This is a genomic window from Acinetobacter sp. H1(2024), from assembly GCF_046557555.1.
Classification (GTDB): domain Bacteria; phylum Pseudomonadota; class Gammaproteobacteria; order Pseudomonadales; family Moraxellaceae; genus Acinetobacter; species Acinetobacter seifertii.
The window spans coordinates 57,672-173,014 of the sequence record NZ_JBKGFO010000004.1; the positions used below are offsets into that span (position 1 = coordinate 57,672).

The window sequence follows — 115,343 nt, forward strand, 5'->3', positions numbered from 1 at the left end:
TGTAGTTCATAATTACTTATTTCATAAGAATATAAATTCCCATTTCTATCGAAGTGATTGGTTCTAGATCCTAATAAATCCTCATTAAAGTCAGTTATACAACTCGCCATCAGTATGAATTTATCATCCATGAAAATATAATGATCTACTCTAGACATATTCTTTGTTCTATCATTTAAAATTTCTTGATAGGCAACTAGTTTATAATTTTCTCCTGCATAGATTTCAATTATACCTATACGATTTAAACGATTAATTATGGTTATTTCTTCATAGATAAAATTATTATCTTTATCTAAACAGGTAATTTTGGAAGATACCCAAATAGATCGCCCCATACCAACATCTAAATCATTTAATATAATCTTTTTTATTGGATAGTCTTCATGTACTTCTTGAACTGTGACTTCAATCATAATTTAAAGATATGCATGAGTGCATTATTATCAGTATTTTTAGTCTATAAGATATTTTCATTTTTTCAAATAGCGCCAATCTTGCCTCTAGTCACCAAAATCAATTCATTTTATTCGTTGATAGATTCAACGTCACAGCACTACAATACCTTTAATAAAAAAAGCCACCCTAGGGTGGCTTTTAAAATCCTGATTAGGCCAGTTTAGTGACCTGTACCATTAATTGATTTAGTCATATCTTCAACAACTTTCTTAGCATCACCAAAGATCATCATTGTTTTTTCGTTATAGAACAAGTCATTATCAAGACCTGCATAACCTGTTGCCATAGAACGCTTAATCACCATGATTGTACGTGCTTTATGCGCTTCAAGAATCGGCATACCATAAATCGGCGAGCTAGGATCATCTTTTGCAGCTGGGTTTACAACGTCGTTTGCACCAATGACAAGCACTACGTCTGTTGCAGGGAAATCCGAGTTAATCTCATCCATTTCCAAGATGTCTTCATATGCTACGTCTGCCTCAGCAAGCAATACGTTCATATGACCAGGCATACGGCCTGCAACTGGATGAATTGCGAAACGAACGCGAACACCTTGCTCTTTTAGAATTTCACACAACTCTTTCACAGCATTTTGTGCACGACCTTGCGCCATACCATAACCCGGTACAATTACAACGCTGTCTGCATTTGACATTAAGAAGCCAGCATCATCAGCAGAACCTGAACGGTAGTTACGTTGAACTTGTTCACCTTTAGCAGCTGTAGAAACTGCTGCACCACCCATTGCACCACCAAACAATACGTTGATGATTGAACGGTTCATTGCTTTACACATGATGTAAGACAGAATCGCACCAGATGAACCTACAAGCGAACCCGCAACAATCAACATGTTGTTTTCAAGGGTAAAACCAATACCTGCTGCTGCCCAACCAGAGAACGAGTTAAGAAGCGATACAACCACTGGCATGTCACCACCACCTACCGGTGCAATCCATACCCAGCCAAATGCAAGTGCAAGTGCTGTCATTGCCCAGAAAGCAGTCATGTTGCCAGTTGTGAAGAAGTAGAAACCGCAAGCCAACATCGCAATAAAGATAAGTGCTTGAACAGGTTTAACCCATGCACCAGAAATTGTTTTAGCCCATTTTTTCGCAGCCAATTTACCATATGCGAACACAGATGCAGTAAAGGTAATCGCACCAACGAAACAACCCACAAACAATTCAAATAGATGAACCTTGCTCATGTGTGCATGTTGTACGCCAGCTGCAGTCAAAGCCGCCTCATTTTGAGCAAACAGTGCAGTTAATTGGTTGTTATGTAAAATTGCAGCTATTGCAATAAGGACAGCAGCTAAACCCACCAATGAATGCATAAGCGCAACAGTTTCAGGCATTTGTGTCATCGGCACTGTACGTGCACGTGCAATACCCACGATTGCGCCTAACACCATTGCCCCAACGATCATCCAGATGACTGGGTTGTTGGCAACAAAGAAGGTCGTTATAACAGCAATCGCCATTGCGATCATACCGTAACGGTTACCTTGAATTGCTGTTTTAGGGCCAGACAAGCCACGAAGCGTCAAGATAAAGAGGATTGCGCCTACAAGGTACAACCAGTTTGCATTTGCTTGAATAAATTCCATGTCAAAGCCCTCTTATTTCTTTTGCTTAGGCTTGAACATTTCCAGCATGCGCGCAGTTACTGCGAAGCCACCGAAAATATTAATGCTTGCTAAAAATACTGCAATTGCACCGAGTACACTCACCACATTCACACTTTGAAATGCAACATTCGCATCTACACCTAAAACAGGTAGACCTACTGTTTGCAACATCGCACCAACAACAATAATTGATGACAATGCATTAGTTACTGCCATAAGTGGCGTATGCAAAGCTGGTGTAACACCCCAAACAACGTAATAACCTACGAAGATGGCAAGGACGAAAATTGTAATAGTTTCAACCATGAGAAATCTCCTTAACCACGCTTAAGCAGCACTTGACCGCCATGAGTGACCAATAGGGCTTTTTGGATTTCGTCTTCTTGATTAATCGCAAAGTTTTTCTCTTTGTCGAATAAAGTTTCTACGAAATTAAAAACGTTACGTGCATATAAAGCAGAAGCTTCTGTTGCTACAGTTGCTGGAATATTTGGAACACCCAAAATTTTCACACCATTTTCTGTAAAAACAGTCTCGCCAACTTTAGAACCTTCAACATTACCGCCAGTTTCAACTGCCATATCTAAAACGACAGAACCTGGTTTCATCTTGGCAACAGTTTCAGCTTTGATCAGACGCGGCGCATCACGACCTGGCAACAATGCGGTTGTAATCACGATATCGGCATTAGAAACAGCTTTATCTACAATCGCAGCTTGGTCTTTAATGTATTGCTCACCCGGCATCCAGCCATAACCATTTTTTGCTGCATCTGCCGCACGTTGTTGCTCTTCTTCAGACATTGGTACGTCTAACCATTTACCGCCTAAAGATTCAACTTGATCTTTGGCTGTAGGACGTAAGTCTGTTGCTTCAACAACTGCACCCAAACGTTTTGCAGTAGCAATCGCCTGAAGACCTGCAACCCCAACTCCCATAATCACAACACGTGCAGGTTTCACAGTACCAGCAGCAGTCATAAGCATTGGGAACATGCGTTGATATTCGGCAGCAGCAAGTAAAACTGACTTATAACCAGCCAAGTTTGCCTGAGAAGACAACACATCCATGTTTTGTGCACGAGAAAGCGTACGAGGAAGCAATTCCAGAGCAAAAGCAGATACTTGCTGATTGGCAAATTGATCTAGCTCGGTATTACGATAAGGATCAAACATTGCTACAACAGCTGTATTTGCTGCAAGTTTTTGAATTTCCCCGCCTTGTGGCGCACGAACTTTCAAAATAATTTGACTACCCGTATAGGCATCATCCGTAATGGTTGCACCGACCTGTTCATAAGCACTGTCAATATACGCAGCCTTTACACCAGCACCACGTTCAATCACAACGCTATGACCAGCGCTAATCAACTTCTTTACTGTCTCTGGCGTAGCAGCTACACGATTTTCACCGACGACAGTTTCGGTTGGGATTCCGATCTGCATGAGCGTTCCTCAAGCTAATTTCTCATTGTCAAAAACATTGCAACCCGCAATGTTTCCCCCATGTGTATTCTTTGTACAGAATTTGGATTCTAATAGAACTTTTTGAAAATACCACCCACTATTTATTTAATAAATACCCATATTTTGAACTGATGATTCACGATATTTGACTTGGAGTGTAATATAGGAAGATTTTTCTTTTTTTTACAGACAATAGTCTCTCTTATACAGTCCTGTATATGAAAATTTCTTTATCTTCGTTTCAAATTGGGTCTTTTTTTGCGCTTTGTTCTGCTTTTCTATTCAGCACAAAAGCAATCTTTATTAAACAGACTTATGCCCTTTCTCCATTAGTAGACGGTACAGTCCTGATGGCTTTACGCATGTTAAGCGCCTTACCGTTCTTTCTACTCATTTGTTGGTTCAATAGGCATCATAATCAGGGCATAAAAAAGAAGGATTGGCTAATTTTAATTTTTGCTGGTCTATTAGGCTACTACTTCGCTAGTTGGCTCGATTTCATGGGTCTCATGTTTATTAGCGCCTCTTTAGAGCGGATTATCTTATTTTTATATCCAACACTTACCGTGATCGCATCAAGCCTGCTCTATAAACAAAAATTAGATGTAAAAAGTTTATTCGCCATTTTTCTTAGTTATGGTGGAACCGTATTGGTGATGCTTCAAGAGCATAACAATGCACCAATTCAGGGCAACTTTTGGTTAGGAACAAGTTTTGTATTTGCAAGCGCTGTAGCTTTTGCAGGTTATTTACTGCTAACTCCACCACTAATTAAAAAATTTGGTTCTTGGAATTTCACAGGCTTAGCGCTCACTGTCGCCTGTATTGGTGCATTAACGCATTACGCTTTGAGTACACCTCACCCTATTCAACTTATATTACAACTTCCCTCAAGCGTCATTTGGTATGGGGTCGGCTTAGGCTTTTTAGTCACCGTATTACCCACCGTTATGCTCATACAAAGCATTGAACGTCTGGGCGCATCACAATCTGCAATGATCGCATCGATTGGACCGGTTTTAACAATTTTACTTGCCGTTCTTTTCTTAAATGAACATCTTAATGTGTGGCAATGGGTCGGCTGCCTACTCAATATTGTAGGTGTCATGATGATTACACTTAGAAAAAAAAGACTAAAACACTAAATCTGCTTGACCTCAACTTAAGTTGAGGTTGGATACTCATCTAAATTTTACTGAACGGTTGAGTTCCAATGAATAAAGAAACTTTTAAAATCATAAATCCCTCTACTTTATATAATCCAAGACCGAATGCTTACAGTCATGTTGCCGTAGTCCAAAATCTTAACAACATTATTCATGTTGCGGGTCAAGGTGGTGAAGATTCAAAAGGTGAGCTGAGCTCAAATTTTCAAGAACAAGCCACTCAAGTTTTTCATAACATTCAACATGCTTTAACTGCGGCAGATGCAAAAATTTCTGATATTGCGGTTTTAAGAGTTTTAATTGTTGACCACTCGGATGAAAAACACCAAATTTTAATTAAAATCATGCAAAATCTATGGAAAAATCATCCTTTTCCAGCCTGCACGCTCATTCCTGTGCCACGCCTTGCATTAGAACGCATGCTTATTGAAGTTGAAGCAACGGCATATACTTAATAAAACTGAGAGAACATCATGTCTACCCCTGAAGATATCAGTCAAAATAAACCTTTGCTTTGGTTGATGGCAGCAGCATGTGGCTTATGTGCAGGTGTGAATTATTACTGTCAACCACTAATTCACTCTATTCAGCAAGAGTTTGCAGTAACTCAAGCGCAAGCTGCTTTAACAGTAACATTTGCTCAAGTGTCTTATGCCCTCGGTCTACTCTTTATTGTTCCGATGGGTGACATCGTCAATAAAGCTAAGGCTATTCCATTTTTAATGGTGCTTTGCGCAGTTGGCTTATTTACTTCTGCGTTTGCTGTTAACTTACGTATGCTCTGGATCGGTACAATTTTGGCAGGCTTGTTTTCTGTTGCTGCCCAAGTTCTTATCCCACTTGCAACTATGACGGTCAAACCTGAAAAAACGGGTGAGATTATTGGCTTTTTAATGAGCGGCTTATTGGTCGGGATTCTACTCTCGACCAGTCTAGCTGGCTTATTTTCCAATCTTTTTCATTGGAAAGTCGTTTATGTAGTAAGCGGTATATTAATGCTGCTATTGGCATTTACTTTAAAAAGTCGCCTGCCTTATGTATTGCGTATGAAAATGAACTATGGGCAAATCTTTGTTTCTATGGCTCAGCTTTTAAAGCAAGAGAAGCGACTATTATTAAGAGCGCTTACTGGTGCCTTCGCATTTGCAGCAGTCAGTATTCTGTATTCCACTATCGCACTACTACTCACCTCTGCACACCATTTGCCAGATCTATTTATCGGACTCGTTCCTCTAGTTGGTATTTTTGGTGCACTATCCACGCGTTATATTGGTAAATATGCCGACCAAGGCTATACAAAATTACTTACTTGGATGGGTTGTGGGCTGTTCTTAGTCAGTTGGGTTTGTTTCTATTTCGGACAAACTTTACTTTCCACTTATGTTATTGGATTTGCTTTAATTCAATTAGCACTTGCGCTCGTTCACACCAGTAACCAAAGCATTATTTTCCGTCTACGCCCAGATGCCAAATCTCGTATTAATGCTATTTATATGACCACTTACTTTATTGGTGGCGCAGCTGGTTCAGCATTAGGAATTTTTGCATGGAATCATGGTGGGTGGAGCATGACATGCCTTGCTGGTGTGGGACTCGTTGTGTTTTGTATTTTGTTTAGCGTGATTGATGCTTTCTTACAAAAAAAAGCAGCTGGCTCAGCCATAACCTAACTTGTTAAAAATCATCTTTCTATAATCCACCATTGCTTTGAACAATGGTGGAAAAGCTACTGAGTCAAATACAAAATTAAATATGAGGTAAAACGTAAGGAACGATATCTTGAAAGGTACGTCCATGTACATTTTCACCAATTGCATGCATTTTCCATGCATCATTATGACGATAAATTTTTGCAATAATCAGGCCTGTATGCGCCCCTTGCGAGGAAAGTTTATAACTTGCAATTTCATGGTTGTTTGATTGATCAACCAAACGACAGAATGCATTTTCCACTTTCTCAAAAGTTTGACCGCGGAAGCTATTAACAGTAAACACCAAAGATTTTACTTGCGCTGGAATTTGATTAAGGTTGACACGAATCACTTCATCATCACCACTTCCAGCGCCTGTTAAATTGTCTCCAGAATGACGAATACTCCCATCTTTACTTTGTAATTGCCCAAAATAGACAACATCAAGCATTTTTTTATTTTCATCAAATAAAATGACTGAAGCATCAAGGTCAATATTACCGCCGCCACCAAAACCAAAAAAACCTTTACTTTTTACTACATCCCAGCCAACGCCCAAGAAAACTTGTTGAAGGCTACTACCATCTGCTTTTTGCAAATTGATTTTCTGACCTTTTTCTAAATTAATTGCCATATTATGGATCTTCCAATGAGGACTATAAAAATGATTACTTTTATTTTTTAATGAGACTGTTGACGGTTCAATTTAGACATCAACCACTGTAAAAAATTGTTCCGGTTTCTTGAGCAAATGACGACTTTACCAGCACCAGAAAAACGCAATACCATGCCTTCACCACTAGTTACACTATTCACCAAGTTGCCAAGAAAACCGCTATTCTGTGAAGTTGAAACAGATAAATGATAATTTAAACGCGAATCCCAGCAGACAACGTGCCCGTTATCAATAACAACCTCTTTATTCGGCTCTACTTCTAGTTCAAACAAGGTTCCACAACCAGAAACCACAACTTGACCTTGCCCACTGGTTTCCATAACAAGGAAACCACCAGTATTGCCAAAGACAGCTCCTCCAAGACTAGTATTTAATCTTGCTTTGATATCGACTGAGTCGTGTGCGGCAACAAATGCACCATCACTTAAAATATATTGAGTCGCACCAACATCAAGAATCTGCATATCACCATCTAGTGAAGCAGACAATAAGCAGTCCCCATCTCCACGTACAGCTTCGATATGTTGCTGGAATAAAGATTCATCATTAGCAAATCGGCGGAATAAGGATTGCATTAAGCCACCTTGTAATCTTCCCTTTAACTCCAGAGCATCTTCCATCATAACCATTGCATTACTTTCACAATAAATTCGATCCCCTCGACGCATTGCAACATGTAAGAATGGTTCGGGTGAACCCACTAAACTAAAGTGTGCCATTTTATTAACCTTTATTAATCTCTAACAATTCGATGATGCTTAGCAGCATTTAACCAATGAGGAAATTCTTGCAATAACAATTCATATAAGTGCTCATCCGACACACTATCAATTCGGTCTAAATTGAAGAAATTGCAGTTATCAACAATACGACCAGACATGTCATCCAGCTTTTCAAGTGCACCGTAATCACGGCCTCCAATTCCTACAAATTGCCAAAAAATTGGAAGCGTAGCCGCTTGAGATAATATTTTTTTCATTTGCCGACGACTTCCAACCCCACCGTCGGAAATAAACAAAACATAAGTTGGAATTTGATCATTAAACTTCTGAAAATAATTAATTACAGCTTCAATTGCTGGAATTTCTTCATTGTACCGTGCTCCAACCGACCAATTTTTCCAGCCTTGATGAGTTGTATTAATAAAATTATTAACATTCGTTAAAACAACATCATCTAGTTGTATCGTTTTTGCAGCGAATGCCCAGCATTCAAAACTTCCGTTATCATCAAAATGGATTGCCAATGGCATCAAACGATCAACCACCTTTTGCACATCCCCACGGCGATATTGCCAATCCATTGATCCTGAAGCATCAAGCACCAGTGCAACTCTTGCCATTACACCAAGCAAATTCTTTTTTTCTAACTGAACCAGAGATTTTTTAGTTAGATCAATAATTGAAGCGTTACCTGTTTTCTGTGCTTTTTCCAGTGACAGTTTTTTCTTTAGCTCAACACTCGACTGTTGCACTGTAGACTCTTTCTGTACAACGTCTTCATCTGCGACTTCGCCACCAAAATGGCGAATTAATGCAGCTAAGCCTTCATTAAAACCTTGTCCAATTGCAGCCAGTCGCCAAAATCCATCTTTACGGTAGATTTCAACTAACATTGTGGCACGTTCCTGATCAAATAAATGATGATTTAGTTCTAATTCAGCAATAGGCTGATTTTGTAAATTCATTATTTTGACAGTTATTTTCTGCACCTTAGACATGATGGCAGAACCGTCAATTGCAGCAGTTAAAACCAGATGATTTATGGATAATGGAATCTTTTGAAGGTCAACTCTAAATTCATTAGATTTATTATGATTTTCTAACAAACATACAGCCTGACATGGTGTTTCAGGTTGATTATAAAATGTCATGTATCGTTCATCACTTAAACGATACTGTGAATCAAGTCCAAAAGTAGCAATATCTAGATCAAAATCCGCGTGATATTGAACCTGAATATAAAAAGAGGATTGCCCCTGTAAGAGATCAGTTAATTTTATTTTTTGTCCGCGAATTAAATTCAGCATCCTTTTACCTCAAATTTCTTTATATGTTGTTTTGTTTCATATTTAGAAACAAAACAACATAAGTGCTTAGATACTTTTTAAGTTATCTAAATCTAATTTAGTTGAAGTTGGCACATAAAGAATATCTTGCCCTTGTTTTTGAGCATTTTTTAAAAAGGCTAAAACGTGCTGATACAATTCATCTAGTTCTTTAACATTTTTCTTAGTTGCTTTTAATAATTTTTGATATTTTTCCTGAGTCATTGCATATTCAAATCCCGCTAAAATCTGCTCGACTTCACGATCAATCAAACATCTTACTTTTAAAGTATTTTTATCTGTCTTTTTTGTTCCTTGAATCAATATTTTTTGATAACTCCCTACAGAATCACCATCTACCCCAACATACATTAAGTTAGCAGCTAAATAATCTTCGTCTTCTCTAAATAAATCTTGAATACAGAATTTTTGTAATGCTAGGGAATGTTTGCCCAAATTCAGATGTGTAATTTCAGGATGATTTAATAATTCTTGTATTGTATGCTGTTTAAATAGCTTCCAATTCCCTGCAAAAAGATGAATTCGTCCTCTAGTTAGAGTCTGATTAAATTCAACTGCATTAGAAGTGGTTTGCCCCCAACAAAATTTATGATATTCAGTGATATAATCACATGTCATCTTGACATAAAAACGATAATCAGAGTATTTATTATAAAAAAATCTTTGTGCATCAAGTTCCCAATTTTCCCAAATATCAAAACTGTTTTCAAATTTATCTGTAATATCACATTCAAATTGATAAAATTCTGCTTTTATTGTTGCCACTTCAGAAGGCAAAGAAAAACATTCCCCTTTTTTACGAGGATTAAGATAAAGATTGACTGGATTTGCACCCATGTGATTTTCCCCAACTCATCATTTTAATTCAAAAAATCGTAATTGTTTTATATAAAGTATAGAATTTTCGCCATCAAAGCGACAAAATATGTCGCCTTGATGTAATTTCAAACTTAAACCGCAACGCCATAAGATGCAGCTAAAGGTCCTAAACCACCAGCAAAACCTTGACCAATTGCACGGAATTTCCATTCACTGCCATGTTTGTAAAGTTCACCGAAGATCATAGCCGTTTCCGTGCTACTGTCTTCAGATAAATCATAGCGTGCAATTTCGCTACCGCCCGCATCGTTACTTACACGAATATACGCATTAGCAACTTGGCCAAAATTCTGACTACGAGCCTGTCCCTCATAAATTGTGACAGCGAAGATTACTTTTGCTACATCAGCAGGAACCTTACTTAAGTCCACGCTTAATGTTTCATCATCACCTGCACCTTCTCCTGTACGGTTATCACCATTATGAACAACAGAACCATCAGAAGACTTTAAATTATTGAAAAATATAAAATCATGATCCGCACGAACTCTACCATTTTCATTGACTAAAAAAGCAATTGCATCAAGATCAAAAGCAGCACCATCAGTCACACGTGGGTTCCAACCTAGACCTACGGTTGTTTTAGTAATACCAGGTGCTTCTTTTGTTAAACTAACGTTACCGCCTTTAGTTAAGCTAATCGCCATATGAGTTACTCCTTATAAATTTTGACTGATTATTTGTTTCATTTGTTTGATAAAAGCCATATAAATGGTCTTTTCAAAAAATTGTTATGAAGTTTGTATTTGATTTTTACTATAAGCAATTGACGACAACACCGCCCATGCAATAAATGCTATACCAATCAAACCTGTTACAACCTCAGGAACATGTCCACCTGTCCCTGTGTACAACATAATTGCTGCCAACGCACCTATGGCATAATGTGCACCATGTTCTAAATAAATAAAGGCTTCTAGCGTACCTTGTTCAACCAAATAAATAGTCATTGAACGAACAAACATTGCACCTATTGCTAAGCCAAGCATAATAATGACGACATCATTCGTGATCGCGAATGCACCAATAACCCCATCAAAACTGAATGAAGCATCTAAAACTTCAAGATAAAGGAAACCACCAATACCTGCTTTAACCAGATTAGTAGACTTCCCTGATGCTTGTTCTTCACTTGTTTCATCATCACTACTTTCCAGTAAGTGACCAATTACTTGAACACCGATGTAAACTACAATGCCCCAAATACCTGCCACAATCACGATTAACTTTTGTTCTAAAGGTACAAATGCCGCCATAACAAGTAGAGCAATGAGCGATACAAATACAGACATTGCAGGGATGTTAGCTAGATTAGATAGGTGTGCCTCCAGCCAGTGGAACCAATGTGTATCTTTGCCATCATCAAATAAGAAGTTCAAAAATACCAAAAGCAAGAACATGCCACCAAAAGCTGAAATCTCAGCATGGTGAGCTAACAGTTTCTCGGAATATGCTTTAGGATCATTTAATGCTAACTTAGCAACTTCAATCATTCCCATGTCTGCAGTTACGCCAACAATTAATAAAGGGAAAATTAAACGCATACCAAATACAGCAACCAGAATCCCTACTGTAAGAAAAATCTTTTTCCAGAATTCATCCCAGTTCCGTAATACTGAAGCATTTACAACCGCATTATCAAAAGATAAGGAGACTTCCATAACGGCCAATACACCAGTAATCAATAACGCTTTAAGCATCATTGAAAACCCTGCATTTGGCCCATGAGTAAAGCCCCACCACGCTGCCAATCCTAAACAGATCATGCTAAAAAAAATTGAGAAACGAAAATGTTTCATTTTTTACCTTTTATAAAAATTTAATGGTATTCATCATTTATTTATTGAAATGATAATTTTAGCCAACCTGAATACCATATTGCTGACACATTGCAGCCAGCCCACCAGAGTAACCTTGACCTACCGCTTTAAATTTCCACTCACCGTTATGACGATAGACTTCTCCAAATACCATTGCGGTTTCTGTTGAATAATCTTCAGCCAAGTCAAAACGAACAACTTCTACATTTGTATCCTGATTTACTACTCGTATGAATGCATTTGCAATCTGACCAAAATTTTGACCTCTTGCTTTCGCATCATGAATCGTTACGGTAATTGCTATTTTTTCAACTTCAGGTGCAACTTTTGAAAGATTTACCAGTAAGGTCTCATCATCACCATCGCCCTGTCCAGAACGATTATCACCTGTATGTTCTACTGCACCATCTTGTGATTTAAGCTGATTATAGAAAATAAAATCATGGTCACCACGAACCTTACCACTAGCTGTGAGTAAAAATGCACTCGCATCTAAATCAAACGCAGCACCATCAGTTGCACGTTCATCCCAACCTAATCCAATTAAAACTCTAACTAAATTAGGATCTGTTTTACTTAGGGATAAATTTCCACCTTTATTTAAACTAATTGCCATTTTATTTTTTCTCCTCGTTTGAACACTTTAAATTCAATAGTTTAAAAACTTACAAATAGATAAATTTTATTTACTACCAGCAACCCAACGCATTCCAAAACCAAATGCTTGGTCTAGTTCTCGATGTCCACGCACGTAACGGACATGACGCTGAACTTGAATACTTCCGCCTTTATTTACTAACTCAACAATCCCGCACATACCTAAAGGTTGCCCTTCTGACAAACGAACTTCTATAGGAGGCTGATCAGGTACATAAATTGTCACGACAGCATCTGTTTCTGCCCAATTCGGCACACCTTCATAAATAAAAGCAAATAACACTACGCGATGAATCTGTTGCCACTGTTTACCATTAATCCTGAGCCACTCACCTTCTTTTAATGCGCCAGTACGGTCATCAGCAGATAATTTAATAAATGGAAAACTATCAAAATCACCAAATTGACTACCCAAGGCTTGAATAACTGATTTATGTCCATTTTTCATCTCAAATAAACAGCCTAAATCTAAGTCAATTCCCTGATTTTGGTTAAGTAACTTTTTAAAGAATCCACCCGATTGAGTCTGCTGAGGACGTTGATTCCAATTGAGATTAATTTTAATTTCACCAAAGTCTTGATCTTGTTTTTGTAAACTAATCTGGCTATTACGCTTATCTAGCGTAATTTTATTTAAATTAATTTTGGATTGAGGGACTGATGGAGTTTTAGGCAGAGTGTCTAAAACAGGAATAATAGGTTGATCGCTAATTTCAACCCCAAAATATTCAGATAATGGTTTTAGTCCACCATTAAATCCTTGATTCACAAAACGGAATTTCCATTGATCTTTATAACGATAAACTTCACCTAAAATGAGTGCTTTTTCTTTTTTGTCAGCGCTTTTTACAATCGCTGTAGCAGTGAGCTGCCCCTTTTCCCATAATTCAATTTCAATATCTTGAATTGTATTAAGTGCACCGTGACTATCGACCGTAGCACATACAGCAAACTTATTAATATCAAGATCTAATAGTTGTGTATTAATATTAAATTGGCCTACATAAGATCGGTCATTTGTAGTTTCAATTAATTCTATACTCCTGTTTAGTGTTTGCTTTTGACCATAAAAGATCATATCCGCATCACCACGAACTTTCCCTTGAGAATTTAATAGATATGCAGTCACATCTAAACCAATATCAGAAGGTAATATTGTTTTAACTTTCAAAACAAATTGCGGGCAGCTCAAAGTGAGATTTGCACCTGTAATGAGTTGTTGCATGAATTTCCCCGTGTCTTAATTTATATTTTTAGCTGAATCTTTTTAACCTACTCAATAATTTGCATGACCTAGCACAATGTGGTGCGCTTCCAAGCATATTTATATGGCAGATAAGTAGCCTTATTTATATTGAATAAAATAATTTCGTCTGGTTTAACTCAATTCTATTAATCAAATAAGCCAAATGAATCATTAAAATTTGTATTAATTGAATCAATCTTTTACCCCAACAACCCCATGCTGCAACTCGATCTCAACCATATAATTCTTAAATTTAAATTAGAAAATAGACATAAAGGTCTTTATATTACACAATTACTTAAATTTATGCTGCTTACATTTATCAAAACTTTGGATTTTTTTAGATTTTTAATTAAAGTTTAGAGAAATTAATTACTAAAATATGAATACACCCTATCCCATCTAGTAATGTCTAAATACTGTTTTATAAGCCTATGATTCAGTTTTGAATATATAAATTATCCTAATGAGTATATATTTAGATAAGCGATTGATTATTTATATAAAATCTATTTTTAGAAATAAGTTCTATTCTTTGAACTTACATACTAATACTATAAGTTTGGCTTTCGATTAACTATTAGCTAATTTGATGCTTTCTTACAAAAAAAGCAGCTGGCTCAGTCATAACCTAACTTGTTAAAAATCATCTTTCTATCCCCAACTCAAGGTCGGTTATAAATTATACGGCTAAAAGCCTCTGTCGATTCAAGGCTAAACCCCGTATAATGCTGCCCTTTCTTTAATTTAGCGACTTTTGGGTCTATTGATTATGCAATCACTTCAATCGTTACAACCTCGTATTTCAGTTGCCCCAATGATGGACTGGACTACAAAGGATTACCGATTCTTTGCAAGGTTGTTTAACCCAAACGTTGTGCTGTATACCGAAATGGTAACGACAGGCGCGATTTTATTTGGCGATACAAAACGCCACTTGGACTATAACGCTCAAGAACACCCAATCGTACTGCAACTCGGTGGTTCAAACCCACAAGAACTTACCACTTGTACAAAAATGGCTGAAGACTGGGGCTATGACGAAGTCAACCTGAATGTAGGTTGCCCAAGTGACCGTGTACAGAATAATAAAATCGGTGCATGTTTAATGGCTGAACCAGACTTGGTCGCTGAATGTATTCATAGCATGCAAAAAGCGGTGAATATTCCAGTAACGGTAAAGCACCGTATCGGTATTGATGACATGCAGTCTTATGAAGAAATGCTGCACTTTGTAGATACTGTTGCGGCAACGGGCTGCACGCACTTTGTCGTCCATGCCCGTATTGCCATATTGAAAGGTTTGTCTCCGAAAGAAAACCGCGAAGTACCACCTCTACGCTATGAAGATGTTTACCGTTTAAAGCAAGAACGCCCACATCTAACTATTGAAATTAATGGTGGAATTAAAACTTTTGCCGAAACTCAAGCTCATTTACAACACGTTGACGGCGTGATGATTGGCCGTGAAGCCTATCACAACCCTTACTTACTTGCTGAGCTCGGCCAACTATGGAACTTAGAAGCACCAGACCGTTTCGATATTATGGAACAAATGCTGCCTTATATTGAGCAACGTATGGCTGAGGGTGCACCACTCTCTATCATTACCCGTCATATTTTAGGTTTATTTCAAAACTTACCGGGTGCCCGTAAATGGCGTCAGGCATTGAGCGGTGGAAATGCGAAAACTTTAGCTGATGTAGAGAATGCAATTCGAAACATGCAAGCTGCCATCATTCGTACTGAAGAATATGTAAAAGAGCATCAGGTTTAAGCGCGCTCAGCGCCCTTAAATTGTAAGAAAATGTGGCATTTTAAATCAGAGACTTAGATTTTGAGTATATTCGCAAATGTCGGCTCAAAATATTCAAATTTAAGCTCTGATTAATTATTTAAAATGAATAATATCAAGTAATTAAATTTCACTGCTTTTAGCCACCCTTTTAAGTAGGCTTTTTTTCTCAGTCAGAAATAAAAACTGGAAAAAAGATACGTTATTACATAACATAAACAAAACTTTTAAGTTTGGGCAATTAGTATCTCTGAACGCCACAGGTAGGTGGTGATTTTCTAAATACGGATATAGGTAGTACGGGTAGAGATTTCACGATGATTATTTATGACGGACAAGTAGCTGATAACTATATGTATCAGGATTCAAATCAGGCAGCGATTGTTGTATCACACAGCACACCAAGCCTTCCTTATCCCTTCACCATGAAACCCAATAATCACCGCACTGAAAGCAACACCCCTCCAGCCATAGATGTAGAAAAATTCGTAGCAAAATTAGAAAGTGTTACCTCTAGACGCAGTAAAGCTCGTTGTGCACGTAGCATTCGTCTTGCACTTGAGTCTGCTGGTGCCGATGTTGAAAACCATCCAATTGCAGCATCTGATTGGGGTGATACCCTGAAAAAGATTGGCTATAAAGAAATTGATCCAGCTTTTGATGAGCCACAAGAAGGCGATATTTACATCATTCATAGAACCCGCAATCACGTTTATGGGCATATTGCTGGTTACACAGGTAGTGAATGGGTTTCTGACTTTAAACAAAGCAGTTATGACGTCTATAAAGATGATAGCGTTACTTATACTTACTACAGATTAGGCTAATTCATTTTTAAGATAAAACATTTGATGAATTTGCTCGGCACAGCGTTGAATCATTTCATCATGATCTTTTCTATAGACCAACTGAACTTCTGAAAGTGACAAATAATCTGCCAAAGGTAATAGCTTGACCTGATGGGGCAATATTTTCTCAAACTCTTGGGGAACAATACTAATTCCCAAATTTGCAGAAACCAATTGTAGCTGCGAAACCTTACGAGACTGAATTGGGGCTTTTTGTGGAGTAAATCCTGCAGCTAGACACAGATTTGCCACCAAATAACTTAAGCCCCCTCTTTCCGCATAAGGTGTAGCTACAAAATGCTCATTTTTTAAGTCTTTTAAATAAACCTTTTCTTCTTTAGTAAACTTAGAATGATCAATATGGACAGCTACCATTAAAGGCTCTTCATATAATTTAAAAACATTCATGTCTTCTAAGGTGTGCCGAACGGGCGGCCGAATAAAACCAATATCAATTTCTCCACTCATTAAAGCTAGAATTTGATGCTCAGACGACAAAGTATTTATCTCAAAATTTATATGATTAGCTAAGCTAATTTCTTTTAATATATGAATCTTTCTCTCATCCATAATAATACTGCTCGAGTGAGCAATTTTAATCTGGCGATTTTTTCCTTCAGCAATATTCTTAGAAACTCCAATGATTTCATTTAAATAGTGCATATTATTTTTTATTTTTTTATAGAAAACCTCTCCTGCCGTTGTAAGCTTTACTTTCTTATCAGTGCGATCAAATAGCTGAAAGTCAATTTCTTCTTCTAATAGCTTCATTTGTCGACTTAAAGCAGACTGAGCAATAAAGAGCTTTTCTGAAGCAGCAGTAAAACTCCCTTCTTCTACAATTTTTATAAAATATTGGAATTGTTTTAATGTGAGCATCACCATCTCAAAATTAGATTATTAGGTCTATTTTCTATATTAGATTAGATAGATTGCCTTCGCTAGAATTTTATCAAGACCACTCACTTGATTGAATTATTCATGAAGTATTTTAAAGGTTTCACCATCTTTACTGTCGTTGTTCTACTTTTATGGTGTTTTAAATTTTACGATCAGCAGCTTCCAACACAGCCCAAACACGACACTATAGAGCTATATGATTAAATCGTTTTTCTCAAAAACAAAAGGCATGCTCTCCAACATAAGAGCATGCCTTTTCAATATTTAAATTAGGCTTTCTTTAAATCGAGCTTTTTCAAAACTTCAGCCACAGCAATCATGGCAAAACTTGAAGTCACCACTACTGCGGAACCATAACCACCACAGCGGAGGCCAGCTGATGGGCAGACGTCTGCACTAGAAAATGGATTATCAGTTGAATAAACACAGGTAATACCAAATTTCTCTTTTGGCTTTTTGCAGATGCCGCGAGCACGAAGTTGACTACGTAGCTTCGCTAACATTGGGTCTTGTTCTGTTTTTGATAAATCAGCCACACGAATTTTAAGTGGATCAAGCTTACCACCAGCCCCACCTGAAACAATCAAAGGTATTTTATTAAAACGACAATGCAGCATTAAAGCCAGTTTTGCTTTAACATCATCGATGCAGTCCAAAACAATGTCTGGTACAGGGTTTAAAAGCTCTGTGACATTTTCAGGTGTTAAGAAGTCATCAATAATATTAACTTTAATACGTGGGTTAATTTGGCGACAACGCTCAGCCATAATTTCAACTTTTTCACAGCCCAGAGTTGATGTCATTGCAGGTAGCTGACGGTTTACATTTGATGCCGCAACCACGTCCATATCTACCAGCGTGATCTCGCCAATACCAGTACGCGCTAAAGCCTCTACCGCCCAACTGCCGACCCCACCAATACCAATCACCATCACATGACTTTTTTCATAGTGCTGGAACGATGAATCACCATAAATTTTGGCTACACCTGCAAAACGGCGGTCATATTCATCTTGTTGGAGATCGGTCATTGCTGCTCTTTGAGGGGATATAAAACACGGAGAGTATTTTACTGCTTTTCAGACGAAAGTGTATTTCAGATCAAAGAAAACTTTATAACATCATATATAAGAACATTTAGGATTTAGTCCTTCATTTATTACTGTGACAGGCGGCAAGGATGCCGCCCAGTTGGGCTGCGGTATAAGGATATACCGTCAGCCCAACAAAGGATTTTTGTTACTTTTTATCCTTAAAAAGTAAGGATATGCCTATATAGTCAACATTAGCCAAAGCACCCTCATTACAAGGCTATGCAAACTTAGCTAAATTAACCAGCAATCAAATTCCGTAGTACATAATGCAAAATACCACCCGCCTTAAAGTACTCAACCTCATTTAACGTATCAATTCGGCATAACACATTAAAGTGGCTGGCTACTCCATTTGGCCCTTTCACATCAACTTCTAGAATTTCATGGGGTTGAATACCATCCGATAAACCACGAATTGAAATAACCTCATGACCAGTTAAATTGAGGGACTGTCTGGTTTGTCCATCAACAAACTGGAGTGGCAACACGCCCATACCCACCAAGTTTGAACGGTGAATACGTTCAAAACTTTCGGCAATCACGGCTTTTACGCCTAATAAGTTCGTACCTTTGGCAGCCCAGTCACGTGAAGAACCCGTTCCATATTCTTTACCAGCAATAATCACAAGCGGCGTATGCTCTTGTTGATAACGCATTGCTGCATCATAAATGGCAAGCTTCTCACCACTTGGTACATGAATAGTATTACCGCCTTCTTCACCACCGAGCATTTCGTTTTTAATACGAATGTTGGCAAAGGTACCTCGCATCATGACTTCATGATTACCACGTCGCGAACCATAAGAGTTGAAGTCTTTTGGCTCAACACCTTGCTCTTGTAAATATCGGCCTGCCGGACTGTCTTTTTTGATATTACCTGCTGGCGAAATATGGTCGGTGGTTACCGAATCACCTAGCACTGCCAAAATACGTGCCTGTTCAATATTTTTAATCGGTTTTGGCGGTTCACCAATCCCTTCAAAGAACGGCGGATGGCGAATATAAGTCGAGTCATCAGCCCATTCGTAAGTTTTACTTTTTGGAATCTGAATCGCTTGCCAACTTTCATCGCCATCAAATACTGCAGCATATTCTTTGTGGAACATGTCAGTATTTACTTTTTGCAGCACTTCATCAATTTCTGCTTGGCTTGGCCAGATATCTTTTAAGTAAACAGGTTGTCCATCTTTACCTTCCCCGATGGGTTGCGTCGTTAAGTCGGTACGAATATTACCAACTAAACCGTAAGCAACTACCAAAGGTGGCGAAGCAAGCCAGTTTGTTTTAACTAATGGGTGTACACGCCCTTCAAAGTTACGGTTACCCGAAAGTACAGATGCTACGTTTAAATCATGGCACTGAATTGCATCTTCAATAGGCTCAGGTAGAGGACCTGAGTTACCAATACATGTTGTACAACCATAACCCACCAAGTTATAGCCCAACTCATCTAAATATGGCGTAAGCCCAGCAGCCAACAAATAGTCCGTCACGACTTTAGAGCCAGGTGCAAGTGAACTTTTTACCCATGGTTTACGCTGCAAGCCTTTTTCAATGGCTTTTTTAGCAAGTAGACCTGCTGCCAGCATGACACTTGGATTAGAAGTATTGGTACATGAAGTAATTGCTGAAATAACGACATCGCCATGATTTAAAGGATACTTTTCTCCATCAATTACACAAGACGGGCTTTCATGCTGAATATTGGCTTTGGTCGCTTGTACAGCCGTACCACCACCGCCTTCATTTTCCAAACGCTCTTTAGCTTCTTTTACGGGCTTTAGATTTAACTCCATTAAGGCATTAAATGTTTTAGGCACTTCTGACAACAATACACGGTCTTGTGGGCGTTTTGGACCAGCTAGACTTGCCTGAACCGTACTCATATCTAAACTTAACGTATCGGTGAAAACTGGTTCATCGCCAGCATTACGCCATAAGCCTTGCGCTTTGCTGTACGCTTCAACCAATTCAATACGGTCACTTTGACGACCAGTTAATTTCAAATACCCCAAAGTCACTTCATCGATTGGGAAGAAACCACAAGTCGCACCATATTCAGGTGCCATATTGGCAATAGTTGCACGGTCAGCAAGTGGTAAGTCGGCTAAACCGTCTCCATAAAATTCTACAAATTTACCCACCACACCTTTTTGGCGAAGCATTTGAGTAATAGTGAGCACCAAGTCGGTCGCTGTAATCCCTTCTTGTAATTTGCCTGTGAGTTTAAAACCAATCACCTCAGGAATAAGCATAGAAATAGGTTGGCCTAGCATGGCAGCTTCTGCTTCAATACCACCAACGCCCCAACCCAATACACCCAAACCATTAATCATCGTGGTATGCGAGTCTGTACCGACCAAGGTGTCAGGGAAAGCAAAAGTTTGGCCATTATCTTCACCGAGCCATACTGCTTGAGCTAAATATTCTAAATTGACCTGATGACAAATACCCGTACCCGGAGGCACGACACTAAAGTTATTAAATGCAGATTGTCCCCAACGCAAAAATTGATATCGCTCGCCATTACGTTGCATTTCAATTTGAACGTTTTCTTCAAAAGCCTGATCATCGGCAAAATGGTCAACCATCACAGAGTGGTCAATGACTAAGTCTACAGGCGATAACGGATTAATTTTTTCTGGGTCTCCACCCGCTTGTGCCATTGCTGCACGCATGGCAGCCAAGTCAACCACAGCCGGAACACCAGTAAAATCCTGCATTAAAACCCGTGCAGGTCGGTACTGAATTTCTTGATCTGAACTACGGGTTTTTAACCACTCTGCTAAAGCATGAATGTGTTCGGTTTTAACGCTATGCTGATCTTCAAACCTTAATAAGTTTTCCAACAGTACTTTTAATGATTTCGGCAGTTTGGCAATGTCACCTAGCTTTTTCTCGGCTTGGCTTAAGCTAAAAATCTGATAATTGCTGGAACCTACTGTTAGCGTCTGTAGAGCATTAAAACTATTGATATTGCTATACTTAGCCATTGGGTTATCCTCCCATGTCTGGCAATGTTATTTTTCACGTTTTTACATGTTGTTTTCTTACTTTAAGCTTCTTTTCTAATCGCTGTGTTTTGTTTTAGTTAATATTTTTAATCTTTGATTTTTATTACGATAATTTCAAAGCAGATAGAGAGTTTTTCCACAGTTTTTCGGCTAAATCTGACTCAGCCATATTTAAATTTTCGGCCAAACTTTTGAGTACAAACGGTAAGTTTACAGGCGTATTGCGAGTACGCTGCTCAGCAGAGGTTTGACAGCAAAGTGGTGTCATATCCGGGCAGTCCGTTTCTATTACCAAATGCTCGGTACCTATAGCTTGCACAACGGTATGAAGCTTTTTCGCATTTGGGTTAGTCACTTGCCCCGTTACACCAATTTTAAAACCGAGTTTAATTAACCCTTTTGCCTCTTCTACACCACCACTAAAGGCATGAGCAATTCCACCGAGTTTAAATTTATGGGCTTTTAATAATGCAAGCACATCTCCATGCGCCTTTCGAATATGAAGCAGCACTGGTTTTTGATATTGCGTTGCCAGTTCTAACTGGTCAGCAAAATACTGCTTTTGCTTAGCATATATATCGGGCTGCTTATGTTCTTTCAAGAAAGTATCTAAGCCAATTTCACCTACGGCTACACACTCTTCTTGCTGTAAAATTTGTTCAAGATGAGAAAGATGCTCTGACCTGTGCTGCTCGATATAAAATGGATGCAACCCCGGTGCTAAATAAGAAGTCGGTACATTATCCCACTGCTTAAGCTGGTGATGGGTTTGCAATAATTCATCAAAGCGTGACTGCAAAAAGCCAATTAACACCAAAGCATCTACACCCACTTTTTTAGCATCGAGTGCTAACTGTTGCCGATCTTCATCAAAATCGGCAACATCAAAATGGGTATGGGTATCAAACAAACGCATTAGTTAGCACTTTTTGCAACGGGAGCCGAAGCTGGTTTGGCTTTAGGCTGTGGCAAATATTCTTCTTTCAACACATCTTGTAATTGGTCATATGGAATGACTAAACGAGGCAACCCAACTACGTAAGGCCCAATTTCGTACTCACCATATTGAAGAATCAAGCCCTGATCACCTAACAAGAAGTTCTCGGTAAGTTTAAATGGCCAAGCTTGTTCATATTCACTCACACTATTGGCAAGCTTTGAGTCGGTTACCCAAGCTTTAAATACTTCATGTGCTAACTTTTCTAAAGCGGCTTTTTTCTGCGGGCGTAATAAGTCTTCAAGTTTAATGTGCTTTTGTTCTTTTAAATCAAAATTATAATATTGCTGCGCTGCCGAACCATGTGCACCCCCTAAATAGCTACTGCTATTGACGACAACGGTTACCACTTTACCTTGTGACTGTATAATTTTAGGTTTCACTAAAAGGTTAATTTGATGATTATTACTTAGCGCTTTTAATTCGTTGTCTAAGCCAACAAATGAATTTGCATAGCGCTGAACTTCAACATCAAAACTATCTTGTTGATTAGCAGCAGCAACTGCAGAGGCCTCTGTATTTTTATCAGTTTTTCCTGCTTTTTGATCTGGCTTCGCAATTTCAAGAATCTGACCAAGTGCTTTTAAAACTTGTTGGTCAATAATCTTATCAATGAAAGGATAGTTACTTTGCAGGCGCTCTACTCTAAAGTCTGGGCAAGTTTTACCACTACAGTCTGGCAAAATCACCTTACTAGGAACTGTTTCCCCTTTTAAAGTCAGCTCTACAGGCTTTTGCTCAACCACTGCGGGTTTTTGCTGATCTTCCGATTCTTTAGGATCACTTTTAGGCTGACATGCCACTAAAAATAACGCAGAAGCAAGTAGCGTTAAACGGAACGAGGCCTTAGAAGTTAACATCATATTTTGCCTTTATTCTGAGAAGATTATGCATAACTGATATGAAGTTAGCGCATCTATAAGTAGGTTGCAAATTCTGCTACCAACTTAGAACATTTGTTCATAAACCTGAGATTGTAATATTTTTTTAGTTTGCTCTGTCGTTAAATAAATATCGAGCTGAGGAGCATCTTTGGTAATCTGATTTGCCTGATAATGCAAACCTACACCTTCACCATCAAAGAACCAGTCTGCTTGTCCCCAATATAAGGTTTTTGGGGCGTCTTTTTTGACGTCAGCGCTTTGCTTTTTGAGCCAGTCTTGATAAGCAGTTTGCACGATTTGATGCACAGTGGTTTGTTGGTCTTTTTGAAGTACATCAAGCAAAGTTAAACTTTTATGCAATTTACGATCAGCCACAAAAAAATAATAACGATCTTTTATCGTGACTTCTTCCTGTTTACTGTCCAACCCTAATTGCAACAAAACATACTGATTACGCTGCGAAGCAATGCGCGTATGAATGTGTAACTCATAGGCACGATTTTTAGAATATTTATCTTGCCATTCATCAGACTTTTTGACGTAAGCATCTACTGCTTGTTGCAAGCTCAAATCTTTTTTCAAATCAATTTGAGTCTGAATGACTTTCGCCTGATTTTTTTCAATCCAGCTATTTAACCAAGTATCTTGAGTTTTTATCGTTTGAATATCGACATCAATACAGTTTTTCTTTTCACAAAAAGGCACTGCATAATTCGCTTTAGTTTCGGTCAAATTTAAATAAGGTAGTACCTCTGCTTTCTCAGCAGAGTGATCTTTAGCAGAAGCTACATTTTTTTGAGAGGATGATGAGGACTGAGTACCCTTCCAGACAAATACAGAAATAGCAGAAATTAATGCTATGGCTGCAACTACAAGCGCAATAATTGCTTTTTTACTCAAATTCATTTCATCATCCTTTCTTATTTTTCAAAACAAAACAGCTTCTATTCGAAGCTGTTTGTTATGTTTACATGATTAGTGTTCACGAGTGTTACGGAACTGAATGTCAGGCCAACGCTCTTGCATAATCTGCAAGTTCACTCGGCTTGGAGCAAGATACGTCAAGTGACCGCCACCATCAATTGAAAGCTGGTCGTGTGCTTTTTTCTTGAACTCATTAAGAATCTTGTCATCATCACAATGAATCCAACGCACAGTATTTACACTTACCGGCTCGTAAACACAGTCAACTTTATATTCTTCTTTCAAGCGGTAAGCAACAACGTCGAACTGAAGCACACCAACTGCACCCACAATCAAATCATTGCTAATTTGCGGCATAAACACCTGAGTTGCACCTTCTTCAGACAACTCTTTCAAACCTTTTTGCAACTGTTTTGACTTTAATGGGTCTTTCAAACGTACACGGCGGAACATTTCTGGCGCGAAGTGTGGAATACCAGTGAAGTGCAAGTTTTCGCCACTAGTGAAAGTATCACCAATCTGAATTGTACCGTGGTTATGTAAACCAATAATATCGCCCGGCCATGCTTCTTCTAAATGCTCACGCTCACCAGCCAAGAAAGTCAATGCATCACTAATGCGGACTTCTTTACCAATACGCACGTGGTTCATTTTCAAGCCTTTCTCGTATTTACCTGAACAAATACGCATGAACGCAATACGGTCACGGTGTTTAGGGTCCATGTTGGCTTGGATTTTAAATACAAAACCAGAGAAACCTTCTTCTTTCGCTTCAACCACACGCTCTTGCGTTGGGTGAGCTTTAGGTTCAGGTGCCCAGTGCATAAATGCATCTAGAACGTGGTCAACACCAAAGTTACCTAATGCTGTACCAAATAGAACAGGTGTTTGTTTACCTTGTAAGAAAAGTTCGCGGTCTAATGGCTCATTTGCCATTTGTACAAGCTCAAGCGACTCTTCAAATGAAGCCCAAGCTAACTCACCTACTTTTTCACGAATATCGGCATGGTCATAACCATCACGCACTTCAATATCTGTAATCGTTGAACCAAAACCTGCTTTGTACACATACAATTTATTTTCAAGAATATTGTATACACCAGCAAAGTCACGACCCATACCAAGTGGCCATGTAATTGGTACACAACGAATGTTTAAAACGTTTTCGATTTCGTCTAACAACTCAAGTGGCTCACGAATTTCGCGGTCCATTTTGTTGACGAAAGAAATAATTGGTGTGTCACGCATACGACACACTTCCATCAATTTGATGGTACGCTCTTCGACACCTTTTGCACCGTCAATTACCATGAGTGCAGAGTCAACCGCGGTAAGCGTACGATAAGTATCTTCCGAGAAGTCTTCGTGCCCCGGTGTATCGAGTAAGTTAATCGTGTGACCTTTATATGGGAACTGCATAACAGACGTGGTGATCGAAATACCACGTTCTTTTTCCATTTCCATCCAGTCAGATGTAGCTGCACGGTCAGATTTACGGCTTTTTACCATCCCTGCAACCTGAATCGCTTTACCCCATAACAACAGTTTTTCTGTCATGGTGGTTTTACCGGCATCGGGGTGGGAAATAATAGCAAAAGTCCTACGAGCCTTTACTTCTCTAGCTAATTGATCTTTAAACATAAGGGAAATCTACAATATGTACACAGTTATGTACACATTTCTAAATATGTACCTAAGCTGAAAAAAATAGGGATTCTAAAATTGGCAATATTGTATCAGATTTGAATAGGATTTTACTGATTGTTGATAGGTCTTGATTTATCCACAATTCAAATTATTTTTTCAACCTATAGCTTTGCTTCGGACTTTTCGGCTTATCTGGAATAGTACGCTCAATCAAGCCAGCATCTATAGCAGGATTCAAGTAATTCTTTTGGAACGTTGCTCGATGAGTTAATCCAATCAATTGCATCAATTCAGCCAAAGTATAATCTTCTTGCTTCATTGCCGAAATTAAACGCTGAACTTGGTCGCTCATTTCTAGATGAGCATGTACGTCAGCTTGAGCGGTAACATGGTCGCTATCTTGAGCGGTATCCGTTGAACTAAGAATGGCATCTAAAATCATCTGCAAGATGAATTCTATAAATGAGGCTGAGTCTGTTCGATCAGTACTGGCTTGCAAAGCCTGATAGTAGGCTTTTTGATTTTGATAAATCAGGCTTTCAACGGGAATATTTGCAAAGATTGGATTCCATCTGCTTAATATTAAAGTTTGCCATAGCCTTCCCATTCGGCCATTACCATCTGCAAATGGATGGATAAACTCAAACTCATAGTGGAAGACTGAGCTTTGAATCAGTGGATGTATATCGCTGTCATTCAACCAATCAAGTAAATCAGCCATCAAACGGTTAATCTGATTCGCAGGTGGAGCCATATGCACCACTCGATCACCTGACATCACACCAACACCACCATGACGATATTGACCGACTTCATCAATCAAGCCTGTCATTAAAATTTGATGCGCTTGTAATAAGTCTGATTCTTGGCTTGGTTGCCACTGCTGAAAAGCTTCATAGGCTTTGATTGCGTTACGAACTTCCTGTACTTCTTTCGGAGGTGCAATTACGGTCTTACCATTTAGGATCGCCGTGATTTGCTCAGTGCTTAAAGTATTTCCTTCAATCGCAAGTGAACCTTGAATTGTGCGAATACGATTGGCTTTCCTTAGTTTCAGGCTATCTTGAATTTCCTCTAAAACAGTCAAGCGCCCTATATTTTCACTGATCTGTGCAATCAGATGAATGATTTTAGATGTGATGGTATAAGGCGGTTGGTATTTCATAATAGTTCTACTAGTGTAAATTCCATTTTAGAATCATATTTAACTAGACAGGCACACAAAAAAATAGGGAACTGTCTGATTAGGTTTGAGCTACTACAATTAAGTAATCAAATTTGAAAGCTAAGCAATTAATAGGTCATCATCCACTTCTAGATCATCAAAATTATCAAGATCCAAATCAACTGACTTGGTCTCTTTCTGAGCATCCTGAATATAAACTCTTTCAACAAACCTTTGCTTCAATGCCTGTCTTCTAGCTTTATAGAAGTCTTCAAAGTCTGTAAAACCAAGTGAAATAGTATCATCGATAAGTAAATCTTTATTTGAAAAACCACACGTATTATTTTTGATCCAACTTTCTAAAGGCTGAGAATTTTTTGAAAGATTTAATGAATCATTTAATAAGTGTAAATTAGCAATCGAATTCCAATGGTTAGCATTAACATAAAATGCTATTTGTTCATCAGTAAAATCTCCCTGGTTTACTAGATTTTTCTTGGCAAACAGTGTTTGAGGATGCAAATGATCTATATGGAAAATTTCTGTTGCTTTTAACTCCGGAAAAAGTAAATGTAACACTGTTCTACAACGAACTTCACCATATTGAATATTCAGCATATTCTCAATATATGTATCATCAAAACGCAAATCTTTATTTGTAGCTTCATAAGCTTTGATAATTTTTTCCAATGGAAACAATGGATCTAATAAATTAGTTCTTATAACTCTTCGCATACTTGAAATAATTGAATCAGCTTGACCACCAAATACACCTTTTAAAAGCACCATATAGAACCATTGACTAATTTTTTCTCTCTGCTCTATTTGCTTAGATAAGTCGTTAATAGTCAAATACAATGGATGACCAAATTCATCACGTTTTTGATACAAATAATAGCAGATTGGTATTACAGCATTTTTAGATGTTAAGGATTGAGCATTCACCCCAAACTTTCTAATCAATTTAAAAGTTTCTTTTATACAGTCTTTAATCTGCTCCCATTGAGTTTGGATTTGTTGAACTCTTTCAGTAGTAAAGTTTTTTACTTTAAAACGAACATCTTCATCAATCAACATTAATGCTGTTTTTAATATCCAATCCCGTTCGATATAAAAACCTAAATCTTGTGACTGATAAATCCAATTTGTTAAATTTTCAATTTCTTTTCTAAAGTCACCATTCCAATTTGCTACTGCAATAGACATTAACAAATCTGAGAAAGCTAATTTTGTACCACCACTATTTGTCCGAATAAAGACATCTAATACATGATCAACTTCTTGGCTCTTTTCATTAAAATAATGGATCAATTGTTCTTTATGAACAGCCATATATAACTTTAAAAGTGTTTCTGAAGCAAAGCTGTTTGTAGATAAATTTCTGCGCGCTAATTCTGGAAATACAACTTTTAATATAGCATCCGCTAGGTCTACATTTGGCATATTCAGTACGTCATGTAGACATAACCAGTTTTTAACATCTGTGCTATTCAATTGTTTAAACTGGGTATCTGTTAGAAACTTAAAGTTATAGTGCATCATTGATTCATCATCCTCCAAAGGTTGAGATAAATCTAGATACAATTTACGTGGTGGTAGAACACTTTCATCATATGCTGTCGGCCACCATACTCTTGGTTGTTTATAAGCATAAGTACTACATAAACCAATATATAATGATGTCAATCTTTGCTGACCATCAATAATTGCCTTAAAATTTTTACTACTCGCATTTATTTCAATATGAGGGTTTTCTTCATTAAATCGCTGACAATACTTTGTTAAAAATTCATAAAACTTATAATTTTTTTTAATTTCAGAATCAGTAATTTCCCACATCATAAACGAATTTATAGGATACCCTCTTAGGACTGAATCAAATAACTGACTAATTTGATTACTTGTCCATACAAATTTTCTTTGAATTGCAGGTAACAAAAAATCATTTGATTGAATAGCATTTACAGCCTCTTTTATCGTTAAAGGCTTTTCATATTGTCCTGACATCACTACCCCCGAAAAATTAGTATCTAATTCATTTAATTTTAAAAAATCACAATATAAGGAAGATACTCCAGCCTATGGTTGGAGTATCTTTTTTAACATCTGCTCAAGATAAGCCGTTCCATTCCCTACCATAAATAAAACATTTTTCTCTGCAAATTCTGCTTCAGAAAGTGAGTTATTCAAAATATCTTTCATTGGTGTAACGGACAAAATAAAACTGTTTAATATTAAGTCAGGATGCTCAAGCTTAGACTCAATATTTTTAATCTCTTTATAAAACTCAATTTTGGCATCGTCATGATTCATGTTTCGAATACCTTTGGGATCTACCAAAGTTAAATATTGTTGTCCTGTCTCTTTATTCACTAGCCACAATAAAAAGTCTGGGTAAAAGTTACCTGCCAAAGCAAAACCTAATCCACGATATTTATTATCCGCATTTCGTAATAAGTAAAGTTCATAACCCCTAAGCAATTCATCAGCAGTTGGAGTATTAATATAACTTTGCAAATCCAGAACAAACTTTACTTCACTACTTTGTGTATGACTAGTGTAGTCAAATAACATTGGCGACCATGTAAATGGCAGACTTTCATCCTTCTTATCCAACAACGGATAGAACAAATGACGATCAAACGTAATCGCCCTAAAGCTACCATCTTCTTTCCAAGGTGCTAATTTATCCACGTCACCTTTGGCAACTAAATCTTTCAAAGTTTCTAATCGGTCAAATACTTCTTGAGCTTCGTTATTTTGACCGTCTTTAGCAGTAAGGGTATATTGCTCACAAAGTTGTACAGGTAAATCTTTATCCTCAAGGCTAAATTCTGTCACTTCATAGAACTGCCCTTCATAGGCATTTTTAATCGCATGATAGAACTTATCCATATAGGACTGTAACAACTCAGTTAGTATCGCTTGCTGTTTCTTAATTCCACTCACGTCATTGGTTAATTCAGATGAGTCAACCAAAAGTTTGTACCAGTCTTCTGTTGATGTCTTAATTTCTCTCAAACAAAACTCTTGTAAGTCATCAACATTCAACTGTAAGTTGCTATATCCACGCTGGAATTTATACTGTTGAAGATGCAAGTAAATTTCATCAAAATCAAACATACACATGATTTTTGGTGAAATCTCATGCTCTTGACGCTTGTCTTTAATATCTGTTTGACGTTTTGACTTATCCGTATGAAATGCTTGTAATCGAGGGTATAAATCTAAAACAACAAAAGGTTTTTTGATTTTACCTTCGTATTGTTTTGGAATTTTAAACATCGAAAGTTTGGACTGAGCCTTAAAACCCTTGGCTTGATTATCTTTATAGCCATCTTTTAAAGTCAGTGTTTTTAAGCGAGGTGCTTTAATCTTATTGGTTGGAAAATCTAATGTGACCAAATCCTGATTTAGGATAATACCTTCATCATTCAAGTAGTCACGGAATTTTTCCATGTAGTCAGCACGTAAACCAAAAATATTAATAGTTTGCATCAAATCTAAATGCAGACCTTTATATTCAGCCTTACTATAAATTTCTCTTGGTGTTCGTTTTAAAGAGAAGTTCTCACCTTTTAAACGTACGCCACGACCAAAGAGCTGAATAATCTGAGCACCTTCACCTGAACCCATGTTCAATAAGCCCATGGTCGAGACACGCCAGCTACTCCACCCCTCAGTAAATTTACGTGAACCAATCAGAAGATGTGTTTCACTATCATCATTATTTAATGTCGGAAATAATGACTCCGCAAAATCATCAGTACGCGCATTTAAATAATGTGTTTTGCTCGATTCATCACAGTTATCGTATAAGCCTTTTTCATCACCGACATTAATAACAGCAAAAGGAGTACATTCCCCCACCTGTAAACGCAACTCACCTTTATTCGCTGTAATGCGTACTACATTCAAACGTTGATTGGTTGTAGCATTAAAAAAGCTTTTTAAAATATCTTGGTAAAGATCAGTTGCATTTTGACCATGTAAAGGTGCAAATCGATTGGCAAAAATATTGTTTCCTTTAGGATCAACCAAACGAGATGTATTAGTAATTAAGTCATGCAGCCAACCAATCACCTTGCTCTTACGAGAGGCATCTAAAAAGTCAGCCAAGATTTTCACAATGGCTAAAATATCAGAGTCATCATCATTGACTTTATTTCCGACAAATACCCACAGTGGTTTTTCAATATTAAACTTGGCAAGTTTTGCCTGATTCTTTTTAAACAAATACTGTTGTTGGTAAAATGAAAGTAGGCAAGCTGTAAGATATAGATTGCGCTCATCATCTTCATGATATTCTTTCATGTTCAGAATATTGACTTCTTTACCATAGCCATCTGCATAGAAATATTTGTATGAATAATCAAACAAAATACTTTTAGCATAGACTTCTCGTAGTGCTTCCCGACGATATTTTTGCTGTTCTAATTCATCAAGCTGAATATTTTTTTTCTGTTCTTCAGTCAGCTTATTAATCGCTACACCATACAGCATTTTGGCTTTCTGTTTTTTTGCATCTTCAAAGCGTTTATAAACGTTGTCTGCCTTACTTACAGCTTGACCAAAGGTAGCCGAGTACTCAAAACTAAAACCATCTTTAGTAAGAATATCTCGTCGCTCCATCCAAGCACCTGCGCTACTACTCGTACCACGGTGCCCTTCGTCGATCAGAACCAGATTCTTGCCTTCCAAGCTCATCGTCGCAACGGTTTTATCACCATCGCTATCACTCAGCTTATTCATATCGATGATTTGAATTTCATCACGATACAAGCTATTTCGACTCTTCTGTTTATCAAACAAGGTCGCTTGAAAACCTGAGTCAGTAAGTTCTTGCAAATGTTGTTCACTCAAACCTTCATTCGGTGTAAGTAAAATGATTTGGTCTGGATAAGTGCTGTCGCCATTTTGATGTTGGAAATAGTCTAAATACTGCAAAATATTGACATGCATGAGCAGTGTTTTACCGCTACCTGTTGCATTCCAATAACCAATTTTATTTAGGTCTTCAGGCAAATACTGCTGAAATTGATCTGCATCAATTTTCTGGTCATCATTATATTGTTCAAGTTCAACATTCAGCTCATTGAGCATGTCCGCTTGATGATTAAAATATTGATCTAAATACAGTTCTGTAAACAGCAATGAAAGGTATTGGAAATATTTTAGATTTAAAACATGCCCTTCTATTTCATTACGTTTTTCAGTGATCTTTTGCCAGTGCTTCACAATGTTTAAGTCATAGCGACGTAGAACATCAATATCTACAACCTGTTTGTTAAACAAAGTATTGCTGATCACACTAAAGAATTTCGTTTGCCCTGCATTATCACCTTCATGCTCAATTCCCTCAAACTGAGGATAATCAAGCTGTTGTTTCATGCCTTCCAAACGATTCGGATTAAACTTCGACCACAACCATTTATTTAAAATCAATTGCTCGTGGAAATTGACTTTAATCGCTTTCGTTTTTGCTTTAGGAGCCTTTGCCACAGTGCATTACTCCTCAAACATATTTTTTAAGAAGATTTGTTCAATTGAACGGACCTTGAGTTGCTTTTCTTCACCCTCTTTGGTGGTATATTTGCTTGCTACGTTGTGATCACCGTTGATATAAATCAACCGGTACTCGCCATCGTTTGGATTAATTTTAAGTTTTGCAAGTAATTGATCGAGCTCTGCATAGCCAATCTTTTCACAGTCACGCCACAAAACTGTCGTGTATTCACCTGTACGTAGTTTACCTGTGATTTGCACATAGCCTTTGTCTAACTGATAATCTGCTTCTTGAACATTTAGTCCAATGAGATAGTTAAAGGTTTCAACCAAGTCAATATTTTTACGTTCAAACGCACCTGCGCTATCGGTTGTAATATTCATTTGATAACTAAATGGCTTAAGGAAGTCTTTCACATTAAGCAATGAATCTTTGCTTTCTAGTTCAAGCATGTAGTGCATTAAATAATCGTTATAGGCTTGTTGATCTTCTGGTTTCGTTGAAGCTTGTTGATCTGCTAAAAGAGTTTGCTGTGCGCCTTTACGTACCAACTCCAAGTTATTTAAAGTGTCCTCATAACTTTCCAGTTTCACAACTTTTAAGCAGTGACTAATACCAGACTCAGGATTGGTTGGTTTACCATCTTTCCAATCTGCTGAATAAATGACTTTTTGGATACGTGGTTTTAATACCGTATTAAAATATTCTCCCTGCTCTACCAGAATATATTTTCGCAACCCATCATCTTCTCTATTTAATTCAATTACTGCATGTGCAGATGTACCAGAGCCACCAAAATAATCTAATATCAGATCCTGTTTGTCATTTAAATCAATAAGTATTTTATAAAATGCTGTTGAATGAGCAAATGGGAAAATTACCCCTAATCTATCTAATTCAGGTTTACCTCTATATCCACTCCGCAGTATTGATGACATTTGATTATCTGGATTATCAGTTAAGAATACTTTCTTCCTAGGAATTTTACTTTCATCTTCACCAAATAAAATGACATCATCATCTAACAATTTTTTTAAAGATTCTGGAGTATACCTCCAACCATTTTTAGGTACTGGGCATGCTTTATTTGTAATTGGATGAATTAAAGGAATATGAAACTTCTCATTAGTTCTAAAATCAGTTGCTGTCATATCAGCAGAACGAAAAATTCTACATTTATTATCAATTGAATTATAAATATTTTCAGCAGGTGATAGCTTTTTATTACCTCGCAACCATTCACGCCATTTTTTATTAATTTCTTCTAAATCTTTTGACATAGAAAATATTTTTATTGATTTTTCTATCATCTCCTTTAAATTTTCTTTTTTAATTTTTAAAGGTTTTTGAATATTTGCATAACAACAAATGTATTCATGCTGATATGCTAAACCATTCGCACCCGTCACTGGTGATCCTTTATCCCAAATAAGAGTTCCAAGATCTTCTGCAAAAGTTGAGCTCAATAATTTTGAAAGGTTTTCATATTGATTTTCATCTATGTGGACCAAATAAACCACATCCTCTACCGTTAACTTTGAAGAAATAGAAATTCTATTTTCCATCATCGCTAACCAACTTGAAGATTTAAATGAATTCTTGTACAAAAAACCACTTGTTTCGGTATTGTAAGGAGGGTCAATATGGACTACTGAAACTTTAGAATTATATTTTTCTTTAATTAAATTCATAGCTTGAAAATTATCGCCATGAATAATCAAACCGTCAGTTTGAGCATCTAAGTCATCAATTTTTTGTAAAAGCTTTGCTTTAAACTCTAAGCTAAATAGTGACGTATCCACCATTAAGGCTTGATGCTGTTTTAAATAATCAACCGTTCCCCAACCTGTATCTGTACCTTTAAAGCCTAAATCTTCCCATTGTTGCCACTGAACTTCATTCTCAGCAATGTCAGCATATAAAGACTCATCCACTCGATCTAAAGTAATGCAGTATTCAGCACTCACTACAAACTTTTTCTTTAACCACAACTTTTTCTGAAAGTCTTCGAGCGAAGCCAAGAAACTAATAATCTCTAAACCAATTTGACGCAAACATTTGATAATACTAAGCTGGCGTTCAATCTGAATAAATTGATCGGTACTCACGACATCATCTAAATGCATCACTTCATTTTTAATATAAAAATCAAGTTCATGTCGCAAGAACGTACCTAAGTCTTTATGAATAAAATAATCCGCTGTATTTTTCTGGGTATAAGTACTTAAGTGCTTTTGCAACACTGTCCGTTTTGGTTCTTTTTCAGTGGGTGCAGGTTGAGCTAAATCATTTAACCAATCAGCCGTTAGAACATTTGCTTTCAAAATTTTATTATGCGATTCATTATTTAGTGCTTCTTGCTTCGAGCCTTTAGGCAAAGTTGCATACTCGAAAAGAATTGTTAGCTCATTATTTTGAATAGAGAATGGAACAATAGTTTCTTCAAACTCTTCACCCTCTTCATCTATTCGAGTAAAAGTTTTAGGTTCTGTCACAATAATAAAACGACGATCTTTATCATTATCTTTACGGTTTTCACGAGCTGTATCTGCACTCACCAAACGAAATAAAACTGAACGCTCATCATTCAGTTTAAAACGATAGTTGCTAAACATCTCACCAGACTTCGTGTAGTACTGGTCTTTATTTGCCCAATGCAACATGACTTCCTCACCTGAGTAAGGAATAGCGTAAGTATCACCTTTATAGCGACGTTGGCTAATGAAATCGCCTTCATCATAATAACGACTAAAAAAAGTCAGCAAATGACTATACACTTGTGACTGATCTGTCATTTCATGTGCATCAGCTTGTGTTAAAGCAATATATTTTTGACCTAATGCACTTTCAATTGCTTCCTGATCAATAAGCTCACCTTGCTCATTAAAAGCACGTTTACCAAATTCAGACTTCAGCTCTACTTCTAATTCTTTTAAAACATTTTCATCAAGACTCGACTTTGCTTCGCCAAGGTATTGTTCAACTTTGGCTTTTAAACGCTTATCCAAAAACTCAGCAATTTCGGCACTACGTGCATTTAAAATGCGATAAACTCCAAAATCCAAATCAGGTCGATTGATCTGAAAGATTTCCTTAAGTTTAGAAACAAGTGCAGAAAACTGATTACTCATAAATATTTCCTATTTTTCAAAACCTTAGAATAAATAGGTTCTGGTGAAGCGAGTTAAATTTGCAAAAGCAAAATTGGCTAGTATTTTATAGTATTTTTAGATGTTCGACCACATTTTCAAACCAGCTCAACAATTGATAAAAATTTAAATAAATGTTATATATTAATAATTTACACTAAAGAAATATTCAAATGGCTAATTTTTTCCCAAGTTTAGAAATTATTGATCAACTCACAGTCAAACCAACTGAAGGTGAATCATTTCTTTTAAATAAACTGGCACAAGAATTAGATGACACATTTGATGTTTATTTCAATCCTTATCTTGATGGAGATCGCCCCGACTTCTTGATTTTAAAAAAAGGACATGGCGCAATTATTATTGAAGTCAAAGACTGGGATATGTCAAATTATTTTATTGATAAAAATAATCATTGGCGCACCACTCATAATCCAAAAATAAGAACAAGTGCACCAATGCAACAAGCATTCAAATATAAGTCCCATTTATTTGAACTCCATATACCTTCATTAGGGTTTGCAAATATATTAAATTCTAACTTTTATAAAACGATTCAATGCTTTGTATATTTACATACTATAACAAAAGATAGATTATCTTCACTCTATGACCGTCCTATCAGTGAAGCAAAACAACTTATAAATTCAGCAAATGAGCAAAGATATAGTTCAAAAAAATACCAACTAGAACGGGACAGATTTAATACGTTTGCTCAAGACAATATCTTTAGTTTAATTAAAAAAATAAATAGTCTTAAAAAAAATCCAATATTTCAAGATCATATTTACGATGATTTTACTAAAATTTTACTACCACCCAAGCACATTGAAGAACAAGGTCATTACTATACTTTTGATAAGTATCAAAATAAGTTACTAGATAGTATTCCAAATACAAAAATGAAAATTCGAGGTGTTGCTGGCAGTGGAAAAACAACTTTACTAGCAGAAAAAACTGCTCGTGCGTTTAAACGACACAATAGTACTGTACTTGTATTGACATATAACTTAGCACTTCGAAACTTAATACGTGATAAAATTAAAAAAGCATTCCGTTTCAATGAACTAGAGTTTGATAATAAATCAATTGAAATAAGCAATTATCACTATTTTTTTAAATCTCAACTCAACAATTTAGGCATTCCTTTTCCAGCTTCAGGTGATAAAGATGAGGATCTAGAAAACTTTGAAAATAGTGAGATTCTTGACTTAGACTTTCATGAAAAATCAAATGCTGAAATTATTGGTCTATCAAGCAAAGACTTATTTGAAATTGAAAAAAAAGCTAGAGATGAAAAACTAGTTTTAGAGGATTTTTTTGAAAGAGTATTTAAAACAGATCTGTTTAAAGAGGCTAATGAAAAGCCAATAAAGTACCAAACTATTTTTATTGATGAAGTTCAAGATTTTGAAGTAGAGTGGTTAGAAATCATAATTTCCAATTTCTTAGCAGAAGATGGGGAGATTGTGTTATTTGGTGATCAAAATCAAAATATTTATAATAGACTAATCAATAAGCAGGACTATCCTGTTACACGTGGATTCGGTCATTGGAAAAATTTAAAAATCTCACATAGACAAGATGATAAAGCCTTTGCTGATCTATGTAATGCATATAAAGATACTTTTCTAAAAGAATATCCAGATCAATTAGAACATGACATTATTGAAAACCTAGCTTTTTCATTTTCAGATAAAAAGTATTTACAAATCCCTCAGTCAAATAGTATTCATGCAACCTATAGCTTTATTTCTCAAACATTAAAAATGTTAAATGTAAGTCCAAATGATATTGCTATTCTCTCTTCAAAAATCGACTTCCTAAGAAATCTACAGAATAATTTTAAATTTCAAAACACAGATAGCACTTTTGAGACACCTTCTGAATATGAAATCATTCAAAAAAAGTTTGATAGCAACGTTGAAAATTTCCTAAAGAAGAAAGCTCTATTGGAAGAAAAACTAAAAGCTTGTCATCCATCTGATATTCACCAGATTCGCTCTGAAATCCAAAAATTAACAGGCTACATAAAAAAAGCAGCAAAGCAGAAATTAAAAGCACTAGATGAATTTCGAAAACTTAAAAAAAGACATTTTAATGCTAATTCAGGTTTAACGAAAATTGCAACAACTCATAGCTTTAAGGGTTTTGAAGCTGATACTACTTTCCTAATCATTCAACCAAATGATAGTTCAGAAATTGTTTATGCTGGACTGACAAGAGCAGCAAATAACTTATATATTATTGATTTAGATACAAGCAACGTATATAAAAATTTCTTTGAAAAGCAACTTTCTTAAAACTCATAAAACGAATAGAAATTCAATGAATTTCTATTCGTTCCTAGTTGAATTAAAAAATTTAATTCTGTTTATTTCGTTCCAACTCTAATAAATCTGCATATTCTGGACGGTCTTTAAAGAAATCAAAAATTGTTGTTTCTTCTATACCTGCTTCTTTCTGCTTTTTATTGATTTCAATCAGTTGAGCTTTAATTTTATAAAAATCCTTAACTCTTTCTTCCTCAGCATAGTTTTTAGCATTTTCAGCCAGTTTTCCTGTTTTTTCTTCAAGTTTAGAAGCACCTTCAGCACACTTAGTTGCGAAGTTATTTAATTTATCTAAGATACCCATTTTCACCACTACGCTCAATAATCTAATTATATTTTAAACAACTTTCCATTGAACTATAAACAAATTTTCAGCCTTACTTGAACGATGCAGTCTTTGTTCAAGTGCGTCAATCATCGCATCGCGCTTATCCGCTATTTCATCTTCTACATCAAAAACCTGCTGCCTCATCCGTCGTTTTTCTTTTTCAGCTTTTTGGATTTCTTCCTGTAGCTTTTTTTCAGTTTCAATGTCAGATGCTTTTCGAGACTCTCGCTTCAAACTGGATATTTTTAATTTTATATCTTCAAGAATTTTTTCTACTGCAAGTAAGCTATCCTCTGCCCACTGTTCCAACTTATCACGTTCTTTTTTGAAAAAATCATCATTGAGTTCTAAGGCATGATTCAAAGCAACTTGATATTGCTTCTCTATATTTGCTTGAAAAATCTCGGGTATGCTTTCAGTTACATCCTGAAGAACTGTGGCATTTACTTGAAGTAATCGTTCACATAAATCCACATCTAAAACCTTACCAGCCTCTGTCATAGCTGTAATAACAAGATGCTCTTCTTCTTGAAACGAATCCAAACGTAATACCGTAATAGATAGCCATCCATGTTGCCCCTTCAATTGATCCAATAGACTAACCTTTTGTCCATATTGACTATAATCAAATTGAATCAGTTGTTTTGGTGTAGGTAATCCTTTGGCATTATCTAAAACAAATTCACCAAGCGGATGAGTCAAACGATAAATAAAAGTATTTTCAGGAATTCGCTCACCTTTGCGTATGAGTTGATATTTCCCTGAAGGCGCATTCAAAATTGGAGATTTGGTAAAATCAAAACTTAAATTGTGATCGTGAAACTTAGCAAATTTACCAAGAATATATTTTGTAGATTGCCAAAATAAACGACTAATTTTATCTAGTTGAAGTTCAGCTCTTTCTTTTTCAACTTTTAACAAATCATGAATATCTGCATCAAAATGCTCAAGTAGTAATGCTTGAGTCCGTTTCATTTTCTCATTGATTTGTTCTTCTAGCTCATCTCTTAATTGCTTAAAGCTTTGTTCTATTTCTTCTGGACTGCGACACTGATCATAAATCTCAGAAATCCGCTTTTCAAAATTAATACCACTTTCAACCGTCCCTAAAATATCATTCGATGCACCAAATACACCACCAAACAATTGAAATTTATTTTCAAGTAATTCTAATACTCGCTGATCTGCTTCATTTCTTTCATTTAGGAAATTGACAACAACAACATCAAATTCTTGTCCATAACGATGACATCGTCCAATACGTTGCTCTACACGTTGTGGATTCCATGGCAAGTCATAGTTAATGACCAATGAACAAAACTGTAAATTTACTCCTTCAGCCGCTGCTTCGGTTGCAATTAATATTTCTGCATCATTTTTAAAAAAATCAATTAAAGCTGTACGCCGATCAATTGCAGGAGAACCTGTCACATGATGACTTCCCATATATTTACCTAGCCATTTTTGGTAAATACCTGTATTCGTTGCAGATGTATTACTACCATTGAATCCTATTACTTTTCCGTTATAACCACGAGCTTCTAGAAATGCAATTAAATATTCCTGAGTACGTTTCGACTCAGTAAAAATAACAGCCTTTCGCTTCGCTCCCATTTCGAACATTCGAGCAAAACCTTGCTCAATAGCGGAAAGTAAAGCGAAAGTTTTACTATCATCTTTAATTTTATAGGCTTGTTCTATATAACGTTCTAATTCTGCTATTTCAGATTTAATTAAACTCGTATCAATTTTTTCATGGTCACTTTCATATTCAACATCATCTAGTAAATCTTCATCCATGTCCTCATCAACAATAAAGTTACTTAACCAATCCTCATCTAAAGTTTGTTGTTCCAACATTTTTTTAAGACGTAGTTTAATTGCTTCTAATGTTGCGATTACAGCAGGAGTAGATGAAGCTAAAAGCTTTCTTAAAACAATTGAAATTAAATGCTTTTGTTGCTGAGGAAAAGCATAACTTACATCTCTTTGCAAATACTCACTGATCGAATCATATAAGCTTTGCTCATCATCAGTAGGTTTAAAAGGAACAGTTAGAGCGTGACGATTGGTATAAGGCACATATTCCAAAACATCTTTCCGCAATGTCCTTTGCATAAATTGCTGGATTCTTTTTTTCAGTGATTGAATGTCGCCATCAACCACATATCGACTCCGAAATGCTTTCTCATCGCCGAACAAGTGTTCATCAATAATTGTGCTGAGTCCATACAATTCCATCAACGTATTTTGTAATGGCGTTGCTGTAAGTAATAGTTTTTTCTTACCCATTAAAGAGCGTTTTAAACTATTTCCAATTTTATTACTTGAACGATGTGCATTACGTAACTTATGCGCCTCATCAATCACAACTAAATCCCATGAAATTTGTGCTAAAGCATGTTCCATTCGATTTGCAAAAGGATAAGAAATAATTGAAATTTTCCCGTTTTTAAACGGATCATACACACCATCTTTACGTGCCATATTCCAAGTTTTCAAATCTAAAACTTGGGTAGGCAAATTAAATTTATCTTGTAACTCTTGTGCCCATTGTTTTCGTAAAGAAGCAGGACAAATAATTAATAAATTTCGACGTCTCTCCGCCCAATATTGACAAAGTACTAAAGCTGCTTCGATTGTCTTTCCTAAGCCAACTTCATCTGCAAGAACAACACCTTTACTTAAAGGATTATTTAAAGCAAAAAGTGCAGCTTCGATTTGATGAGGATTCACATCAACTTGGGCATCAAACAATGACTGGGACAAACGATCAACATCTGATGCTGAACGTTTCTTTGTTATCTCCCATGCAAAATATTTTATTTGGTGGTTAGTATGGAGCATTGTCCTAACATAATTTTTAATGACAATTCAATATAGCAAGCAAAACGTATCGTGAGAAGCCAAAAAATAAGGGAGCTCACACTCCCTGCTTTATATCAATCAAGATGATAAATGCTAGTTCACCGCCCTAACACTCCCTTGCCCTTGTTGAATATCCTCTACAGAACTTGGCTCCTTAGAGAGTTTAGACTTCGCCTTGACTTCAAACTCAAGCTGAGTTTGCTCAGCCTCATCAGTATAAAAATCCTCCACTAAATCTAATCCTTCCTCCAAATTTATCTCAAACTGTGCATTACTAGAACTTAATCTAGCTGTTGCATCTAAAGCATTTTGATTAAAGCTTACAGCTTTACTTTGTTGGTCTATTTCCTTTGCTGCTTAAATCGTATATTGAAGATTCACCACATGCTGTAAAGTTAAATTCACGCAATTGATTGCGAGATCTAAAGTAAGTAACTCATCACTTTGAATAATAAGTCACTTAATTTTAACCATTAAAAAGATAGCTTACGATTGGCTATGTTTTTTAAACATTTGGCCAAAACTAATTCCACCGTCATCTTTTGGCCTTTCCCATGCTTCAAACAAACTAACTAAACCATTCACCAACTGTTTATCATAACTAATTGAACCAAAAGGAAATGATGTTAAATACTCAGCTTCTGAGTCTAAAACATGTAGAACAATTACAGCAAATTCATTTTTAACAACAATAATTTCAAAATTACCGTCAAGTATCCCATCCTTAATCCCATAAAAATACTTTTGCTGATCTTTCGCAATAATCTTACGGTAATTATTTACAGAAGTTCGATCTTGTTCATCATGCATCGGTAAAAAGCATTTCAGTTGTAAATCAGTATTCTGTTTAGTCTTAATTTGCCCTAAAGCATTAATAAAAGTATTGAATCTTAGTGATTTACCCCAAAAGACATCATCTGGCGCTAACCAGTAGATACTGCTGACTTGATGATTCTTAGCAATGCTTTCTTTAATTTTATTCAATATAATCTTTGAATTGCTCTGACTATAGCAAGGACCAATAAACAAATGATTTCCATCTGATGATTTACTTTCAATAGGATTAATACTATCAAATAAAGCATTAGGTGCTAGAAAACGGCCATCCTTAAAATATTGATTAAGTTTTAACTGCTCAAACCCATCTAGATTATTCAAAATATCACGAATATTGTTACCCTTTTTACTTTGCCCCAATGCTTGATAAGTTTTATCTTTGAGTTCATCACTCATAATCGAGTCCAAAACTTTTATGGCTTGTGGTTCAGCCTGAGCATCAACATGAAGATCGAGCGACTTACGAACAGTACATTCTTTAACCTTTTTCACTGTACCCATTTTATAAATACTAGGTCTGCCTTCTATTTTCTTTAAGGTAATAATATCCTCTTCGATAAGTTGATAAAATTGCTTCTGAAATCGGTCCCTAACGATATTTTCACTATTTGCAGCATGAGTACTAGTCGCAATCAATTTAATGCCATACATATTGTTATCTGGCTTTTGAGCAATATAATTAAAATTGGTTAATTCATAGATCAAACTGTGAGTATGCTCCAAAATAGATGCAACTTTCGGTATTGAATCTACCGTGGTGAAATATTTCATTGATTTATTAGTCAAATGAAAAAGTCCATCTTGCTGAAGCTCAACTTCATTATTAGTAATGAGTTGATCTAATACAATGCGAGACTCTCGCTGATTCATGCCTAAAAATTTAGCGATATTCTTCACAGACAATGGGCTTATACGCAATAAACGCATAATCATAGAATCTATGAAGTTAGGCATTTGACTTGATGTATAACTAAAGTTTACTTCAAACTTTTGAGAAGGAATTAAGATATCAATATCATGATAAGGAATACTATAATTACTCATGATTGCCACCTCGATTCGAACTTGTTTTATATTTAAATTTCAATGAATTGGGATTCTTAGTTGGTGCAAGTTTCTGATCAGCAATATATTGATAATGCTGATCATCATTTGTACGCTCCAGGATATAACTAAGAACCAATCCTAATGGACTTTCTTTATGTCTTGGCATATCCCATAGACGAGATGCACCAAAAATTACCAACCGATCCATCGCTCGAGATAAAGCCACATTAATACGATTTGGCATATTCATAAAACCAATTTTATTATCAGAACTATTACGTGTAATAGATAAAATAATAATTCTGTTCTCTTTTCCTTGATAGCTATCAACAGTATCGATTTTGACTAAGGATCTAAATTCTTCATCCCAAGACTTCGAATTAAATTGCTTACGTAAATATCGTTTTTGCTCGCCGTACATACAAATAATACCGATAGGTGGCTCATTTGGCTTTGATCTGTCTTTTAACTCTTTCAATAATTGCTTATCTGAGTGAATTTTCTCTAACAATGCCATAATCTTACGAGCTTCATGTTTGTTATAGAAAGTTGTACCTACACCATCACTATACTTCTCAGACGTATCAACCCATGTCACTGTAGATCGTAGTTCTTGAACTGAACATTTAAGATAGATATTCGGCACAACTCGTACCATTTCTCTTGTATAAGGCTTCTCAAATGGTTCAATTACCTCAGTTTTAAGTGGGTCATCATAAAAACAATCCGAAACCATATTACCTATTGCAGGGGCCATCCGATATTGAGAAAGTAGTTTCCCTTGTACCACCTTCCCATAAGGTGAATTAAATAGTCTCTCAAAATCACTTTTCAGATTTGCCTCTATACGTTTTTCTGAAAATCCTAATTTACGTGCCAATGCCTTAGCATGTTCTGGTGAATACAAAGGAGGCAATTGTTTATGATCACCAACTAATAAAATACGTTTAGCTGACTGCATTGCGATAGCTAATTCTGAAGAAATTGATCGCGCAGATTCATCAATAATGACCCAATCAAATGTTTGATTTGCAATATCAATCGAATGATGCCCAATCCCGACACAAGTCCCGCAGATGAATTGCCGTGTCTTGGAAAGATAAGTCTCATAGTTGGCATTTGGACTATCAATCAATTGATCATAATCAAATGCAATTTGTACAAGTGCTTTGGCATTATTAGCAGCTTTACCTTGCACCTCAAAACTCTCATCCAACATTTCCCAGATTTGACTTTCTCTATCTAAAATCTGGCGGCTATTCAATCCAATTAAAGAAGTATGTAGCTCTTGCGAATAATCTTTAAGACGATCAATCAGCTTAGCCGATAACCCATTCCACTCAGTTTTAGACAATAATTTTTCATCTTCAGACTCTGTTGAAACCAACATTCTTGATAAGTGACCAAATAGATTTACCTTCAAAAATAAAGCGCAAGCTAAATATTCTTTATCAACTCCGATGGACTGGCTCAAAGATAGAACTCTATCTTCCATCTCAGTTAAAAACAAATGACGATGTGTAGAAATAATAGAGTCTGAATACACATCTTTTAAATTATTTGATACGGCATTTTCTCTATTACTGAAACGTACAATTTCTAATGGTGTTTCTAAACGCTGAGCGTGTTTACGAATACGCTCAGCAGCAGTATTAACAGCTTCATGCGATTGACTAACCATTAAAACATTATTGGCATTTTGCTTTTCAAAAACATAATGAACAAAGGCTGCGATAAATTCAGTTTTACCTGTTCCTGGAGGACCTTGTAAAATTGAGACTGGACCAAAGTTAATTAATTTACGGAATGCTTCACGTTGAAGGTCATTCAGACTAACAACTACTTTTCCATTTTGATCTTTCTGATCGTATCTTTCAAAGTCTTTATCCGAAACAGTAATATTATAATTCTTGGGGATAATTTGTGATGTCGGCTCAAAATAGTCAACTAAATTGGGGATATCAGATTGTCGTCTTAATATCTGTTCTAATGCATTTTTACGTTTAAGAAATGATGATTTATCCGCCTTAGTACGTAAATATAAAACTTGTCCTACCTTAATTTTATCAGCATGTTTTACGCCTTTAACTCTTAACTCCCCAGCTAAAGAATTTTGAATATCAATATCACCTACACGGAACTCTCTATCCTCACCATTAAAATCAATAGTCTTATGGATTAAGCTAATTAACGCATCTTTCGGAAATTTGTCTAATACATCGTTATCATCTTCATATCTTGCAATATAAATTTTGGTATCAACCAATTGCAACGGTTGTGATAAAACAATGTATGGTAAAGCTTCAGTCTCTGTTTCTAAGATTGCCTTCCATAATTTCTTTGTATCAATATTTAAAGCAGCTAGCTTATTAGTATCATTATGGACATAGTCTAATGTTATCTTATTTACAATTTCATCTGTGATACAAGGATCCTGTGAATCATGAATTAGTAACTGTTGATCAATATCCAATACATCAGTTGACTGAGGAAAATCAGTCTCTAATTCTAAAATATCCTCTTGGTCATTAAACTGATCTTGCAAAATATCATCAATTGCAGTTGAAAATTCCTCCAAATTAAACAGGAAACTAGATAGTTCTGTATAATCTGGTCTACCAATTGAATGCTCAATATTTAAGTTAATATCTATTTCTAGCACAGCCTGATCTATGACGTAATGTGGCACAACATCAGATTCACGTACGCCTGTCACAAAGCGAATACTTTTGCTATTAGGATCTAAAATAAAATGAATTGACCCCCCAATCCCCTGTAACTTGACCATAATGTCATTACCATTACGACCCTTCTCTAAAGCTGCATAGATACGCTTATTATCGGCAAAAATCTGTAGCTCAGTGAATTTATCATGAACTGGAATACGAATGGTTGGTGTATCGCTGTTAATTTGCGTAGTTTCAATACTTTCCAATAGACGATTTAAATCACCTAAAGGAAACTCTGTTTCATTGAGCTCAAGTTTTACAGCATCACTAATCCATTTAAAATCTGTACTATCATCACCTATTTTAAACCTTAGGATTTGGCAAACCATATACATAATGGCATGGTTATGGCACTGCTCACTGGTAGGATTTTCGATATGTGCAGGATAATATTCACTCTTATGATCTAAGTATGGTCTGATATCAATAATATCATTGAAAACAAAACTGCTGTTTTCTGAGTTGAACAGCACACTATCATAATTAATGCGACCAATTGGTAAGCCCAATTTATGTAAATGGATGATCGCCTCTACCAAGTTGGCAGCCAACTGCAATCTGCTTTCTTTTTCAGCTTCAATTTCGTCAACTTTTACACCGTCAACAACATCACAAACAACAAATAAAGATCTAGACTTTGTTGAAATACCATATCGTACTAAATTCGGTAAATATGATAAGTTTTGGGCTGTAGCCTCTTTAAGTCGCTCAAAAAAATGTTGATATTTAAGAATATCACTTGATGAGAATCTATCCAAATGAACATCTGACCATTCTTTTACAAGATGATCACCTGAACGATATAAAGTGGTTTTATTATCTACATCTTCGTAGATTTCATCCTCCTCTGGATAAATCTTATATATTTTATCTGCTGTAACATATTCCTCTAATAATGCAACGTCAGCAATAAACTCTACTGCTTGCGTAGGCCTTTTCGCATTAAATTCTCTAAGCAATTGACTAGCATCATTAATTTCAAAAGTAATTGCCTTTTTTACTAAGTCAGCAATCCAATGGTCACTATTAACGCACACATTACTTATTGCTTTAGCAGTTAAACGATTATTCTCCCATAAGTGCCAAGCAACTATTGCTAACATATATACGTCTTTTTTAAACGCAGATACATTTGCTAATTTGGCTTGAAAATCTCTTGGAAGAAATGTAAGACTTGATTGTAAGTCTTCAATCTGATTATCGATATTTTCTGAATTAGAAGTTAAAAAGTGTGAAATAGCGACATCTTTTTGAGGAGAAATCCAAATACAGTGTGAATTAATATCTCCATGTGAAATACCTAGATTATGCATTGCAGCGAATTTACTCACTAAAATTTGAATCAAATCTAATTTATCTTCCTCAGACAAATTAGGGTTTATTCTAGTGATAAAATCATTAAAACGAAGATGACTTTGCCGATATTCAACCAACTCATTGTACTGTTCAGTAATTTGATCCTCTTCAGGCATGATCAAGGGTACAAGAGCAGTCTTATATAATTGGTTACTTTGCTGAAATTCGGCACTAATGATACGTTCATGATTTAGTAATGCAGCCCTTTGCTTTGGTGATTGAAGGCTCATTTCCTTAAAGTTAGTAAAATACCATTGTCTGATTAATGCTTTATCAGAACGAGAAATGGTCGATATTGCCTCATACTCTGTATAAATTTTTTGAGGATGAGCAAGGAGTTCTTCTTCCTGCTTATACTTTTGAACAATAACCTTTTTAGGTGGTGTGTCATTAGTAACAAAGATTTTATCGATTAAGCCAAAGTCCTTATCTAAATGTTGAGCATTTGGATGCGGTTTAAATTCTTTATTAAATGCAATTTTGTTAGAAAATTTGATAAATTTATCAATACTAATGACATGATTAGCTTCATCCTCTGGTAATCCAGAAAAATTTACTTTTCCACACATTACAACAAAAAAATAAACTCTAGGGACAAATCCTGGATTACCTGTAAATTTATCTTTAAGTGCTTTAAGCTTATTGACAAGAATGAATTGTTTTTGGCGTGTTAGTGAGACTGGGGAAATTCCCATATCACGTTCATCCATATACCAGTTGCCATTTACAGATTTTATTGATTTACCATTCCAATCCTTCAACTCAACAACTATTACAACACTGTTTGTCACCAAGATTAGGTCAAACTCCCCCTCTTTCTTAGTAATTCGATCCACCAAAGTATAGCCAGCATAACCATACCAAGGACTATATTTTCTCATTTCATCTTCAACACTAAATGCTTCTCTAATTTTATCAATAGCTTTAGTTTCATGCTGATGAATCCCATTTGCTTGGGTTTTAATAATTAAAGACATAAAAATCCATAGAAATAGATAGAAAAATCCATAAAATTTAAAAAATTATGAGATTTACTAATTTTGTTAAGTGTAAAATTTGGTTTTTGGTTATGGGCTCTATGCAACATCAATATTGCATTTGCTCAAATTTAGGTGATTTTTGTTAGTTATCTTTCCTTGGCTTTATTTTAGCCAACAATAATTTATGTATAAAATTTAAATGCATTTACGACGTAAGTAAAGTTCTTTTTCTAAAATTTAGTTTCATGCATTTTTATATTTAAAAAATAAAGACTGTGATAATTTAATCTAATAATTAATCCCCATGTTTTACACAGGGATTCTGTATCAATTTAAAGCCTTCACCGACTGCTGCAAACCTTTCTGGATACACAGATCATGCGTTTGCTGGTGCTGCTCTGGCTTCTTTTCATCATTATAAAACTCCTCAACAATATCCAAGCCCTCTTCACCGCCTACTTCAAAGCTGGCATTACCATAACCCTGCCTTGCCACATGATCTAATGCTTCCTGATAAAATCCTACTGCCTTGCTTTGTTCACTGATTTGCTTTGCATTGGTAATCGCTTCCTGCAAATTAATGCCATCACGTAAGGTCAAATCCACGTAATAAATCGGGGTACGATAGCTTTGTGCAGTGCTCTTACCTCTTAAGGTCAGTTGCAGTGGCAAACACGAAAGTAAACCATTAGAAGCAGCATGGTAATAACTCAGTCGTGCTGCTAGTGTGCGAATGCTATTAAAACCAGTGGTTCTAAAAATAAACGTCCCGAGTTCATCCGATTCATCTAGATTGACATGTAGTCGTCCATAAGGCTTACAGTTTCCACCCTGTGCCAGTGGGCATAAATCTGGTGATGGACATGGCTGTTGTTCAACCCCTTGGCTGGTGAGTCGCTGGCAGGTTTCACCATTACCAACACAAATTGGTCTACCTGTTTGGCGGTCGAATAAACTGTACTCCGCTCGTAAATTGAGTTCAGGATCATTAAAGATCATACGAACTGGAATGCTTCTGAGCTTTTGGTTTGGTGCTTTGGCTCTGAGCTGTTCATCTAGGGGATGTTTGATCCATCCCTCCTTACCTTGGATTTGGCTGGTAATAGTAAATTGGTCATCCTTTTCAGGCAGACGTTTACCATTCTTTTCGACCACTTTACCAATACTAATTCTGCCAAGTATTGGCGGTGTAATTGCTAAACCTTTGATCATGTTGTTTATCCTATAAATAAAATTTTACTGCTTACCCCTTGTTATGTAAGTAAACAGAAATATGAAAAGCTACGACTTCGCAAAAACCGCCATTGTTGGTCTACCGCTCCTTCAGGAGTCGGTAGATCGGGGGTGGTTTTTTTGCGCTTTTGGGAAGAATGGATAATTCATGCATATATAGTGAGTGATATAGATGCATGGTTTTGATAAGGTCAGTCATCATTGCTATAGATTTGAAAACGCCGTGTCCCCACCTTGTTTTGTGGAAACTCATTGATTAGTTCAGGATGCATTTTTAATGCAGCCTTGGTATCTAAAGAAATGGAATCTTTAGATCGCTTCCATGTGACTGAACCATTGGAAAAAGTGGCTCGTTCCGCATCCTTCATCAACATTTGAATTTGATGTTTGGTTTCATCAAAGTTGTTTTGGTGGATTTCAATGTGATGCTTCTCTTTCAACAATAGGCTAAATAATCGATTGGCATGTTCATCTTGACTGAGGTCTTCAACACTGAGCGGAATATGTTGTGGGTAGAGCTGTTGAATGGCTTTGGCTGCCGATTCACTGGCATCGACATCAGGCAGGGTATCTTTTTCGACACATTCCCAAAAGTAATGTTCCGCATTAATGATGTGCTTAATCACGGTTTCACTGCGTGTGACTTTATAGATACGGGTTTCATGACCACAGATCAGCACACAAATATGTGCTGCCTGTTTGCCTGTCACAGCCAATTGATGTTGTACTTGACAGAGTACATATAAAGGCACACCATCTCGCCACAACTTTGCACCATGTTCTCCTGCGGTTTTACATTCTAAAATCTGGACTTCATCACTGCCTACCACCGAGTAATCCAAATTTGCCAGCATAAAATGCTTATCTGCCTCGGGATGTTGCAGCACTGCATTGATGCGACGTACCTTATTGTTGGTGTGCATGCTGTAGTATTCAGCCACTAACGGTTCAAGCTGTTTACCCCAATATAAAGGTGCATGTCCTGAACTTTCATCTTCAATAGATTGTTTGACTCGTCCCGTTTTGATCATCCACAGTTCAAGCATCGACATATAGGGATTGAGTCCACAGGCTGCGGCACAATCACTACTACCGATGCCTTGTCGACGAACTTCCAACCATTCGGCTTGAGTCATATTTTTAGTGTTGACTAAACGTTTTGCAGTAAATAATTTTGGGGCAATAAAGGGGGTACTTGCTTGTTGTATGGATGGGTTTAATATTGCTGTATTCATGTTGAATTCCTGATTTTAATGAGGGTATTTGATTCAAATGACAAATTTCGGGCATAAAAAAACCACAGCCGAAGCTATGGTTTAATTATTTTTAAAAAGTTAATATTTCATTTTAAAATGCGAACTTAGATCTAACTTTCCATGAGTGAAAAATGTAGTTTTGCACTATGCGAGCATGTTAAGTGCCTGTTCCAATCCTCGTTGCTTGATCGATGCACCAGCACCGAACCACGCTGAATCGAGTCGGTGATCGGTACTCATGGCACGTCGTTCATGGTCGATAAATTCTGTGATCGAGCACAGTAATCCATAGGCTGTTCCTTTGGCTGAACTTAGCTCCGCACCTCGTCCTTGACCATTAAACATTTCCATAGCTCGACTCATCGCTTTGCCATTCGGTTCAGCTTTGTCCCTGCCATTGGCTTGGGCTTGTGAGGCTACATCACGATAGAACTGAATGATATTGTCCTCCTGATCTAATACGTTGTTCATGGTGCTGTTATTGAATACCGCATCAAAGTAAGCTGAAGCTTCCATCTGACTAACCTTACGTTGTGTCAGTTGCTTCATTTCATACATATGCTCATCCCACGCACGGACTGAAATACCGAGTTGTTGTTTGACCTTATCTGCATCGAACTTAGTACTGTGTGGGACTTTGACCACACCTGCCCTGCTGTTCTGACCTTTAAGTGCAATGGCTAGAGTGTTGTTACATACAACACGGATCGAGGTGAATTGTGCGGTTGTGGCAAGTGTTCCATCACATGCTGTTGCCAAGAGCATATAACCATTACTGACATCTTTGCCTTTTAACATTGATGTTTGCCCTGTACGTGCCAATGCCCAGAACTTTTTACCACCTTTAAGTACACCTGCGGTTTCCAATTCAAAGCCCGATTGCTCAGTGAGGTCACGATAGAATTCTAAAATTTCTCGTGGTTGGACTTCCTGAAAGCGTTGGCTAACGACTGATAGTGGTGCATGAGTATCAGAACGATATAAAACACGTTGTTCTTCATAAGGCATGATGATGCTTTGCCCTCGTTCATTCTGTGCCATATAACTGACATTAGAGGATTCAATCCGCCAATCCATACCTGCCTGCTGTGCCCAGATTTCAATCGGTTGGTTTTGGGTCAATTGGTTCCCTAGTCCGTGCCAAGGGGTTTCTCCGACATATGCCATTTGTTCAAGTTGATGTGCCATCGTTGTATTCCTTTTAATTTGAAAATGAAATTTAAATCTGTGTTGATATAAACAATATTTAATGCAAAAAATGAGTTGGAAACTTTTGGTAGCAGTTGTGACAAAAACATAAATTCTGCTGTAGTGGTGCGCTTGGTTCGGTAAATGAATTCAACACACTACCCAACATACTTCCCAAAAACGTTCCTGCGATTCCACCAACAATCGGCGGTAGATTAAAAGACTTTGCGACTGTGGTTCCCAATGCACCTAATGTGGTGGGTGTAACCAGACTGGATAAAGTTGTATTTGGTTGTTGTGTACTTACTTCAACCAACATCACATTCGTTGAATGACAAAAGGGACAGCTCAAGCTCATGGCTCGACTCCTTAATTTTGGGCATAAAAAAGCCCGCTCGATGGCAGGCTGTGTTTTCATATTTTCATGGGTGGCTCAAATAAGCTTCATGATTCTCATTAGGATGTTATGTAACTAAAATTATTTGGAATGACGAAAAGTACAGATTTCCTCTCTAAAATATAATTTTATTTTAATAGAATTAATTACAGAAAGTGAGGTAATATTTTGATAACCATTTGAAATTATATGATTAAAATGTCAAAAAATCTTAACATCTACGAACGTACAATAATGTCCTTATCAGAATATCGTACTATATCTTCACATCTAACAGCTCTTGGAAAAATTAAAATTATTTCTGATGATGAAGTTATTACTACAATGATTAGGTATGTTGCTTATGATTTACAAGAACGACATAGAAATAAGTATTCGAACAAATCAACTCCTGTATCTTTGGAACGCTGGAATAATCAAATTGTTCAAAACCTAATTCAATATTGTAATTATATGGTTAGCGAAAAAAAACCTGAATGGCAACTTTTAGCAGAACGCAATGGTTGGACTCCACCTAATTAGTGCCAACCCAAACTTACATCATTTGATTTGTCTCATATTTTTGCTTAGGTTTTTATAACCTTGATTGACTAAATCCCCCCTTAATTTTATCATTCGACTGCTGACCTACATTGTCAGTCGGTTTTGACAGACCGTTTCATACAGCGCATCAGAGCATATTCTTCTGAGTATCCTTTGTGCGTAACCTTCTCGTCCCCCTTTGCGGTAGAACGGGAGGGGGACGCGTCCGCGCGTGCTGGTTCTGTATGTCCAGTCTGTCAACCCTCTTTCGTTCTGCCACCATTATTTGACAGTAAGTTGGTAGAGCTTCTTAATACATACAGGAGTAGTCGCCATGACTCAGCATTTTCAATCTTTGTTATTTTCCCTAAAACGATTTTCTATTCCCTTGTTGCCCTAGCCATATTCATAAACTTTTGCTCATTTGACTGATCTAAATTTAATTTAGCCTTGGCAAGCTTTGTCGTGCCTAAATTTCAGTAAATTCAGCAAAATTTATTAAACATCAAATAACACAATAAAAAATCAGGGGAAATGATGAAAATTCAAACTTCACTTATCGTGGTTTCAGTTGCGCTTTTACTATCGGCATGTGCCAGTAAAACCGAACGTCAATTTATCAGTGGTTGTAAAACAGGTGGCATTGATGGCAGTACCTGTTCATGTATCTACGACAAATTTGAAAATAAATATGGAGAAGATGGACTTAAAGAAAATCTCTACACCTTGCAGCAAACAGAATCCTTCCAGAGAGATATGGTCAATATTTCCTATCAATGTATGAAGGAATAACCATGAGAACACTTGCAGGCATCATCTGCGTGATTGCAGTGATTTGCTTTTTAGGCTTGCCATTTATTGGCTTCATGATCGTGATGGGACTATTTATCGCATTAGCAAAATTTGCAACTGGGGGAAAATAAATGAATTCTAATCTTAAAGCTGGACTGATCAGCACATATCTGGTCATTGGATTCTTTTTTGCAATTTATCAACACTTTTGGGGGCAGTATAACTATAAGTCCTTTGCTTACAATATTGGACAAGGCTTAGTGTGGCCTGCGGTAATGTTTCCTGTTGTTGGTAAAATCGTTGGTGGAATTTTGATTCTACTATTCATCTGGTTTGTTGTTATTCGTCCTAAATTATAAGGGAGTGCAATCATGAAATCTTTATTTCCTACTATTGCCTTGTGTTCCCTGTTAATGGCATGTAGTCAAAACAATCAACCACCCAAAACAGATGAAACGAATACGACCAATCAAGCGGTGTCAAAAAGTCCTGATACTCAATCAATCTATGCTCCTTATACCGAGGAAGCAGTTAAAGCCAAACTCAATGAAATGCAGATGATTATTGACAATGGTCATGTCTATTTGCCTGCTGAGGTCAAGGAAGCGGAGTCTTATATCAATGGATGGAATAAGTATCCTGATGTGCTTAAAGCCATGATGGAAACTGACCTTGATCCAAACAACACTCAGGAAGCTGCTGACATTCCGCTTGAGGATGAATCTGCACAAGTTAGCGATCTAAATGTTAAGGCTCGCATTAGTGCTAGAGAATCTCAATCCGCTTTTAATGTACAAGGGGCAATTGAATATATTCTCGAAATTCAATCGACTAACGATCAGCCTTTTGTTCTACAAGGCATGAAAATTAATCGTGGTCGTTGTGGTTATTACACCGCTGACTTTCATAGCAAGATGCCTGTGCAAATGAGCTATAGCTCTACAGTATCATACCTGTTGAAATGTCGTGGTGATCAGGTGCTTGAAGCGGAATTGATAACCGATCAAGGCAATGTGAGTTTGTCTTTCTAATGTTAGATCAGATGATGAAGAGAGCATTGAAAAATCCAGTGTTCTCCTCCCATTTAAATGTAAGTATCAATTCAAAAATAAGGAGTTTTAAACTTCTTATTAGTTAATTAATGTCCAGAATAGCTCTGTATAGAGCTTATAATTTCTTGTCGAGCTTTATCAACATCTCCCCAACCTTGGAGTTTTACCCATTTTCCCTCTTCCAAATCTTTATAATGTTCAAAGAAGTGTTGGATACGATTTAAGGTAAGTTGATCTACATCATTGATATCTAGAATGTGGTCGTAGAGTTTGGATAATTTTTCATGAGGGACGGCAATAATTTTTGCGTCAATACCATGTTCGTCTTCCATATACATTACGCCCACTGGCCTACTTCTTATCACTGAACCAATTGCAACAGGATAAGGAGAAATTACCAGTACATCTAAAGGATCACCATCCTCACTTAATGTATGAGGAATATAGCCATAGTTTGCTGGATAGAACATAGATGTAGTTAAAAAACGATCAATAAAAACAGTATCAAATTCCTTATTCATCTCATATTTAACTGGATCAATATTCTGGGGAATTTCAATAATGCTGTAGAAATCGTCAGGTGGATTAACTCCTACGGGAATATCTTTAAAGCTCATCATTATTTTCCTTTTAGATTACCAACAGTACCAAACTGTACAGGTGTTTTTACGTAAAAAATTGATACTCTCTCATTATTAAGGTAATCAAATAATTGTTCTGTTTGCGTTTCAGTCAATGCAAACTGGATTTGTATTGGTTCATCAATTAATTCAAAAAAGCTTGTTGAATGTAGCTTTCCTGTATGATCTATTCCTTTATCGCCATGTGTCACAGTAGCACCACTAAAATGCATTTCTTTTGATAGTTTCAATAACCATTCATGAATCTGCTCACCCTGATATCTTTCATTCAATTCAGTGTAAAACGTAACTAAATAACCATTCATTTTATTCTCCAAATTTATTGTGCTGTTGACAGTTGATAGGTATAAATTCCTGCACCTGTTAACAGTAATGAACCTAAAACATGAATTGCGATAGTAAGAATTGCATAGTCAAACTTACCACTTTGGAGCAATGAAACAACCTCCATTGAAAATGTTGAAAATGTAGTCAAAGTTCCACAAAAACCTGTAATAACAAATAACTTATAGCTTGGGCTCAATGTACTATTAGCGAAAAAAGCTACAGAAAAACCAATAATGAATGCACCAATTAGATTAACCAACATAGTACCTAGAGGAATGTTCTGAAAAATGTGATTGAATTTCAATGCCAGAGCCCAACGTAACCAAGCTCCTAAAACTGCACCTAACGCAATTGAAAATAAAGATGTATACATGACCCCTCCTAATTAGAGTTAAGATGGGGTTTAGAAAGAGGATATTTTATAAGTTTATCTGATCTCATTGCACAGCTCCAATAAAAGCAGAGCGCACAACTACGCACCCTGCTTAAGGGTAACGTAGGTATCATCAGCCGAAGGTGGCGGTTTGTAGAAGGAGGATAGCCATCTCCTTTAATTTATTATAGTAAAAATTTTTAGCTAGATTTGCAACAAATTCTAAACTCTTTGTATTTTTCATATTATTTAGTTTGCCAATTGCTGTGTAAAACGTATCACTGAAACTAGAGTGTTAATTTCATTAAAACATCACCACCCACGGAAAGATTTATCTAATCTCATTTTGATCCTAGAACAAAATAATGGACAATGTTTCCCTCTAAAGCTAACGTAACGTTAACTTTGTAGACAGAAGAAATCATTCCGCAGGTTGGCTACCCCCTACGCCATGTCACATCAAACTGGCTGATTCCAAATGACCTCATATTCGGGGATATCTTGGCACGTAAGCGTTGTTCTACTTTTTTCGGATTTACCAAATATAGACCTGCACGAATAGCATTTTCTACTTGCTTTGGCTGATTTCGATGAATCATTCCTATACCAAGTAAACCATTGACCGCAAACTTTTCTTTATTATCTTCACGGTTACAATTGTAATAACTCCCTTGGTGATTTGTAATGCATTCATGCCAGTACTTCCCTACTGCTTCTCCTAACCATTCATCGCCGTCACGCTTATCACCATCATAAATAAGTAATAAATGGCAATGGTAGCCTTTCTTTGCACCTTGCTCGAATGCCCAAACACAGCCATGTAAATCACGAAAGCAACTATCTTTGTTCGACATTCTATTCCGCAGTATTTCCAAAGCCCGATGAAAGTCTTCGACATCCCAATTCACTTGATGCTCTTGAATTATTCCTATATCTACCCGTACAAAAAGCAACCTAGCATAATGATTAAGCATTCTATTTAAATAGTTTTCTAGTTCAATTTGATTTTTTCTTTCTTGATATTTAAATTTATGAATATCTTGTACAGCATTTTTCATCTCATGCTGAATCATGCCTTGGATATGAAATATATGATTTATTTCAAATCTTAAAATATCTTCATAAATATGGAAGTCCAATTTATCCATAATGTAATCTACAAGAATAATCACTCTTTTGAAAACATTAATAATTTTAGAATAAGTAAAATCTTCTTTGTAAATCACTTTAAAAGTACATACAGCATCTAATAGTTCTCGCTTGAATTCTTCATGATCATCGATGAATTGCTCATGGCATGTACTCATCATAAAATCTTCGATTGAGATCAGGATGGAGGATTCATTTTCTAATGGGTAATTCTGGTACATTTGGTTTCTCTTGAAATATAAGGTTCATATCTAAGAGAGAGATGTAAAATTTTACTGATCATGATTCCAAGCAGGATGTTGTCGTCATCCTGCTCAGCTAAATATGCTTAAAGACTTTGGAACATACTATAAGGGTTAATGCTGAATGTTTTAATGATTTGATATTGATACGTTGTCTATAGCCCATTTGGATATGGGCTATACTGTGCTTAGGACTTACCATATTCAACATTTAGATAAGCTATTTTTTATATAATTAATATATTACTTATAGTTAATTATTAATATATTACTTAAGTATTAATAATATAATTTACCTGTTAAGCATTCTGACCTGTTACATCGATACATTCATTCATCCATAAGATGCTGATCACCATTTATCCGAAGTTAAATCAAAATATGCTTAGGCTAAAGTTACGCGAATAATAAAAAGAAGCATGAACCTCTATGACTGTTCCAATCCTTAAAAATTTCTAGAAACTCATTTTATGTAATTTTATCAAAAAACTGTCTTTAAACGCACCAATTAAAAGCATTTATCGCTAAAAATTCACTAATAATCAACTAAAAGGACTTATAAAAAACTTATAAAATTTCTTTATATACTTTTTTAAATTCGCTAAAATAACACAAACAATTCTACATAGTGATATAAAATGATACATGATAAAAACTTGAAACTTCAGGTAAACGACTTGCTAAAAAACCATGGCGTTACTTTTGGAGAAAGAGAAATAGAATGTGCGATTAATTGTTTTAATTTAAATATTCATTTTAATACTACGAGCAACTCCTCATTAAAATACAAAGATTCAATATTATGCTCATACATTAACAGTCAAATAGATCAGACTACCGCCATAAATATCTTAATATCAAATGTGCAGAATATTTTAGTATCAAAAGAACACTTAGAATGGATTGAAAATAATAATCATCGTTTAATTATTTGGCTCATTAATCGACTCTCAAAACAATATAATTTTATAATTGTTGCATATGGCATAAACAACTTATACAAAACTTTTCTATATAACTTAGATGCTATTAATATTTCTATTGATGAAAAACTATTATTTTTACAAAATTGTGCTTCAGAATGGAATTTTAGAAAATTATCAGATTCTGAAGTCAAATGGATTCAGAAAACAAATACTTCACAAATAGAATGGGCATGGCTATATCTAGCAAAACATAATTTGCAAATTCTTTGCTTTAATCATATTTCCAATGATAATGAAAAATATGAATCTATATTAGCTTGCTTAGATAATCTTTCTTATTCTTCTCCCGAAACCAAAGAACTAATTCTCTTAAAAATGAAAAAAACATGGAGTCAGAAAAAATTCCGTGATTCTGGAAAAGCTAAAAAGCCCTACCATCTCCCATTGACACAAGAGACTCAAACACAGCTTGAAGAACTGGCTAAATTAAAAAATATGAATAAAAGTAAAGTTCTTGAAGCTATTATCTTAAAGGAGTTTAATGAACTTAAACTTAAATAATGTGAGTAGGCTTTTGTGTACTAAATTGTACTAACTCAGACCCAATCTGACTGTTACCCATGTTTATTGGTAATAGCTAAATTTAAAATGAGATTATTTTTTACTCAACACAATTTCCTCCAACATTTCAGGTTGCCCCCTCAACCAATGGATGATCGTTTCATCCAAATAGGCAGTATTGTTATATGGCAAGTTGTATTCCAGATCCTTCAGCATAACTGAAGGATTTTTAGAGTGAAGGATTCTGTCTAGCTTTTTAAGTTGCTCTTGAAGTTTAGTTATTTTTTTAGCTTTTACAGTAGATGATGCTTTTTTACGTTTTATTAAATTATCTGAACGTGATTCAAACATAGGGACATCATCTTGTTCAAGTTTTTGAAGCTCATCCTGCATGCGAGTAATTTCAGACTTGATCCAAATGACATCATCTTTTTCAAATTCTTTGATCAATATAGGAATAATTGATGTAACCGCCTGAGTTGGATTATCCCATTTACGACCGCGTTGAACTACCTGCTCACGTAAAACTCTGCATATTATTTCTCGTCTTGGGTACAAGCTTTTTGTATGTTTTTCCATTGCTGCTTTTGTTGCTTTAGCTTGCCTTTCAAGAGCCGTATTGTAAATTAAATATATCCTCCCTCCCAATACATCAACATACGTCATTAAAATATTTGAGTAACGTTTTTTTTGGAGCGTCTTTTTCAACTGCTCCATATCTTCTCTTAAGCTATTGATCTGTACTAGAAGTTCGAAAACTTGGTCAGGCTTGAAAGGAATCAATTTAATATCATCACTCCCCTCTATCAGACTTAATGCTTGCTCACTGAGTCGAAAATCATTATCTTTCATACGGAGCATGATTTTGTCTGTCATTGCTGCATATAATGGATTTCCCAATTCTTCCTCTAAATTACACTGATAGTAGTAACAAAAATTCTCAAGAATGTTCTGTTCAAGCAACGCTAGATCTGAAATTATTTTCGAATCCATAATTATTTAATCCCTTATATTACAAAATATTATAACAGGATAATGCTAATATTTTTTTATACATGAGTACTGCTCTACCTTAAACCTTTTCTAAATTTTATAGTTACCTCATAAACTAATAGAACTACTTTTTTAATGATTCGTGTTAATCTCAGATTGATAATTAAAGTTAAAAAATAGTTCTTTTATCTAATTGTTATGATTACAAAAGGATCAAAGATATGGGCTATTTAACATCTAAAGAAATTCGCAAAAAACTAAAGGATTGCTCCGCATCAACGTTATGGCGCTATCAGCAACCCAATCAAAAAATGTTCGAGCAACCAATGCCTCAACCTATTAAGAAATGTGCAGGTTCTAGTAGTCTTTGGGATGAAAGTACTTTTAACGAATGGTTACTCAAATATTTCAATAACAACCAATTCAGTAATCTGTCTAGCTAGACAGATTACTTAACTTTTTCCACCATTTTTTATAAGCTTTCGACATCTCTTTTTGATAATCATAATAGTCATATGTCCCCTGTTCCCCAGGCATCACATGTCCAACCATCAGTTCCGCAACATCCCTACTTGTAAACGCACTGAAATTTGTCCTTGCTGTACGCCGTAAATCATGCATAGACCAATGATCCATTTCAATTTTATAATTCTTCCTTGCAAATTGCATGAAGTTATAAGGGGTATCTGTTGGCCCACTACGCCCCATTGGCTCTTTACCATTTTCATGTGGGAAAATGTATTCAGAATTACTCAAATCCATTGCAGACTGAAGCCACGGTTTGATCTCATCAACAATAGGTCGAACAATGTCCCCTTTACTTTCTCCTGACTTATGATTTTCATACGGTACTGTCCATGTATTTTTACTAAAATCAAAATCTGATTTCCTTGCAAGCCTCAACTCACTATATCGATTACCATAAAACAAACATAACTTGAGAAATAAAACATTCCTCAATGATGTTCTAGATTCATCACAAATTTTAAAAATTAAAGATAACTCATCATCTTGTAATACTCGAACAGTTTTATTTTTCTTAATATTCAAGTCACGTTTTCCAGTGATATGTCTTATGGGATTTTGCTCAATTAATTTTCGATTAATCCCCCAATCCAAACACTGCTTTGTATTCGTAAGAATGCGATCAGTTATCGATGGCGACTGTTTAAATTGCTCTTCTAGTAAATCTAACCACATATGTAATGTGATTTGCTCAGCAGGTATGCTACCTAACTTTGGGAAAACATAAAGTTCAAATGATCTCAAATATTGATCTGCATTCTTTTTATTAGGAATACTATATTTCGCATGCCACTCACGAAATAACGCTTCAAAAGTTATAGCCTCTGTGATCTTGTGAAGCTCTACTTTTTTATGAATACGTGGGTCATGTCCCTTTTCTAAAATTGCTTTCATTTTCTGCAATTCAATACGAGCTTCTTTAAGGCTGATATTTGGATAGGTTCCCAAGTCTAAACGAGCTTGCTTATCGTTATATCGAAAACGCATCTGAAAAGTGAGCTTTCCTTTTTGCGATACACGAACGCTCAATCCATCTTGATCAGGCTCTGTATGTATAGCTGAACGTTCACGATCTAAATTCTTCTTCAGCCAAGTATCTGTTAAAGGCATTTTACTCCACCTGTGTACATATTTTTTTCAAGTAGCTAATTCTAGAAAATATGTACACACATATGTACACAAACATACTGACTAGACTTGAAATCTATTGAACGGGGTTGAAAGATATATCAGATAAAGAATAGCAATATTTTTATATTTTTACAGCACTTATAATAATTTTATTATTATATTTGAAATAGGTTGAATGGGCTTGAATAGATATCAAATATTTGGGTGGGAAATAATAGCAAATGTGCGTCGTTGAGCGACCTGTGCCGCTAACTCATCTTTAAAACTCATGAAATACACCTACTGCGGAGATTGCAGTGCCAAAGATCTAAAGTCGATCAAAATAAAAATTGGCGTAATTGTAGCAGATTTATAGGTACTGTTTAGAGATTGTTGAGTTGTCTGCCCGTGTTTTCATGTCGGGAATATTTTTCGTGAAGCCCTAAAGAACTCATAGCATTCACCATTAAAAAAGCCTGTTCAATATAAACAGGCTTTTTATGAATAAACTTAGAAACTTATGCTAATTTCTTTTCCTCAATAAATTGAACATCGGCAATTTGAGCATCCCAAAATTCAGTCCACAATGCACAATAATCAAGACATAGTTTGGTTAAACTTTCATAGTCACTTGGAGTAATCGCTTGTGCTAATGCAAACCACAAGTCGTCTTGATGGTCATCATCAGCAGCTTCAGCCGTTTCATCTGTTGAAACACCATGTACGTGATAATATCCCCCACCCTCAACATCAATATTTACAAACTTGGTTGCTTGTCTTAATGGTGGGCTAAAAAGAATGACTTCTTCTTCTGCTACGGCCAATAAAGCCACAACTTTCATATAGCTATCATAAGAATCTTCTAAGAATGTTCTTACCTGATCTGAAATTTTAGAAGGTTTATAATTACGGCGGTGTGCCTCAGTCAAACCATAATCATTTAATAAATCTTCATATAAAGGATAATGTGCATATTCAGGATTCCCTAAATAATAATTATCTTTACCTAAACCCGGTCTAAAACCGAATTCATCCAATATATTTAAGCTTAATAACACCCTAGGAAACATTTTAGCGCCAGAGTGAAGCTTTGGTTCCAATTGCTTCGTGAGAAACTGCGCCTGTAATAAAGCATCAGTAAAAATTTGTACGATGGCATGACGATATTCTAAATGAATACGTGTCAGGGTTTGTTTATCAAGATAACCGTTATTTAATATTTCAATGGCTGGATGATGACTTACTGGTAAATGTGCAATTCTATTCCTTAACTGTTTGAGAAATTGTAAGTTTTCTTCCCACTGTTGGGCAGAAATACTGTTTTTCATACCTTGTAATGCTTTTTGTCTTGGATTATCAAAGTCTTCAAATTTTTTTGACATAATCATTCTCAATAAAAAGTTTTTCTTATAGTTAAGCTGTGGGTCATCCCTCTATTTCCATTTTGCACTCATTTGCTAAAAGGATAAATTCCGTATACCCATACTTAACGATCCGATATTATGTTCATTATCTCAACAAATCAATGGATTAATTAATATTATTTAAAAAAGTAAACTATTGCCAATAAAATATAAAAATTCATAATTTTTAAAATAAACCAAACTATTGAATAAATATGATTTTTTAAATATCATAAAATAAGTTTTATTTAAGCTTTCATACTTTACAATAGCAAAGTTAATCAAAAAATATCTATGACGGGGCAACCAATGTCAAAAAGAGAAACGATTATAACAACAGCAATGACCCTTTTTAATCAAAAAAGTTATACCTCTATTGGTATTGACAAAATTATTGCTGAATCCAATGTTGCAAAAATGACGTTCTATAAGTACTTCTCTTCTAAAGAGATTTTAATTGAAGAATGCCTTCAACGACGGATTTTAGAGGTTCAGGCGTCTTTATTAGACAAAGTTAACAGTATAAACAACCCATTAAATAAACTTAAAAGTGTTTTTAATTGGTATATCGACTGGATTAATACTGAAGATTTTAATGGATGCTTATTTAAAAAAGCGACCATTGAAGTACTACAAATGTATCCATCTGTTAAAGTTCAAGTTAATAAATACCGAAACTGGATTTACAATGTAGTTTTTGAAATATTTTCAGATTTAGAAATTGAAGATCCAAAAGTTCTAAGCAGCCTTTTTCTTAATATTATAGATGGACTTATTATTGATGCCACCGTTAATAAGCCAGAAATTAACCCTGAAGAAACATGGTCTTATATAAACAAACTAATTGAACTCGAAACAACCCTCAGATGTGCAGCTGCTTAAATAAACTTAATAATTTAGTTTATTTATATAAGCAGACTTGCTTCTTCTCTTAATCAATATAAATTAGGCCGATATGTACTCGCTACATAGCGGCCTTAACTTTATATAATTTTAATTATTTAAATATTCCTTAATAAAAATATAGTGTTAGGTAAGCTTATTTATTCAAATTAATTAATCACTCATAAAAATACTCTTTAAAATATACACCAGTAACATGTCTCGTGTATCTCCCCTGTTTGTATCGAGTAATTGCATAATTGCCCCATCCATTACAAACAAAAACATATAAGCATCTTGTTGGGTGGCTTCTTTCTTTAGGGTTAAAAGCAAATTACAGATTTCATTAATGAGCCAATATCTATACTGCACCACCACTTGATAAGCTGTCGGGTAGATTTTTTCAATTTCAAAAATAGCTCTAAATAATAAGTAATAGTTGCCATTTAAATTGGTATGTAAAAAGAAAATCTTCTTGAGCTTTTCACGTAAGGCTAAATCTTTTTGTATGTAAATGATTGAGTGTACTTGCTCTTTTAAGGCATCTTTTTGAAAGTTTAGGCACATTTCAACCAGCCGCTGTTTAGAGTGGAAATAGTTATAAAATGAGGCTTTCGGGACCTCTGCCTCTCTCGCAAGACGATCGACACCAACATTGTGAAAGCCATGTTGACTAAAAAGATAGCGACATTTATGCAGCGCACTCAACGCGCGAAATGAGAGATCTGAATATGGCATATATGTACCGTTATAAATTAATTTGTTGTTGTGTCTAAATGAGAGAAAGCGGCTGCAACTTTTGCTTTGGGCAAAAAAAGCATGCAAAGGCCCCAAAGATGGCCCTAACGCATCTCAAGTTTTATTGTTCATATGATTTTTTAGTCGTGACGAACTAAAGTCTGAAAACTCAAAAGTAATCAAACCTTGTTAAAGACTAATCTGGTGGTATAAAAAAAGTATGCATAGCCAACTCCTTATATTTGGAGTTCTGCCAAAGCATGAATTTAGAATTATGGTGGCAGAACGAGCAAGGGTTCGCAGACTGATAGTAAAGAATCAGCACACCCGAAGGTGTCCCTCACTCGTCCTACCGCAACGAGCGAGGGACGATTGTACACACAAGACTACTCCTCAGAGGGAATAATCTGATGCCTTTACTAATCGGTCTGCGACGACCGGCTGGCAATGTAGGCCAGCAGGCAAAGGATAATCTGAGAGTTTAGAAGTGTCAATGTGGAATTTATGCCAAGATTTTAAATTTCTTATTGTTTTTCATTAGATTAACTAAATTATTATTTTAGATATTATATAAACTAGTATTTTTTAATTTAACCCAAGGTTTAGATTAAACAAAATGAGCGCCTTGTGACTGAATCAGTTGCCCTACATTTACAGGCATACCCAACAAGTAGCCTTGGAACTGCTGACAGCCTAAACGCGTTAAAATTTCGACTTGCTGCTGAGTTTCCACTCCTTCGGCTGTTACGGTTAAACCTAACTTTTTCGCCAAGTGAATAATACTTTCTAAAATGACTTCTTCTTTTGAACCCGGTTTTAAATCGACAATAAAACCACGGTCAATTTTAAGCTCATCGACTGGTAAATCTTTTAAATATAAGAAGCTTGAATGCCCTGTTCCAAAGTCATCAATTGCCACTCGAATACCCATATCACGCAGTCGCTCACAAGCACGAATACTTAAGTCGATATGTCGCATTGCAGTTGATTCGGTAATTTCAACAGTAAGGTGATGAGGCTTAATTTGGTATTTTTTTAACAAGCTTTCGAGGGTACTAAAGAGCTTTTTATTTTCAAACTGTAAGGCCGATAAATTGACTGCAACTGGATAAAAATGAGTATTATTGCGTTCCCATTCCTGAATTTGCTGGCAAGCTTGTTCAAGCGCCCAATATCCCATTGGAATAATTAAACCTGTCTTTTCTGCACCACCAATAAACATATGTGGCGTAAGCATACCCAACGTTGGGTGATTCCAGCGAATAAGCGCCTCTACCCCACAAATTTCAAGATTGGTATTAAACTTCGGCTGGTAATAGAGAACAAATTGCTTTTCGTCGACTGCTTTATATAAATCGTTGATCAGTTTTGACTGACTTCTTGTTTCTTGTTGATGGGTAGAATAACTAAAGACGGTATAAGTATTGCGGCCTTGCTCTTTAGACATCAGCATTGCTGCATCGGCATTCATAAGTAAGTCTTGAACATTTTGCCCATGTTCAGGAAACAGTGCGATACCAAGACTCGCTGAAATGTTAATTTCTTTACCGGAAATTTGATAACTTTCTTGAATGAGCTGCAATACTTTTTCAGCTAAATACACAGCTCCATCAGTATCGGTATTTTCAGCTATTAATAAAAACTCATCACCACCAATTCTCAGCAACTTGCATTTTTCACTAAGCTGCCAATGTAAACGGTTTGCCATCTGAATAAGGAGTTGATCTCCAATATGATGTCCAAATGCATCATTTACCGATTTAAAACGATCTAAGTCTATATAAAGAAAAGCAATTTTTTGGTCTTTATAACGATGGTCTGAAAGGAGAACTTCGGCGTAGTCAACTAAATATAGTCTGTTTGGTAGCTTAGTTAGATTGTCTTGAATGGAGAGATTGGCGAGTTCTTTATTGGCTTTTCGGAGTTCTAAATTGCGCTGATTGAGTCGTTGTTCCAGTACAGCAACGATAAAACTCGCGACCAGCACCAAACAGGTGACTAAAATAATGGTAAACAGCAGCAAATCATGTTCAGCCTGATATTGGCTTACAAATTTATCGGTAATATTTGTCGCAATAAGTGCCGTGTAGTGCATCCCCATAATGCTTAAAGTCATCATGACTGCGAAAGCTAGTTTTAAACTTACGCGATTACGGTCACTTTCTTTTAACTTATAAGCTAGTAAGAAAGCCAAGCCTGAGCCACTCATGGCAATTAATACAGAAAATAGAATTAGGAATGAGGTGTAATCTTTCTTATAAAGATCGATATTCCAACCCAACATACTCACATAGTACGAAGCGGAAATACCAATTCCCATAATGACTGAACTTAAAATCAGTCTCACTAAAGGTAAGGTATAACGAGAAGTCAGCCAAATTGAGATACACGAAAGTAAGGCACTAATACCGTAAGAAAGTGTAATTAACGGAACATTCGAGGCTGAAGTTTCAAATATGTGGTAAGCATTCATACCAACAATATGGACAATACTAATGGCTGCTCCGAGCAATAAACCATTCAGTATTAAAATAAGAGGCTCAACTTTTCTATAAGCTTGCTTAAATATTAACTGCTCCATGGAAATCACAATATAGCAAATAACGCCAGCCGCAATAAAAGAGCCGACGATCAATGTGCTATCGTAATCAACATGACCCATACTGGACTTCCATGATTATTCAATACTTTTTTTTATTTTGTTCAATTCATTGCACAAAATACAATTAAACACGTTAAAGAAATATTAGTAAATTTGACTTTTTTAGTCAGTTATAAACAATAACATTATCTAACATTTGGTCAAGTATTTTTTACTTTAGAAATCAATAAACTAAACAAAAATTAAGCATCCAATTATATGAAAAATATAGGATTTCTTGAGTCTAGGTCAGCTGACCTTAATGATGATTTTTTAAGCTTGGTTTTTAGCTGAATTAAAATAAAAAACCCTGCATTAAGCAGGGTTTTTTAGAAACACTAGAAAAGAGACTTAGTTTTTCTCTTTATCTACGATTTTGTTTGCTTGAATCCAAGGCATCATCGCACGTAACTTATTACCAGTTACTTCAATACCGTGTGCAGCATTTTGACGACGACGAGCTGTCATAGATGGGTAGTTCAACGCACCTTCTTGAATGAACATCTTCGCGTATTCACCAGATTGAATACGTTTTAATGCATTACGCATTGCTTCACGAGATTGTTCGTTAATTACTTCAACGCCAGTTACGTATTCACCATATTCAGCGTTGTTAGACACTGAGTAGTTCATGTCAGCGATACCGCCTTCGAACATCAAGTCAACAATTAACTTAAGTTCGTGTAAGCACTCGAAGTAAGCCATTTCAGGAGCATAACCAGCTTCAACTAAAGTTTCGAAGCCCATTTTAACAAGTTCAACTGCACCACCACAAAGAACTGCTTGCTCACCGAATAAGTCAGTTTCAGTTTCTTCACGGAATGAAGTTTCGATAATACCTGTACGACCACCACCTACGCCAGAAGCGTAAGAAAGCGCAACGTTACGTGCATTACCAGAAGCATCTTGGTGAATTGCGATTAAGTCAGGAACACCTGAACCACGTTGGAATTCTGAACGTACTGTGTGACCAGGAGCTTTAGGCGCAACCATGATTACGTCTAAGTCTTTACGTGGAACAACTTGGTTATATAGAACAGAGAAACCATGAGCAAATGCTAAAGTCGCGCCTTCTTTGATGTTTGGCTCAATCACGTCACGGTAAAGTTGTGATTGGAATTCATCTGGAGTCAAAATCATTACGAGGTCAGCTTGCTTAACTGCTGCTGGAACTTCAGCAACTTTAAGACCCGCATTTTCAGCTTTCTTCCAAGAAGCTGAACCAGCACGTAAACCTACAGTTACGTCTACGCCTGAGTCTTTAAGGTTAAGTGCATGTGCATGACCTTGAGAACCGTAACCAATAATCGCTACTTTCTTGCCTTGGATGATTGATAAGTCACAGTCTTTGTCGTAAAAAATTTGCATTTGTGTTCTCCGCTAAAATACTTTTTAAAAAATTAAATGGCTAAAACTTTTTCGCCACGGGCGATACCAGATACCCCTGAACGAACGACTTCTAGAATGGTGTTTTCTGAAAGCGCATCAATAAAACCATCTAATTTTTCAGTTGTCCCTGCTATTTGAATGGTATAGGTTGTTGATGTCACGTCTACAATTTGCGCACGGAAAATATCCGCTGTACGCTTAATTTCAGCACGTGAAGCACCTAACGCTTTTACTTTAATCAACATCAGTTCACGCTCAATGTGTGAACCTTCTGATAAATCTACTACTTTTACAACTTCAACAAGTTTGTTGAGTTGCTTCGTAATCTGTTCAATTTTATGGTCATCACCATAAGTGGTTAACGTTAAACGTGATAACGTAGGATCTTCGGTTGGGGCAACATTCAACGTCTCAATGTTGTAGTTACGTTGACTGAATAAACCCACCAAACGAGAAAGCGCACCAGCTTCGTTTTCAACGAGTACAGAAATAATATGTCTCATTATGTACGCTCCCCTTTACCTAACCACATATCCTTCATGGACTGACCTGCGATCAACATTGGATATACATGTTCTGTGCGATCAACCATAACGTTGATGAATACACATTTATCATTAATCGCCATTGCTTCAGCAAGCTTTGACTCTAATTCATCAGCATGATCAATTTGAATACCAACATGGCCATAAGCTTCCATCAACTTGCCAAAATCAGGCAATGATTCAACATATGAGCTTGAATGACGGCCTTCGTAGTTCATATCTTGCCACTGTTTAACCATACCTAAAGCACGGTTATTCAAGCATAAGATCTTCACATTCATGCCGTATTGCTTACAAGTTGAAAGCTCTTGAATACACATTTGAATTGAAGCTTCACCCGTAATACAAACAACTTGTTGATCTGGGAAAGCAAGCTTCGCAGCCATGGCATAAGGTAAACCAACACCCATGGTGCCAAGACCACCAGAGTTGATCCATTGACGTGGACGTTTGTACTTGTAGTACAACGCACCAAACATTTGATGCTGACCAACGTCTGAAGTAATGATGGCATCACCATTCGTTACTTTATATAAAGCTTCAACAACTTGCTGAGGCTTCATTGTGCCATCAGTCGGTGTTTCAAACTTCAAGCCATGAACTTTACGCCATTCATTAATTTGATCCCACCATGCAGCAATCGCTTCAGGGTTTGGCTTAGACACATTCAATTGTTTCAACTGGGTCAACATTTCCTGAAGTACAGGCTCAACTGCCCCTACAATCGGAATGTGCGCCATAATTGTTTTTGAAATGCTTGCCGGGTCAATATCAATATGAATAACTTTGGCATTTAAACAGAATTTTGCAGGATTATTAGTTACTCGGTCATCAAAACGAGCACCTACCGCAAGAATGACATCAGCATTATGCATTGTCATATTTGCTTCATAAGTACCATGCATACCTAACATACCCACGAACTGTGGATCGTCGCCCGGGAAGCCACCAAGGCCCATAAGCGTGTTAGTTACTGGATAACCTAATAAATGAGCGAGTTCAGTTAATAATGCTGATGCATTACCTTGAACAACACCACCACCCGTATAAATGATAGGGCGCTTTGCACTTAAAAGTTCATCAATCGCTTTACGAATTTGACCAGAGTGACCACGTGAAGGTGGTTGATAAGAACGCATCTTCACTTTTTCAGGATATTCGTATGCAAATTTTTCTGCTGGATTAGTCGCATCTTTAGGAATATCGACTACAACTGGACCAGGGCGACCACTTGATGCGATATAAAATGCTTTTTTGATAATTGCAGGAATTTCACTTGCGTGACGAACTTGGAAACTGTGTTTCACGATAGGACGTGAAATACCGACCATATCAGTTTCTTGGAAAGCGTCTTCACCAATAAGATGTGATGCAACTTGGCCAGACAAAATCACCATTGGGATTGAGTCCATATAAGCTGTTGCAATTGGAGTTACTGTATTGGTTGCGCCAGGTCCTGAAGTGACCAGTACTACGCCAGTCTTACCTGTGGCACGTGAGTAAGCATCTGCCATATGACCAGCAGCTTGTTCATGACGTACGAGGTAATGATTAATTTTGTCTTGTTGAAATAGCGCATCATAAATATGTAATACAGCGCCGCCTGGATAACCAAAAACATGTTCAACGCCTTCGTCCGCAAGAGCACGAACGAGCATTTCACCACCAGATAAAAGTTCCAACGTGATTCACCCTAAATTCTTTATCACTATTTATGGAAGGCACAAATAGTGTTTCATTCATTGAATTGTCTGCACTGTTATAGCACACATATTGTCTAGTTTTCGTTGCAATAGAAAAATTTCTGTTTTTCAGCCGTATAAGCTTTTTTAACATTAATAAAGCATGTCTGGATATACATACTTTAGTAAAATCAATCTCTCGGCTAGAGAGAATGTCTATTACAAAACATGACGGTTATTCGAAGGGTGATCAAATAATCGCATATAAAACTAAAGAAAGCATTTTTGTTGTTTAATTCACTAAAGTCAAGATTAAAGGAAAGGTTTTTCCATAAAAAAAACTAGCTGACGTTTTTTTAATCTAATATCGAATCGTAAATTTGATCACCCTGCCCCCATTATTTATATAAAAAAACACTCTTTTTGATATAAAACCACTCATTCTAAATTGCTTATTTATGAACTTTATTTAAATATAGTCAGTATTTTTTGGGGAACATCTAATATGAACTTATCTTATTTAAAAACAAGCTTATATACAGCAGTCGCAACAGCGATTTTAGTTTGCTCAAGTCAGAGTCAGGCAGAGCAATATTACAAATGGATAGATAAAAGTGGCTCGACCCACTACACCACGACACCGCCGCCTAAAGGCGCGAAACATTTGAACACAGTTTCAACTTATGGCACCCAGCCACCTGTAAAGAATTCGACACCTGCCCCAGAACAACAAACTCAAGATAAAACAGATAAAGCAGTACCAGCAGCTAACGCAGTACAGGAAAAAAATACAACCGTAGCAGCAGCTCCACCTGCGGCGCCGGCTCCATCTGCTACAGCACCACGTTAAGTAAAAGAAGAGTGGTGAATACTTTCACCACTCTTCCATGATTTAAAATAAAGAAGAATGAGTTGGGAAATTTTTATAGCTCATATTAAAAGATAAAATCGTGATCTAAAAACTGACATTTTCCTGTATTTTGCGCTATGCTGTGCAGCAATCTTTCATTTCAATTTTCGTTGTATAGCTTACGTCTATGACTATTTCTCACATTGACCCAGAATATCAAGCAAACACGATTGAACCATCAGTCCAACAAGATTGGGAAAATCGTAAAGTCTTTAAAGTTGCCGACACTGTCGAAGGTAAACATCGTTACATCCTGTCAATGTTCCCTTACCCAAGTGGCAAACTGCACATGGGTCATGTGCGTAACTATACAATTGGCGACGTAATTAGCCGTTTTTACCGTCTAAAAGGCGAAACCGTGCTACAACCAATGGGTTGGGACGCATTTGGTTTACCTGCGGAAAACGCTGCAATTGCCCATAAAGTTGCTCCGGCAAAATGGACATTTGAAAACATCGCTTACATGCGTGACCAATTAAAAAAATTAGGTCTATCTGTAGATTGGGACCGTGAATTTGCAACTTGTACACCAGAGTACTATCACTGGGAACAATGGTTGTTCGTTCAACTTTATAAAAAAGGCTTAATCTACCGTAAACTTTCAACAGTAAACTGGGACCCGGTTGACCAAACAGTTTTAGCTAACGAACAAGTTGAAAATGGTCGCGGTTGGCGTTCTGGTGCATTGGTTGAAAAACGCGATATTCCAATGTACTACTTCCGTATTACGGACTATGCACAAGAATTATTAGACGACCTAGACACTTTACAAGACGGCTGGCCTCAACAAGTGTTGACCATGCAACGTAACTGGATTGGTCGCTCTACTGGTATGGAAATTACTTTCCCATCTGCCAATACCGAAATTTATGCTGACGGCTTAACTGTTTATACAACACGTGCTGACACGCTTATGGGCGTGACATATGTTGCTGTTGCAGCAGAACACCCTCTTGCGCTTAAAGCTGCTGAAAACAACCCTGAATTGGCTGCATTTATTGAAGAATGCCGCATGGGTTCAGTTGCAGAAGCTGACTTGGCAACAGCCGAGAAAAAAGGCATGGCAACAGGCTTGTTTGTAAAACACCCTGTAACTGGTGAACAGCTTCCTGTCTGGATCGCAAACTACGTATTAATGTCTTATGGTTCTGGTGCAGTGATGGCTGTACCAGCACATGACGAACGTGACTTTGAATTTGCAAATAAGTTCAGCTTACCAATTAAGCAAGTGATTGATGCCAAAGGCGCTGACGATGCAGACTACTCTGCAACTGAGTGGCAAGAATGGTACGGTTCTAAAGAAGGTAAACTTGTTAACTCTGGCGAGTTTGATGGTTTAGAATTCCAAGCTGCGTTTGACGCATTCCTTGCGAAATTAGAACCACAAGGTTTAGCAAACTCTAAAGTTCAATTCCGTTTACGTGACTGGGGTGTTTCTCGTCAACGTTACTGGGGTTGTCCAATTCCAATGATTAACTGTGATACTTGTGGTCAAGTCACAGTTCCAGAAGACCAACTTCCAGTTGTATTACCAACTGACGTTGTTCCAGATGGTTCAGGTAACCCGCTTAATAAAATGCCTGAGTTCTATGAAACGAAATGTCCTTGCTGTGGTGGCGATGCACGCCGTGAAACAGATACATTGGATACATTCGTAGAGTCATCTTGGTACTACGCACGCTATGCGTCTCCAGACTTCACTGGCGGTATGGTGAAACCTGAAGCTGCTCAAAACTGGCTTCCTGTAAACCAATACATTGGTGGTGTTGAACACGCGATTCTTCACTTACTTTATGCACGTTTCTTCCACAAATTAATGCGTGATGAAGGCGTTGTACAAGGTAATGAACCATTTACTAACTTGTTAACTCAAGGCATGGTGCTTGCAGATACATTCTATCGTGAAGCAGAAAATGGTAAGAAAACTTGGTTCAACCCTGCTGACATCGAATTAGAACGTGATGAGAAAGGTCGTATTCTTTCTGCAAAATATTCAGGTGACGGTCAAGAAGTGATTATCGGCGGACAAGAAAAAATGTCTAAGTCGAAAAATAACGGTATTGACCCACAAGCAATTATTGATCAATACGGTGCAGATACCGCACGTGTATTCATGATGTTTGCTGCTCCACCAGATCAATCTTTAGAATGGTCTGATGCAGGTGTTGAAGGTGCTAACCGTTTCTTGAAACGTGTATGGCGTCTGGTAGCAAGCTTCCTTGAAAAAGGAAACGCTGCAACTGCAATCGATACAGCAAACTTGTCTAAAGATGCTCAAGATTTACGTCGTAAGACTCACGAAACGATTCAAAAAGTAAGTGATGATATTGAACGTCGTCATGCATTCAACACTGCAATTGCTGCTTTGATGGAATTGTTAAACGCAAGCAACAAGTTTGAAGCAAAAGATGACAATGATGTTGCTGTAGAACGTGAAGCAATCACCACATTGTTAACGTTACTTGCTCCATTTGCACCGCATTTAAGTCAAACTTTATTGACTCAGTTTGGTACGGACTTAACAGCAGCAATCTTCCCTGAGGTTGATGCTTCTGCATTAACACGTAATACCCAAACGATTGTTGTACAAGTAAATGGTAAACTTCGCGGTAAACTTGAAGTTTCTGTCGATATTTCTAAAGATGACTTATTAGCTCAGGCTAAAGCATTACCAGAAGTTCAACAGTTCTTAACAGGACCAACCAAAAAAGAAATTGTGGTTCCAAACAAATTGGTTAACCTCGTGGTTTAATTACAGGTATTAATGAGAGGATCAAGCATGCACTTAGCCAAACGTTTAGCCGCTGTTGTTTTAACCTTAGGCCTTAGTGCAGGCTTAGTCGGGTGTGGTTTCCATTTAAAAGGAACTAACCCGACTGCGACTCCACTTGTTTATAAAAAGTTAAGCCTTGAGTTACCGGCAAAAACCGATGACCTAGAAACACAATTAAAAGTGTATTTAGCTGCAAATGGCGTTCAGTTCAGCAATGACAATGATGCGTATGTTCTTCATGTTTTAGAGTACACACCGCGTCGTCAACTTCTAAATGGTAAGCTTACAGAAGTGTTGTTACGCTTGACTGTGACTTTCCAAATTGAAGACCGTCAAGGTAATAAAATTACCGAGCCACGTACTTTAACTGCATCTCGTAGTTATCAATACGACTTGGCAACGGTTAACACTGAGAACCAGCAAGAAGGTTACTTACAACGTATTGTGATTGATGACATTGCACAGCAAATTACTCGTCAAATTTCAGCAAACCGCTTACCAAAAGCTCAACCATAAGATTTAATTGTTCTTAAGTAATGAAACTTGACTATTTACAAGCTCTTAAACGCATTCCGGAAGCTCGGGGTGCGTGGATTCTGCATGGACAGGAACCATTACTTGAACAAAACTTATTAGATACTTTCCGCAAAAGCTGGCAGCAGCAAGACATTGAAAGACAGCGCTATGACATTAGTAGTGTGAGTGACTGGAAAAATGTTTTTAATGCACTGAACAGCTTGTCTTTATTTTCGCAGCAACTTGCGATTGAAGTTCATGGCAATATCAAGCCCGATGCAAATGGTCTAAAACAGCTTAAAAGCTATATTCAGCACAATGAAACTAACCTGCTGTTAATTGTTTTACCTAAACAAGACAGTAGCAGTTTAAAGTCTGCTTTTTTCCAAGTTGTTGAAGCAAACGGCGTTGTGGTTGCACTAACTGCCAACTACCCGCAAGACCGTCAAAGAATTTTAACTGCCGAAGCAGACAAGCTCGAAATTCAACTCGACAATGACGCTTGGCAGTGGCTCATGCAGCATCATGAGCACAACTTACTCGCTGCTAAAAATAGCTTAATGCGCGTACGAGATACTTTCCCAGACCAAAAGCTGATTCAAATTGAACAGTTATATGCATGTCTACAAGATCAATCCCGTTACACCACTTACGATTTAAGTGATGCTTTATTAGAAGGTAATCTTGCCCAGTCGATTAAGATTTTCCAGTATTTAATTGGTTCTGGTGAACCTGAAAGCCTGATCTTATGGACATTAAGTAAAGAAATGCGTTTACTCATGCAGTTGTTTGAACAACCGCATAATGCATTGCAACTAGGAATCTGGAAAACAAAAGTTAGCTTATATCAACAAGCTTTAAGAAGACTCAATCCACAACAGTTTTTAGGCTGGTCTACTCTACTCTTGCAAATTGATGCAGCAATCAAAGGCATGTCGAATGAAAATGCCGAACATTTAATGCAGCAGGCCATTGCCGAGTTGTGTGGGAAAACATTATTTATACAATAGCGCTTAGAAATTGGGCGGCTGCTTTTGTTGAAATATCATAAAAATTCACGTTTTATCCTCATTTGACTTTTATACTAAGTGAAATTTTAGACTTTTCGACCTCTTGCCATGCCAAAAATAAAGCCAATTAAACTCGTTATTATTGTCGTCTGTATAGCAGTTATTGCTGCGCTAGCTTGGAAATTTTTAAAGCCTAAACAGCAGCAGCCTCAATATATTACAGCAGAGGTAACTCGCGGAGACATTGAAAATAATGTACTTGCCACAGGTACACTTGATGCAACCAAACTGATTAGTGTCGGTGCTCAGGTGTCTGGTCAGGTTAAAAAAATGTATGTGCAACTTGGTGATCATGTAAAACAGGGCCAACTGATTGCACAAATTGACTCAACTACCCAAGAAAACAGTTTAAAAACATCTGATGCCAACATTAAAAACTTAGAAGCTCAGCGACTTCAACAAGTGGCATCTTTAAATGAAAAACAACTTGAGTATCGTCGTCAGCAACAAATGTATGCTCAAGATGCGACACCTCGTGCCGACTTAGAATCAGCTGAAGCTGCTTATAAAACAGCTCAGGCACAAGTTAAAGCATTAGATGCACAAATTGAGTCTGCGAAAGTTACTCGTTCAACAGCACAAACAAACATTGGCTATACACGTATTGTTGCGCCAACTGATGGTACGGTTGTTGCGATTGTCACTGAAGAAGGCCAAACCGTAAACGCGAACCAAAGTGCTCCAACGATCGTTAAAATTGCGAAACTACAAAATATGACGATTAAAGCACAGGTGAGTGAAGCCGATATTATGCGAGTAGAAAAAGGCCAACAAGTCTACTTCACTACTCTAGGCGATGAAACTAAACGCTATGCGACATTGCGTCAGATTGAACCAGCTCCAGATTCAATTTCTAGTGAAACAACAAGTACGACAAGCTCAACTACAAGTTCAGCTGTTTATTACAACGCTTTATTTGACGTTCCAAATACAGATGGCAAATTACGTATTGATATGACTGCTCAAGTTTATATCGTACTAGATTCAGCAAAGAATGCTTTACTGGTTCCATCTTCTGCTTTAAGTAATAAACAATTTTCTGGTCAGAAAAAATCTGGTCAGGCTACAGATAAAGCTGCTTCAACTCCAAGTGCGGAAAGAAAACAGACAGGTAATGGTGCTCGTTTAGAACGCTTAAATTTAACTGCTGAACAAAAACAACTGGTTGAACAAGGTAAGGCAACGCTTAGTGTAGTGCGTATTTTACAAGCAGATGGAACAACTAAACCGACTCAAATATTGGTAGGTATTAACAACCGTGTAAATGCTCAAGTACTTGCCGGATTAAAACAAGGTGACCAAGTTGTGATTGCAGACAGCTCAGATACTTCTGCTGCTTCTGCAAATAGTGGTAATAATCGCCGCCGTGGCCCAATGGGAATGTAAGCATGACAAAACAAGCTTTGCTTGAAGTCAGCAATCTGGTCCGGGAATTCCCTGCTGGCGAAAGCACGATACAAATTTTAAAAGGCATTGACCTTACTATTTATGAAGGTGAACTTGTTGCCATTGTCGGTCAGTCCGGTTCTGGTAAATCAACACTCATGAATATTTTAGGCTGTCTGGACCGCCCAACGAGTGGTAGCTATAAAGTTAATGGCCAAGAAACAGGTAAACTAGAACCCGACCAGTTAGCACAGTTACGTCGTGAATATTTTGGGTTTATTTTCCAGCGCTATCATTTACTCGGTGACTTATCTGCCGAAGGTAACGTTGAGGTCCCAGCTGTTTATGCAGGCGTTACACCTTCTGATCGTAAACAGCGTGCAACAGCTCTACTCACTGAATTAGGCTTAGGGACTAAAACACAAAACCGACCAAGCCAGCTTTCAGGTGGTCAACAGCAACGTGTTTCAATTGCACGTGCCCTCATGAATGGTGGTGATGTAATCTTGGCCGATGAGCCAACGGGTGCGCTCGATTCACATAGCGGTGTTGAGGTCATGCGAATTTTGCGTGAACTTAATGCCGCTGGTCATACCATTATTTTGGTCACACACGATATGCAAGTTGCAAAAAATGCAACGCGTATTATTGAAATTAGTGACGGGGAAATTATTAGTGACCGTCCTAATGCTCCAGACCAATCTACAGAAGAAGTTAAATCTGACCCAGATGCAGCCCCTGCTCTACAAAACAAGCAGAAAAAAGGTAAAAGTATTTCGGCTTGGCGCTCAACTTTAGACCGCTTATCTGAAGCTTTCCAAATGGCTTTACTGTCCATGAATGCCCACCGTATGCGTACCTTCCTCACCATGTTAGGTATTATTATCGGGATTGCTTCCGTGGTAACGGTTGTCGCTCTGGGTAATGGCTCGCAAAAGCAGATTTTAGAAAATATTAGCGGTCTCGGTACCAATACCATTACAGTTTTTCAGGGTAAAGGTTTTGGTGACAACTCCAAAACAGCCAGTTTTAAAACTTTGGTTCCTGCCGATGCTGATGCATTAATGACCCAGCCTTATGTAAGTGCGGTCAGTCCAATGGTCAGTACATCAAAAACAATGCGTTATCAGCAAAATGAAGCAAACGCGACTATTAACGGTGTGAGCAACGATTATTTTGATGTAAAGGGTTTGGTTTTTAAAGATGGACAAACCTTTGATCAGCGTAGTGTACGTGACCGTTCACAAGATGTTGTGATTGATACCAATACACAAAAGCAGTTCTTTAGTGATGGTACCAACCCAATTGGGCAAGTGGTATTACTCGGTAGTGTACCGGCTCGTATTATCGGTATTGTAGAGCCTCAAACTAGCGGTATGGGTTCAGATGACACACTCAATGTATATATGCCATATACCACAGTCATGAGCCGTATGTTGGGACAAGCCAATGTACGTAATATTGTGGTTCGTATTAATGATCAATACTCAACCAGTGCAGCCGAAAATGCGATTGTTAACTTACTCACACAAAGACATGGTGCTCAAGATATTTTCACAATGAACAGTGACAGTATCCGTCAAACCATTGAGAAAACAACCAGCACCATGACACTTCTAGTTTCAGCAATTGCTGTCATTTCTCTTGTAGTTGGTGGTATCGGTGTAATGAATATTATGTTGGTTTCGGTGACCGAACGTACTCAGGAAATTGGGGTCCGTATGGCTGTCGGCGCTCGACAAAGTGATATTTTGCAGCAGTTCCTAATCGAAGCAATTTTAGTATGTTTAATTGGTGGTGTACTTGGCGTATTGCTTTCGCTGGGTCTAGGGCAGCTCATTAACAAAGTAGCCGCAGGTAATTTCGCAGTAGCATATTCTACGACTTCGATTGTGGCTGCATTTGTTTGCTCAACATTAATTGGTGTCGTATTCGGTTTCTTGCCTGCCAAAAATGCCGCAAAACTCGATCCTGTTGCAGCACTATCACGAGAATAAGGAAAATTGCATGTCTTTTTCAATGACTAAACTTAGCGCAGCACTTCTCCTCACCAGTTCTCTTGTGGGATGTGCAGCAATGGTTAAAACACCTTACCAAGCGCCGTCTGTACAGGTTCCGGGTAGCTTCCAATACGATGCAACTAAAACAAAAACAGCATCAGTCGAGCAATATTCTGACCGTTGGTGGACGCTTTTTAACGATGCTCAACTCAACCAGCTTGTAAATAACGTGTTACAACGCAATAGCGATTTGGCGGTTGCAGGAATCACCTTAAAACAAGCTCGCTTAAAAGCTGATTTAACTGCAAATCAACAAGGCTTACGTACCAGTTCAAGTGTTTCTACAGGCCATACTTTTGATTTAAATTCAGGTGATGACAGCTCTAAAGGCTTATCAATGAGTGCGGGTGTAAGCTATGAGCTTGATTTGTTTGGCAAGCTTGCTCGTCAAACCGAAGCGAGTAAATGGGAAGCCTTAGCAACTGAACAAGATTTGCAGTCTACAGGGCAAAGTCTGATTGCTACTACAGCGAAACTCTACTGGCAACTCGGCTACTTAAATGAACGTTATGCAACTGCGCAGCAAAGCTTAGCCACTTCACAAAAGCTTTATCAGTTGGTTCAAACCCAATATAAAGCTGGCGCAGTTTCGGGCTTAGACCTCACGCAAGCCGAACAGTCTGTTCAAAGCCAAAAAGCAAGTTTAAGTCAAATTGAACAACAGCTTGTTGAAACCCGTACAGCGATTGCAGTGTTATTGCATGAACCTGTACAGCAGCTCAACATTCAAGAACCACAACGTTTACCACGTACTGCACTCCCTGCTATTGGTGCTGGTTTACCAGCGGATATTTTGTCACGTCGTCCAGACTTGCAAGCAGCCGAGCTTCGCCTACGAGAAACTCTAGCAACCAAAGATGCAACAAAAGCAAGCTACTATCCATCAATTAGCTTAACCAGTAGTTTAGGTTCAAGTAGCACGTCGTTAACGGAGTTGTTACGCAACCCTGCCCTCACACTTGGGGCGAGTTTAAGCTTACCGTTTTTGCAATATAACGATATGAAAAAAAATATTGCGATTAGCGACCTAGACTATGAAAAAGCGATTATTCAATATCGCCAAACGCTTTATCAAGCTTTTGCTGATGTAGAAAATGCGTTATCAAGTCGTACTGAACTCGACAAACAAGTAGAGTTTCAAGCACGTAATGTTGAACTTGCAGAAAAAACCGAACGTTTAACTGAAGTGCGTTATCGTTATGGTGCTGTTGCATTAAAAACACTTCTCGATGCTCAGCAAACTACACGTACTGCGCGCTTGAGTCTTGTTGAAACCAAGCAAAGCCAATACAACGCTTATGTTACCCTTATGCAGGCGTTAGGTGGTTCGCCTGTAAAAGAGTTACCGCAATAACTTGCGCCCACTAAAAAAGCCATAGTCCTTCAACTACGGCTTTTTTTATGTCTGAATAAATTTTAAAACTTATTCATCATCCATCATAGATTGGCTCATACCTACAGTATTGAAACCACCATCTACATATAGAATTTCACCAGTAATACCTGAAGCCCAAGGTGAGCATAGGAATAACGCGGCATTACCTACTTCTTCAATCGTTACGTTACGCTTTAATGGTGCAACTTTTTCGTTAGCATCTAACATTTTACGGAAAGATTTAATACCAGAAGCAGCTAAAGTACGGATTGGACCTGCAGAAATCGCGTTTACACGGATACCATCAACACCTAAGCTTGATGCCAAGTAACGAACACCAGCTTCTAAAGATGCTTTCGCCATACCCATTACATTGTAGTTAGGCATAACGCGCTCAGAACCTTGGTAAGTCAAAGTTAATAAACAACCTTGGCGAGCTTGTAATAAAGGTTTTGCAGCACGTGCCATTGCAACAAAGCTGTATGCGCTAATGTCATGAGCAATTTTAAAACCGTCACGGTCAGTCACGTCAGTGAAGTCACCGTCAAGTGTGTGTGCAGGAGCAAAGCCGATTGAGTGCACAACACCGTCTAGGCCATCCCAATGTTTTGCAAGTTCCGCAAATGCATTATCAATTTCAGCATCAACGGCAACATCACATGGAAACACAAGCTTAGAACCGAATTGCTCAGCAAACTCATCTACACGTTTTTTTAATTTTTCGTTTGGATAAGTAAACGCAAGCTCAGCACCTTCACGGTGTAATGCTTGGGCAATACCAAAAGCAATTGATAATTTACTAGCAACGCCTGCAATCAAAAAGCGCTTACCTGCTAAAAGTCCTTGTGTCATGCCGATCTCACTCAAAACAATTTTCAGCATAATGCCAATATTCAGCAGTTTTCGAAATTGCATAATGCATCTTTTTTCAAAAATCGCACGAAAAAAAATCGCCCCTATAGCGGAGCGACTTTTTATGATCTAAATTTTAGTCATCAGCCAATAAGCCAAGTAGACGTAAGAACGAGATATACATCCAGACCAAAGTTGCAAGCAACGCAATACCACACAACCATTCCATGAATTTTGGAGCACGATATGCTGCGTTAATTTCAATTAAATCAAAATCTAAAATTAAGTTAAGTGAAGCAATCACTGCAACAAATGCAGCAAAACCAATTCCTAACCAGTTACTTTCAAAAATATAAGGAACACTTGAACCAAATGCTAAACGCATAACCATCTGCACGATAAATACAATAAAGATCGCTAAAGATGCAGAGATAACAACTGATTTGAACTTTTCAGTAGCACGGATAATTTGGAACTTATAGAGACCAAACATCACTAAAGTGGTTACGAAGGTTGCCAATAAAGCTTGAAGAGGAACGCCAGGATATTTCAACTGGAAAGTAAATGAAATACCACCTAGAAACGCCCCTTCAAATAAGGCATACGGAATTGCTAATGTTGGCGCAGTTGTTGGTTTAAACGTTGTAATTAAAGCTAAAACCAAGCCACCAATTGCACCCACAATTGAAGCTGCATAAGCAATACCAACATTTGCAGTAAAGGCTGCATAGAAAAATAAAGCGACACCCACTGCGGCAGCAATGATGGTCAACATCACAGATTTTTGAATCGCACCTTGCACGGTCATCGGTTGACTATAGTCACTGACCGTTTCAACGCGAGTCAGTATCGGGTTATTACTTTGCATAAATGCTCTCTTTTTATAATAAATAAACTTAAAACATCATTTTAAGCAAAATGAATATGAAAGCCAAATTAGCCCTTGGCATTATTGTAACAATGTCCTTTAAACAATAAAAAAGGGAGCTTTAGCCCCCTTTTCATTTTTACTTGAACAACGTCATTAATCTTTACCATCAGTATTCATAATGAAAAAGTATTCACGGTAATATTTAAGTTCAGAAATTGAGTCACGAATATCATCCATTGCCAAATGCGATGCATTCTTTTTCAAACCGCTCATGATTTCAGGGCGCCAGCGTTTTGAAAGTTCTTTTACCGTAGATACATCAAGATTACGGTAGTGGAAATACTGCTCAAGTTCAGGCATAAGACGGTGTAAGAAACGGCGATCCTGACAGATCGAGTTACCACACATGGGTGAAACTTTTGGATTCACCCATTTTTTTAGGAATTCTAAAGTTTGTAACTCAGCATCACGGGCGGTCAACTTACTACGACGAACTCGTTCAATTAAACCTGACTGGCCATGCTGGCGAGTGTTCCACTCATCCATTGCATTTAAAATACGATCAGGTTGATGAATAGCCAAAACCGGACCTTCGGCAAGTACATTTAAATGATCATCTGTAATAATTGTTGCGATTTCAATAATCTGGTCGTTGTCGGTATCTAAACCGGTCATTTCCAGATCAATCCAAATTAATCGTGTATTTAAAGTACTGCTCATGTATGTACGTTCTAAAATGCCGTAAAAACATCAATAGTAGCAAATTTCTTGCTTCTGCGCTGTAATTCCATACCAGCTTCGTGCTATTTTTGCGGTCTTCAAACAATGGTTTTTTTGGGATATGAATGGCTCTAATTCGTAAGCGTCGTTTAACTGAGCAACAGCAACGTCGTATTGAAAAACAGCATAAAACTCGCCAAGAAGAAGTCGATACTTCACAAGATCTAGATGGGCTGGTTGTACAGCACTATGGCCGTCAACTTGAAGTACAGGCACTTTCTGTACCCGAGCATCACCCAGAAAAACCTCAAGTTGCCGAAGGCGAACCAGAACCATTTTGGAAACCGATTGAGCTCAAAAGCGTATGGCGTTGCCATACTCGAACTAATCTTGAGTTACTTGTAACTGGTGATCGTGTTAAATGGCAGGCAGACCCAAATACGGGTTTAGGCATTATTACAGCCATTCACCCACGTACTTCACTGCTTACTCGTCCAGATCGCTATCACAAAGTAAAACCTGTGGCAGCCAATATCAGTTTAATCGTTATTGTTTTTGCTCCACTTCCAGAACCAGCACCTACTTTGATTGACCGCTACTTAGTGGCATGTGCAGATGCAAATATTCCTGCTCTTTTAGTGCTGAATAAATCAGATCTACTCACTGAAAACGATCCGATTCTCGACATGCTCAAAGAGTATGAAGATTTAGGTTATGAAAGCATGATTTGTCATTCTAAAGGTGATATTTCAACATTATCTCAACGACTTGATGGTGAAACCGTTGCTTTTGTTGGTCAATCAGGTGTTGGCAAAAGCTCGCTTATTAATGTGCTTATTCCAGATGCCGAGCAGAAAACCAATATCATTTCTGAAAACTCTGCACTTGGCCAACACACCACGACTTCTACGCGCTTAATCAACTTTGGTAAAAATGGTGCCTTAATTGATTCGCCGGGAATTCGTGAGTTTGGGCTTTGGCATCTCGATTTAGAAAAAATTCGTATGGGTTTTCCTGAAATTGAAGCGCATTTAGGTTCGTGTCAGTTCCGTAATTGCACGCATACTCATGAAAAGAATTGTGGCTTAAAGCAGGCCGTTGAAGCAGGTGAAATTTTGCCACGACGCTTAGACAGCTTCTTACGTTTAATCGATGAGATTCAAGAAGCGCAGCAAAAAAACTAATTTTCTACCCCTTTTGCCCTTGAAGTGGTGATTTTGATCACCATCTATATACGCTATACTCTAGGTCAATTTTGTTTTTAATTTTTTTAGGTGACTTGTGGAACGCTGGTTAGAGTTTATGGGGAATCACCCCATTTTGTTTGGTACACTCGGAGTCTTGATCGTATTGTTCTTCATTTTTGAAGGTCAACGTAACGGTCGTAAAATTTCTCCACAGTCGCTTGGTATTTTAGTGAAAGCGAAGAATGCTATTTTAATTGACTTACGCGATAGCAAAGACTTCCGCGAAGGTCACATTAGTGGTAGCCGCAATATTCCTTATAGCCAAATTGCAAGTCATGCTGATGAATTAAAAGCAAGTGACCGTCCATTGGTATTTATTTGCAACCTAGGGCAAGTTGCTGGTAGCGCTTTACAAAAAGTCGCTCACCATGACAGCTATCGCCTCGATGGTGGTATCAGTAACTGGAAAGCTCAAGGCTTACCTCTCGTTAAAAGCAAACCAAAAGCTTAAGGAGAATTGTTATGGCAGCAAATGTCATTGTTTACTCAACTTCTGTATGCCCATATTGCGTTCGCGCGAAACAATTACTTGAGCGTAAAGGTGTTGCTTACAAAGAAGTAAATCTTTCTGTTGAAGCACCAGAAGTACGTGTTGAATTAATGCAACGTACCAATCACCGTACTGTTCCACAAATTTTTATTAATGATCAGTTTATCGGTGGTTTTGACCAACTTTATGCTTTAGAGCGTGAAGGTAAACTCGACGAATTATTGGCTTAACCTCGCATCCATATTAAGGAAAAAACAATGAGCGAAGAACAACAAGTTCAACCACAATTAGCTTTAGAACGTATTTATACAAAAGATATTTCTTTTGAGGTTCCAGGGGCACAAGTTTTTACTAAACAATGGCAACCTGAACTTAACATCAATCTTTCTTCTGCTGCAGAAAAGATTGACCCAACTCACTTTGAAGTATCTTTAAAAGTTGTGGTTGAAGCCAATAATGACAATGAAACAGCGTTCATCGTAGATGTAACTCAATCTGGTATTTTCTTAATCGATAATATCGAAGAAGATCGCTTACCTTACATTTTGGGTGCATACTGCCCGAACATTTTGTTCCCGTTCTTACGTGAAGCTGTAAATGACTTAGTCACTAAGGGTAGCTTCCCTCAATTACTTCTTACTCCTATCAATTTTGATGCAGAGTTCGAAGCAAATATGGAACGTGCTCAAGCTGCTGCCGTTGAAGGTCAAGCTTAATTTATAGCTTGCTCTAAACAAAAAAACCGCGTAATTCGCGGTTTTTTTATATCTACTGTTTCGTTTGTTAGCCATCAAGCGAATGAAGCTGAATAGAAGGAAACTGAAACCCACGGCAAGACTGCTCGGAACGCCATGCGACCGTTAAAATCATGTTACCTAAGATAAAGTTTTGATAAGCAAACGTTCCAATAAGTTCATGCGAACATAATCCACCATGATTGGTAGGATGCGCTTGAGTATTTAAAGTATTTAAATCCAAACGTATACCAAGACCTGAAGCTTTTAAAACAGCTTCTTTAGTCGTCCAAACTTTAAACCAAAACTCTCTATCTTGTTCTAGAGTTTGCCATGTTGCATATTCATCAGCGTGAAAGGCATGTTGTGCCAGACTATCTAAACGTACTTTACGATCAAGTTCTTCAACATCTATACCAATATCTTTAACACGTTCACTTAATGCCAAAGCATAATATTGCTGACTATGCGAATGGTTAAAATGCAAAGTATGATCCAATAAATAAGGTTTGCCATATTCATGTTTTGCAAATTGCAAATCTTTTGGGTTTACACTTAACTTTTGAGCTAATAACTTATTTTTAATGTGCTTTATTTGCTGCTTTTTATAATCATTAAATGTACGAAAGTCGGGAAAGTCTTTTTGTTGTTGTTTTAAAAATGTATCTAGCTTCCCTGTATAGACTTCAATATTTCTCTCAATCATTTTTAAATCCATTCTATCTGGGAGTAAAACTAATATAAAAGTAACAATAACTTATTAAACCATATAATAAAAAGCCCAAAGAATACTTTGGGCTTTTTTACATTCATACAAATTAACGGTTAAATTTCTTTTCCGCTTTCTTGAATTTCTGAATATAACGACGACGACGCGCAGCTGTACGCTCATCAACCTGACTCTTACGACCTTCAAACGGGTTTTCAGAAGTTTTAAAGTCAATACGAACTGGCGTACCTTCAAGTTTATATACTTTACGGAACACGTTCTCTAAGTAACGGCGGTAGTCCGCAGGTGTTTTATCAACCTTGTTACCATGAATCACAATTGTTGGTGGGTTTTGTCCACCCATGTGCGCATAACGCATTTTAATACGTTTTCCGCTAATCATTGGTGGTTGGTGAGCTTCTGTTGCATCACTCAAAATTTGAGTTAATTTCGCTGGTGATACTTTTAAGTTCGCAGACTCATAGGCACGATGAATAGAAGGATATAAATCACCTACCCCTGTTCCATGCAGTGCAGAAATTAAATGAATTTTTGCCCAAGGAATAAAGTCAAAACGACGCTCAACATCAAGCTTACATTGCTTACGGTCATACTCACTCATGTTGTCCCATTTGTTAATGGCGATCACCATGGCACGACCAGCTTCAAGCGCATAGCCAATTAAATGTAAGTCTTGCTCAACAATACCTTCACGTGCATCGACCACAACTACGACTACGTGTGCATCTTTCATTGCCTGTAAAGTTTTAACAATTGAGAACTTCTCAATCATTTCATCAACTTTACCTTTACGACGTACACCCGCTGTATCAATTAAGGTGTATTTACGGCCTTCACGCTCAAACGGAATATAAATAGAATCACGAGTTGTACCCGGTTGGTCAAATGCAACTACACGGTCTTCACCAAGTAAGCGGTTTACCAACGTTGATTTACCCACGTTTGGACGACCAATAATCGCTAAACGTAAGCCAGTATCTTTGTCATGTTCATCTGGGTTTTCATCTTCCGGAACTTCTGCAAGTACATCTTCAAGCATTTGCTGAACGCCACGACCATGGCTCGCTGCAACTTGTAATGGTTCACCCATACCAAGTTTATAGAACTCAACTAAAGCAGCTTCAGCATGAACACCATCTACCTTGTTCGCAACAAGATAAATTTTCTTACCTAAAGTACGAAGTTCACGAGCAATTTGCTCATCAGAAGCTAACAAACCAGCACGCGCATCAACTACAAAAATAATAATATCTGCTTCGTTGATGGCTGTTTTTGACTGCTCGGCCATGTAGTTATCGATACCGCCTTCACTTTCACCGATACCGCCAGTATCAACAACAATGAAAGACTTATTTTGATAAGTCGCATCACCATATTTACGGTCACGAGTCAGACCCGCGAAGTCGGCTACAAGTGCATCACGACTCTTGGTAATCTGGTTAAATAACGTTGATTTTCCGACATTCGGACGACCAATGAGCGCAATAACGGGTTTCATACAATAACCTTAATCAAGACCAGCCATATCTCATGGCATGAGCATTAGAAACAATACAGGAGATATATTTTAAGGTCAGATATGACCATAATAAAAGACGGGGCTTTGAACTGATTTAATTCAAACACCCCGATATTTTTAACAGCGTAATTTGTTAAGCGGCTATTTTAGCACAAGCGAACAAAATTAACGATTCTGCCAAATACTTAAATCGCCTTTTTGGGTCGAAACGTAGAGTTGATTCTCAATAACACGTAATGTATTGACCTCACCACTTGTTTTAGAACGTCCTACCAATTTACCTGTTGCCGGGTCGATCAAGTGTAAAACACCATCCAAATCACCGACTATTAAATTTTGGCCTAACACAACAGGATTACTTAAATGACGATTCAATAAGCTGTCATTTTGCCAAAGCTGCTCGCCTGTCGTTAAATCATAAGCAGTCAGCTTGCCATCAGTTGACGAAACAAATACTTTATTGTCATAAACTTCTGGACGTTTGGTACTGCTTGAATCTTCACTCCAGACTACACGTTGAGAAGCCAAATCAGTCACTGTGACTTGCCCTTGGAAGCTTGTTGTCACCATAAGCTGGCCTGCAACAACTGGATCACCATCAATATCGATCAGGCGTTGAATATCAGAACGACCTTCACTTACCGCAACACGACGTTGGAAACGTGGAATACCGCTAATGATATCAATTGCATAAACATAAGCATTTGCTGAAGCAATTAAAACAGTGCGTGAATCAAGGCTCACTGGCGATGGCTGACCGCGCAGACTAAACTGAACGTTTGGCAATTTGTATGCCCAGACTTGTTGTCCTGATGATGCATCATGAGCAAAAACAGTACCGTCATTTGCAATTGTAATCACACGTCCAGACTGAACTAAAGAAGGACTTAATAATGCACCAGATAATTGTGCAGTCCATTTTTGTTCACCTGTTGCTTGATCTAAAGCAAATAGCTGACCTTTGCTGTTACCCACAACAACAATACCTTCAGCCGCTTCAACACCAGAGCTTAAGCCCAATTTACTTACTTTTTTCTCCCAAAGACGTTGTTTGCCGCGATATGCTGCAACTTCGCCTTTAGGATCAAGTGTAAAGACAACGCCTTCATTAGCGTCAAGTTGTAAACGTAATGGATCTGCCTTATTAGTAGAAGAAACACTGCGTGAAAACACCGGTACTAGAGCCTTTGTCGACTCAGTCAATTTCGGTAGTGGATTTGGTTTTGCTTCTTTTACTTTGTTGCTAGAACATCCCACCAATACAGCTGATGCGATTGCAATTGCCAAAGGCAGTTTGAATTTCTGATTCATTAAGACTCTTCCACCTGTGTTTCCAAAATTGGGCGCTCAATCTGTGGATCTTCAACTAAAACGCCAACACTTTCGAGTTTAATTTGTAAAATTTGTCGCTCTTGTTTACGTTCCAGTAACGAATCCCATGCAGCTTGATACGCTTTTTTAGCAGAATCAATATCTTTCTTCGCAACAAAGATATCACCACGTAACTCTTCTACTGTTGCTTTAAATGCCGGATCGACATTACCAGACAAAGTTTTTAGAGCTTCATCATATTTGTTTTGCGCCAATTGTGCATCTGCTAAACGCAATTTTACAACCTGAATCAGTCCTTCATCTTTTACTTTTGAGTTTTCAACTTTTTTCAAAGCTTTTTCAGCAGCCGCATAATCTTGTTTTTCATATGCAAGCTTTGCCAATACAAATTGAGTTTGTATTGCCTGAACTGAATCAATATCGTCTTTTACAAGTTTATCTGCCGAAGCTGTTATTGAAGCTAAAGCATTTGGATTATCGGCTGTTGCATTTGCCTCATCCATTAACTGCTGTACTTTTGCAGTTTCAGTCTGACTCGTTGCAAGATTTCTTTTTTGCCAATATTCCCACCCAAAAAAGGCAATCAATGCAATGAGAATCCCGCTAATCATGGCAGAACCATATTTTTTGGCGAACGACTTTAAGCTGTCGAATTGTTCTTCATCACTTAAGCTCATGTGATTGTCCTTTTCCAGATGTTTCAGTTTATTTTGTAAATTTTTCAATTAAGAATGGTACGAGTTCAGCTAGTGCAACTTGTGTCTGCTCAGCTGTTGCTAACTCTTTGATCGCAAGCTGCTGTGCTTCCCATTCACGCTCACCTAAAATCATGGCGTAAACAGCCCCAGCCTGATCAGCTTTTTTCATCTGACTCTTCATGCTGCCTTGTGAACCCGTTTTAATGCGAACATTGCTATTCGCTGCTTCTAGCTGATCGCGTAATTGCTCTGCTAAAACCAATGCTTTAGCTTGGTAAGCAGGCTCTGCAACCAAGAACGCTTCACAATCACGTACAGTTTCAGCTTGTTCAACTTGCTCAAGTAGAAGCAATAAACGCTCCATCCCCATTGCAAAACCAACTGCTGGTACAGATTGATCTGCCTTACCTTTCAGCTGACCAACTAAACCATCATAGCGTCCACCTGCACATACTGTGCCTTGCGAACCTAACGATGTTGTTGTCCATTCAAAAACAGTTTTATTGTAGTAATCTAAACCACGTACCAATTTTTGGTTAATTACAAATTTAACACCAGCAGCAGTCAAATAATCTTGTAATTGTTGAAAGTGGCTTAAGCTATCTTCTTTTAAGAAATCATGTAATTTCGGCGCATTTTCCAGAATTTTCTGAGTCGATTCAATTTTAGAATCTAAAATACGTAATGGGTTAGTCGTTAAACGACGCTGTGAATCTTCATCCAAAGCATCTTTATGCTCATTTAAGAACGCAACCAAAGCATTACGATATTCTGTACGCTCATCTGTTTCACCTAACGTATTCAACTCAAGCTGAACCATGTGATTAACGCCCATGCGTTTCCACAAACGAGCTGTCAACAGAATCAATTCAGCATCAATATCAGGAGTTGCCACACCAAAAGTTTCAACACCGAACTGGTGGAACTGACGGTAACGGCCTTTTTGTGGTTTTTCATAACGGAACATAGGTCCCATATACCACACACGCGGCGTAGCACCACGCAATAAGTTATGTTCAACCAACGCACGTACACAACCCGCTGTCCCTTCTGGACGCAAAGTTAATGATTCAGGTGGGTTTCCTTTATCGAAGAATGTGTACATTTCTTTTTCAACGATATCGGTTGCATCACCAATAGCACGTTTAAACAGTCCCGTTTGTTCAACGATCGGCAAACGAATTTGTTGGTAACCATAAGCATCCATTAACGATGCTAAATGCTGCTCGAGACGTCTCCACGCTGATGTTTGCGTTGGTAAGACGTCATTAAAACCTTTGATTGCGACTATTGAACTCATGATGAACTACGAATAATTTCTTTAGATTTAGCTTCTTCAAGCTCTTGAACACGTTGACGAACCATTGTTTCGATTTCATCAACCAATTGATCGGTATCGATTAAATGGCTTTTCTCACCATTACGATAAACCAGTGAGCGAGGCGCAGCCCCAACAACCCCGATATCCGCTTCTTTTGCTTCACCCGGGCCATTTACCTTACAACCAATCACTGACACATCCATTGGCGTACGGATATCTTCTAAACGCTCTTCTAAGGCTTGCATCACCTGAATCACGTTAAACTCTTGACGAGAACAACTTGGACAAGCAATAAAGTTAATCCCGTTAGAACGTAGACCAAGCGATTTTAAGATATCAAAACCAATCTTAATTTCGTCTTCAGGTTCAGCAGCAAGCGAAATACGCATGGTATCGCCAATGCCTTCCATCAATAACCCGCCAAGAGCAATCGCTGATTTCACAGTACCTGTACGATAAATACCAGCCTCGGTTACACCTAAGTGCAATGGATTATCAATTTGTTGAGAAAGCAAACGATAAGCATCCATGGTCAAAAATACATTTGATGCTTTTACGCTGACTTTAAACTCATGGAAATCTAGACGGTCTAAAATATCAATATGACGTAAAGCTGACTCAAGTAATGCCTGCCCTGTAGGTTCGCCATATTTTTTCTGTAAATCTTTTTCTAGAGAACCCGCATTCACACCAATACGCATAGAAATGCCGTGATGACGTGCAGCAGCAACAACTTCACGAACTTTCTGGTCTGAACCGATATTACCTGGGTTAATACGCAAACAGTCTGCACCATAGTCTGCAACTGCCAAAGCAATTCTATGGTCAAAGTGAATATCAGCCACTAGTGGAACTGAAACACGTTTACGGATTGCACCAAAAGCCTCAGCTGCTTCCATAGAAGGAACTGAAACACGCATAATATCTGCACCTGCGTCAACACAACGCTCAATCTGAGCCACAGTTGCATCGACATCGCAAGTTTCGGTATTTGTCATACTTTGCACACTAATAGGTGCATCGCCACCGACATAGACCGAACCAACACGAATTTTACGTGTTGGTCGACGTTTAATTGGGTTCTCTATCATTGTATCGCTCAACTCATGGTATTAGCGGGATAAACGGAATTCAGCTTTACCGTTTACCGTATATGGAGACAATGAAATCTGTTCTTGGTTTAGACTTAATGACACAGCTGTTGCATCATCAAGACGAATCTGGAATGGAGACTCACCATTTAAGGTTAAAGTCGATGCCTGACGACCTGTCGCTAAAACCTTACCTGTTGCATCTACAATATGAACAGAAGTTGGACGGTTAAAGTTTAACACCAATTGATCGCCCGCTGTTGCAGAGCCATTTCCTTTCATAGGTAAAACTTCAACGTTAGACTGATTTGCTTTTGGCACCTCAGTCTCGCCTTTGTTTGAAGTCCATTTTTGAACGCCCATCACGATCAATGACACTACAGCAATAATCAAAATCGCAAGCAATCCACGCTTTAACCATTTTTTATTACGATCACTATTAGAACCCGGTAATTTACCCATGATTTTAATTGGTGAGTTGTTTAAAGCATGATTTGGCAAAAGGCCTGTATCATTTGCATAAATCTCATCAAAACGCTGAATAATTGCAGTTGCATCAGCATTTAAATATTTTGCATAAGAACGATAATAACCTTTGATAAAAGTTGCTTCTGGCAAAGATTTATAATCGTCTTGCTCTAACGCACTTAGCGTTTTCAACGGCATATTTAAGTCTGAAGATACTTGCTCTAATTCTTTTTTCTGAGAAACACGAATTTGACGTAAATACTCACCAGGACGTTGAATATTTCCTAAAGCAGAAGTCGGTAAGCTTGAGCCAGTTGGCTGCTGTGAATTAGGATTTATTTCCATACGGCCTCAGTACTATACTGTAATTGCAAATAACGTTGATATTCTGGACTTTCCGGGAATAAAGCACGTAATTGATTTACTAAAACTTGCATTCCCATTTTATCCGCATTGGCTCGAGCCACTCTTAAACCAATCCAAAGTGCGCGAGCACCCTGATTTTTCTGCCCCACTGTACGAACATATTGCTCATACATTTGTGTAGCAGCCGGAATCTGCTGCTGCAAATAAAAAATTTCTGCTAACTCTAACATTGAAATGTAAGAGTCACGGTTAGCAAGGAGCGCTTGTTTGAATGTTTTTTCAGCACTCGCAATATCACCCAATTTTAAATAAATCCGCCCCAGATTTTCTAAGGCTTGGTAACGTTGGTCATAACCTAATGTTGCACCAGCAATACGGAACTGCTCGACGGCATCATTATAACGTTCCATTTGGTACAAATACGTACCATAATTATTACGCGCCTGAGCATTATCCGGCTCAGAAGAAATTGCACGTTTAAAATAGTGTTCTGCTTTTTCTAAATTGGGTTTACTGCCTTCTTGTTGCAATAAAATACCCATCATCATATTTGCCGTTGCGTCACGACTCTCGATACTTAGAGCTTGGTCGAGGGAACGTTTTGCTGAGTCCAAGTCACCAGAACGAATGTATTCTGCAGCAAGCTGCGTACGCACCTTAACTGCTTTTTCTGGGTCCTTTTTTAGTGTTGGCGACGTCTGACAACCACTTGCCAGAAATGCAACTGCAACCCCCATACATAACATGATCTTTAACTTCGGAGTACTCAAAGTCTTCCCTCAACTTTATCCTTGTGTACGTAAAATCTCTTGACGCTGTGTCACTTTTTTCTGCCATTGTTCAGCACGGCGGGTTCTATCAGCCACTTGACCCACTAACTGTCCACATGCAGCGTCAATATCATCACCACGTGTTTGACGAATCGTACACACAAATCCGGCATCAGACAAAGTTTTTTGGAACGAGATAATACGATTTCGACTTGAGCGGCCATATGGCGCGTGCGGGAATGGGTTAAATGGAATCAAGTTAATTTTACTTGGTAAATTTTTTAATAATTTAATCATTTGCTGTGCATGTTCAGGCTGATCATTCACGCCTTCTAACATCACATATTCAATGGTCACATGTTTACGCGTACTTTCATTACCATCTTTGGCAATATAGCGCTGACATGCTGCAATCAACTGAGCCAATGGATATTTTTTATTAATAGGCACAAGTTCATTACGCAACTCATCGTTTGGTGCATGTAAAGAAATTGCTAATGCAACATCAATATCTTGCGCAAGTTGGTCAATTTTCGGTACAACGCCTGAAGTTGATAAGGTCACACGACGTTTTGACATACCATAAGCAAAGTCATCAAGCATAATCTGCATTGAGCTTAATACGGCATCATAGTTGAGCAAAGGCTCACCCATACCCATCATCACGACATTGGTCACTGAACGCTCACGATCAGCAACAGGCACTTCTTCCATATAAGAATAGTTTGCCATCCAGAGTTGCCCAATAATTTCATCTGGCGTTAAATCACGTTGGAAACCTTGCTTACCTGTTGAACAAAATGAGCAGTCCAATGCACAGCCTACTTGTGATGAAATACACAAAGTTTTGCGTAAGCCTGTTTTATCTTCGGCAGGAATTAATACAGTTTCAACTAAAGAACCTGCCCCCTCACCTACGCGAAACACCCATTTACGTGTGCCATCTTTTGAATAGTGACGATGCACAACCTCAGGAGCTTTAATCTCACAAATTTGTTCAAGTTTTGCACGTAACTTTCCTGAAATATTCGTCATTTCAGCAAAATCAGTAACAAAGTACTGATGAATCCATTTCATGACCTGTCCGGCACGAAACTTTTTCTCACCAATATCTTCAAAGAATTTTTCTAATTGCGCGCGTGACATGCCGAGTAAATTCACTTTTTCGGCAGCAGGCGATGCTGGCGTGGACGAAGATTGCTGCTGTCCATCAAGATTTTCAGATGAAACGACCACTGCAGAACTCATGTGTATTTACCTAAACCATGTCAAAAACAGAAGATATTGTTCAAGAATCAGACAATATGCTCTTGAGAGAATAAAAAAACCAGATAAGTAGTATACCACTTATCTGGTTTGAATGCTTTCGATTAACGAGTGCGTGGGCAGATCTCGTTGTCAGCAAAGAAGTAAGCAATTTCACGCTCTGCAGAAGCAACTGAGTCAGAACCGTGAGCAGCGTTTTCGTCGATGCTTACAGCGAAATCAGCACGGATAGTACCAGGAGCCGCTTCTTTAGGGTTTGTAGCGCCTAAAATTTCACGGTGAGCAAGAACTGCGTTTTCGCCTTCAAGAACAGATACTACAACTGGACCAGAAGTCATGAATGCAACTAAGTCACCAAAGAAACCGCGTTCTTTGTGCTCTGCATAGAAACCTTCAGCATCAGCTTGAGAAAGGTGTTTCATTTTAGTCGCAACAATTTTTAAACCCGCTTTTTCGAAACGAGCAAAAATTTCACCGATGTGGTTTTTAGACACAGCATCAGGCTTTACGATAGACAAAGTACGTTCAATAGCCATGAGTGGCTCCTTTATTTTAAGATTTAAACTTTAAAAAATTTGCAGCATTATACCGATGTCATAGGTAATAATCAGCTTTGAATGTGTAAAAGTTGCGATTTTTTCTACTGTTTTTAGCGAACTTCGTCTATCCAAGCCATTTGGATACCTTCTAACAATCCTTCGGTTGATTTATTTGGGTCATCACTGAAGTCTGGTAATGCACATACCCATGCATGTAAATCGGTAAAACGGATCCATTGCGGATCAACTTCTGGATGTGCTTCTGACAATTCAATGGCAATATCAATCGTATCTGTCCAACGTAAGCCCATAGCGGCTCCTATCTGTTTAATCTGCTAAATCACGAACTGCGTACTTTAGCAAATCCGCAAACCTAATCGATAGCTTAAGCTGATAAAAATTACTGTTCGTTATAAAGCAATGTTTAATAATGGCGCTACAAATATAATGATGCTTGCCACTGATGCGCCAATAAGAGCTCCCACAATCACATCACTTGGATAATGAAGTCCAAGCACCATACGAGACAAAGCAACAAGTACCATGAACGGTAACATAGCGGCTAGCAACACAGGTTGGATATACCCCAACACAATTGTCACCATCACTGCATGCAACGTATGACCTGATGGAAAACTAAAGTGATCAAGTGGTCTTTCACCAAGCACAATCACCTGATGTACTTGATAAGGACGTGGACGCGTCGTTTTATGTTTTAGAAATTTATAAATTGCCGTTCCTATTGAGCCGCCAATTAACAAATAGATAATTTGCAAACTGTAGGTAATGCCATGCATTCCCCATACAATTGCTAGCATGAGGTACCAAAATGGCCCATCGCCCGCACGGCTAATAATTTTGAAGAATAAAGCCACACGTTGTGAGTGAGAAAAATGATTGAGATATAAACAGCCTCTCAAATCGAGATCGAGTATTTTTATTTTTGCATTCTTTAATTTCATGGTCGTTCTCCTATTTTAGGATACTTAGGTGAAGTCCACCGAGGATTCCTTCACTACCTGATAAAATGCCTGTTCTAATTGCTGTACCGGAAGTTGCCAACCGCTTTGCTGTACTTTACGACAGGCTTGTATGCCCATTTCTCTAAGTTGTTGTACTGAAGGGAGTTGATAAATTTGTTGTATAAAATGGTCTTTCTGTCCAAGTGGACTTAACCAGCCACTTACGTTATGGACTAAATATTGATGTGCACAAGCATAATCATACGCGATAACTGGCAAACCGCTTGCCATTGCCTCTAAAACTACGTTACCAAACGTTTCAACTTGACTGGCAAATACAAATACATCTGCGCTTGCATAGGCAGTCGCCAACTCTTGTCCACGCAAACTACCGGTAAAAACTACATTTCTCGCTTCTGGCAGTGCTTTTAATCGAGCAAGATCTGGGCCATCTCCTACTACCACCAGTTTAGTTTTATGTTGCGACATGTTTTGCATGGCTGCATAACTTTCAACAATCAATTGCACTTCTTTTTCTGGTGATAAACGCCCTACATACAGCATGACACGAGTATCGGCATCGATACCCCATTGCTGGCGTAAGCTTTCTGAGCGATGCTTTGGCGAAAAGCGCGTGGTATCTACCCCTCGTCCAACCACAATAAGTGGACAGGTAATACCAAAACCACGTAAGGCTTCCTCTGTATCTTTACTCGGCACACAGGTCACTTGAGTATTATTATGAAACCAGCAAAGGTATTTTTGGATTGGCTTAACCAAGAAAGCCAAATCAAAGAATCGACTAAAATCTTGAAATGGTGAATGGAAGCCACTAGAAACTGGAATATCTTTTGCCTTGGCAGCTTGCATGGCAGTTAAGCCCAAAGGCCCTTCCGTCACAATGTGTACAACATCAGGCACAAACTTTTCAAAAGCTTTTGAAACTTTTAAATATTGAGGCCAGCCAAATTGCAAAGTTGGATATTTGGGTATGGCTTGTGACATGACCAGACATTCTTGCTCTGGCAAAAAATCATGACACTTGGCTTTTTGTTCTGGTCGAACCAGTAAAATTTTATGACCTTGTTTTTGTAGACCTTGACATAACTGTAATAACGAGAGTGCTACACCATTAATCTCTGGTGGCCATGTCTCTGTCACAATCGCAATTTTTAAACGTGGACGGACTAAATCATGGAGTTGATGCAACCCCTGAGTATTAGACCACTGCTGTTTTTGTTTGAAATGGAATTGGAAGCTTTCAGGAAGTTGCTGTTGTTTTAATAGTGCTGTCGCGAATGAGCCTTGCATAGCGCCATCCATCAATGTATTTATTTTCATGCTTAAAGATTAAGCAGCTTTCTTGACACTTTGATGATAAATGCATGACAGTTTACTGACATCAAAAATTAAAAAAGCACGCTGAGAACAGCGTGCTTTTTCGTAAAACAGACAAAAGAACTTAACGGTTTTGCAATTTTGCATAGTCCATAAGTACATTTGCTGCTTCATTCACAAATGTTTCTTCTTCTGGTAACGCAGGACGTTGGTTAGCTTTCATTTTCGCGCGAGATTCAGCTAGAGCATCTAGTGAAGCTTGGTAGCTTTCCCAGTTCGCAAAAGGCTTTTGACCTGTTGCTGCACGACGTTCATTTTCAGCATCTAAAGTTTGCTTTTCTAAACCAAGAAGCTCAGCACGGCGCTTATCAATATCAAGTACAACTTGCTTTTGGTCACTCGTAACCTTCGCAATAGTCGTACGTTTATTTAAATATTTAAACTGTGGGTCAACTGCTACACGCTGTTCTGAAAGTTGAGACAACTTCGCAACATACGGTTGAACAGAACCTTCACGTTTAAACGGCGCAGTCGGGATCGTATCCCACTTCAACGCATTCTTCGATTTACGCTCACCAAACTCTTCGTTATAGATGTCGACAAGCTTAATATCTGGCACTACACCTTTGTTTTGCGTACTACCACCAGTAACACGGTAGAATTTACGTTGCGTTAAAGTCGCTTGACCGTATGCCAAAGTATCAAGTTGAACTTGAGCTGTACCTTTACCTGTGGTTGTACTACCAATGATAATGCCACGCTCATAGTCTTGAATTGCTGCAGAGTAAATCTCACTTGCAGACGCTGATGCTAAGTTCACCAATACAGCAAGTGGACCTGTATAGATTTGCTGACCGCCATCGTTGTCTTCAAATACACTGACATTACCATTGCCGTCGCGAATTTGCACAACCGGACCTGACTTAATGACCTGTCCAAGCATACGTGCAACTTCTTCTAATGAACCACCCGGGTCATTACGCAAGTCAATAATAATACCTTCTACTTTCTTAGCTTTTAATGCCTCAAACGCATTTGCAGTGTCTTCAGAAACCGAACGATATTGCTGACCAGCTCGACGTGAACGATAGTCAAAATAGAACGATGGGATTTCAATTACACCTAGTAGGTGCTTTTTACCATCACGTGTTACTTCAACGGTACGTGAACGAACACCAGCATCTTCTTCTTGAATAACATCACGCACTAAAGTCACATTACGCGCCTGACTCATTGACGCACCAGCACCAAGAAGCTTAAGCGTTACTTTAGTGCCACGTTTACCACGAATAAGCCCAACAATTTCCGAACTTGACCAACCCACCACATCGATCATTTTACCGCCCTCTTGAGCGACTCCAACGATTCGGTCTCCTGATTTCACTTGACCAGACTTACTTGCAGGACCACCTTCTACAATGGTTTCAATCTTGGTGTAATCTTCATTGCCACGCTCTGGACGAATCGACACCCCAATCCCTTCAAGCTGTAAGGTTGTTTGGCGATTCAGTTCAATCGCATCAATTGGCGGATAATAGTTACTGTGAGGATCATAAGTCGCTAGCATTGCGTTTAATGTTTTATCTAAAACATCGTCGCTTTTTACACGACTAATTCTTTCAAGCTGACGTGTATAACGCTTAGTCAAAGTCTGCGCTGGTGTTAAATCTTCTGGGCCTGTTAAGTCTTGACCATCAGCAAGTGACGGATTTTCTTTAAGCGCCTTTTGTTTTGCTTGTTCCTCTTCACGGCTAATCGTCAAATTGATTAACTGTGATACCAGCATTTTACGCCAGTGATTTTGCTGCTCAGCCGTTGTTTTAAAATACGGCGCTTTTTCGCGATCTACTTCAATATAGCTATTTGGCTGTTTTAAATTTTGTGGTTGTTTTAACTCAGCCAGCATGAACTCGTAAAATTGTTTTAAGCGTTCACGATATTGCTGGTGAATTGCAAACGGTCCAGTTAAGTTCCCCGCTTTTAATGAAGCACCAAAATTTGAACCATAGAGTTTTTTATAATTTTGAACTTCAGCGTCTAAAAATAATGAGTGATCTGGATCAAGACTGTCTAAGTACATATCGAGAATACGATTAGATGTATTCGCATCTAGTCGCATATTTAAATAATGTTGGCGATCAACTAAAGTTGCCAGTTGACGAGCCACCAAGGCCTGCTCTTGCGTTGGCTGGATCGATTGAGAAACAGCAGCAGTATTAGTTGCTGCTCTTGCTTCGTTCATCGTATGAGAGAAGAATAAACCGCCAGTCGCGATTGCTACTGCACAAGCTATAGTTTGAAGTTTCATAAATTCTTAATACTTCCTTGGGTGTTCGTATCTTACACGCTCTGTTTTCGATATGAACTAAGCAGATTCAACATCTTAACCAACTAAATTGTTTATACCGTGTAGTTTTATCATATTCTGTACTGACAAAATGTAGCAAATCATTGCAAAATTCGCTTATTGTTTTTCAATCAAAATTCAAATGGAACCAATATGATTGGCGCGTTGATGCTGGACATTGCCGGCACAGAACTTACTAAAGAAGATATTGAACTATTACAAGCTCCGCAAGTCGGTGGCATGATTTTATTTGCACGAAATATTGAATCACCACAACAAGTCCGTGCTTTAACCGACCATATGCGCCAAGTTCGCCCAGATATTTTAATTGCTGTCGACCAAGAAGGTGGTCGAGTTCAACGTTTAAAATCTGGCTTTACTCTATTGCCAGCAATGGGTCGCTTTGGCGAACTCTATATTACTCAACCCCAAAAGGCTCTTGAACTGGCTGAACAATGTGGCTGGTTAATGGCAACTGAAGTCTTAGCTGTGGGGATCGATTTTAGTTTTGCACCAGTTTTAGACCTTAATGCTATTAGCGATGTGATTGGTGACCGTGGATTCTCTAAAAATATTGAAGATATCGCTCCGCTTGCTGGCGCATTTATGCGCGGTATGAAAAAAGCTGGAATGGCAAATACCGGCAAACACTTTCCAGGTCACGGTTCGGTCAAAGCCGACTCACATGTCGCAGCTGCTATCGACAGCCGTAGCTATGATGAAATTTATAACCATGACATGCAAAGCTTCATTAAGCTTATGCCTGAGCTAGACGCACTCATGCCTGCACATGTGATTTATGATCAAGTTGACCCAAATCCGGCAGGTTTCTCACCTTTCTGGATTCAAGAAGTTCTACGCAACCGTTTGAAATTTGATGGCGTACTTTTCTCTGATGACTTAAGCATGCAAGCTGCTTGCGTCGCTGGTGGTGCAGATGCGCGTATTCAAGCAGCTCTCGCAGCTGGCTGTGATATGGGGCTGGTGTGTAATGACCGTAGTGCCGCATGTACAGCTCTTGAAGGTATTGCTCACTTAGAGCTACCAAACCAAGAACGCCTTGAACGCATGCGCGGTCAAATTCCACAAATTCAGATTGGTGAAACCTTGTCGCTTGGCGAACACTGGCAAGCTGTCAAAACAGCCATTGAAGAGTTTAAAAATTCATTCTAAATTTAATGAGGAATTAACTAAGCACTAATCCATAATATGGATACGTGAAAGTGTCATCTGCAACCTGAGCAATGCAAAAGCGTTAGCGCTTTCGCATTGCGCAAGACAAACGAAGTGCGTAGCATTTACTCAAGCATAGCTTTCGTTTTACGGTACGGCAAAGATAATTAATCTTTGCTATTCGTACCTCAGGTTTTGGTTACTTTTCCCGAAAGAAAAGTAACTCCAACTGAAAGCTCATCCCAGAATGCCAACCTAATTGACAGGACTCCGTCATGCAGGTTCATTCACCATCAATGCATTAGAACCTCTTCATTGTTATTAATAATGAAGATCACACAAAAACAATAAACCGAGTTCAGGACGAATGACACAACACCTTTCAAAACACCGCCACATCTCTTTTACAGCCCACTATACGGGTTATATCTGGTATCAAATGGGGATCTCACACGAAGCACTTGCTACCAGCAAAGGCAAATCGTTGGCATATTTAGTTCACCCATTAGAATCATGGGCAGAAAAATATGTGGGCGGCAGCATGCGCACTACGCTCAAACAACGCCATACCATGCTCGATCATGATTTAGAGAAGTTAATTCAAGAAAACCCTGATTTACAGGTGCTTGAAATTGCTTGTGGTTTATCACCACGCGGCTGGTGGTTTAGGCAGCATTATCCTTCGATTACCTATCGGGAGCTTGATTTACCCGATATGGCACAAACCAAACAAAATGCATTACAACAAATTGAAAAAAATGCACCTGAGATTTTATCAGTTGATTTATTTACCGAAGCCTTTGCTCAAGCATTTGAAGTGTTTAATCCTAACCGTCCACTGGTTGTGATTAGTGAAGGTTTGATTAACTATTTTGATAAAGACTTATTAAAGCAACTAATCCAATCCATTGTTCACTATGGGGCTTCCTTTAAAAAACTTCATTATTTAACTGATCTCTACCCTGAACCCGTTAAAAATAAACTCGCCAGCATTATCTGGAACAGCAGTAAATTATTGAAACTCATGTCTCGCAGCTCGTTTAGTTTTCATTTTAAAACGCCACGTGAGGTGAAAAAATTTTTTGAAGATGCAGGATTTAGTCAGGTGAGTATTGAGCAACCACAAATATTCTTTGGGGAAATTTCTAAAGAGAGCAATGAAGAGCATTTAGGTGATTTAGTCTGGACTATTCATGCTCAATTAAAATAAAAAAATGGAAGTCTCATAATTTTTGAGACTTCCATTTTATGAAAAATTAAAATTTATGCGGCTAGCTTTTGGCGAGCAATAAAACGACTTAAACGATCAGCAAGCTCAAAACTGCCATGTTTAAATAAAGCACGTATTCCTTGTTCAGTAGCTTCAAAGATTAAACATTCAATCGAGAAAGGGCCTTCTTCATCTTCTAGATGCAGAGCCAGATCCCGTGGATATTCATTTACAAAGTCGAGCTGTATCATATCATCCAACTTCAAATACATTCCAAAGAAAGTCATATCCACAATCGTTACTGGCACTTCTGTTTTACGTTCACGGTGGCTCAATTTGGTTTTAGGTTGGAGAACTGAAATCCGCTCTTCACCTCGGCGCTCCATACTTTGCATTTGTTCACGCGTCATTGGAATAATCCCATCCAAATTTTGGATAGATTCACCTTTTAAGAATGAAGTAAACAAACTCATGGTTTCTTTACGACGCTGAAGCTGTGGCACATGATCGGCATTCGCAATCAGAGCAAATTCCATATCTGGACATTGCAAAGCAAAATTGGCATTTTCATGAGGCAGAGTAAAACTGTCATACTGCCCTGCTGCAACCAGTGTTTTACACTTTGGAATCGGCACATCTGTTAAACGCAAAAGTCGATTACAGTTAATGTCATAACGTTCACGCTCGGTACCCGTAAACTCCGCCATTTGCCTAAAAAATAATTTTTTAGCTGTAGGTGACATACGGGTTTTATCTAACTTGGCATGATTGACCAAATATAAAATTACCGCTTGCCCAAACTCTTCCATACGGTTTTCTTGCATGAGTTTGAGCGATTCTTCCAAAATCATTCGCCAGCTTTTACGGGTCTTTTGCATAACACCCATCAAAATCATGCGATCCATCAAATCTGGACGGTGATAAGCAAAACAAGAAGCAATGACTGAACCCAACGACATTCCCATTACAGAAACTTTTTGAATTCCGACAATATCTAACCAGCGACCTAACATTTCTGATAAATCAGGTAGTTCTAACGTTCCAGCAGAAATTCCAGTATCCCGATTGGTAATTTGTTGATTTGCGCCCATTGATGGCAAGTCAATTAGAATGACTGGACCACTTTCAAACAGTTGCTCAACACAATATTTATAAGAGTTAAAATTTTGAAAAGCGCCGCCAACAATCACGATGGGTGTTTTGTGAATGGTTTTTGGATCTGCAATCGCCATGTACTCAATTTTCCAACCGTCAATCCATGTAGTACGAGCTGGCTGTTTAAAACTATCTCTATTGTAGATATCGAAAAACCCAAAACCGGCATAAGCTTGGTTTATCTCCGAATCCATTTGAATAATGGAATTCATATCCTTGCTTCCTCCTTGCTGTAATTTTTTTATGCTGCAAGAGTTCCTTCTTGAACATGTAATCTTTTATGCACAAATCTTTAAAATTTGTATTAGTTTGTATTGCACAAGTCCATTCTAAACAATTGTCTGAAATATACGCAATCGCTGAAATGACCGCTCATCTTGTTTAAGCCGCTAATAGTTTTCAAAATATTTAAATGTTTCTTTATAGCGATCACATTTTTGAAAAAAAGCCATTCATTGTTCCGCATTTGACTGCTACTATCGTAGTCATTGGTAAATGATTAAAAACTGCTATGCAAGATTCAATTGAACAATACATGCAAAAAGTTGGGCAACAAGCACGTGAGGCTTCACGCGTTTTAACAAGTGCTTCAACTTCGCTTAAAAATCATGCACTCTCTGCTATTTATACTGCTTTAGAAAATAATCAGGCAGCAATCTTGGCGGCGAATCAACTCGACATGGAAAAAGGCCGTAACAACAAGCTTGATAGTGCCTTACTTGATCGTCTTGAGCTTACGCCCGCACGCTTTAAAGGGATGTTGCAAGGTTTAAAAGATGTGATCGCGCTTGTCGATCCAATTGGGGAAATTACGGATCTTGCATATCGCCCCACAGGTATTCAAATTGGAAAAATGCGTGTACCTCTAGGCGTAGTGGGTATGATTTACGAATCACGCCCAAACGTCACACTTGAAGCTGCATCTTTAGCAATTAAATCGGGTAATGCCATTATTTTACGTGGGGGTTCAGAAGCACTTGAATCAAACAAAGCAATCGCAGAAGCGATTAAGCATGGTTTAAAAGTTGCTGGTTTGCCTGAGCATTCAGTACAAGTGATTGAAACCTCTGACCGTGCAGCGGTTGGTCACCTCATTACCATGGCTGAGTATGTAGATGTAATTGTTCCACGCGGTGGTAAAAGCCTAATTGAACGTGTAACCAACGAAGCTCGTATTCCTGTGATTAAGCATCTTGATGGTAACTGCCATGTGTTTGTAGAAGCTCAAGCAGACTTGCAAAAAGCATTACCAATTACATTGAATGCCAAAACACATCGTTACGGCGTTTGTAATGCGATGGAAACACTGCTTGTTGACGAAAAAATTGCAGACGTTTTCTTACCACGTATTGCTGAACTTTATGCTGAAAAACAAGTTGAGTTGCGCGGCTGTCCAGAAACACGTCGTATTTTGGGTGCCTCTGTAAAACCTGCGACAGAAGAAGACTGGTATACCGAATATTTAGGGCCAATTCTTGCCGTTAAAGTGGTTAGTGGTATTGATGAAGCAATTGACCATATCAACAAATATGGTTCACATCACACCGATGCAATCGTAACTGAAAACTATACTTTGGCTCGTCAGTTCTTGGCTCGTGTGGATTCAAGTTCAGTCGTGATTAACGCTTCAACTCGTTTCGCTGATGGCTTTGAATATGGTTTAGGTGCTGAAATTGGTATCTCAACAGATAAAATTCATGCACGTGGTCCAGTTGGTTTAGAAGGCTTAACTTCTCAAAAATGGATTGTGTTAGGTGACGGTCAAATTCGTCAATAATCAATCTATTCTTGCAAAAAACGCCTGATCAATTTCAGGCGTTTTATTTTGTTAGCTCCAATAAAAAACCAGCTCAAAGGCTGGTTTTTTTAATCATATGTTCATTAGAAAATAAAGTCGGTATTCACAAATTTAGAATAGTGCTCAGAAACCATAGAGGCCAGCATGCCTTTGCTATCATCGGTCTGTTTAGCAGCAATCATAGCGCGGATAGAGAATGCACGTAACGCATCATGCACAGACAGCGTACCTTCGGCAGAATCTTTACGGCCACCGAATGGAAATACATCTGGACCACGCTGACACTGACAGTTGATATTTACACGACAAACTTGATGTACCAGTGTATCGACTAAATGACCAATTTGCTCAGGATCGCTACCAAAAATACTCACCTGCTGACCATGGTCAGAAGTCGTAACATATTCCAGCACAGTTTCAATGTCATCATAAACAGAGACAGGCACCACTGGACCAAACTGTTCTTCGCGATACAGTCTCATACCCTCTGTCACCGGATAAACTACGGCTGGATAGAATATGGTTTTGCAGAACTCACCACCTTCCGGATTAACGACTTTAGCTCCTTTCGCTACGGCATCTTCAATGACTTCAGTCATATAGGTCGTACGGTGCATACCTGGCAATGGAGTAATAAATACACCCTTTTCCCATGGCATACCCACTTTTAGTTTAGCCAGTTCAGCCGTTAAGCGCTTAACAAATTCGTCAGCTATTGACCGATGTACCATCAACATTTTAAGCGCAGTACAACGCTGACCATTAAATGACAATGCTCCCAACAGGCACTCTTTCACGGTCAAATCCAAATCAGCATCTGGCAGAATAATGGCTGCGTTCTTTGCATCTAATCCTAGAATCGCACGCAGACGGTGAGATTTTGGATGTTGTTTTTTCAAGTGGTCAGCCACTTTACTAGAACCAATCAATGCCAATACATTAATTTTTCCAGATGCCAACAGATGTGGCACCACTAGAGAGCCTGGTGCATAAATCGTATTGATCACACCTTTAGGGAATGAATCACGGAATGCTTCCAACAACGGTTCAAACAGCAAGGTCCCAAATTGAGGTGGTTTAAAAATGATGGTATTGCCCATCAGCATGGCCGGAATCAAGGTAGCAAAGGTTTCGTTCAGCGGGTAGTTGTATGGTCCCATACACAACACGACACCTAGTGGAGTACGACGGATTTGACCAATCGTACCTTCAGCAATTACAAAGCGTGAGTTGGCATTATCCAGATCTTTCAGGGCATCTATGGTTTGACGCATATAGGTAACAGTACGATCGAACTCTTTCTCGGAGTCCGCCAAGCTCTTACCAATTTCCCACATGATTAGTTTAACAATGAGGTCTCTCTGTTCCACCATACGCTGAATGAAATTTTGCATACAAGCGATGCGCTCACCAACTTTCATCATTGGCCATTCACCACGACCATTATTGTAGGCGCGTACTGCCGCTTCTAACGCTTCATCACTTTCTTTCTCACCCATGACTGGATAACTACCAAGCTCAACTTGCTGCAAGCTACCGTCAGGCTGCTGAATCCAGATTGGAGAGAATGTCTTCTTGGTTGAACCAGCCCATAACTTCAACTCACCATCCACTAACGAGATACGCTGATGAATCTGAGATGGCAGACGTACGCTGTCAGGAATACTGTCTACTGGGGGAAATTTATGTTGTAAATTATTTGAATGGCTCATTATTCTTATCTCCAATTATTTATAAATGTAAACCTAGCCCGTTATGAACAGGTCTAGTTGGTGTAAATACCAGTACCGTTACCGGTATTTACCTTGCTTGAGCCTTAGGCTATAGAGCCATTAAAATGTGGGTTTCTAACCGAGGTTAACCGCGACACACGCTGTCAGTTACCTCTAGTTTCTGCATGACTTGCATAACGATTTGTTCAGGTGTGAGCGCAATATCAATAGCAATTGCTTCATTCACATCAGGTTCCTCTAATGTATCTAGCTGAGTTTGTAACAATGAAGGATCAAAGAAATGACCCGATCGCTCAGCAAGTCGTTGCTGCAACAACTCATAAGACCCTTTTAAGTATACAAACTTAATATTCTGGTCATGACCACGTAAAATATCGCGATAGACTCGTTTTAGTGAAGAACAAGTAAATACAGCCGTTTCACCTGCTTGTTGTTTTGTTTCAATCGCCTGACGAATGGCTTGTAACCACGGCAAACGGTCTTCGTCAGTTAAAGGAATACCTTGGCTCATCTTGCTTTTATTTGCAGCCGAATGAAGCGTATCTCCATCGAGGAACTCACAAGCCAAACGCTCTGATAACAACTCACCGATTAGGGTTTTACCTGTTCCACAGACACCCATTGCAATCACAATCATGGATTACTCACCTTTAATTATAAAATAGTGCTAAGCAGTAGCGTGAAAGATAAACCCAACACCGAAATGATCGTTTCTAATACCGACCAGGTCTTGAGTGTCTGCCCTACTGTCATACCAAAATATTCTTTGATTAGCCAAAATCCTGCGTCATTTACATGTGAGAACACTAATGAACCCGAACCCGTCGCAAGGACTAAGAGTTCCGGCCTAACAGCAACGCCAGCCGTAGCTGCAATTGGAGCAACAATGCTACAAGCGGTAGCCATCGCAACCGTTGCAGAACCTGTAGCCAAACGAATCAATGCTGCGACAAACCAGCCCAATAACAATGGCGACAAATTTGCCTTTAAGGCTGTAGATACAATCTCATCGGAAATACCAGTGTCACGCAAAATGCCACCAAAACCGCCACCTGCACCTACAATCAACATAATCCCGGCAATAGAAGCTAAACACCCACCACAGAATTTTTCAATTTGTTCACGGTTAAAGCCCTGCATCGTACCAAAGGTAATAAAGCTGACCAGTACGGCAATAAGCAATGCGATATCAGAAGTACCAATGAAACGTAGTACATCATTTGCGAAAGTCTTTGGCGCAAAGAATAGATCAGCCCAACTTCCGATTAACATGAGTACAACAGGCAGCATAATTGTAAATAAGGTAATCCCAAAGCTTGGTAGCTCACGTGTCCTATTCGTATCTGCTTCAACGAATTGCTTTGCTAACGGGTTATTTTCAGGCAATTTGACGTATTTATTAATCCAGAGTGCATACAACGGCCCAGCCACAATAGCTGTTGGAACACCCACGATTAAACTATAGGCAATCGTTTTACCAATATCAGCATGATATGCCTGCACTGCCAGCAAAGCTGCTGGATGTGGCGGAATTAAACCATGTACAACCGACAAACCAGCAACCATCGGCAAACCAACAACCAGTAAAGATTTACCTGTCCGTTTAGCAATGTTGAACGCAATTGGAATAAGTAGAACAAAACCGACTTCGAAAAATACGGGAAGACCAACAATAAGAGCAATAAACATCATGGCCCAGTGAATATTTTTCTCATCAAACCATTTAATTAAAGTAATTGCTATTCGTTCAGCACCACCTGACTCGGCCATCATTTTGCCGAGCATCGTTCCGAGCGCGATTACAATCGCAAGGTGGCCCAAGGTTTTACCAGTACCAGCTTCATATGACTTAACAATATCGCCCATTGGCATGCCAACAGCTAAAGCTAAACCGAGTGAAACAATGATAAGAACTAAAAAGGGATAAATTCTGAACTTCGCGATCATAACAACCAATGCAATAATCGCGATTACAGTGTAGATCAGCAACATGCCACCCTGAACCGTCTCCATGGGACACTTCTCCTTGGAATTATTATTTAGGCACACTGCCCAAACAAAGGTCTTCAACCACAGTAATTCCTACTGTTAAGACATTAATTTTTTATATTTAGGTGTGACCAGCACAAACTGGTCACATCAATACAGCCTTTAAAGCACATAAAATGCACTTCATTTTTTATAAATATTGACTACATTTACAATGCTCTCAACTGACTCGCAATTTGAGCTAAACGCGTAATTTCAGCCCAGTCTTGTGCAGCAACAACAGCTTTAGGCGTCAACCATGAACCACCTACACAAACTACGTTAGGTTGCTTCAAGAACTCTGGTGCTGACTCTGCTGTAATTCCACCAGTCGGGCAAAAACGTAAGTTTGGAAATGGACCATAAAATGCTTTTAGCATCTCGACCCCACCTGCTTGCTGAGCTGGGAAAAACTTCACAATGTCATAATCCAACTCAATCGCCTGAATCAGATCACTTGGTGTCATGACTCCTGGTAACAAAGGTAAGCCAGCATCTTGCGCAGCCAAATGTAAGTCTTTGGTCAAACCAGGAGATACACCAAACTTAGCGCCTGCTTTTTTAGCTTGAGCACAGTGCTCAGGCTTAGTAATTGTTCCCACACCCACCACAATGTCATCTGCCAACTGAGATGCTCGCTCAATGGCAGCCAAACCAGCAGCTGTACGTAAAGTAATTTCCAGTACTTTTACACCACCAGCATGCAACGCATGTGATACATGTTCACCTTGTTCGGCAGAGTCAAAAGCCAACACTGGAATTACTGGGCCTAATTTGACCACATCTTCAATCTTGCTCATTACTTTGTAATTCCTTTGTCTCAAATATGCGCTTGTGGCTCTTCACCAACAAGTGAACCAAACACAGATGCCCCATGTTCAGCAGGCGCGGCGGCTGCACGGAATACACCAAATAATTCACGACCAAAACCGACTTCGTTTTCTGCCTGATGTTCTGGCTGTGCAACAGGGCGTGACTGCCAAGTTTGTTCATCTAACTCAATATCGAGTACACCAGCCTCAGCATCAATAACCAACATATCTCCGGTTTGAACTTTAGCAATCGGGCCGTTCAATAAGGCTTCTGGAGATAAATGAATCACCGCAGGAACTTTGCCTGAAGCACCAGACATACGACCATCAGTAACTAAGGCAACATGGAAACCTTGGTCTTGTAAAACACCCAACACAGGCGTTAAACGATGTAACTCAGGCATACCATTCGCACGAGCACCTTGGAAACGAACAACTGCAATAAAGTCTCGGTGTAATTCACCACGATCAAACGCTGCTTGTACCGCTTCTTGAGAGTCAAACACAATTGCTGGAGCTCTAACTTTACGGTGCTCTGGCGCAACAGCAGAAATCTTGATTACGCCACGGCCAAGGCGACCTTGCATTAAACGCAAGCCACCATCTGGCTGAAACGGCGCATCAATGCTACGGAGTACTTTGTCATCAAGGCTTTGAACTACACCGTCAACCCAAGTGAGCTTACCGTCAATCAATTTCGGTTCTTTGGTGTAGTGCTGTAAACCCTTACCAGCGACTGTCGTTACATCGTTATGGAGTAAACCAGCCTCAAGTAAGTTACGAATAAGGAATGCCACCCCACCTGCAGCTTGGAAATGGTTTACATCAGCCTTACCATTTGGATAGATTTTTGCGAGCAATGGAACAACAGCAGATAACTCATCAAAGTCATCCCAGTCAATTAAGATGCCAGCCGCACGTGCAATCGCAATCAGATGCAATGTGTGATTGGTTGAGCCGCCTGTAGCCAGTAAAGCCACAATGCCATTTATAATGGCTTTTTCATCAATCACATGACCAATTGGTGTGTAGTTACCTCGCTCAGCAGTTAAGTCAAGTACACGCTTAGCAGCTTCGGCAGTGAGCGCATCACGTAATGGCGTATGAGGGTGAACAAATGCAGCGCTTGGCAAATGTAAACCCATGACTTCCATCAGCATTTGGTTACTGTTTGCAGTACCGTAGAAGGTACATGTGCCCTGACCATGATAGGCAGCAGACTCAGCTTCAAGTAAGGCATCGCGGCCCACTTGACCAGTCGCGAATTGTTGACGAATTTTAGCTTTATCATCATTCGATAAACCACTACTCATTGGACCCGCAGGCACAAAAATAGTCGGTAGATAACCAAACTGTAACGCACCAATCAGTAAGCCCGGCACAATCTTATCGCATACGCCGAGACACAATGCGGCATCGAACATATTATGAGAAAGTGCAATTGCTGTACTCATCGCAATTGTTTCACGTGAAAACAATGACAATTCCATACCGGCATTACCTTGAGTAATGCCATCACACATTGCTGGGACACCACCTGCAAACTGAGCAACACCACCATTTTCACGGGCAGCGGTTTTTATAATGTCTGGGAAGGTTTTATAAGGGGCATGTGCTGAAAGCATTTCATTGTATGAAGACACAATGCCAATATTTGGTTCACGGCCAACTTTAATAATTAATTTTTCATTATCTTCCATGCTGGCAAAACCATGTGCGAGATTGGCACATGAGAGTGCTCCACGAGCAGGAAATTTACCTTGGGCATGTTCAATGCGTTGTAAATATGCAGAACGAGTTTTTTGGCTACGCGCGATTACACGCTCGGTAACTTTTGCCAATATTGGATTCGGCAAGTCCATGCTGGACGCTCCTGTACAACCGGATAAGCCGGAAAAACAAAATAGACCAAATGATATATTTAACGATCATTTGGCAGAAGGATGAATAATATTATTAAGGCAAAAAGCGACATGCAAGTCCTTATAACTCCGAGCAATACTCTAGGCCTTAGCATTAAAGACAAATAATGTTTAAGTTTTAAACAAGAAAATGATTTTATTTTTGACTATATTTACGGGTAAATTAAATATTAATAACTATGAGAAATTTCTCATAATATCAAAGCAATAAAATATCTTTATAAATGGGTAAGCACTGACTTTTTTATACTTATTTTGATATTAAAAATGTTTATAATTTATCCTTTTTTATCCTATGTATAAACTATTAAAACTTAATTTCAATTACGTATATTATTTGTAATACTCCCCTCTAGTTTGATTAAAATAACAACACTTATTTTTTCTTAAAAAATTTATACCAAATAGTTGAAAATTACATTGATTCAAAATTTACTTTTCATAAATATATACAAAAAACTGTTTAATTCTTCTACAAAAAAACAATAAATACAGTGGTTAAGCTTTATACTCAATAAATATTAGTTATAAAAAATTTGATGGTCGATAGTGCTTAAGTCTAATGGGCTAAAGTCTATCTTGGACAGAAAAACAACACATGTTAAAACATCACAACCTGCTCTTAATGCATGTTGCAATTAATGCCTTTTGATCAGGAAGTTAGGAAAACTATTTTTAAATCAGGACTTGGGTATTTCAACGTGGCTACATCAGTATTAGTTATTAATTGCGGTTCTTCATCTATTAAATACGCGCTGGTTTCAGACCATCGTGAAGATCGTATTTATGGTTTAGCAGAAAACTTAGGGGCGGCTGATGCTCGTATTAAAGGAATTACAGTCGGTGGAGAACCACTAGAGCTCTCAATTCCTTATGCTGACCACGCCAAAGCTTTAGAAACTTTACTTGCACGTCTTGCAAACTATAAACCTCAAGCAATCGGTCACCGTGTCGTACATGGTGGAAGCCTCACTAAAGCTGAATTACTTACTCCTGAAATTATAGAACGTATTCGTGCAGCTACCCCTCTTGCACCACTTCATAACCCAGCCCACTTAATCGGGATTGAAGCAACGATGCGCCTATTTCCTGAATTACCTCAAGTTGCCGTATTCGACACCGCATTCCACCAAACCATGCCTGCACATGCATACCGTTATGCAATCCCTAAATTTTTATATACAGACCATAACGTTCGCCGCTATGGCTTCCACGGCACAAGTCATGCTTATGTGTCTGACCGCGGTAGTGAACTGGCTGGTAATTTCCAAAAAGGTGGCTGGTTAACAGCACACTTGGGCAATGGTAGTTCGACTTGTGCAGTATGGAATGGACAAAGTGTTGATACTTCTATGGGCCTTACCCCGCTTGAAGGCGTTGTAATGGGAACACGTAGTGGGGATGTCGACCCAAGCTTACACAGTTTTCTTGCAAAAAATCTTGGCTGGGACTTGGCGAAAATCGATAAAGTTTTAAATAACGAAAGTGGCTTACTTGGCTTATCACAACTTTCTAACGATATGCGTACTGTGATTGAAGCCTCTGAAAATGGCAACGAAGATGCGCGTCTTGCAATTGAAGTATTTAGCTACCGCCTTGCAAAATCACTTGCAGCATTAAGCTGTGGTTTGCCAAGTATTGATGGCCTGATCTTCACAGGTGGTATTGGTGAAAACTCAGCTTACATTCGTGAAAAGACTTTAGCTTATTTACCTCACTTTGGTTTACAGCTCGATAAAGACCAGAACAACAATTTAAAACGTGGCACAGAAGGCCGTATTGATAGCGGTACAGGACCACAAATCTGGGTGATTCCAACCGATGAAGAAGGCCGTATTGCCAAAGAAACGCGTCAGGTTGTAGACGTTGCACAAAATACATCTCCTGAAATTAGCCTTGCTTAATTACAGAAGTCAAAGAACGTTATTTATAGGTTTATATGAATACAATTTTATTAATTCCTACAGGTGAAGGGGTTGGTTTAACCTCTGCCTGCTTAGGTATGATTTATGCACTTGATTGTAATGGGATTAAAGCAGGCTTTTTAAAACCGTTTTCTCAGGTAGATCAAGAAAATTTAGACCGAACTACGTCTTTATTTGGTCATTTATTTCAAGGTAAAACTGTTCAATCCATTTCTCATGAAAAGTTAACCCAACGCATTGCGTCAGGTGAAGTCGATGAACTCCTTGAAGAAGCAGTAAGTCTTCATCGCAGTATTGCAGCAGACAATAATGTCATTATTGTTGAAGGCCTATTGCCAAATGGACAAGACCATTTTGCCAGTGAGCTTAATGCCAGCCTTGCCCAAGCTCTTGATGCAGAAGTGGTTTTGGTAAGCACAGCAGACATCCAAAACCCACGTAAAACAGCAGAGAAAGTTGAAGCTCACTTGCGTCAGTTTGGCGGTGCAACTTCAAACCGAACAGCAGGTGTACTCTTTATGCGTACACGCGGCTTATCTGAGGAAACAGCTCAGATTCCTGTCGCATTCGACCCATCGCTACGTCCAACTGAAGACATCGCAAAATTTACGTCAGAACTGCAAAAATACAATCGCTACTTTGGATCGAACGATTTACCAATTATTGGTTTAGTTCCATTTAGTAATACACTAAGCGTACCTAGAACTTTAGACATCGCGAACGTGATTGATGGTCAATGGGTCCATCAAGGCGAAGCAAAAACGCGTCGTATTTTGCACTCAAGTTTAATTGCCTCAAGCATTGAATATGAATTGAATAAATTCATTGCTGGCGAGTTGATTATTAGCGCATCTGAACGCACCGATGTGTTACTTGCAGGTAGCTTGGCAACCAGTAACGGTATTCCATTGGCAGGCTTGGTACTGACCGAACGTGAAGCACCTGCCCCTGAGCTTTTAGAGTTTTGCCAAAGCGCTATCAAACAAGGCTTACCAATTTTACACACCCGTTTAAACACACTGGAAACGGCACAGCGCTTATCTGATTTTGGTAATGAAATTCCAATCGATGATACTGAACGTGCCGAGCAAGTGACTCGTTTTG

General features: G+C 38.0%; 97 protein-coding genes, 2 pseudogenes and 1 riboswitch (2 of these 100 cut by a window edge). Of the genes and pseudogenes, 31 read left to right on the top strand and 68 right to left on the bottom strand.

Going from position 1 to position 115,343, the window contains the following annotated elements:
• From ACLCEG_RS12195 to ACLCEG_RS12210, 4 genes are all read right to left on the bottom strand, one after another.
• Positions 1-416, bottom strand: partial view of a hypothetical protein gene (locus tag ACLCEG_RS12195; protein WP_410567703.1) — the 5' portion only. It extends 148 nt beyond the left edge of the window; only the first 416 of its 564 coding nucleotides appear in the window; its start codon is at positions 414-416; its stop codon lies off the left edge, out of view.
• Positions 417-619: 203 nt separating this feature from the next.
• Positions 620-2,074 (bottom strand): NAD(P)(+) transhydrogenase (Re/Si-specific) subunit beta, encoded by a 1,455-nt coding sequence (locus ACLCEG_RS12200; RefSeq protein WP_004698634.1) that lies wholly within the window; start codon positions 2,072-2,074, stop codon positions 620-622.
• Between the two features lie 12 nt (positions 2,075-2,086).
• Positions 2,087-2,401 carry a proton-translocating transhydrogenase family protein gene (locus tag ACLCEG_RS12205; RefSeq protein WP_000230434.1) on the bottom strand — a complete coding sequence of 105 codons (315 nt, stop codon included), beginning with the start codon at positions 2,399-2,401 and terminating at the stop codon, positions 2,087-2,089.
• An 11-nt stretch (positions 2,402-2,412) separates the two neighbouring features.
• Positions 2,413-3,540 carry a Re/Si-specific NAD(P)(+) transhydrogenase subunit alpha gene (locus ACLCEG_RS12210; protein WP_410567705.1) on the bottom strand — a complete coding sequence of 376 codons (1,128 nt, stop codon included), beginning with the start codon at positions 3,538-3,540 and terminating at the stop codon, positions 2,413-2,415.
• A 239-nt stretch (positions 3,541-3,779) separates the two neighbouring features.
• Here ACLCEG_RS12210 and ACLCEG_RS12215 point away from each other — a divergent pair, with 239 nt between their 5' ends.
• The 3 genes from ACLCEG_RS12215 to ACLCEG_RS12225 all read left to right on the top strand — a co-directional run bounded on the left by ACLCEG_RS12215 (position 3,780) and on the right by ACLCEG_RS12225 (position 6,397).
• On the top strand, positions 3,780-4,706 hold the full coding sequence (locus tag ACLCEG_RS12215) for a DMT family transporter (protein ID WP_240287890.1): 927 nt from the start codon (positions 3,780-3,782) through the stop codon (positions 4,704-4,706).
• Positions 4,707-4,774: 68 nt separating this feature from the next.
• Entirely contained in the window at positions 4,775-5,182 is a 408-nt protein-coding gene (locus tag ACLCEG_RS12220; protein WP_240287888.1) for a RidA family protein, read from the top strand.
• A gap of 18 nt (positions 5,183-5,200) precedes the next feature.
• Complete coding sequence (locus ACLCEG_RS12225; RefSeq protein ID WP_410567708.1) at positions 5,201-6,397, top strand: MFS transporter; 1,197 nt, start codon at positions 5,201-5,203, stop codon at positions 6,395-6,397.
• A 76-nt stretch (positions 6,398-6,473) separates the two neighbouring features.
• Here the strand turns inward: ACLCEG_RS12225 and ACLCEG_RS12230 are convergent, their stop codons facing one another.
• The 8 genes from ACLCEG_RS12230 to ACLCEG_RS12265 form a co-directional block, all read right to left on the bottom strand.
• Positions 6,474-7,052, bottom strand: coding sequence for a TerD family protein (locus ACLCEG_RS12230; RefSeq protein ID WP_151761241.1), 579 nt, complete (start codon positions 7,050-7,052; stop codon positions 6,474-6,476).
• A gap of 47 nt (positions 7,053-7,099) precedes the next feature.
• Entirely contained in the window at positions 7,100-7,813 is a 714-nt protein-coding gene (locus ACLCEG_RS12235) for a TIGR00266 family protein (RefSeq protein ID WP_410567711.1), read from the bottom strand.
• Between the two features lie 14 nt (positions 7,814-7,827).
• On the bottom strand, positions 7,828-9,123 hold the full coding sequence (locus ACLCEG_RS12240; protein WP_410567713.1) for a VWA domain-containing protein: 1,296 nt from the start codon (positions 9,121-9,123) through the stop codon (positions 7,828-7,830).
• 66 nt (positions 9,124-9,189) lie between these two features.
• Positions 9,190-9,999 (bottom strand): hypothetical protein, encoded by an 810-nt coding sequence (locus tag ACLCEG_RS12245; RefSeq protein WP_347913987.1) that lies wholly within the window; start codon positions 9,997-9,999, stop codon positions 9,190-9,192.
• A 113-nt stretch (positions 10,000-10,112) separates the two neighbouring features.
• Positions 10,113-10,688 (bottom strand): TerD family protein, encoded by a 576-nt coding sequence (locus ACLCEG_RS12250; RefSeq protein ID WP_100191991.1) that lies wholly within the window; start codon positions 10,686-10,688, stop codon positions 10,113-10,115.
• Positions 10,689-10,772: 84 nt separating this feature from the next.
• Positions 10,773-11,840 (bottom strand): DUF475 domain-containing protein, encoded by a 1,068-nt coding sequence (locus ACLCEG_RS12255; RefSeq protein ID WP_410567716.1) that lies wholly within the window; start codon positions 11,838-11,840, stop codon positions 10,773-10,775.
• 58 nt (positions 11,841-11,898) lie between these two features.
• Complete coding sequence (locus tag ACLCEG_RS12260) at positions 11,899-12,477, bottom strand: TerD family protein (RefSeq protein WP_174739711.1); 579 nt, start codon at positions 12,475-12,477, stop codon at positions 11,899-11,901.
• A 66-nt stretch (positions 12,478-12,543) separates the two neighbouring features.
• Positions 12,544-13,743 (bottom strand): TerD family protein, encoded by a 1,200-nt coding sequence (locus ACLCEG_RS12265; protein ID WP_410567718.1) that lies wholly within the window; start codon positions 13,741-13,743, stop codon positions 12,544-12,546.
• Between the two features lie 793 nt (positions 13,744-14,536).
• On the opposite strand from ACLCEG_RS12265, the gene dusA reads away from it, so the two are divergent.
• Positions 14,537-15,541 (top strand): tRNA dihydrouridine(20/20a) synthase DusA, encoded by a 1,005-nt coding sequence (gene dusA, locus ACLCEG_RS12270; RefSeq protein ID WP_410567720.1) that lies wholly within the window; start codon positions 14,537-14,539, stop codon positions 15,539-15,541.
• Between the two features lie 335 nt (positions 15,542-15,876).
• Entirely contained in the window at positions 15,877-16,386 is a 510-nt protein-coding gene (locus ACLCEG_RS12275; RefSeq protein ID WP_004698691.1) for a hypothetical protein, read from the top strand.
• Here ACLCEG_RS12275 and ACLCEG_RS12280 read toward each other — a convergent pair.
• The gene (locus ACLCEG_RS12280; protein ID WP_410567722.1) at positions 16,378-17,292 is read right to left on the bottom strand and encodes a LysR family transcriptional regulator; all 915 of its coding nucleotides are present in this window, start codon (positions 17,290-17,292) and stop codon (positions 16,378-16,380) included. The two genes, ACLCEG_RS12275 and ACLCEG_RS12280, sit on opposite strands and share 9 nt — an antisense overlap.
• Before the next feature lie 133 nt (positions 17,293-17,425).
• Between ACLCEG_RS12280 and ACLCEG_RS12285 the strand changes: the two genes are divergently transcribed.
• Entirely contained in the window at positions 17,426-17,497 is a 72-nt protein-coding gene (locus tag ACLCEG_RS12285; protein WP_223848716.1) for a hypothetical protein, read from the top strand.
• A 79-nt stretch (positions 17,498-17,576) separates the two neighbouring features.
• Here the strand turns inward: ACLCEG_RS12285 and ACLCEG_RS12290 are convergent, their stop codons facing one another.
• The 10 genes from ACLCEG_RS12290 to ACLCEG_RS12335 form a co-directional block, all read right to left on the bottom strand.
• Complete coding sequence (locus ACLCEG_RS12290) at positions 17,577-18,338, bottom strand: ThiF family adenylyltransferase (protein ID WP_019458103.1); 762 nt, start codon at positions 18,336-18,338, stop codon at positions 17,577-17,579.
• Between the two features lie 299 nt (positions 18,339-18,637).
• Complete coding sequence (gene acnA / locus ACLCEG_RS12295; RefSeq protein ID WP_410567725.1) at positions 18,638-21,394, bottom strand: aconitate hydratase AcnA; 2,757 nt, start codon at positions 21,392-21,394, stop codon at positions 18,638-18,640.
• Positions 21,395-21,518: 124 nt separating this feature from the next.
• Entirely contained in the window at positions 21,519-22,331 is an 813-nt protein-coding gene (locus ACLCEG_RS12300; RefSeq protein WP_410567727.1) for a TatD family hydrolase, read from the bottom strand.
• The gene (locus tag ACLCEG_RS12305) at positions 22,331-23,272 is read right to left on the bottom strand and encodes an RsiV family protein (protein ID WP_348884119.1); all 942 of its coding nucleotides are present in this window, start codon (positions 23,270-23,272) and stop codon (positions 22,331-22,333) included. The genes ACLCEG_RS12300 and ACLCEG_RS12305 overlap by 1 nt, the downstream gene beginning before the upstream one ends.
• 87 nt (positions 23,273-23,359) lie before the next feature.
• The gene (locus ACLCEG_RS12310) at positions 23,360-24,202 is read right to left on the bottom strand and encodes a hypothetical protein (RefSeq protein WP_410567730.1); all 843 of its coding nucleotides are present in this window, start codon (positions 24,200-24,202) and stop codon (positions 23,360-23,362) included.
• A gap of 69 nt (positions 24,203-24,271) precedes the next feature.
• On the bottom strand, positions 24,272-25,861 hold the full coding sequence (locus ACLCEG_RS12315; protein WP_039254880.1) for a peptide chain release factor 3: 1,590 nt from the start codon (positions 25,859-25,861) through the stop codon (positions 24,272-24,274).
• Between the two features lie 154 nt (positions 25,862-26,015).
• On the bottom strand, positions 26,016-27,032 hold the full coding sequence (locus ACLCEG_RS12320; RefSeq protein ID WP_284885226.1) for a Fic family protein: 1,017 nt from the start codon (positions 27,030-27,032) through the stop codon (positions 26,016-26,018).
• A 120-nt stretch (positions 27,033-27,152) separates the two neighbouring features.
• Positions 27,153-29,039, bottom strand: coding sequence for a DUF262 domain-containing protein (locus tag ACLCEG_RS12325; protein WP_114161528.1), 1,887 nt, complete (start codon positions 29,037-29,039; stop codon positions 27,153-27,155).
• 72 nt (positions 29,040-29,111) lie between these two features.
• Positions 29,112-32,534 carry a DEAD/DEAH box helicase family protein gene (locus ACLCEG_RS12330; protein ID WP_284885224.1) on the bottom strand — a complete coding sequence of 1,141 codons (3,423 nt, stop codon included), beginning with the start codon at positions 32,532-32,534 and terminating at the stop codon, positions 29,112-29,114.
• A 6-nt stretch (positions 32,535-32,540) separates the two neighbouring features.
• On the bottom strand, positions 32,541-35,669 hold the full coding sequence (locus ACLCEG_RS12335) for a site-specific DNA-methyltransferase (protein WP_284885223.1): 3,129 nt from the start codon (positions 35,667-35,669) through the stop codon (positions 32,541-32,543).
• A 191-nt stretch (positions 35,670-35,860) separates the two neighbouring features.
• Here ACLCEG_RS12335 and ACLCEG_RS12340 point away from each other — a divergent pair, with 191 nt between their 5' ends.
• Positions 35,861-37,990 (top strand): nuclease-related domain-containing DEAD/DEAH box helicase, encoded by a 2,130-nt coding sequence (locus ACLCEG_RS12340; protein WP_114161259.1) that lies wholly within the window; start codon positions 35,861-35,863, stop codon positions 37,988-37,990.
• Between the two features lie 61 nt (positions 37,991-38,051).
• Here the strand turns inward: ACLCEG_RS12340 and ACLCEG_RS12345 are convergent, their stop codons facing one another.
• From ACLCEG_RS12345 to ACLCEG_RS12385, 9 genes and pseudogenes are all read right to left on the bottom strand, one after another.
• Entirely contained in the window at positions 38,052-38,324 is a 273-nt protein-coding gene (locus ACLCEG_RS12345) for a hypothetical protein (protein ID WP_114161257.1), read from the bottom strand.
• Between the two features lie 33 nt (positions 38,325-38,357).
• Positions 38,358-41,195 (bottom strand): SNF2-related protein, encoded by a 2,838-nt coding sequence (locus ACLCEG_RS12350; protein ID WP_284885222.1) that lies wholly within the window; start codon positions 41,193-41,195, stop codon positions 38,358-38,360.
• Between the two features lie 114 nt (positions 41,196-41,309).
• Positions 41,310-41,621 (bottom strand): annotated as a pseudogene (locus tag ACLCEG_RS12355) (hydrolase or metal-binding protein); the annotation flags it as partial.
• Positions 41,622-41,702: 81 nt separating this feature from the next.
• Positions 41,703-43,097 (bottom strand): hypothetical protein, encoded by a 1,395-nt coding sequence (locus ACLCEG_RS12360; RefSeq protein ID WP_017393510.1) that lies wholly within the window; start codon positions 43,095-43,097, stop codon positions 41,703-41,705.
• On the bottom strand, positions 43,090-48,162 hold the full coding sequence (locus ACLCEG_RS12365; protein ID WP_284885220.1) for an AAA domain-containing protein: 5,073 nt from the start codon (positions 48,160-48,162) through the stop codon (positions 43,090-43,092). The genes ACLCEG_RS12360 and ACLCEG_RS12365 overlap by 8 nt, the downstream gene beginning before the upstream one ends.
• A gap of 330 nt (positions 48,163-48,492) precedes the next feature.
• Positions 48,493-49,377 (bottom strand): hydrolase or metal-binding protein, encoded by an 885-nt coding sequence (locus ACLCEG_RS12370; protein ID WP_284885219.1) that lies wholly within the window; start codon positions 49,375-49,377, stop codon positions 48,493-48,495.
• 212 nt (positions 49,378-49,589) lie between these two features.
• A complete protein-coding gene (locus ACLCEG_RS12375) occupies positions 49,590-50,633 on the bottom strand; it encodes a YqaJ viral recombinase family protein (RefSeq protein ID WP_284885217.1) in 1,044 nt (347 codons plus the stop codon).
• Between the two features lie 165 nt (positions 50,634-50,798).
• Complete coding sequence (locus ACLCEG_RS12380) at positions 50,799-51,842, bottom strand: DUF932 domain-containing protein (RefSeq protein ID WP_284885216.1); 1,044 nt, start codon at positions 51,840-51,842, stop codon at positions 50,799-50,801.
• A gap of 58 nt (positions 51,843-51,900) precedes the next feature.
• Entirely contained in the window at positions 51,901-52,200 is a 300-nt protein-coding gene (locus ACLCEG_RS12385; protein ID WP_284885215.1) for a hypothetical protein, read from the bottom strand.
• 273 nt (positions 52,201-52,473) lie between these two features.
• Between ACLCEG_RS12385 and ACLCEG_RS12390 the strand changes: the two genes are divergently transcribed.
• The 5 genes from ACLCEG_RS12390 (at position 52,474) to ACLCEG_RS12410 (ending at position 54,584) form a co-directional block, all read left to right on the top strand.
• Positions 52,474-52,761, top strand: a complete 288-nt coding sequence (locus tag ACLCEG_RS12390; RefSeq protein ID WP_284885214.1) for a hypothetical protein — start codon at positions 52,474-52,476, stop codon at positions 52,759-52,761.
• Between the two features lie 537 nt (positions 52,762-53,298).
• Positions 53,299-53,553 (top strand): hypothetical protein, encoded by a 255-nt coding sequence (locus ACLCEG_RS12395; protein ID WP_284885213.1) that lies wholly within the window; start codon positions 53,299-53,301, stop codon positions 53,551-53,553.
• Positions 53,554-53,555: 2 nt separating this feature from the next.
• Entirely contained in the window at positions 53,556-53,684 is a 129-nt protein-coding gene (locus ACLCEG_RS12400; RefSeq protein ID WP_284885211.1) for a hypothetical protein, read from the top strand.
• Complete coding sequence (locus ACLCEG_RS12405; protein WP_114161373.1) at positions 53,685-53,912, top strand: hypothetical protein; 228 nt, start codon at positions 53,685-53,687, stop codon at positions 53,910-53,912.
• Between the two features lie 12 nt (positions 53,913-53,924).
• On the top strand, positions 53,925-54,584 hold the full coding sequence (locus ACLCEG_RS12410; RefSeq protein ID WP_000838312.1) for a hypothetical protein: 660 nt from the start codon (positions 53,925-53,927) through the stop codon (positions 54,582-54,584).
• Positions 54,585-54,691: 107 nt separating this feature from the next.
• On the opposite strand, the gene ppa is transcribed toward ACLCEG_RS12410, so the two are convergent.
• The 4 genes from ppa to ACLCEG_RS12430 all read right to left on the bottom strand — a co-directional run bounded on the left by ppa (position 54,692) and on the right by ACLCEG_RS12430 (position 57,316).
• Positions 54,692-55,222 carry an inorganic diphosphatase gene (ppa, locus tag ACLCEG_RS12415; RefSeq protein WP_025466917.1) on the bottom strand — a complete coding sequence of 177 codons (531 nt, stop codon included), beginning with the start codon at positions 55,220-55,222 and terminating at the stop codon, positions 54,692-54,694.
• Between the two features lie 2 nt (positions 55,223-55,224).
• Positions 55,225-55,551 carry a DUF190 domain-containing protein gene (locus ACLCEG_RS12420; RefSeq protein ID WP_001014905.1) on the bottom strand — a complete coding sequence of 109 codons (327 nt, stop codon included), beginning with the start codon at positions 55,549-55,551 and terminating at the stop codon, positions 55,225-55,227.
• Between the two features lie 14 nt (positions 55,552-55,565).
• Complete coding sequence (gene crcB, locus ACLCEG_RS12425; protein ID WP_000288745.1) at positions 55,566-55,946, bottom strand: fluoride efflux transporter CrcB; 381 nt, start codon at positions 55,944-55,946, stop codon at positions 55,566-55,568.
• A 117-nt stretch (positions 55,947-56,063) separates the two neighbouring features.
• A riboswitch (Fluoride riboswitch) is annotated at positions 56,064-56,131 on the bottom strand.
• A gap of 252 nt (positions 56,132-56,383) precedes the next feature.
• Positions 56,384-57,316: an inovirus-type Gp2 protein gene (locus ACLCEG_RS12430; protein WP_284885210.1), complete on the bottom strand. Its 933-nt coding sequence runs from the start codon at positions 57,314-57,316 to the stop codon at positions 56,384-56,386.
• Between the two features lie 659 nt (positions 57,317-57,975).
• Between ACLCEG_RS12430 and ACLCEG_RS12435 the strand changes: the two genes are divergently transcribed.
• A complete protein-coding gene (locus tag ACLCEG_RS12435) occupies positions 57,976-58,824 on the top strand; it encodes a hypothetical protein (RefSeq protein WP_284885209.1) in 849 nt (282 codons plus the stop codon).
• Between the two features lie 93 nt (positions 58,825-58,917).
• Here ACLCEG_RS12435 and ACLCEG_RS12440 read toward each other — a convergent pair whose 3' ends face one another.
• The gene (locus ACLCEG_RS12440) at positions 58,918-59,817 is read right to left on the bottom strand and encodes a hypothetical protein (RefSeq protein WP_284885208.1); all 900 of its coding nucleotides are present in this window, start codon (positions 59,815-59,817) and stop codon (positions 58,918-58,920) included.
• A gap of 221 nt (positions 59,818-60,038) precedes the next feature.
• Here ACLCEG_RS12440 and ACLCEG_RS12445 point away from each other — a divergent pair, with 221 nt between their 5' ends.
• The gene (locus ACLCEG_RS12445) at positions 60,039-60,260 is read left to right on the top strand and encodes a hypothetical protein (protein ID WP_114161368.1); all 222 of its coding nucleotides are present in this window, start codon (positions 60,039-60,041) and stop codon (positions 60,258-60,260) included.
• Here the strand turns inward: ACLCEG_RS12445 and ACLCEG_RS12450 are convergent.
• The 3 genes and pseudogenes from ACLCEG_RS12450 to ACLCEG_RS12460 form a co-directional block, all read right to left on the bottom strand.
• Positions 60,253-61,452, bottom strand: coding sequence for a tyrosine-type recombinase/integrase (locus ACLCEG_RS12450; RefSeq protein WP_284885207.1), 1,200 nt, complete (start codon positions 61,450-61,452; stop codon positions 60,253-60,255). The two genes, ACLCEG_RS12445 and ACLCEG_RS12450, sit on opposite strands and share 8 nt — an antisense overlap.
• Before the next feature lie 219 nt (positions 61,453-61,671).
• Positions 61,672-61,743 (bottom strand): annotated as a pseudogene (locus tag ACLCEG_RS12455) (hypothetical protein); the annotation flags it as partial.
• Positions 61,744-61,970: 227 nt separating this feature from the next.
• Positions 61,971-62,834, bottom strand: a complete 864-nt coding sequence (locus tag ACLCEG_RS12460; protein ID WP_410567741.1) for a hypothetical protein — start codon at positions 62,832-62,834, stop codon at positions 61,971-61,973.
• A gap of 330 nt (positions 62,835-63,164) precedes the next feature.
• Here ACLCEG_RS12460 and ACLCEG_RS12465 point away from each other — a divergent pair, with 330 nt between their 5' ends.
• Positions 63,165-63,737, top strand: a complete 573-nt coding sequence (locus ACLCEG_RS12465) for a TetR/AcrR family transcriptional regulator (RefSeq protein ID WP_134262255.1) — start codon at positions 63,165-63,167, stop codon at positions 63,735-63,737.
• Positions 63,738-63,911: 174 nt separating this feature from the next.
• Here ACLCEG_RS12465 and ACLCEG_RS12470 read toward each other — a convergent pair whose 3' ends face one another.
• The 5 genes from ACLCEG_RS12470 to ACLCEG_RS12490 form a co-directional block, all read right to left on the bottom strand.
• Complete coding sequence (locus tag ACLCEG_RS12470; RefSeq protein ID WP_086496128.1) at positions 63,912-64,475, bottom strand: TetR/AcrR family transcriptional regulator; 564 nt, start codon at positions 64,473-64,475, stop codon at positions 63,912-63,914.
• Positions 64,476-65,082: 607 nt separating this feature from the next.
• Positions 65,083-67,137, bottom strand: coding sequence for a GGDEF domain-containing phosphodiesterase (locus ACLCEG_RS12475; RefSeq protein WP_068932569.1), 2,055 nt, complete (start codon positions 67,135-67,137; stop codon positions 65,083-65,085).
• Between the two features lie 330 nt (positions 67,138-67,467).
• Positions 67,468-68,484, bottom strand: coding sequence for a ketol-acid reductoisomerase (ilvC, locus tag ACLCEG_RS12480; protein WP_004698717.1), 1,017 nt, complete (start codon positions 68,482-68,484; stop codon positions 67,468-67,470).
• A 32-nt stretch (positions 68,485-68,516) separates the two neighbouring features.
• Positions 68,517-69,008: an acetolactate synthase small subunit gene (gene ilvN / locus ACLCEG_RS12485; protein WP_004698718.1), complete on the bottom strand. Its 492-nt coding sequence runs from the start codon at positions 69,006-69,008 to the stop codon at positions 68,517-68,519.
• The gene (locus ACLCEG_RS12490) at positions 69,008-70,732 is read right to left on the bottom strand and encodes an acetolactate synthase 3 large subunit (protein ID WP_004698721.1); all 1,725 of its coding nucleotides are present in this window, start codon (positions 70,730-70,732) and stop codon (positions 69,008-69,010) included. The genes ilvN and ACLCEG_RS12490 overlap by 1 nt, the downstream gene beginning before the upstream one ends.
• A 505-nt stretch (positions 70,733-71,237) precedes the next feature.
• Here ACLCEG_RS12490 and ACLCEG_RS12495 point away from each other — a divergent pair.
• The 7 genes from ACLCEG_RS12495 to ACLCEG_RS12525 all read left to right on the top strand — a co-directional run bounded on the left by ACLCEG_RS12495 (position 71,238) and on the right by ACLCEG_RS12525 (position 80,801).
• A complete protein-coding gene (locus ACLCEG_RS12495; protein WP_134262253.1) occupies positions 71,238-71,582 on the top strand; it encodes a DUF4124 domain-containing protein in 345 nt (114 codons plus the stop codon).
• Between the two features lie 187 nt (positions 71,583-71,769).
• Complete coding sequence (gene leuS, locus ACLCEG_RS12500) at positions 71,770-74,394, top strand: leucine--tRNA ligase (protein WP_019458092.1); 2,625 nt, start codon at positions 71,770-71,772, stop codon at positions 74,392-74,394.
• Positions 74,395-74,421: 27 nt separating this feature from the next.
• On the top strand, positions 74,422-74,931 hold the full coding sequence (gene lptE / locus ACLCEG_RS12505; RefSeq protein ID WP_004698727.1) for an LPS assembly lipoprotein LptE: 510 nt from the start codon (positions 74,422-74,424) through the stop codon (positions 74,929-74,931).
• 20 nt (positions 74,932-74,951) lie between these two features.
• Positions 74,952-75,941, top strand: coding sequence for a DNA polymerase III subunit delta (gene holA / locus ACLCEG_RS12510; protein WP_004698728.1), 990 nt, complete (start codon positions 74,952-74,954; stop codon positions 75,939-75,941).
• A gap of 108 nt (positions 75,942-76,049) precedes the next feature.
• Complete coding sequence (locus tag ACLCEG_RS12515; RefSeq protein WP_004698731.1) at positions 76,050-77,387, top strand: MacA family efflux pump subunit; 1,338 nt, start codon at positions 76,050-76,052, stop codon at positions 77,385-77,387.
• A 2-nt stretch (positions 77,388-77,389) separates the two neighbouring features.
• Complete coding sequence (locus ACLCEG_RS12520) at positions 77,390-79,384, top strand: MacB family efflux pump subunit (protein WP_004698732.1); 1,995 nt, start codon at positions 77,390-77,392, stop codon at positions 79,382-79,384.
• Positions 79,385-79,406: 22 nt separating this feature from the next.
• Positions 79,407-80,801, top strand: coding sequence for an efflux transporter outer membrane subunit (locus ACLCEG_RS12525; RefSeq protein WP_077169151.1), 1,395 nt, complete (start codon positions 79,407-79,409; stop codon positions 80,799-80,801).
• A gap of 69 nt (positions 80,802-80,870) precedes the next feature.
• Here the strand turns inward: ACLCEG_RS12525 and ACLCEG_RS12530 are convergent, their stop codons facing one another.
• From ACLCEG_RS12530 to orn, 3 genes are all read right to left on the bottom strand, one after another.
• Positions 80,871-81,674: an enoyl-ACP reductase gene (locus tag ACLCEG_RS12530; RefSeq protein ID WP_004698737.1), complete on the bottom strand. Its 804-nt coding sequence runs from the start codon at positions 81,672-81,674 to the stop codon at positions 80,871-80,873.
• 136 nt (positions 81,675-81,810) lie between these two features.
• Complete coding sequence (locus ACLCEG_RS12535; RefSeq protein ID WP_410567743.1) at positions 81,811-82,542, bottom strand: Bax inhibitor-1/YccA family protein; 732 nt, start codon at positions 82,540-82,542, stop codon at positions 81,811-81,813.
• A gap of 156 nt (positions 82,543-82,698) precedes the next feature.
• On the bottom strand, positions 82,699-83,265 hold the full coding sequence (gene orn, locus ACLCEG_RS12540) for an oligoribonuclease (RefSeq protein WP_000099436.1): 567 nt from the start codon (positions 83,263-83,265) through the stop codon (positions 82,699-82,701).
• A 125-nt stretch (positions 83,266-83,390) separates the two neighbouring features.
• Here orn and rsgA point away from each other — a divergent pair, with 125 nt between their 5' ends.
• The 4 genes from rsgA to secB all read left to right on the top strand — a co-directional run bounded on the left by rsgA (position 83,391) and on the right by secB (position 85,718).
• On the top strand, positions 83,391-84,449 hold the full coding sequence (rsgA, locus tag ACLCEG_RS12545) for a ribosome small subunit-dependent GTPase A (protein ID WP_004698743.1): 1,059 nt from the start codon (positions 83,391-83,393) through the stop codon (positions 84,447-84,449).
• 97 nt (positions 84,450-84,546) lie between these two features.
• Positions 84,547-84,963, top strand: a complete 417-nt coding sequence (locus ACLCEG_RS12550) for a rhodanese-like domain-containing protein (RefSeq protein WP_004698745.1) — start codon at positions 84,547-84,549, stop codon at positions 84,961-84,963.
• An 11-nt stretch (positions 84,964-84,974) separates the two neighbouring features.
• Positions 84,975-85,232, top strand: a complete 258-nt coding sequence (gene grxC / locus ACLCEG_RS12555; RefSeq protein ID WP_002114715.1) for a glutaredoxin 3 — start codon at positions 84,975-84,977, stop codon at positions 85,230-85,232.
• 27 nt (positions 85,233-85,259) lie between these two features.
• Positions 85,260-85,718: a protein-export chaperone SecB gene (gene secB, locus ACLCEG_RS12560; protein ID WP_004698753.1), complete on the top strand. Its 459-nt coding sequence runs from the start codon at positions 85,260-85,262 to the stop codon at positions 85,716-85,718.
• 67 nt (positions 85,719-85,785) lie between these two features.
• Here secB and ACLCEG_RS12565 read toward each other — a convergent pair whose 3' ends face one another.
• The 14 genes from ACLCEG_RS12565 to ACLCEG_RS12630 all read right to left on the bottom strand — a co-directional run bounded on the left by ACLCEG_RS12565 (position 85,786) and on the right by ACLCEG_RS12630 (position 100,444).
• Positions 85,786-86,442 (bottom strand): 4'-phosphopantetheinyl transferase family protein, encoded by a 657-nt coding sequence (locus ACLCEG_RS12565; RefSeq protein WP_410567745.1) that lies wholly within the window; start codon positions 86,440-86,442, stop codon positions 85,786-85,788.
• A gap of 112 nt (positions 86,443-86,554) precedes the next feature.
• Positions 86,555-87,964, bottom strand: coding sequence for a ribosome biogenesis GTPase Der (gene der, locus ACLCEG_RS12570; protein WP_019458083.1), 1,410 nt, complete (start codon positions 87,962-87,964; stop codon positions 86,555-86,557).
• Between the two features lie 186 nt (positions 87,965-88,150).
• Positions 88,151-89,296, bottom strand: coding sequence for an outer membrane protein assembly factor BamB (gene bamB / locus ACLCEG_RS12575; protein ID WP_019458082.1), 1,146 nt, complete (start codon positions 89,294-89,296; stop codon positions 88,151-88,153).
• Complete coding sequence (locus ACLCEG_RS12580; RefSeq protein ID WP_002053293.1) at positions 89,296-89,994, bottom strand: YfgM family protein; 699 nt, start codon at positions 89,992-89,994, stop codon at positions 89,296-89,298. Before ACLCEG_RS12580 ends, bamB begins: the two co-directional genes overlap by 1 nt.
• A 28-nt stretch (positions 89,995-90,022) precedes the next feature.
• Positions 90,023-91,315, bottom strand: coding sequence for a histidine--tRNA ligase (gene hisS / locus ACLCEG_RS12585; RefSeq protein ID WP_198071650.1), 1,293 nt, complete (start codon positions 91,313-91,315; stop codon positions 90,023-90,025).
• Positions 91,312-92,427, bottom strand: coding sequence for a flavodoxin-dependent (E)-4-hydroxy-3-methylbut-2-enyl-diphosphate synthase (gene ispG, locus ACLCEG_RS12590; protein WP_004698760.1), 1,116 nt, complete (start codon positions 92,425-92,427; stop codon positions 91,312-91,314). The genes hisS and ispG overlap by 4 nt, the downstream gene beginning before the upstream one ends.
• A gap of 21 nt (positions 92,428-92,448) precedes the next feature.
• Complete coding sequence (locus ACLCEG_RS12595) at positions 92,449-93,240, bottom strand: helix-turn-helix domain-containing protein (protein WP_347913974.1); 792 nt, start codon at positions 93,238-93,240, stop codon at positions 92,449-92,451.
• Complete coding sequence (pilW, locus tag ACLCEG_RS12600) at positions 93,231-94,031, bottom strand: type IV pilus biogenesis/stability protein PilW (protein ID WP_004698762.1); 801 nt, start codon at positions 94,029-94,031, stop codon at positions 93,231-93,233. Before pilW ends, ACLCEG_RS12595 begins: the two co-directional genes overlap by 10 nt.
• Positions 94,032-94,046: 15 nt before the next feature.
• Positions 94,047-95,279 carry a 23S rRNA (adenine(2503)-C(2))-methyltransferase RlmN gene (gene rlmN / locus ACLCEG_RS12605; protein WP_004698763.1) on the bottom strand — a complete coding sequence of 411 codons (1,233 nt, stop codon included), beginning with the start codon at positions 95,277-95,279 and terminating at the stop codon, positions 94,047-94,049.
• 122 nt (positions 95,280-95,401) lie between these two features.
• Entirely contained in the window at positions 95,402-95,833 is a 432-nt protein-coding gene (ndk, locus tag ACLCEG_RS12610) for a nucleoside-diphosphate kinase (protein ID WP_000963851.1), read from the bottom strand.
• 113 nt (positions 95,834-95,946) lie between these two features.
• Entirely contained in the window at positions 95,947-96,147 is a 201-nt protein-coding gene (gene iscX / locus ACLCEG_RS12615) for a Fe-S cluster assembly protein IscX (RefSeq protein ID WP_004698764.1), read from the bottom strand.
• A 99-nt stretch (positions 96,148-96,246) separates the two neighbouring features.
• Positions 96,247-96,798, bottom strand: coding sequence for a phosphatase PAP2 family protein (locus ACLCEG_RS12620; RefSeq protein ID WP_019458079.1), 552 nt, complete (start codon positions 96,796-96,798; stop codon positions 96,247-96,249).
• A gap of 24 nt (positions 96,799-96,822) precedes the next feature.
• A complete protein-coding gene (locus ACLCEG_RS12625; RefSeq protein WP_410567917.1) occupies positions 96,823-98,121 on the bottom strand; it encodes a glycosyltransferase family 4 protein in 1,299 nt (432 codons plus the stop codon).
• A 139-nt stretch (positions 98,122-98,260) separates the two neighbouring features.
• Positions 98,261-100,444, bottom strand: coding sequence for a carboxy terminal-processing peptidase (locus tag ACLCEG_RS12630; RefSeq protein WP_049064187.1), 2,184 nt, complete (start codon positions 100,442-100,444; stop codon positions 98,261-98,263).
• Between the two features lie 192 nt (positions 100,445-100,636).
• On the opposite strand from ACLCEG_RS12630, the gene nagZ reads away from it, so the two are divergent.
• Positions 100,637-101,656, top strand: a complete 1,020-nt coding sequence (gene nagZ, locus ACLCEG_RS12635; RefSeq protein ID WP_410567748.1) for a beta-N-acetylhexosaminidase — start codon at positions 100,637-100,639, stop codon at positions 101,654-101,656.
• Between the two features lie 367 nt (positions 101,657-102,023).
• A complete protein-coding gene (locus tag ACLCEG_RS12640; RefSeq protein WP_410567750.1) occupies positions 102,024-102,866 on the top strand; it encodes a class I SAM-dependent methyltransferase in 843 nt (280 codons plus the stop codon).
• A 53-nt stretch (positions 102,867-102,919) separates the two neighbouring features.
• Here ACLCEG_RS12640 and ACLCEG_RS12645 read toward each other — a convergent pair whose 3' ends face one another.
• Positions 102,920-104,233: an alpha/beta fold hydrolase gene (locus ACLCEG_RS12645; protein WP_410567752.1), complete on the bottom strand. Its 1,314-nt coding sequence runs from the start codon at positions 104,231-104,233 to the stop codon at positions 102,920-102,922.
• Between the two features lie 299 nt (positions 104,234-104,532).
• Here ACLCEG_RS12645 and ACLCEG_RS12650 point away from each other — a divergent pair, with 299 nt between their 5' ends.
• Entirely contained in the window at positions 104,533-105,798 is a 1,266-nt protein-coding gene (locus tag ACLCEG_RS12650; RefSeq protein ID WP_039250396.1) for a glutamate-5-semialdehyde dehydrogenase, read from the top strand.
• A gap of 104 nt (positions 105,799-105,902) precedes the next feature.
• Here the strand turns inward: ACLCEG_RS12650 and ACLCEG_RS12655 are convergent, their stop codons facing one another.
• The 5 genes from ACLCEG_RS12655 to edd all read right to left on the bottom strand — a co-directional run bounded on the left by ACLCEG_RS12655 (position 105,903) and on the right by edd (position 112,254).
• Positions 105,903-107,531 (bottom strand): NADP-dependent glyceraldehyde-3-phosphate dehydrogenase, encoded by a 1,629-nt coding sequence (locus ACLCEG_RS12655; protein WP_039250395.1) that lies wholly within the window; start codon positions 107,529-107,531, stop codon positions 105,903-105,905.
• A 145-nt stretch (positions 107,532-107,676) separates the two neighbouring features.
• Complete coding sequence (locus tag ACLCEG_RS12660) at positions 107,677-108,189, bottom strand: gluconokinase (RefSeq protein ID WP_410567754.1); 513 nt, start codon at positions 108,187-108,189, stop codon at positions 107,677-107,679.
• Positions 108,190-108,206: 17 nt separating this feature from the next.
• Complete coding sequence (locus ACLCEG_RS12665; RefSeq protein WP_410567756.1) at positions 108,207-109,565, bottom strand: gluconate:H+ symporter; 1,359 nt, start codon at positions 109,563-109,565, stop codon at positions 108,207-108,209.
• Positions 109,566-109,750: 185 nt separating this feature from the next.
• The gene (gene eda, locus ACLCEG_RS12670) at positions 109,751-110,380 is read right to left on the bottom strand and encodes a bifunctional 4-hydroxy-2-oxoglutarate aldolase/2-dehydro-3-deoxy-phosphogluconate aldolase (protein ID WP_410567758.1); all 630 of its coding nucleotides are present in this window, start codon (positions 110,378-110,380) and stop codon (positions 109,751-109,753) included.
• A gap of 20 nt (positions 110,381-110,400) precedes the next feature.
• Complete coding sequence (gene edd / locus ACLCEG_RS12675) at positions 110,401-112,254, bottom strand: phosphogluconate dehydratase (protein ID WP_191028671.1); 1,854 nt, start codon at positions 112,252-112,254, stop codon at positions 110,401-110,403.
• Positions 112,255-113,015: 761 nt separating this feature from the next.
• Here edd and ACLCEG_RS12680 point away from each other — a divergent pair.
• Both ACLCEG_RS12680 and pta read left to right on the top strand, forming a co-directional pair.
• Positions 113,016-114,218 (top strand): acetate/propionate family kinase, encoded by a 1,203-nt coding sequence (locus ACLCEG_RS12680; protein WP_410567760.1) that lies wholly within the window; start codon positions 113,016-113,018, stop codon positions 114,216-114,218.
• A 35-nt stretch (positions 114,219-114,253) separates the two neighbouring features.
• Positions 114,254-115,343, top strand: the 5' portion of a protein-coding gene (gene pta / locus ACLCEG_RS12685; RefSeq protein WP_410567762.1) for a phosphate acetyltransferase. Its footprint extends 1,055 nt past the window's final position; 1,090 of the gene's 2,145 nt are visible here — the first part of the coding sequence; its start codon is at positions 114,254-114,256; its stop codon lies off the right edge, out of view.

What these genes read in the sequence shown, in the direction of transcription:
- ACLCEG_RS12200 (WP_004698634.1), bottom strand. Translation starts at nt 2,074, where the DNA reads ATGGAATTTATTCAAGCAAATGCAAACTGGTTGTACCTTGTAGGCGCA.
- ACLCEG_RS12205 (WP_000230434.1), bottom strand. Translation starts at nt 2,401, where the DNA reads ATGGTTGAAACTATTACAATTTTCGTCCTTGCCATCTTCGTAGGTTAT.
- ACLCEG_RS12210 (WP_410567705.1), bottom strand. Translation starts at nt 3,540, where the DNA reads ATGCAGATCGGAATCCCAACCGAAACTGTCGTCGGTGAAAATCGTGTA.
- ACLCEG_RS12215 (WP_240287890.1), top strand. Translation starts at nt 3,780, where the DNA reads ATGAAAATTTCTTTATCTTCGTTTCAAATTGGGTCTTTTTTTGCGCTT.
- ACLCEG_RS12220 (WP_240287888.1), top strand. Translation starts at nt 4,775, where the DNA reads ATGAATAAAGAAACTTTTAAAATCATAAATCCCTCTACTTTATATAAT.
- ACLCEG_RS12225 (WP_410567708.1), top strand. Translation starts at nt 5,201, where the DNA reads ATGTCTACCCCTGAAGATATCAGTCAAAATAAACCTTTGCTTTGGTTG.
- ACLCEG_RS12230 (WP_151761241.1), bottom strand. Translation starts at nt 7,052, where the DNA reads ATGGCAATTAATTTAGAAAAAGGTCAGAAAATCAATTTGCAAAAAGCA.
- ACLCEG_RS12235 (WP_410567711.1), bottom strand. Translation starts at nt 7,813, where the DNA reads ATGGCACACTTTAGTTTAGTGGGTTCACCCGAACCATTCTTACATGTT.
- ACLCEG_RS12240 (WP_410567713.1), bottom strand. Translation starts at nt 9,123, where the DNA reads ATGCTGAATTTAATTCGCGGACAAAAAATAAAATTAACTGATCTCTTA.
- ACLCEG_RS12245 (WP_347913987.1), bottom strand. Translation starts at nt 9,999, where the DNA reads ATGGGTGCAAATCCAGTCAATCTTTATCTTAATCCTCGTAAAAAAGGG.
- ACLCEG_RS12250 (WP_100191991.1), bottom strand. Translation starts at nt 10,688, where the DNA reads ATGGCGATTAGCTTAACTAAAGGCGGTAACGTTAGTTTAACAAAAGAA.
- ACLCEG_RS12255 (WP_410567716.1), bottom strand. Translation starts at nt 11,840, where the DNA reads ATGAAACATTTTCGTTTCTCAATTTTTTTTAGCATGATCTGTTTAGGA.
- ACLCEG_RS12260 (WP_174739711.1), bottom strand. Translation starts at nt 12,477, where the DNA reads ATGGCAATTAGTTTAAATAAAGGTGGAAATTTATCCCTAAGTAAAACA.
- ACLCEG_RS12265 (WP_410567718.1), bottom strand. Translation starts at nt 13,743, where the DNA reads ATGCAACAACTCATTACAGGTGCAAATCTCACTTTGAGCTGCCCGCAA.
- dusA (WP_410567720.1), top strand. Translation starts at nt 14,537, where the DNA reads ATGCAATCACTTCAATCGTTACAACCTCGTATTTCAGTTGCCCCAATG.
- ACLCEG_RS12275 (WP_004698691.1), top strand. Translation starts at nt 15,877, where the DNA reads ATGATTATTTATGACGGACAAGTAGCTGATAACTATATGTATCAGGAT.
- ACLCEG_RS12280 (WP_410567722.1), bottom strand. Translation starts at nt 17,292, where the DNA reads ATGGTGATGCTCACATTAAAACAATTCCAATATTTTATAAAAATTGTA.
- ACLCEG_RS12290 (WP_019458103.1), bottom strand. Translation starts at nt 18,338, where the DNA reads ATGACCGATCTCCAACAAGATGAATATGACCGCCGTTTTGCAGGTGTA.
- acnA (WP_410567725.1), bottom strand. Translation starts at nt 21,394, where the DNA reads ATGGCTAAGTATAGCAATATCAATAGTTTTAATGCTCTACAGACGCTA.
- ACLCEG_RS12300 (WP_410567727.1), bottom strand. Translation starts at nt 22,331, where the DNA reads ATGCGTTTGTTTGATACCCATACCCATTTTGATGTTGCCGATTTTGAT.
- ACLCEG_RS12305 (WP_348884119.1), bottom strand. Translation starts at nt 23,272, where the DNA reads ATGTTAACTTCTAAGGCCTCGTTCCGTTTAACGCTACTTGCTTCTGCG.
- ACLCEG_RS12310 (WP_410567730.1), bottom strand. Translation starts at nt 24,202, where the DNA reads ATGAATTTGAGTAAAAAAGCAATTATTGCGCTTGTAGTTGCAGCCATA.
- ACLCEG_RS12315 (WP_039254880.1), bottom strand. Translation starts at nt 25,861, where the DNA reads ATGTTTAAAGATCAATTAGCTAGAGAAGTAAAGGCTCGTAGGACTTTT.
- ACLCEG_RS12320 (WP_284885226.1), bottom strand. Translation starts at nt 27,032, where the DNA reads ATGAAATACCAACCGCCTTATACCATCACATCTAAAATCATTCATCTG.
- ACLCEG_RS12325 (WP_114161528.1), bottom strand. Translation starts at nt 29,039, where the DNA reads ATGTCAGGACAATATGAAAAGCCTTTAACGATAAAAGAGGCTGTAAAT.
- ACLCEG_RS12335 (WP_284885223.1), bottom strand. Translation starts at nt 35,669, where the DNA reads ATGAGTAATCAGTTTTCTGCACTTGTTTCTAAACTTAAGGAAATCTTT.
- ACLCEG_RS12340 (WP_114161259.1), top strand. Translation starts at nt 35,861, where the DNA reads ATGGCTAATTTTTTCCCAAGTTTAGAAATTATTGATCAACTCACAGTC.
- ACLCEG_RS12345 (WP_114161257.1), bottom strand. Translation starts at nt 38,324, where the DNA reads ATGGGTATCTTAGATAAATTAAATAACTTCGCAACTAAGTGTGCTGAA.
- ACLCEG_RS12350 (WP_284885222.1), bottom strand. Translation starts at nt 41,195, where the DNA reads ATGCTCCATACTAACCACCAAATAAAATATTTTGCATGGGAGATAACA.
- ACLCEG_RS12360 (WP_017393510.1), bottom strand. Translation starts at nt 43,097, where the DNA reads ATGAGTAATTATAGTATTCCTTATCATGATATTGATATCTTAATTCCT.
- ACLCEG_RS12365 (WP_284885220.1), bottom strand. Translation starts at nt 48,162, where the DNA reads ATGTCTTTAATTATTAAAACCCAAGCAAATGGGATTCATCAGCATGAA.
- ACLCEG_RS12370 (WP_284885219.1), bottom strand. Translation starts at nt 49,377, where the DNA reads ATGATCAAAGGTTTAGCAATTACACCGCCAATACTTGGCAGAATTAGT.
- ACLCEG_RS12375 (WP_284885217.1), bottom strand. Translation starts at nt 50,633, where the DNA reads ATGAATACAGCAATATTAAACCCATCCATACAACAAGCAAGTACCCCC.
- ACLCEG_RS12380 (WP_284885216.1), bottom strand. Translation starts at nt 51,842, where the DNA reads ATGGCACATCAACTTGAACAAATGGCATATGTCGGAGAAACCCCTTGG.
- ACLCEG_RS12385 (WP_284885215.1), bottom strand. Translation starts at nt 52,200, where the DNA reads ATGAGCTTGAGCTGTCCCTTTTGTCATTCAACGAATGTGATGTTGGTT.
- ACLCEG_RS12390 (WP_284885214.1), top strand. Translation starts at nt 52,474, where the DNA reads ATGTCCTTATCAGAATATCGTACTATATCTTCACATCTAACAGCTCTT.
- ACLCEG_RS12395 (WP_284885213.1), top strand. Translation starts at nt 53,299, where the DNA reads ATGAAAATTCAAACTTCACTTATCGTGGTTTCAGTTGCGCTTTTACTA.
- ACLCEG_RS12400 (WP_284885211.1), top strand. Translation starts at nt 53,556, where the DNA reads ATGAGAACACTTGCAGGCATCATCTGCGTGATTGCAGTGATTTGCTTT.
- ACLCEG_RS12405 (WP_114161373.1), top strand. Translation starts at nt 53,685, where the DNA reads ATGAATTCTAATCTTAAAGCTGGACTGATCAGCACATATCTGGTCATT.
- ACLCEG_RS12410 (WP_000838312.1), top strand. Translation starts at nt 53,925, where the DNA reads ATGAAATCTTTATTTCCTACTATTGCCTTGTGTTCCCTGTTAATGGCA.
- ppa (WP_025466917.1), bottom strand. Translation starts at nt 55,222, where the DNA reads ATGAGCTTTAAAGATATTCCCGTAGGAGTTAATCCACCTGACGATTTC.
- ACLCEG_RS12420 (WP_001014905.1), bottom strand. Translation starts at nt 55,551, where the DNA reads ATGAATGGTTATTTAGTTACGTTTTACACTGAATTGAATGAAAGATAT.
- crcB (WP_000288745.1), bottom strand. Translation starts at nt 55,946, where the DNA reads ATGTATACATCTTTATTTTCAATTGCGTTAGGTGCAGTTTTAGGAGCT.
- ACLCEG_RS12430 (WP_284885210.1), bottom strand. Translation starts at nt 57,316, where the DNA reads ATGTACCAGAATTACCCATTAGAAAATGAATCCTCCATCCTGATCTCA.
- ACLCEG_RS12435 (WP_284885209.1), top strand. Translation starts at nt 57,976, where the DNA reads ATGATACATGATAAAAACTTGAAACTTCAGGTAAACGACTTGCTAAAA.
- ACLCEG_RS12440 (WP_284885208.1), bottom strand. Translation starts at nt 59,817, where the DNA reads ATGGATTCGAAAATAATTTCAGATCTAGCGTTGCTTGAACAGAACATT.
- ACLCEG_RS12445 (WP_114161368.1), top strand. Translation starts at nt 60,039, where the DNA reads ATGGGCTATTTAACATCTAAAGAAATTCGCAAAAAACTAAAGGATTGC.
- ACLCEG_RS12450 (WP_284885207.1), bottom strand. Translation starts at nt 61,452, where the DNA reads ATGCCTTTAACAGATACTTGGCTGAAGAAGAATTTAGATCGTGAACGT.
- ACLCEG_RS12460 (WP_410567741.1), bottom strand. Translation starts at nt 62,834, where the DNA reads ATGTCAAAAAAATTTGAAGACTTTGATAATCCAAGACAAAAAGCATTA.
- ACLCEG_RS12465 (WP_134262255.1), top strand. Translation starts at nt 63,165, where the DNA reads ATGTCAAAAAGAGAAACGATTATAACAACAGCAATGACCCTTTTTAAT.
- ACLCEG_RS12470 (WP_086496128.1), bottom strand. Translation starts at nt 64,475, where the DNA reads ATGCCATATTCAGATCTCTCATTTCGCGCGTTGAGTGCGCTGCATAAA.
- ACLCEG_RS12475 (WP_068932569.1), bottom strand. Translation starts at nt 67,137, where the DNA reads ATGGGTCATGTTGATTACGATAGCACATTGATCGTCGGCTCTTTTATT.
- ilvC (WP_004698717.1), bottom strand. Translation starts at nt 68,484, where the DNA reads ATGCAAATTTTTTACGACAAAGACTGTGACTTATCAATCATCCAAGGC.
- ilvN (WP_004698718.1), bottom strand. Translation starts at nt 69,008, where the DNA reads ATGAGACATATTATTTCTGTACTCGTTGAAAACGAAGCTGGTGCGCTT.
- ACLCEG_RS12495 (WP_134262253.1), top strand. Translation starts at nt 71,238, where the DNA reads ATGAACTTATCTTATTTAAAAACAAGCTTATATACAGCAGTCGCAACA.
- leuS (WP_019458092.1), top strand. Translation starts at nt 71,770, where the DNA reads ATGACTATTTCTCACATTGACCCAGAATATCAAGCAAACACGATTGAA.
- lptE (WP_004698727.1), top strand. Translation starts at nt 74,422, where the DNA reads ATGCACTTAGCCAAACGTTTAGCCGCTGTTGTTTTAACCTTAGGCCTT.
- holA (WP_004698728.1), top strand. Translation starts at nt 74,952, where the DNA reads ATGAAACTTGACTATTTACAAGCTCTTAAACGCATTCCGGAAGCTCGG.
- ACLCEG_RS12515 (WP_004698731.1), top strand. Translation starts at nt 76,050, where the DNA reads ATGCCAAAAATAAAGCCAATTAAACTCGTTATTATTGTCGTCTGTATA.
- ACLCEG_RS12520 (WP_004698732.1), top strand. Translation starts at nt 77,390, where the DNA reads ATGACAAAACAAGCTTTGCTTGAAGTCAGCAATCTGGTCCGGGAATTC.
- ACLCEG_RS12525 (WP_077169151.1), top strand. Translation starts at nt 79,407, where the DNA reads ATGACTAAACTTAGCGCAGCACTTCTCCTCACCAGTTCTCTTGTGGGA.
- ACLCEG_RS12530 (WP_004698737.1), bottom strand. Translation starts at nt 81,674, where the DNA reads ATGACACAAGGACTTTTAGCAGGTAAGCGCTTTTTGATTGCAGGCGTT.
- ACLCEG_RS12535 (WP_410567743.1), bottom strand. Translation starts at nt 82,542, where the DNA reads ATGCAAAGTAATAACCCGATACTGACTCGCGTTGAAACGGTCAGTGAC.
- orn (WP_000099436.1), bottom strand. Translation starts at nt 83,265, where the DNA reads ATGAGCAGTACTTTAAATACACGATTAATTTGGATTGATCTGGAAATG.
- rsgA (WP_004698743.1), top strand. Translation starts at nt 83,391, where the DNA reads ATGGCTCTAATTCGTAAGCGTCGTTTAACTGAGCAACAGCAACGTCGT.
- grxC (WP_002114715.1), top strand. Translation starts at nt 84,975, where the DNA reads ATGGCAGCAAATGTCATTGTTTACTCAACTTCTGTATGCCCATATTGC.
- secB (WP_004698753.1), top strand. Translation starts at nt 85,260, where the DNA reads ATGAGCGAAGAACAACAAGTTCAACCACAATTAGCTTTAGAACGTATT.
- ACLCEG_RS12565 (WP_410567745.1), bottom strand. Translation starts at nt 86,442, where the DNA reads ATGATTGAGAGAAATATTGAAGTCTATACAGGGAAGCTAGATACATTT.
- der (WP_019458083.1), bottom strand. Translation starts at nt 87,964, where the DNA reads ATGAAACCCGTTATTGCGCTCATTGGTCGTCCGAATGTCGGAAAATCA.
- bamB (WP_019458082.1), bottom strand. Translation starts at nt 89,296, where the DNA reads ATGAATCAGAAATTCAAACTGCCTTTGGCAATTGCAATCGCATCAGCT.
- ACLCEG_RS12580 (WP_002053293.1), bottom strand. Translation starts at nt 89,994, where the DNA reads ATGAGCTTAAGTGATGAAGAACAATTCGACAGCTTAAAGTCGTTCGCC.
- hisS (WP_198071650.1), bottom strand. Translation starts at nt 91,315, where the DNA reads ATGAGTTCAATAGTCGCAATCAAAGGTTTTAATGACGTCTTACCAACG.
- ispG (WP_004698760.1), bottom strand. Translation starts at nt 92,427, where the DNA reads ATGATAGAGAACCCAATTAAACGTCGACCAACACGTAAAATTCGTGTT.
- ACLCEG_RS12595 (WP_347913974.1), bottom strand. Translation starts at nt 93,240, where the DNA reads ATGGAAATAAATCCTAATTCACAGCAGCCAACTGGCTCAAGCTTACCG.
- rlmN (WP_004698763.1), bottom strand. Translation starts at nt 95,279, where the DNA reads ATGAGTTCTGCAGTGGTCGTTTCATCTGAAAATCTTGATGGACAGCAG.
- ndk (WP_000963851.1), bottom strand. Translation starts at nt 95,833, where the DNA reads ATGGCTATTGAACGTACTTTGTCTATCGTAAAGCCTGATGCTGTGTCT.
- iscX (WP_004698764.1), bottom strand. Translation starts at nt 96,147, where the DNA reads ATGGGCTTACGTTGGACAGATACGATTGATATTGCCATTGAATTGTCA.
- ACLCEG_RS12620 (WP_019458079.1), bottom strand. Translation starts at nt 96,798, where the DNA reads ATGAAATTAAAGAATGCAAAAATAAAAATACTCGATCTCGATTTGAGA.
- ACLCEG_RS12625 (WP_410567917.1), bottom strand. Translation starts at nt 98,121, where the DNA reads ATGGATGGCGCTATGCAAGGCTCATTCGCGACAGCACTATTAAAACAA.
- ACLCEG_RS12630 (WP_049064187.1), bottom strand. Translation starts at nt 100,444, where the DNA reads ATGAAACTTCAAACTATAGCTTGTGCAGTAGCAATCGCGACTGGCGGT.
- nagZ (WP_410567748.1), top strand. Translation starts at nt 100,637, where the DNA reads ATGATTGGCGCGTTGATGCTGGACATTGCCGGCACAGAACTTACTAAA.
- ACLCEG_RS12640 (WP_410567750.1), top strand. Translation starts at nt 102,024, where the DNA reads ATGACACAACACCTTTCAAAACACCGCCACATCTCTTTTACAGCCCAC.
- ACLCEG_RS12645 (WP_410567752.1), bottom strand. Translation starts at nt 104,233, where the DNA reads ATGAATTCCATTATTCAAATGGATTCGGAGATAAACCAAGCTTATGCC.
- ACLCEG_RS12650 (WP_039250396.1), top strand. Translation starts at nt 104,533, where the DNA reads ATGCAAGATTCAATTGAACAATACATGCAAAAAGTTGGGCAACAAGCA.
- ACLCEG_RS12655 (WP_039250395.1), bottom strand. Translation starts at nt 107,531, where the DNA reads ATGAGCCATTCAAATAATTTACAACATAAATTTCCCCCAGTAGACAGT.
- ACLCEG_RS12660 (WP_410567754.1), bottom strand. Translation starts at nt 108,189, where the DNA reads ATGATTGTGATTGCAATGGGTGTCTGTGGAACAGGTAAAACCCTAATC.
- ACLCEG_RS12665 (WP_410567756.1), bottom strand. Translation starts at nt 109,565, where the DNA reads ATGGAGACGGTTCAGGGTGGCATGTTGCTGATCTACACTGTAATCGCG.
- eda (WP_410567758.1), bottom strand. Translation starts at nt 110,380, where the DNA reads ATGAGCAAGATTGAAGATGTGGTCAAATTAGGCCCAGTAATTCCAGTG.
- edd (WP_191028671.1), bottom strand. Translation starts at nt 112,254, where the DNA reads ATGGACTTGCCGAATCCAATATTGGCAAAAGTTACCGAGCGTGTAATC.